At 61.5% G+C, this 100,420-nt stretch carries 85 protein-coding genes, 1 rRNA gene and 2 pseudogenes (1 of these 88 running past the window's edge); 43 read left to right on the top strand and 45 right to left on the bottom strand.

The features are described 5' to 3' along the window. Together MA09_RS23485 and MA09_RS23480 are read right to left on the bottom strand one after the other, a co-directional pair. Positions 1–1,313 (bottom strand): 16S ribosomal RNA (locus tag MA09_RS23485); the annotation flags it as partial. A gap of 440 nt (positions 1,314–1,753) precedes the next feature. After that, a complete protein-coding gene (locus MA09_RS23480) occupies positions 1,754–4,171 on the bottom strand; it encodes a penicillin acylase family protein (RefSeq protein ID WP_036253662.1) in 2,418 nt (805 codons plus the stop codon). Between the two features lie 297 nt (positions 4,172–4,468). Between MA09_RS23480 and MA09_RS25625 the strand changes: the two genes are divergently transcribed. After that, the gene (locus MA09_RS25625; RefSeq protein ID WP_036253659.1) at positions 4,469–5,644 is read left to right on the top strand and encodes an OmpA family protein; all 1,176 of its coding nucleotides are present in this window, start codon (positions 4,469–4,471) and stop codon (positions 5,642–5,644) included. A gap of 54 nt (positions 5,645–5,698) precedes the next feature. Here the strand turns inward: MA09_RS25625 and MA09_RS23470 are convergent, their stop codons facing one another. Genes MA09_RS23470 through MA09_RS23460 form a run of 3 tightly spaced genes read right to left on the bottom strand, consistent with a single transcriptional unit; the run spans position 5,699 to position 7,302 of the window. Then, positions 5,699–6,523, bottom strand: coding sequence for a M48 family metallopeptidase (locus MA09_RS23470; protein ID WP_081897774.1), 825 nt, complete (start codon positions 6,521–6,523; stop codon positions 5,699–5,701). Continuing rightward, entirely contained in the window at positions 6,520–6,984 is a 465-nt protein-coding gene (locus MA09_RS23465; RefSeq protein ID WP_036253657.1) for a YbjQ family protein, read from the bottom strand. The genes MA09_RS23470 and MA09_RS23465 overlap by 4 nt, the downstream gene beginning before the upstream one ends. 3 nt (positions 6,985–6,987) lie before the next feature. After that, positions 6,988–7,302: a YbjQ family protein gene (locus MA09_RS23460; RefSeq protein WP_036253655.1), complete on the bottom strand. Its 315-nt coding sequence runs from the start codon at positions 7,300–7,302 to the stop codon at positions 6,988–6,990. Between the two features lie 138 nt (positions 7,303–7,440). Between MA09_RS23460 and MA09_RS23455 the strand changes: the two genes are divergently transcribed. The 11 genes from MA09_RS23455 (at position 7,441) to MA09_RS23405 (ending at position 17,558) form a co-directional block, all read left to right on the top strand. Continuing rightward, positions 7,441–8,925, top strand: a complete 1,485-nt coding sequence (locus MA09_RS23455; RefSeq protein ID WP_036253653.1) for a B12-binding domain-containing radical SAM protein — start codon at positions 7,441–7,443, stop codon at positions 8,923–8,925. 214 nt (positions 8,926–9,139) lie between these two features. Continuing rightward, positions 9,140–10,285: an ABC transporter permease gene (locus MA09_RS23450; protein ID WP_036253651.1), complete on the top strand. Its 1,146-nt coding sequence runs from the start codon at positions 9,140–9,142 to the stop codon at positions 10,283–10,285. Further along, positions 10,285–11,139 carry an ABC transporter ATP-binding protein gene (locus MA09_RS23445; RefSeq protein ID WP_036253649.1) on the top strand — a complete coding sequence of 285 codons (855 nt, stop codon included), beginning with the start codon at positions 10,285–10,287 and terminating at the stop codon, positions 11,137–11,139. The genes MA09_RS23450 and MA09_RS23445 overlap by 1 nt, the downstream gene beginning before the upstream one ends. A 2-nt stretch (positions 11,140–11,141) precedes the next feature. Further along, positions 11,142–12,089, top strand: coding sequence for an MlaD family protein (locus MA09_RS23440; RefSeq protein ID WP_036253647.1), 948 nt, complete (start codon positions 11,142–11,144; stop codon positions 12,087–12,089). Positions 12,090–12,097: 8 nt separating this feature from the next. After that, positions 12,098–12,730, top strand: a complete 633-nt coding sequence (locus MA09_RS23435; RefSeq protein WP_307184589.1) for an ABC-type transport auxiliary lipoprotein family protein — start codon at positions 12,098–12,100, stop codon at positions 12,728–12,730. Continuing rightward, positions 12,727–13,908: a VanZ family protein gene (locus MA09_RS23430; protein ID WP_051933733.1), complete on the top strand. Its 1,182-nt coding sequence runs from the start codon at positions 12,727–12,729 to the stop codon at positions 13,906–13,908. The genes MA09_RS23435 and MA09_RS23430 overlap by 4 nt, the downstream gene beginning before the upstream one ends. A gap of 40 nt (positions 13,909–13,948) precedes the next feature. Continuing rightward, positions 13,949–14,281 carry a ferredoxin gene (locus MA09_RS23425; protein ID WP_036253641.1) on the top strand — a complete coding sequence of 111 codons (333 nt, stop codon included), beginning with the start codon at positions 13,949–13,951 and terminating at the stop codon, positions 14,279–14,281. A 28-nt stretch (positions 14,282–14,309) separates the two neighbouring features. After that, positions 14,310–14,939, top strand: a complete 630-nt coding sequence (locus tag MA09_RS23420; protein ID WP_036253638.1) for an alpha/beta hydrolase — start codon at positions 14,310–14,312, stop codon at positions 14,937–14,939. A gap of 113 nt (positions 14,940–15,052) precedes the next feature. Next, positions 15,053–16,198, top strand: coding sequence for a D-alanyl-D-alanine carboxypeptidase family protein (locus MA09_RS23415; RefSeq protein ID WP_036253635.1), 1,146 nt, complete (start codon positions 15,053–15,055; stop codon positions 16,196–16,198). A gap of 103 nt (positions 16,199–16,301) precedes the next feature. Further along, entirely contained in the window at positions 16,302–17,228 is a 927-nt protein-coding gene (locus MA09_RS23410; RefSeq protein ID WP_036253632.1) for an aldo/keto reductase family oxidoreductase, read from the top strand. Positions 17,229–17,246: 18 nt separating this feature from the next. Beyond that, on the top strand, positions 17,247–17,558 hold the full coding sequence (locus MA09_RS23405) for a metal-sensitive transcriptional regulator (RefSeq protein ID WP_036253630.1): 312 nt from the start codon (positions 17,247–17,249) through the stop codon (positions 17,556–17,558). Between the two features lie 118 nt (positions 17,559–17,676). On the opposite strand, the gene pssA is transcribed toward MA09_RS23405, so the two are convergent. Further along, the gene (gene pssA, locus MA09_RS23400) at positions 17,677–18,462 is read right to left on the bottom strand and encodes a CDP-diacylglycerol--serine O-phosphatidyltransferase (protein WP_036253628.1); all 786 of its coding nucleotides are present in this window, start codon (positions 18,460–18,462) and stop codon (positions 17,677–17,679) included. A gap of 141 nt (positions 18,463–18,603) precedes the next feature. On the opposite strand from pssA, the gene MA09_RS23395 reads away from it, so the two are divergent. After that, entirely contained in the window at positions 18,604–19,575 is a 972-nt protein-coding gene (locus tag MA09_RS23395; RefSeq protein WP_036253627.1) for a CAP domain-containing protein, read from the top strand. A 53-nt stretch (positions 19,576–19,628) separates the two neighbouring features. After that, entirely contained in the window at positions 19,629–20,186 is a 558-nt protein-coding gene (locus MA09_RS23390; RefSeq protein ID WP_036253625.1) for an Hpt domain-containing protein, read from the top strand. A gap of 19 nt (positions 20,187–20,205) precedes the next feature. Here MA09_RS23390 and MA09_RS23385 read toward each other — a convergent pair whose 3' ends face one another. The 8 genes from MA09_RS23385 to MA09_RS23350 all read right to left on the bottom strand — a co-directional run bounded on the left by MA09_RS23385 (position 20,206) and on the right by MA09_RS23350 (position 36,912). Next, the gene (locus MA09_RS23385) at positions 20,206–20,421 is read right to left on the bottom strand and encodes a hypothetical protein (RefSeq protein WP_036253623.1); all 216 of its coding nucleotides are present in this window, start codon (positions 20,419–20,421) and stop codon (positions 20,206–20,208) included. Positions 20,422–20,745: 324 nt separating this feature from the next. Further along, positions 20,746–21,318, bottom strand: a complete 573-nt coding sequence (locus MA09_RS23380; protein WP_051933731.1) for a DUF1439 domain-containing protein — start codon at positions 21,316–21,318, stop codon at positions 20,746–20,748. Positions 21,319–21,780: 462 nt separating this feature from the next. Continuing rightward, complete coding sequence (locus tag MA09_RS24760) at positions 21,781–23,436, bottom strand: hypothetical protein (protein ID WP_152594773.1); 1,656 nt, start codon at positions 23,434–23,436, stop codon at positions 21,781–21,783. A gap of 147 nt (positions 23,437–23,583) precedes the next feature. Continuing rightward, a complete protein-coding gene (locus MA09_RS24755; protein ID WP_152594772.1) occupies positions 23,584–25,605 on the bottom strand; it encodes an RNA-directed DNA polymerase in 2,022 nt (673 codons plus the stop codon). A 311-nt stretch (positions 25,606–25,916) separates the two neighbouring features. Continuing rightward, entirely contained in the window at positions 25,917–26,675 is a 759-nt protein-coding gene (locus MA09_RS23365) for a hypothetical protein (RefSeq protein WP_152594771.1), read from the bottom strand. Between the two features lie 849 nt (positions 26,676–27,524). Beyond that, positions 27,525–30,878 carry a DEAD/DEAH box helicase family protein gene (locus MA09_RS23360; RefSeq protein ID WP_036253616.1) on the bottom strand — a complete coding sequence of 1,118 codons (3,354 nt, stop codon included), beginning with the start codon at positions 30,876–30,878 and terminating at the stop codon, positions 27,525–27,527. Further along, complete coding sequence (locus MA09_RS23355) at positions 30,878–33,979, bottom strand: DNA methyltransferase (RefSeq protein WP_051933729.1); 3,102 nt, start codon at positions 33,977–33,979, stop codon at positions 30,878–30,880. The genes MA09_RS23360 and MA09_RS23355 overlap by 1 nt, the downstream gene beginning before the upstream one ends. A 32-nt stretch (positions 33,980–34,011) precedes the next feature. Then, positions 34,012–36,912, bottom strand: coding sequence for an SNF2-related protein (locus tag MA09_RS23350; RefSeq protein WP_036253614.1), 2,901 nt, complete (start codon positions 36,910–36,912; stop codon positions 34,012–34,014). A gap of 387 nt (positions 36,913–37,299) precedes the next feature. Here MA09_RS23350 and MA09_RS24380 point away from each other — a divergent pair, with 387 nt between their 5' ends. The 3 genes from MA09_RS24380 (at position 37,300) to MA09_RS23340 (ending at position 39,520) form a co-directional block, all read left to right on the top strand. Then, positions 37,300–37,677 (top strand): hypothetical protein, encoded by a 378-nt coding sequence (locus tag MA09_RS24380; RefSeq protein ID WP_081897773.1) that lies wholly within the window; start codon positions 37,300–37,302, stop codon positions 37,675–37,677. 79 nt (positions 37,678–37,756) lie between these two features. After that, positions 37,757–38,713 carry a DUF932 domain-containing protein gene (locus MA09_RS23345; RefSeq protein ID WP_036253611.1) on the top strand — a complete coding sequence of 319 codons (957 nt, stop codon included), beginning with the start codon at positions 37,757–37,759 and terminating at the stop codon, positions 38,711–38,713. A gap of 201 nt (positions 38,714–38,914) precedes the next feature. Next, positions 38,915–39,520, top strand: a complete 606-nt coding sequence (locus MA09_RS23340; protein ID WP_051933728.1) for a recombinase family protein — start codon at positions 38,915–38,917, stop codon at positions 39,518–39,520. A gap of 772 nt (positions 39,521–40,292) precedes the next feature. Here the strand turns inward: MA09_RS23340 and MA09_RS23335 are convergent. Genes MA09_RS23335 through MA09_RS24375 form a run of 3 tightly spaced genes read right to left on the bottom strand, consistent with a single transcriptional unit; the run spans position 40,293 to position 42,375 of the window. Next, positions 40,293–41,708, bottom strand: coding sequence for a YfjI family protein (locus MA09_RS23335; RefSeq protein WP_036253609.1), 1,416 nt, complete (start codon positions 41,706–41,708; stop codon positions 40,293–40,295). After that, positions 41,705–42,085 carry a hypothetical protein gene (locus MA09_RS23890; protein ID WP_051933727.1) on the bottom strand — a complete coding sequence of 127 codons (381 nt, stop codon included), beginning with the start codon at positions 42,083–42,085 and terminating at the stop codon, positions 41,705–41,707. The genes MA09_RS23335 and MA09_RS23890 overlap by 4 nt, the downstream gene beginning before the upstream one ends. Next, complete coding sequence (locus MA09_RS24375) at positions 42,082–42,375, bottom strand: AlpA family transcriptional regulator (protein ID WP_081897772.1); 294 nt, start codon at positions 42,373–42,375, stop codon at positions 42,082–42,084. Before MA09_RS24375 ends, MA09_RS23890 begins: the two co-directional genes overlap by 4 nt. A gap of 668 nt (positions 42,376–43,043) precedes the next feature. Between MA09_RS24375 and MA09_RS25620 the strand changes: the two genes are divergently transcribed. After that, a complete protein-coding gene (locus MA09_RS25620) occupies positions 43,044–43,385 on the top strand; it encodes a helix-turn-helix transcriptional regulator (protein ID WP_152594770.1) in 342 nt (113 codons plus the stop codon). Here the strand turns inward: MA09_RS25620 and MA09_RS25430 are convergent. From MA09_RS25430 to MA09_RS23320, 3 genes and pseudogenes are all read right to left on the bottom strand, one after another. After that, positions 43,305–43,511 (bottom strand): annotated as a pseudogene (locus MA09_RS25430) (transposase); the annotation flags it as partial. The gene MA09_RS25620 and the pseudogene MA09_RS25430 sit on opposite strands and share 81 nt — an antisense overlap. Before the next feature lie 373 nt (positions 43,512–43,884). Continuing rightward, positions 43,885–44,694: a tetratricopeptide repeat protein gene (locus MA09_RS23325; RefSeq protein ID WP_051933726.1), complete on the bottom strand. Its 810-nt coding sequence runs from the start codon at positions 44,692–44,694 to the stop codon at positions 43,885–43,887. A 682-nt stretch (positions 44,695–45,376) separates the two neighbouring features. Beyond that, positions 45,377–46,549: a toxin-antitoxin system YwqK family antitoxin gene (locus MA09_RS23320; protein ID WP_036253607.1), complete on the bottom strand. Its 1,173-nt coding sequence runs from the start codon at positions 46,547–46,549 to the stop codon at positions 45,377–45,379. A gap of 442 nt (positions 46,550–46,991) precedes the next feature. On the opposite strand from MA09_RS23320, the gene MA09_RS23315 reads away from it, so the two are divergent. Both MA09_RS23315 and MA09_RS23310 read left to right on the top strand, forming a co-directional pair. Further along, on the top strand, positions 46,992–47,600 hold the full coding sequence (locus MA09_RS23315) for an EcsC family protein (RefSeq protein ID WP_051933725.1): 609 nt from the start codon (positions 46,992–46,994) through the stop codon (positions 47,598–47,600). Positions 47,601–47,884: 284 nt separating this feature from the next. Continuing rightward, on the top strand, positions 47,885–49,030 hold the full coding sequence (locus tag MA09_RS23310) for a hypothetical protein (protein ID WP_152594769.1): 1,146 nt from the start codon (positions 47,885–47,887) through the stop codon (positions 49,028–49,030). A gap of 859 nt (positions 49,031–49,889) precedes the next feature. On the opposite strand, the gene MA09_RS24745 is transcribed toward MA09_RS23310, so the two are convergent. From MA09_RS24745 to rpmH, 7 genes are all read right to left on the bottom strand, one after another. Next, positions 49,890–50,741 (bottom strand): hypothetical protein, encoded by an 852-nt coding sequence (locus MA09_RS24745; protein WP_152594768.1) that lies wholly within the window; start codon positions 50,739–50,741, stop codon positions 49,890–49,892. Positions 50,742–50,755: 14 nt separating this feature from the next. Then, positions 50,756–51,973: a tyrosine-type recombinase/integrase gene (locus MA09_RS23305; protein WP_036253602.1), complete on the bottom strand. Its 1,218-nt coding sequence runs from the start codon at positions 51,971–51,973 to the stop codon at positions 50,756–50,758. Between the two features lie 174 nt (positions 51,974–52,147). Continuing rightward, on the bottom strand, positions 52,148–53,524 hold the full coding sequence (mnmE, locus tag MA09_RS23300) for a tRNA uridine-5-carboxymethylaminomethyl(34) synthesis GTPase MnmE (protein WP_036253600.1): 1,377 nt from the start codon (positions 53,522–53,524) through the stop codon (positions 52,148–52,150). A 75-nt stretch (positions 53,525–53,599) separates the two neighbouring features. Then, positions 53,600–55,261 carry a membrane protein insertase YidC gene (gene yidC, locus MA09_RS23295; RefSeq protein ID WP_036253598.1) on the bottom strand — a complete coding sequence of 554 codons (1,662 nt, stop codon included), beginning with the start codon at positions 55,259–55,261 and terminating at the stop codon, positions 53,600–53,602. A 10-nt stretch (positions 55,262–55,271) separates the two neighbouring features. Continuing rightward, complete coding sequence (yidD, locus tag MA09_RS23290; protein WP_036253596.1) at positions 55,272–55,541, bottom strand: membrane protein insertion efficiency factor YidD; 270 nt, start codon at positions 55,539–55,541, stop codon at positions 55,272–55,274. Beyond that, a complete protein-coding gene (rnpA, locus tag MA09_RS23285) occupies positions 55,538–55,936 on the bottom strand; it encodes a ribonuclease P protein component (RefSeq protein WP_081897769.1) in 399 nt (132 codons plus the stop codon). Before rnpA ends, yidD begins: the two co-directional genes overlap by 4 nt. Positions 55,937–55,966: 30 nt before the next feature. Next, entirely contained in the window at positions 55,967–56,101 is a 135-nt protein-coding gene (gene rpmH, locus MA09_RS24360; protein WP_040378179.1) for a 50S ribosomal protein L34, read from the bottom strand. A gap of 367 nt (positions 56,102–56,468) precedes the next feature. On the opposite strand from rpmH, the gene dnaA reads away from it, so the two are divergent. The 3 genes from dnaA (at position 56,469) to gyrB (ending at position 61,802) form a co-directional block, all read left to right on the top strand. Next, the gene (gene dnaA, locus MA09_RS23280; protein WP_036253593.1) at positions 56,469–57,863 is read left to right on the top strand and encodes a chromosomal replication initiator protein DnaA; all 1,395 of its coding nucleotides are present in this window, start codon (positions 56,469–56,471) and stop codon (positions 57,861–57,863) included. 235 nt (positions 57,864–58,098) lie between these two features. Then, complete coding sequence (gene dnaN / locus MA09_RS23275) at positions 58,099–59,205, top strand: DNA polymerase III subunit beta (RefSeq protein ID WP_036253591.1); 1,107 nt, start codon at positions 58,099–58,101, stop codon at positions 59,203–59,205. A 95-nt stretch (positions 59,206–59,300) separates the two neighbouring features. Beyond that, on the top strand, positions 59,301–61,802 hold the full coding sequence (gene gyrB, locus MA09_RS23270) for a DNA topoisomerase (ATP-hydrolyzing) subunit B (protein ID WP_036253589.1): 2,502 nt from the start codon (positions 59,301–59,303) through the stop codon (positions 61,800–61,802). Between the two features lie 108 nt (positions 61,803–61,910). On the opposite strand, the gene MA09_RS23265 is transcribed toward gyrB, so the two are convergent. The 4 genes from MA09_RS23265 to MA09_RS23250 form a co-directional block, all read right to left on the bottom strand. Beyond that, complete coding sequence (locus MA09_RS23265) at positions 61,911–62,486, bottom strand: hypothetical protein (RefSeq protein WP_036253587.1); 576 nt, start codon at positions 62,484–62,486, stop codon at positions 61,911–61,913. Between the two features lie 65 nt (positions 62,487–62,551). Then, positions 62,552–63,838: an MFS transporter gene (locus MA09_RS23260; RefSeq protein ID WP_036253585.1), complete on the bottom strand. Its 1,287-nt coding sequence runs from the start codon at positions 63,836–63,838 to the stop codon at positions 62,552–62,554. A 127-nt stretch (positions 63,839–63,965) separates the two neighbouring features. Further along, positions 63,966–65,180, bottom strand: a complete 1,215-nt coding sequence (locus tag MA09_RS23255) for a PHA-depolymerase-like protein (protein WP_036253583.1) — start codon at positions 65,178–65,180, stop codon at positions 63,966–63,968. Positions 65,181–65,331: 151 nt separating this feature from the next. Continuing rightward, positions 65,332–65,913, bottom strand: a complete 582-nt coding sequence (locus tag MA09_RS23250; protein ID WP_036253581.1) for a GDP-mannose pyrophosphatase — start codon at positions 65,911–65,913, stop codon at positions 65,332–65,334. Positions 65,914–65,986: 73 nt separating this feature from the next. On the opposite strand from MA09_RS23250, the gene MA09_RS23245 reads away from it, so the two are divergent. The 3 genes from MA09_RS23245 to MA09_RS23235 all read left to right on the top strand — a co-directional run bounded on the left by MA09_RS23245 (position 65,987) and on the right by MA09_RS23235 (position 67,766). Further along, on the top strand, positions 65,987–66,742 hold the full coding sequence (locus MA09_RS23245) for a DeoR/GlpR family DNA-binding transcription regulator (RefSeq protein WP_036253578.1): 756 nt from the start codon (positions 65,987–65,989) through the stop codon (positions 66,740–66,742). 15 nt (positions 66,743–66,757) lie between these two features. Further along, a complete protein-coding gene (locus MA09_RS23240) occupies positions 66,758–67,129 on the top strand; it encodes an NUDIX hydrolase (protein WP_036253577.1) in 372 nt (123 codons plus the stop codon). A 187-nt stretch (positions 67,130–67,316) separates the two neighbouring features. Then, positions 67,317–67,766, top strand: a complete 450-nt coding sequence (locus tag MA09_RS23235; protein ID WP_036253575.1) for a hypothetical protein — start codon at positions 67,317–67,319, stop codon at positions 67,764–67,766. Between the two features lie 25 nt (positions 67,767–67,791). Here MA09_RS23235 and MA09_RS23230 read toward each other — a convergent pair whose 3' ends face one another. From MA09_RS23230 to infA, 3 genes are all read right to left on the bottom strand, one after another. Further along, the gene (locus tag MA09_RS23230; RefSeq protein WP_036253574.1) at positions 67,792–68,889 is read right to left on the bottom strand and encodes a hypothetical protein; all 1,098 of its coding nucleotides are present in this window, start codon (positions 68,887–68,889) and stop codon (positions 67,792–67,794) included. 93 nt (positions 68,890–68,982) lie between these two features. Next, positions 68,983–70,611 (bottom strand): ATP-binding domain-containing protein, encoded by a 1,629-nt coding sequence (locus tag MA09_RS23225; protein WP_036253572.1) that lies wholly within the window; start codon positions 70,609–70,611, stop codon positions 68,983–68,985. Positions 70,612–70,796: 185 nt separating this feature from the next. Beyond that, positions 70,797–71,060: a translation initiation factor IF-1 gene (infA, locus tag MA09_RS23220; RefSeq protein WP_027867080.1), complete on the bottom strand. Its 264-nt coding sequence runs from the start codon at positions 71,058–71,060 to the stop codon at positions 70,797–70,799. 350 nt (positions 71,061–71,410) lie between these two features. On the opposite strand from infA, the gene MA09_RS23215 reads away from it, so the two are divergent. The 9 genes from MA09_RS23215 (at position 71,411) to MA09_RS23175 (ending at position 81,340) form a co-directional block, all read left to right on the top strand. After that, on the top strand, positions 71,411–72,175 hold the full coding sequence (locus MA09_RS23215) for a penicillin-binding transpeptidase domain-containing protein (RefSeq protein WP_036253570.1): 765 nt from the start codon (positions 71,411–71,413) through the stop codon (positions 72,173–72,175). Positions 72,176–72,698: 523 nt separating this feature from the next. Continuing rightward, positions 72,699–74,378: a 2-isopropylmalate synthase gene (gene leuA / locus MA09_RS23210; protein WP_036253569.1), complete on the top strand. Its 1,680-nt coding sequence runs from the start codon at positions 72,699–72,701 to the stop codon at positions 74,376–74,378. Positions 74,379–74,513: 135 nt separating this feature from the next. After that, positions 74,514–77,543, top strand: a complete 3,030-nt coding sequence (locus tag MA09_RS23205) for a DUF6701 domain-containing protein (RefSeq protein WP_036253567.1) — start codon at positions 74,514–74,516, stop codon at positions 77,541–77,543. After that, the gene (locus MA09_RS23885) at positions 77,540–78,007 is read left to right on the top strand and encodes a prepilin-type N-terminal cleavage/methylation domain-containing protein (RefSeq protein ID WP_152594767.1); all 468 of its coding nucleotides are present in this window, start codon (positions 77,540–77,542) and stop codon (positions 78,005–78,007) included. The genes MA09_RS23205 and MA09_RS23885 overlap by 4 nt, the downstream gene beginning before the upstream one ends. Continuing rightward, on the top strand, positions 77,997–78,485 hold the full coding sequence (locus tag MA09_RS23195; protein WP_036253565.1) for a prepilin-type N-terminal cleavage/methylation domain-containing protein: 489 nt from the start codon (positions 77,997–77,999) through the stop codon (positions 78,483–78,485). The genes MA09_RS23885 and MA09_RS23195 overlap by 11 nt, the downstream gene beginning before the upstream one ends. Continuing rightward, a complete protein-coding gene (locus tag MA09_RS23190) occupies positions 78,482–79,336 on the top strand; it encodes a prepilin-type N-terminal cleavage/methylation domain-containing protein (protein ID WP_229440827.1) in 855 nt (284 codons plus the stop codon). Before MA09_RS23195 ends, MA09_RS23190 begins: the two co-directional genes overlap by 4 nt. An 8-nt stretch (positions 79,337–79,344) precedes the next feature. Continuing rightward, a complete protein-coding gene (locus MA09_RS23185; RefSeq protein ID WP_051933722.1) occupies positions 79,345–79,824 on the top strand; it encodes a hypothetical protein in 480 nt (159 codons plus the stop codon). A 103-nt stretch (positions 79,825–79,927) separates the two neighbouring features. Beyond that, on the top strand, positions 79,928–80,668 hold the full coding sequence (locus tag MA09_RS23180) for an SDR family oxidoreductase (protein WP_036253562.1): 741 nt from the start codon (positions 79,928–79,930) through the stop codon (positions 80,666–80,668). A 24-nt stretch (positions 80,669–80,692) separates the two neighbouring features. Next, positions 80,693–81,340 carry an HAD hydrolase-like protein gene (locus MA09_RS23175; RefSeq protein WP_036253561.1) on the top strand — a complete coding sequence of 216 codons (648 nt, stop codon included), beginning with the start codon at positions 80,693–80,695 and terminating at the stop codon, positions 81,338–81,340. Here MA09_RS23175 and MA09_RS23170 read toward each other — a convergent pair. Continuing rightward, positions 81,337–82,521 (bottom strand): RtcB family protein, encoded by a 1,185-nt coding sequence (locus tag MA09_RS23170; RefSeq protein ID WP_152594780.1) that lies wholly within the window; start codon positions 82,519–82,521, stop codon positions 81,337–81,339. The genes MA09_RS23175 and MA09_RS23170 overlap by 4 nt on opposite strands. 213 nt (positions 82,522–82,734) lie before the next feature. Here MA09_RS23170 and MA09_RS23165 point away from each other — a divergent pair, with 213 nt between their 5' ends. Further along, a complete protein-coding gene (locus MA09_RS23165; protein ID WP_036253559.1) occupies positions 82,735–83,175 on the top strand; it encodes a hypothetical protein in 441 nt (146 codons plus the stop codon). Positions 83,176–83,335: 160 nt separating this feature from the next. On the opposite strand, the gene MA09_RS23160 is transcribed toward MA09_RS23165, so the two are convergent. The 3 genes and pseudogenes from MA09_RS23160 to folE all read right to left on the bottom strand — a co-directional run bounded on the left by MA09_RS23160 (position 83,336) and on the right by folE (position 85,046). Continuing rightward, positions 83,336–83,941 carry a phosphatase PAP2 family protein gene (locus MA09_RS23160; protein WP_036253557.1) on the bottom strand — a complete coding sequence of 202 codons (606 nt, stop codon included), beginning with the start codon at positions 83,939–83,941 and terminating at the stop codon, positions 83,336–83,338. 176 nt (positions 83,942–84,117) lie between these two features. After that, positions 84,118–84,393 (bottom strand): annotated as a pseudogene (locus MA09_RS23155) (transposase); the annotation flags it as partial. An 86-nt stretch (positions 84,394–84,479) separates the two neighbouring features. Then, on the bottom strand, positions 84,480–85,046 hold the full coding sequence (folE, locus tag MA09_RS23150) for a GTP cyclohydrolase I FolE (RefSeq protein ID WP_036253552.1): 567 nt from the start codon (positions 85,044–85,046) through the stop codon (positions 84,480–84,482). Positions 85,047–85,191: 145 nt separating this feature from the next. Here folE and MA09_RS23145 point away from each other — a divergent pair, with 145 nt between their 5' ends. Continuing rightward, positions 85,192–86,067 carry a hypothetical protein gene (locus MA09_RS23145; RefSeq protein WP_051933748.1) on the top strand — a complete coding sequence of 292 codons (876 nt, stop codon included), beginning with the start codon at positions 85,192–85,194 and terminating at the stop codon, positions 86,065–86,067. A 3-nt stretch (positions 86,068–86,070) separates the two neighbouring features. Here MA09_RS23145 and nudC read toward each other — a convergent pair whose 3' ends face one another. After that, complete coding sequence (nudC, locus tag MA09_RS23140) at positions 86,071–86,892, bottom strand: NAD(+) diphosphatase (protein WP_036253549.1); 822 nt, start codon at positions 86,890–86,892, stop codon at positions 86,071–86,073. Positions 86,893–87,146: 254 nt separating this feature from the next. Here nudC and MA09_RS23135 point away from each other — a divergent pair, with 254 nt between their 5' ends. Genes MA09_RS23135 through MA09_RS23125 form a run of 3 tightly spaced genes read left to right on the top strand, consistent with a single transcriptional unit; the run spans position 87,147 to position 91,228 of the window. Beyond that, on the top strand, positions 87,147–88,766 hold the full coding sequence (locus MA09_RS23135) for a carbamoyltransferase C-terminal domain-containing protein (protein WP_229440826.1): 1,620 nt from the start codon (positions 87,147–87,149) through the stop codon (positions 88,764–88,766). Further along, positions 88,763–90,115 carry a N,N-dimethylformamidase beta subunit family domain-containing protein gene (locus tag MA09_RS23130; protein ID WP_036253543.1) on the top strand — a complete coding sequence of 451 codons (1,353 nt, stop codon included), beginning with the start codon at positions 88,763–88,765 and terminating at the stop codon, positions 90,113–90,115. Before MA09_RS23135 ends, MA09_RS23130 begins: the two co-directional genes overlap by 4 nt. 60 nt (positions 90,116–90,175) lie before the next feature. Then, positions 90,176–91,228, top strand: coding sequence for a glycosyltransferase family 9 protein (locus MA09_RS23125; RefSeq protein ID WP_036253540.1), 1,053 nt, complete (start codon positions 90,176–90,178; stop codon positions 91,226–91,228). Positions 91,229–91,251: 23 nt separating this feature from the next. Here the strand turns inward: MA09_RS23125 and MA09_RS24945 are convergent, their stop codons facing one another. From MA09_RS24945 to MA09_RS23100, 6 genes are all read right to left on the bottom strand, one after another. Further along, complete coding sequence (locus tag MA09_RS24945) at positions 91,252–91,395, bottom strand: hypothetical protein (protein ID WP_161783252.1); 144 nt, start codon at positions 91,393–91,395, stop codon at positions 91,252–91,254. 67 nt (positions 91,396–91,462) lie between these two features. Continuing rightward, positions 91,463–92,659: a glycosyltransferase family 9 protein gene (locus MA09_RS23120; RefSeq protein ID WP_036253537.1), complete on the bottom strand. Its 1,197-nt coding sequence runs from the start codon at positions 92,657–92,659 to the stop codon at positions 91,463–91,465. After that, on the bottom strand, positions 92,656–93,528 hold the full coding sequence (locus tag MA09_RS25425; RefSeq protein WP_081897768.1) for a glycosyltransferase family 2 protein: 873 nt from the start codon (positions 93,526–93,528) through the stop codon (positions 92,656–92,658). The genes MA09_RS23120 and MA09_RS25425 overlap by 4 nt, the downstream gene beginning before the upstream one ends. Next, on the bottom strand, positions 93,529–94,164 hold the full coding sequence (locus MA09_RS25420) for a DUF4254 domain-containing protein (protein WP_036253534.1): 636 nt from the start codon (positions 94,162–94,164) through the stop codon (positions 93,529–93,531). It abuts the gene before it with no gap. Between the two features lie 220 nt (positions 94,165–94,384). Beyond that, positions 94,385–95,539, bottom strand: a complete 1,155-nt coding sequence (locus tag MA09_RS23105; RefSeq protein ID WP_036253531.1) for an MFS transporter — start codon at positions 95,537–95,539, stop codon at positions 94,385–94,387. A gap of 607 nt (positions 95,540–96,146) precedes the next feature. Then, positions 96,147–96,572 carry an organic hydroperoxide resistance protein gene (locus MA09_RS23100; RefSeq protein WP_036253528.1) on the bottom strand — a complete coding sequence of 142 codons (426 nt, stop codon included), beginning with the start codon at positions 96,570–96,572 and terminating at the stop codon, positions 96,147–96,149. A 335-nt stretch (positions 96,573–96,907) separates the two neighbouring features. Between MA09_RS23100 and MA09_RS23095 the strand changes: the two genes are divergently transcribed. From MA09_RS23095 to MA09_RS23085, 3 genes are all read left to right on the top strand, one after another. After that, the gene (locus MA09_RS23095; protein ID WP_036253525.1) at positions 96,908–97,906 is read left to right on the top strand and encodes a Gfo/Idh/MocA family protein; all 999 of its coding nucleotides are present in this window, start codon (positions 96,908–96,910) and stop codon (positions 97,904–97,906) included. A 323-nt stretch (positions 97,907–98,229) separates the two neighbouring features. Further along, a complete protein-coding gene (locus MA09_RS23090; protein ID WP_051933719.1) occupies positions 98,230–99,093 on the top strand; it encodes a universal stress protein in 864 nt (287 codons plus the stop codon). Positions 99,094–99,098: 5 nt separating this feature from the next. Beyond that, positions 99,099–100,420, top strand: the 5' end (the start) of a protein-coding gene (locus MA09_RS23085) for a monovalent cation/H+ antiporter subunit A (protein ID WP_036253523.1). 1,585 nt of this gene lie beyond the right edge of the window; 1,322 of the gene's 2,907 nt are visible here — the first part of the coding sequence; it begins with the start codon at positions 99,099–99,101; its stop codon lies beyond the right edge, outside the window.

Genomic DNA, 100,420 nt, shown 5'->3' with positions numbered 1-100,420 from the left:
AGTCGAGTTGCAGACTACAATCCGGACTACGATACACTTTCTGGGATTAGCTCCCCCTCGCGGGTTGGCGGCCCTCTGTATGTACCATTGTATGACGTGTGAAGCCCTACCCATAAGGGCCATGAGGACTTGACGTCATCCCCACCTTCCTCCGGTTTGTCACCGGCAGTCTCATTAGAGTGCTCTTGCGTAGCAACTAATGACAAGGGTTGCGCTCGTTGCGGGACTTAACCCAACATCTCACGACACGAGCTGACGACAGCCATGCAGCACCTGTGTGAAGGTTCACTTTCGGGCACTCCCAGATCTCTCCGGGATTCCTTCCATGTCAAGGGTAGGTAAGGTTTTTCGCGTTGCATCGAATTAATCCACATCATCCACCGCTTGTGCGGGTCCCCGTCAATTCCTTTGAGTTTTAATCTTGCGACCGTACTCCCCAGGCGGTCTACTTCACGCGTTAGCTGCGTTACCAAGTTAATTAAAACCCGACAACTAGTAGACATCGTTTAGGGCGTGGACTACCAGGGTATCTAATCCTGTTTGCTCCCCACGCTTTCGTGCATGAGCGTCAATCTTGACCCAGGGGGCTGCCTTCGCCATCGGTGTTCCTCCACATCTCTACGCATTTCACTGCTACACGTGGAATTCTACCCCCCTCTGCCAGATTCAAGCCTTGCAGTCTCCAACGCAATTCCCAGGTTGAGCCCGGGGCTTTCACGTCAGACTTACAAAACCGCCTGCGCACGCTTTACGCCCAGTAATTCCGATTAACGCTTGCACCCTACGTATTACCGCGGCTGCTGGCACGTAGTTAGCCGGTGCTTATTCTTCAGGTACCGTCATTAGCCAAAGGTATTAGCCTCAGCCGTTTCTTCCCTGACAAAAGAGCTTTACAACCCGAAGGCCTTCTTCACTCACGCGGCATTGCTGGATCAGGCTTGCGCCCATTGTCCAAAATTCCCCACTGCTGCCTCCCGTAGGAGTCTGGGCCGTGTCTCAGTCCCAGTGTGGCTGGTCGTCCTCTCAGACCAGCTACTGATCGTCGCCTTGGTAGGCCTTTACCCTACCAACTAGCTAATCAGATATCGGCCGCTCCACAAGCATGAGGCCCGAAGGTCCCCCACTTTCATCCGTAGATCGTATGCGGTATTAGCGTAACTTTCGCTACGTTATCCCCCACTTCTGGGTACGTTCCGATATATTACTCACCCGTTCGCCACTCGCCGCCAGGTTGCCCCGCGCTGCCGTTCGACTTGCATGTGTAAAGCATGCCGCCAGCGTTCAATCTGAGCCAGGATCAAACTCTTCAGTTCAATCTCTGTTTGTCGAAAACCTGATTTCTCAGACTTTCGAAATCGATCCACTGGATCGATTTCGCTCACTCAAGATACTGACCGTCGCTCATTGCTGAGCAACGTTAATACTTTTGTGAACATTTGATAATTTAAGTAATCACTGGCCGAAGCCAGCGGCACCTTCATCAAACGCCCACACTTATCGACTGTTGATTGTTAAAGAACCGTTGTTCTGTACTACCTTGCTGCACCGTGCGAAGCGTTGTGTTCGTCAGCAGCAGAGAAGCGAGATTATGCGGTGTTTTGCGTTCATCGTCAAGCCCCTCTTTTTCTTTCGCTGTCGTTCGTTTTGCGAATCGAAGCAGCGTCGGAAGACACGAACTATAGCAAAACCGGTGGCCATGGCGCAAGCACCCGGCGTGAGTTTTTGAGAGATTTCAGGCCGGCTTAAGCCGGCACTACTCGCGCAGGCTCATCGTCGTGTAGTTCGGATCGGCCTTGATTTTCTCCTGCGTGAACGGAAGGGCCGGCCATTCCTTGCGCGAGTACACCGTGGTCTGGTCCGCATACCAGGGCGATTTGGGATCGGTCGACTGGCCATAGGTGAGCATCCCCTGCGCCACCGGCCCCTGCTCGTCGAAGCCGACGCTTTGGATATAGCTCTGTCCCCAGTGGGCGCCGACGTAGCCATTGGCGGTCAGGCCGGTACGCATCGTCAGGGAGCTATAGGTGCCCTCCTGGTTGCCGTTCCCGCCGTGCAGCGCGATGCGCACGCCATTGCGCGGCTCGACCTGGTAGTCGCCGAAGCGCGCATCGAGGGGGATACCGAGCGATTGCAGCTTTTCGGCTGCGCCGCGCAGCGCCCCCAGCATGGCCGGCAGCGCAGCCGGCGCCACGCCACGGGGCGTGTTGACCGGGTCGGCCGGATCGAAAGGCACGGCCCACTTGTTCGGAATGGCCGAGGCCACGTTCCAGAATTCGCGGAACAGCACCATGCCGCGGCTGTCGACATTGGCGCGGCGGTCCCAGACCTGCAACACGTTACAGGCCTGGTGCGACAGCTCGTTGCTCAGGGCGGCGCACGCGGTCAGCAATTCGGGCAGCACCAGCTCGGCCGCATACACGCGGTTCGAGAAGGCCAGGGCCTGCATGTCGGCCAGGGTCAGCTTGCTGCGCTGCGCCAGCAGGTCTTCCAGCTGGCGGAAGCCGATGCGGGTGCGCAGGGTCTGCTCGACGCCGGTGCGCCCATACAGCGGCGAGAAGCCCAGCGGGGCCGGACCGCTCAGGAGCGCCTTCGGGTTGGTCAGCCAGTAGCTGTCGTTCGAATTGCCGACGTAATCAGTGCGCATCATCCACGGCGCCTTCGCCGGCGCGTAGATGCCCGGCGGCGCTCCCGCATCCTGTCCCCAGGCGCAGGCGCTGCGCGAGCCGTCGAACAGCAGCGCCGCCTGCACCAGCAGGCAACCGTTCACGAACTTGTCCGCATTCATGTGCGGCACCACGCTGGCGTCCGCATACAGCGCATTGCCTTCGCGGTCGGCCGCGACCGTGTTTACCCAGGGCAGGCCCACCACCTTGTCGAGCGAATCCTTCAGCGCGCGCACGCTGCCGGCCGTGCCGATGCCCAGCCACTGTTCGAGCATGCGGGTGTTGTAGCGGTTCGGGTCGCCCAGCACGTAGGCTGCGCCGGCGGTCCAGGTCATGCCTGCCGCCGGCCGGACGATGACGGCGCCCTGGTGGCTGAAATAGAAGGTCTTGCTGCGCCGGCCCACCAGCCCGTCCGGCAGCAGCGCGTCGACGGTCACCGTCTTCGAGGTCATCTTGCGGCGCTCGCCGTCGTAGAGATAGGTGGTGCCGGTCGGGTCGGTCTGGTCCAGCGCCAGCCGGAAGGTGGTGAAGTGGTACGCGAAGGTGACCGTGTGGCTCCACGCGACATCCTTGTTGAAGCCGATGACGACCGCCGGCACGCCGCCGATGATCACGCCCATCGCATCGTAGCGCCCGGGCACGGTCAGGTGGGCCTGGTAGAAGCGGTCGGCGGTGGTCCACGGGTAATGCGGATTCCCGAGCAGCAGGCCGCGCCCGTTCGCCGACAAGTCTTTGCCGACCGCCAGCGCATTGCTGCCGAAGCCCTGGCGGTTGAGCTTGTCGAGCTGGGCCACTAGCGTGGAGGCATCGATCCTGCGCGGAGCCCCCTTGGCCAGGCTCACCGTGGCGCCTGGGACGCGGCCGGCGGCGACGAAGTCCCTGGCGAAGGCCTGGCCGGACGCGTGCAGCGCCTTTTCCGCCACCACCAGATACATGTCGTCGAGCGTGAGCGGGCGCACCCACTTGGCGTCGGCACAGGCCGCGGGCAGCTTGCCGGCGTAGTCCTTCAGGTAGCGGTTGTAGCCCTCGACGAAGCCTTCGAGCAGCTGGCGGGGTTCGGGCGTGCCGGCGGCGTAGTTGGCGCGCAGCTGCTCGATGTCGAGGTAGCCCTTGAAGAAGAAGTCGCTCTCTTCGTTGTTCAGGTCCATGAAGCCGCTGCCGCCCCCGTACTCGTCGCCGGTGCGCTGGCGCGGCCGCGCCTCGGCGCCGAAGAACAGCGAACGCTCGCCGCGCACGGTCAGCACCGAGTCGGCGAACATGCAGACGTTGTCCTGGGCATAGGCATAGGCCAGTCCGTAGGCGAGGCTGCGGTAATCGTCGGCGCGCACGTGCGGCACGCCGTGGCTGGTGCGCGCGACCTCGACCTGGATGCGTGCGGCGGTCTGCGGTGGCGGTGGAGCCGCAGTGTCGTCCCCGTCGCGGCTGCAGGCGCCCAGCGCCAGCGCGGTGGCGAGCGCCGCCGCGAGCAGGCAGGCGCGGCGATCGACGGCGGGAATACGGCTTGGCATGAGGGCGCTTTCTGCGGCCAGCGGGGCGCGGAGGACAATGTTAAAATTGCACAATTGAACTCTAGACAATTTTGCAGTCGACATCTACTCGCAAAAGTGATGGGTTCAGTAAGAGCACAGACCACGCGCATCTTGCTTGGTTCGCAGTGTTGTTATTTAGAGAATATTTCTCTTATGCGAGATAGCGAACAGTACGGTAGATGCCAAAAGGTAATACTCAGCTCTGCAACTCCCCGAGAGCCGAGGCCTTCGAGGCCCCGGTAACAAACCAATGTATTTATTGAAGAAAACAGAACAATGAAAGCATCCAACAAACTCGCCGCACTGATCGCACTGGCCTGCGCAACCATGGTGAATGCCCACGCGGCACCCCAGGAGGCAGCGTCCCAGCAGCCTGCGCAAGCCGACTCGGCCTTCGTGAATCCGGACTGGGCCAACAGCGCCTGGTACGCAGGCGTGGGCGCTGGACGCTCGCGCGCCGACATCGACCAGAGCGCGCTGCAGCGCACCCTGAACTCGAATGGCTCGACCCTGAGCAGCTTCAACACCGACGACCGTGACGTCACCTGGAAGCTGTTCGTCGGTAAGCAACTGAACCGCTACTTCGCCATCGAAGCCGGCTACTTCGAGCTGGAAAACTTCGACTTCGAGGCCTGGACCAACCGTGGCAACCTGAACGGTGAGACCAAGTTCCGCGGCGTGAACCTCGACCTGGTCGGCCGCCTGCCGATCACCGAGCGCCTGACCTTCCTGGCGCGCGGCGGTGTCCAGTACACCAAGGCCACCACCCGCTTCAGCGGCAGCCGCCTGGACGCCGTGACCGTTGCGAACCCGCCGAACGAAGGCCGTCGCCACGGCAAATACGGCGTGGGCCTGGAGTACGCATTCAACGAAGCCATGGCACTGCGCGGCGAAGTGGAGCGCTATCGCGTGACCGACGCGGTCCAGAACCGCGGCGACATCGACACCGCCACCCTGAGCCTGGTCTGGAAGTTCGGCCGTCCGGCCAAGGCAGCCTACGTCGCCCCGGCGCCGGTCGCTGCACCGGAACCAGCCCCGGCGCCGGCACCGGTCGCCGCACCGGCTCCGGCACCGGAACCGGTCCCGACCTCGGAAAAGGTCTCGTTCGCTGCTGAAGCCCTGTTCGACTTCGACAAGGCGATCGTCAAGCCGGAAGGCAAGGCGGCACTCGACGAGTTCATGTCGAAACTGGAAGGCGTGAACACCGAGGTGATGATCGCCGTCGGCCACACCGATTCGGTCGGCAGCAACGCCTACAACGACAAGCTGTCGCTGCGCCGCTCGGAAGCTGTCAAGGCCTACCTGGTGTCGAAAGGCCTGGATCCGGCCCGCCTGTACACCGAAGGCAAGGGCGAGACCCAGCCGGTCGCCGACAACGCCACCGCCGAAGGCCGCGCCAAGAACCGCCGCGTGACCATCGAAGTGGTCGGCACCCGTACCGTCACCAAGTAATTCCGGTACCCGAACAAGAGGCCGCCCGGCGCAAGCCGTGGCGGCTTTTTTGTTTCAACGCGGCAGCGACAGGGGCCGGACCTGATCGCTGCGCAGGCCGGCCTGGCGCATCGCCAGCTGCAGCGCCTCGATGCGGGCCGCCATCGAAGGATGCGAGGCCAGGTAGTGGGTAAATGCACCGAGGGCCGGCGCATCGCCATCCTGCTTCCTGAGGGCCTCGAAGAATTCGGTGGCGCCGCCGACGTGCCCGTAGCGGCACTGGAGGATCCGCAGCGCCCTGGCATCGGCCAGGGACTCGCGCTCGCGCGAATGCCTGGTCTCGCCCAGGTGCTGGGCCGGCGCCAGCACCCCAGCCGCCCACGAACCATCCCCGGTCAGCACGGTCGCCGCCGCGATCACGACCAGGCTGCGCCCGATGGCGCGCAGGTGGTCGCGGTGGACGAGGTGGGACAGTTCATGGGCGAGCACGAAGGCCAGGCCGTTCTCCGACTTCACCTGCTCGAGCAGGCCTGCGTAAACCATCACGGTGCCGCCCGGGAGGACAACGGCGTTGGCTTGCGGGGACGCCACCAGGCGCACGTTCACCGGGCCGGCGATGCCGGCGCACTGCCGCAACGCATCCACCTGCGACTGCAGCCAGGCTTCGCGCGCTGCAGCATCCTTCCGCGCGGGCGGCAGCGGCGGCGCGAGCAGCCGGGTAAGCCGCGCTTTTGTCTCGGGACTTATATCGTCGACCACCCGGTCCACCAGCAGGCCCGCTACCCAGATACCGGCCAGCACCGCCAGCGACAGCGCCAGCAGGATCAGCAGGAAATCCTTCAGCGGATGCTCGTGCGAGATATTGTCGTTATGCTCAGGGAGCCCGCCCTGGTACTTCATGCCTGGCCGGCGTCCGCATAATAAATGGCGGTACCGTAGGCAAGCACCTCGACGCCCGTCACCTGGTTGCGCTGGCTGCCGGCCAGGGGCAGGGTTTCCAGGCGCAGGTTGACGATCTCGTCCGCGCCAGGGCAGCTTTCCTTCAGGCGTAAGACTGCCTCGCGCTTGGCGCGGTCGAGCAGGGTCTCGTAGGACTTGACCGGGCCGCCCACCAGCGAGCGTAGCGCCGACGCCGCCTTCTTGAAATAGTCGATCGAGATGACGACGCTGCCCGTGACCAGTTCGCTGCGCGCCACCGGCCCGCTGCGCACCGGGGTCTTCAGCGAGGTGGCGGGAAGCTTCAGCTGTTCCTTTTCCCTGGCAATGATCGAGCGGTAGTGGCGCGACTCGGCGGCGCGGCCGAACACGTAGCCCAGCACCACCGGCACCGACCAGAAAGCCAGCAGGATAATGGTTTCCATGGCTTAGCCGACGGTCACCGCGGTGCCGTATACATAGATCTCGGCCGCCCCTGCCGCCACCGACGAGGTCGAGAAGCGCACATTGACGATGGCGTTGGCGCCCAGCTGCGCGGCCTGGGCCTTCATGCGCTCGGTCGCCTGCGCGCGCGATTCTTCCAGCAGCTCGGTATAGCCGCGCAGCTCGCCGCCGACCATGTTCTTCAGGCCGGCCATGATGTCGCGCCCCACGTGCTTGGAGCGCACCGAGCTGCCGGAGACGACGCCGTGGCACGCGACGATCTGCTTGCCCGGGATGGTTTCAATATTGGTAAGAAGCATGGCAGTCCTATTTATAAGAAGTGTCTGATTGTAGATACCGATCTTTTCTAGAGGCAACTTACCATGCATATCCTCGCCGGTGTGCGGCCACGGCGCAGTAAAATGACGCCCTTGTCTCCAATCCGCCAGTCCGCCACCATGTCCATCCTGCTTTCCACGCTCAACGCCCGCTACACGCACGCCTCGCTCGGCCTGCGCTACCTGCTGGCGAACATGGGACAGCTAGAAGAGCAGACGCGGATCCAGGAATTCGTCATCGGCGCCAAGACCAGCGACCTGGTCGAGCGCATCCTGGCGCACCGGCCGCGCATCCTCGGCCTGGGCGTGTATATCTGGAACGTCGAGGAAACCACCCGGCTGGTGGCGATGCTCAAGCGCGTGGCGCCGCAGCTCACGATCGTGCTGGGCGGCCCGGAAGTCTCGCACGAGGTGGGGGAGCAGGAAATCGTGCGGCTGGCCGACTACGTGGTCACCGGCTGGGGCGACGTCACCTTTCCCAAGCTGTGCGGCGAGATCCTGAACGGCCCCAAGCCCCTGATGAAGGTGCACGCCGGCGTGCAGCCGCCGATGGCGGAAATCGCCCTGCCCTATTCTTTATATAGCGACGAGGACATCGCCCACCGCACCCTGTACGTGGAAGCCTCGCGCGGCTGCCCGTTCAAGTGCGAGTTCTGCCTGTCCTCGCTGGACAAGACCGCCTGGCCGTTCCCGCTCGATGCCTTCCTGGAGCAGATGGAGTCGCTGCATGCACGCGGCGCGCGCCTGTTCAAGTTCGTCGATCGCACCTTCAACCTGAACGTCAAGACCAGCCTGCGCATCATGCAGTTCTTCCTCGACAAGCTGGAAGCGAACCCGGACGACCCGGTCTACGCCCACTTCGAGCTGGTCCCCGACCACCTGCCGGAAGCGCTGAAGGAGACCATCGCCAAATTCCCGCCCGGCGCGCTGCAATTCGAGATCGGCATCCAGAGCTTCAACCCCGAGGTGCAGGCATTGGTCAGCCGGCGCCAGGACAATGCCAAGGCCGCCGACAACATCCGCTGGCTGACCGAGCACTCCCGGACCCACCTGCACGTGGACCTGATCGCCGGCCTGCCGGGCGAGGACGTGACCAGCTTTGCCAAGGGTTTTGACCAATTGGTCAAACTTGGCGCCCAGGAAATCCAGTTCGGCATCCTGAAACGCCTGCGCGGCACCCCGATCATCCGCCACACCGAGCCCTTCGGCATGGTCTACGATCCCTACCCGCCCTATACCGTGCTGGCGACGAAGCAGGTCGACTTCCCGACCATGCAGCGCCTGGTGCGCTTCGCCCGCTACTGGGACCTGGTCGCCAACTCGGGCCGTTTCGCCAATACCACGCGTGCGCTACTGGGCGAAGCGCCGTTCGACAATTTCATGGCCTTCTCGGACTGGATCTACACCAAAACCGACGCCACCCACCGCATCGCGCTCGAGAAGCTGGCCAAGCTGGTGCAGGAATGGCTGCAGTTGCGCGGCATGGCGCGGGATGAAGCAGCGGCCCTGCTGGCCTCGGATTATGCCGGCAAGGTCGATACCGCCGTCGTGCAGAAACCGGTGGCGGCGGCGCCGGAACGCCAGGTGCGCCACCTGGCGGCGTAAGTACTCGCCCATAAATAAATGTGTTTTTGGCTGCCATAAGCGGCGCGCTGCTACGTTGGCTCCTGCTTGCAGTGCCCGCACTGCGGCGCACTCGCCGCCTTGCATCGCATCCGGTTCTGTTTGCCAAAATTCACATTCATTTCTTGTCGAGTACTTGGCGCGCTACGTTAGAAACCGTGTAGCAGCGATAACGATTCTCTTTTACACTGGCGCAATGCAGATTGAAAATGCGCCAATATTAACCATCCAGCATCCAGACCGGGCCTCGGATACCGGCGCGGCCCAATCTGTCGTGGCGAGCGGCGTCTGGCAGGTACATACCTTGTCGCGCAAGGGCGTACTCAAGGGGATCACCCGCACCCTGGCCGCGCTCAAGCACAAGCAGACCCTCGACTGGGACCTCTCCAGCATCGAACGCCTCGACCATGTCGGCGCCCAGATGTTCTGGAACGCCTGGGGCAAGCAGCGTCCCGCGAATCTGAAGCTCGATCCGCAGCACGAGGAACTGTTCGGCCGCATCGAGAAGGCCGGCGCCATCAAGCTGCCGCGCCACAAGGTCAGCCCGCTGAACTGGCTGATCGTGCTGGGCGGCGGCGTCCTGTCGTTTTTCGAGCACCTGCGCGGTTTCGTCGGCCTGATCGGCCAACTGGTGCTGGACATCGGCCGCTTCCTGCGCCGCCCCCAGGCCGGGCCGTGGCGCGAGATCTCGGCCAACATCTACCATTCCGGTTTCCAGGCGCTCGGCATCACGGCAATGGTCGGCTTCCTGATCGGGATCGTGCTTTCTTTCCTGTCCTCGCAGCAGCTGCGCATGTTCGGGGGCGACATCTATATCGTCAACATCCTGGGCATGGCCGTGATCCGCGAGCTGGGCCCGCTGCTGGCGGCGATCCTTGTCGCCGGCCGCTCGGGCTCCTCCATCACAGCTCAGCTGGGCGTGATGCGCGTGACCGAAGAGCTCGACGCCATGCTGGTGATGGGGATCTCGCACGGCCAGCGCCTGATCATGCCGAAGGTGATCGCGCTCGCCATCTCGATGCCGCTGCTGGTGGTCTGGACCGATGCCATGGCCCTGATCGGGGGCATGGTCTCGGCCAAGATCGAGCTGGGGCTGTCGTTCCGCTACTTCATCCAGAAGCTGCCGGACGCGGTGCCGGTGGTAAACTACACGATCGGCCTGCTCAAGGGCTGCGTGTTCGGCATGCTGATCGCCCTGGTGTCCTGCCACTTCGGCCTGCGCATCAAGCCGAACACCGAGAGCCTGGGCCGTGGTACCACCACCGCCGTGGTCACGGCGATCACCGTGGTCATCCTGGCGGACGCGGTGTTCGCCATCATCTTCAACGACGTGGGGTTCTGATGGCGGACCTGAAAGAACGCGCGCCGCAGCGCCTGAACAAGCGCCCCGAGGAAGACGTCGGGCCGCCGGTGGTCGAGATCCGCAAGCTGTGGACGCGCTTCGGCCGCACCGTGGTGCACCAGGACCTGAACCTCGACATCTATGCGGGCGAGATCCTCACCATCGTCGGCGGCTCCGGCACCGGCAAGACCGTGCTGCTGCGCCAGATGCTGGGCCTGGAGCGCCCCTCCGAAGGCTGCGTGAAGGTGTTCGGCGAGGACATCAGCCAGGCCGACCCGGAACACCTGCAGCACATGCGCAACCACTGGGGCATGCTGTTCCAGCAGGGCGCGCTGTACTCGGCCTTGAGCGTGTTCGACAACATCGCCTTCCCGATGCGCGAGCTGCGCGCCCTGCCCGAGGACGTGATCCGCGACGCCGTGCTGCTCAAGATGGACATGGTGGGCCTCGGTCCCGAGCACGCCAACAAGATGCCGTCCGACCTGTCGGGCGGCATGGTCAAGCGCGCCGCCCTGGCGCGCGCCCTCGCGCTGGAACCGCGCTTATTGTTCCTGGACGAACCCACGGCCGGCCTCGACCCCGACCTGTCGGATGCCTTCGTGTCGCTGATCCAGACCCTGCACAGCGAACTGAAACTCACCGTGGTGATGGTCACCCACGACCTCGACACGCTGTTCGCGCTGTCGTCGCGCATCGCGGTGCTGGCCGAGAAGCACGTGCTGGCGGTCGGGCCGGCCTGCGACGTGCTGCGGGTCCAGCACCCGTTCATCAAACACTTTTTCCTGGGCCCGCGCGGCCAGCGGGCACTGGAAGTGCTCGAAGAGCGCCACGCCCAGAACGAATCGGAGGACTGAATATGGAAAACAGGTCGTATGCCCTGATGACAGGTGTCTTCACGATCGCCCTCGTGATTGCGGCCGTGCTGGCCGGGCTGTGGTTCAACCGCGACCGCACCGAGCTGCTGCCCTACGAGATCGTCACCACGCAGTCGATCCCGGGCCTGAATCCCCAGGCCACGGTGCGCTACCGCGGCCTGGAAGTGGGCCGCGTCGACGAGATCGTGTTCGACCCGCGCGTCACCGGCCAGATCCTGATCCGCCTGTCGGTCGAGAAGGATTCGCCGATCACCACCACCACCTTCGCCTCGCTCGGCTACCAGGGCGTGACCGGCATCGCCTTCATCCAGCTCGACGACGACCGCACCGGCTCGCCGCGTCTGGCCCAGCCCGACGACCGGCCGGCGCGCATCCCGCTGCGCCCGGGCCTGCTCGACATCCTGGAAAAGCGCGGCCTGGCCATCCTCGAGAAGACCGAGCAGATCACCGACAGCCTGGCCAAGATGGTCACCGACGAGAACCAGAAGACCATCGTCGGCGCTTTTGATAGCATCGGCAAGGCGGCCGACGCCTATGCCGCCATCCCGCAGAAGCTGGAGCCGACCATCGAGCGCCTCCCGGCGCTCACCGGCAAGCTGGAACGCAGCCTGACCTCCTTCGATGCGACCGCCTCCACCATCCAGGCCACCGCCAGCAGCTACGGCCAGCTGGCCAATCGCCTGCAGGCGCCGGACGGACCGCTCGAGCGCCTGAACGGCGCGGTCGGCTCGCTGCAATCCGCCACCAGCGAACTCGAACTCGAAACCCTGCCGCACGTCGTCCAGATGACGGACGAGGCGCGCGGCGCACTGCGCGCCGTGAAGCGCACCGCCACCTCGCTGTCCGACCGCCCGCAGAGCATCCTGTTCGGCGCCCCGAGCGCCCAGCCGGGTCCGGGCGAACCGGGCTTCGTGCCACCGACCAAATGAGGACCACCGTGACCGCTTATTTGCTTCGTTTCCCGATCCGCTCCCTGATTGCCCTCGCCGCCTCGAGCCTCATCCTCGCAGGCTGCGGCAGCACCAAGACCCAGGAAAGCACGAGCTTCGACTTTGGACCCGCAACACCCCTGCAGCAGGCCACGCCGGCGCCAGCGTCGATGCCGGCCCTGGTCGTGATCGACTTCACCGGCCCGTCCGCCCTCGAGAACGAACGCATGTATTACCGCCTGGCCTACGCCGACGCGCTGCAGGCACGCACCTATGCCCACAGCCGCTGGGCCAACGAACCGCTGCAAATGCTCACCCAGCGCGTCAAGACGCGCCTGGCGCAGTCCGGCATGAAGGTGCTGTCGGCCACCGACGCCTCGACCGGCGTGCCGCTGCTGCGCGTGGAAGTGGACGACTTCGTCCATGCCTTCAGCGGCGTCAACCAGAGCGAAGGCCGGATCACCCTGCGCGCCTCGCTGTTCAACGACCACCGCCTGCTCGACCAGCGCACCTTTACCCGCACGACGCCGGCCCCGAGCGCCGATGCCCCGGGCGGCGCGCGCGCCCTCGCCGCCAGCACCGACGCCGTAGCAAGCGACATCCTGGCCTGGCTGGCGACGGTCGACACCCGCAAGCGATGACCAAAGCCGACGTCGCCGTCGACCAGCGCGAGCGCCCGCGAGAAGGACGCGGCTCGCCGATCGCACGCGCGGCGCTGCTGGCCTACCTGCTGCTGATCGTCTACGCCAGCTGGTACCCGTTCGAGGGCTGGCGCAACAGCGGCGTGCCGCTGTTCACCTTCCTCAACCTGGTCAAGCCGCGCTACTGGACCGGCTTCGACGTCGGCGTCAACATCGTCGGCTACATCCCGCTCGGCATGCTGCTGGTGCTGTCGGTCTACCCGCGCGTGCGCGGCATCTGGGCGGTGCTGCTGGCAAGCCTGGGCGGCATCCTGGTGACGCTCACGATGGAAACGGTGCAGAACTTCCTGCCCAGCCGGGTGCCGTCCAACCTGGACCTGATCACCAATGCGGGCGGCTGCCTGGTCGGCGCGGTCCTCGGCGCCTGGTGGGCGCCGGGGCTGCTCGACCGCAGCCGCCTGTTCCAGCTGCGGCGCCGCTGGTTCGCGCCCTATGCCAGCCAGGGCCTGGTGCTGGTGGCCCTGTGGCCGCTGGCGCAGATCTACCCGCAAAGCTACCTGTTCGGCCACGGCCAGGTGCTGCCCATCGTATCAAGCTGGCTGTCGCGCTGGTTCGATACCGACATCGACCTGGTGAGCCTGCTACGCCCGGGCGAGGCCATGACGGTGGAGCAGTACTGGCTGTCCGAGACCATCATCACGGCCTGCGGCATGACCGGGGCCGTGCTCACCCTGATGTGCCTGGTGCGCCGCAACGCGCCACGCTTCCTCCTGATGGTGGCCTTCCTGGCCGTGGCGCTGGTGATGAAAGCGCTGGCAAGCTCGCTGCTATTCCGGCCGGATAATGCCTTCGTCTGGGTGACGCCCGGCGCGGAGGGCGGCTTCATCATCGGCATCATCATGCTCACCGGCCTGGTGTTCGCGCCGCAGGTGGCGCAGCGGCGGCTGGCGGTGGTGACGCTGGTGCTGAGCCTTATCGTGGTCAACACGGTGCCGGTCAATCCCTACTTCGTCTCCACCCTGCAGGGCTGGGTGCAGGGCAAGTTTTTGAACTTTAACGGCGCGGCCCAGTTCCTTTCCTTGACATGGCCCTTCCTGGCGCTGTGGTTCCTGCTGCTGCCCTCGCACCAGCTGAATCGCCCGGAACCGCGTCCCGGGGCGGCGGACGGGACGCCTTGAAGTATCATGGCGGCTTGCGACCATCTTTGACGAGAACGACATGAGCGACACGAACGACGCACCTTTCTACCAGCACCACGTCTTCTTCTGCATGAACGAGCGCGACGGCAAGGACGCGCGCCAGAGCTGCGGCAAGTGCGGCGCCGAGAAGGCGCAGAAGCACGCCAAGAAGCGCATCAAGGAACTTGGCCTGAACGGCCAGGGCAAGGTGCGCATCAACCAGTCCGGTTGCCTCGACCGCTGCGAGGAAGGACCGGTGCTGGTGGTCTACCCGGAAGGCACCTGGTACACCTATGTGGACAACGCCGACATCGACGACATCATCGACACCCACCTGGTGGGCGGCAAGGTCGTGGAACGCCTGAAGATCTGATCACCCCTGCAAGACTACCAAGCACGTAATGAACAAGTATTCGCACAAGTTTACCCTCGACGGCCACGCCGGCAAGATGCAGTGCATCCTCGACCTGCCGGAAGGCCAGCCGCGCGGCATCGCGCTGGTGGCACACCCGCACCCGCTGTACGGCGGCACCATGGAAAACAAGGTGGCCCAGACCCTGGCGCGCACTTTCGTCACCCTCGGCTATGCCACCGCGCGCTTCAACTTCCGCGGCGTCGGCGAGTCGGAAGGCGTGCATGACGACGGCCGCGGCGAGGTGGACGACATGGACATCATGTACCGTCACATGACCGAGCAGTACCCGGATTTGCCGGTGGCCCTGTCGGGTTTCTCCTTCGGCACCTTCGTGCAGGCCCAGTTCCAGCAGCGCCTGATCGCCGAAGGCCGCCCGGCCGAGCGCCTGGTGCTGGTCGGCACCGCCGCCGGCAAGTGGCCGATGCCGCCGGTCCCGGCGGACACCATCCTGATCCACGGCGAACTTGACGATACGATCACGCTGCAGGAGGTCTTCGACTGGGCGCGCCCGCTCGACATCCCGGTGACCGTGATCCCGGGCGCCGACCACTTCTTCCACCGCAAGCTCGGCCACATTAAAAATCTTGTCGTAGAAATGTGGCGGCGTGACATTTGAAGCTTTCGCTGTGCAATAATTAGGCTCTTCTCTTGAGGCAATACCCGAGGTGACATCACCTTGTATTGCCTTGCGCACTTCTGCATTGGCATTTTTTACAGACGAACACTCCCATGAAAAAACTGTTAGCGGCCGTGGCCGCCAGCCTGCTGATGGCTTCGGCCAGCGCACAGACCGTGCCGGCCCCGACCATCGCAGCCAAGTCGTGGCTGCTGCTCGACGCGACGAGTGGCCAGGTCATCGCTGCGCAAGACCCCGACGCCCGCATCGAACCGGCTTCGCTCACCAAGGTCATGACGGCCTACGTGACCTTCGCCGCGCTGCGCGACAAGCGCCTGACCCTGGACACCATGGTCAACGTCTCGGTCCGCGCCTGGAAAGTGGACGCGAGCAGCTCGAAGATGTTCATCGATCCCAAGGTCCCGGTGTCGGTCAACGACCTGCTGCACGGCCTGATGATCCAGTCGGGTAACGACGCGGCGGTGGCCCTGGCCGAAGCCGTGGCCGGCGACGAAGGCACCTTCGTCACCCTGATGAACCGCGAGTCCCAGCGCCTCGGCCTGAAGAACACCCGCTGGGCCAACCCGCACGGCCTGCCGGACGCGAACAACTACTCGACCGCGCGCGACCTGTCGCTCATGGCCGCGGCCGTGATCCGCGATTTCCCCGAGTTCTACAAGATCGACTCGATCAAGCAGTTCACCTACAACAAGATCACCCAGCAGAACCGCAACCGCCTGCTGTGGCTGGACCCGTCCGTGGACGGCATGAAGACCGGCCACACCGCGTCCTCGGGCTACAGCATGATTGCCTCGGCACGCCGCCCGAACGGCAATGCCGGCGAGCGCCGCCTGATTTCCGTGGTGCTGGGCACCGCCTCGGACGGCGTGCGCACCCAGGAAAGCCAGAAGCTGCTGAACTGGGGCTTCCAGAACTTCGACACCGTCAGGCTGTACTCGAAGGGCCAGGCCGTGGCGACCCCGCCGGTGTGGAAGGGTTCGGCTGCGGACGTGAAGATCGGCTTCACCCGCGACGTGCTGGTGACCGTGCCGAAGGGCGTGGCGGGCAAGATGAAGCCGGTCCTGGAGCGCAAGGATCCGCTGGTCGCGCCGCTGGCGCGCAATGCGCAGGTCGGCACGCTGAAGATGATGGTCGACGGCAAGCCGCTGCTCGCGTTGCCGGTGGTGACGCTGGACGAGGTGCAGGAAGCCAGCATCTTCGGCCGCGCCTGGGATTCGATGCGCCTGTGGATGCAGTAATTCCCTGAGCATTCAGGAAAGCCCGCCCGTGCGCAAGCCGGGCGGGCTTTTTGTTTTTCGGTGCCGCTATAATCGTGCAATCCTGTCCATCCGAAAGCGCACGATGACCACCCTGCTCCCTGCCGACCTGCACTGCCCCCGCATCACGACCCGTGAAGGGGGGCTGGAACTGTCCCGCATCGTGGCCGGCATGTGGCGCATGAACGCCTGGGGCATGTCGGTCGAGCAGCGCGTGGCCTTCATCGAGCAGTGCATCGAACTGGGCGTCACCTCCTTCGACCACGCCGACATCTACGGCAACTACGGCGTCGAAGGCGTGTTCGGCGAAGCCCTGCGCGCCCAGCCTTCGCTGCGCGGCCGCATCGAGCTGGTGAGCAAGTGCGGCATCAAGCTGGTATCAAACAAGCGCCCGCAGCACGGCATCCAGCACTACGACACCACCGCCGCCCACATCGTCGCATCGAGCGAAGAATCGCTGCGCCAGCTGCACACCGACCATCTCGACCTGCTGCTGATCCACCGCCCCGACCCGCTGATGGACTTCGACGAGATTGCCGAAGCCTTTACCCGCCTGCAGCAGGCCGGCAAGGTGCGCCACGTGGGGGTCTCGAACTTCACGCGCCACCAGTTCGAATGCCTGAACCGCCGCGTGCCGCTCGCCACCAACCAGGTCGAGTTCTCGCCGATGTTCACCGCGCCGATGTTCGACGAGACCTTCGACGGCATGCAGGACCTGCGCATCGCGCCGATGGCCTGGTCGCCGCTGGGCGGCGGGCGCCTGTTCACGTCAAGCGACGAGCGCGCCGTCGAAGTCCGTACGGTCGTCCAGGAGGTCGCCGACCGCATGGAAAAGCCCTTCGCCAGCGTGCTGTTCGCCTGGATCCTGCAGCTCCCGAGCCGCCCGATCCCGCTCACCGGCACCGGGCGCTTCGAAGCGATCCGCGAAGCGGTGGCGGGTACCTCCTTCCGTCTCGAGCGCGGCGACTGGTTCCGCATCCTGCGCGCCGCGCGCGGGCACGAGGTCGCATAAAGTCCAAGGTCGACGACGATGGCCGAGATCCCGTTGAAGATCCTTGACGGCAGCGCCCTTACCGCGCAGCAGAAGAAAGACCTGCTGAACCGGCTGGCACGCATCGAGGGCCAGCTGCGCGGCGTGCAGAAGCTGATCGCGCTGGCCGCGGCCCCCTCGGACGTCGATGCGGTGGCCCAGCAGATGGCGGCGGCGCGCAAGGCGCTCGACCGCTCCTTCGTACAGTTGCTGGCGGGGGCGATCCAGACCCAGTCCGGCAATGCGGCCGACCTCGACGAGGCGCAGGCACGCGTTGCGCACCTGGCGGCGATGCTCGACAAGTTCGCTTGATCGCTTTTCGTAGGGTGGGCGGGTCTCCCGCCCACGCGGTGATAGTTACCTAGTGAAAGCCGCGACCGGATGATCTTGCAGCCACGTGAACGCGTGGGCGGCATAGCCGCCCACGCGTTCAATCCTCGTACACCTTCGGCGGCGCGATGCCCGTCCAGCCGGTGCGCCATGCGATATTCAGCAGCAGGGTCGCGCACACGTACAGCAGGAAGAACAACACGAAGAAACGCGTCTGCAGGATGGCCAGCAGCACCAGGCAGACCGCCAGCAATCCCAGCATGACCTTGCCGCGCGGGTGCTTCGAGCTCGGGAAGCGGATGGTCGACACCATCAGCGTGCCCACCGCGAGCATCAGCGCGATGATCCCGAAGCACTGCGCCATGGTGGTGGCGGGATCGGGCCAGGCCACCACCACCGAGGCCACGCAGGCCGCGCCGGCCGTGATCGGCATGCCGACGAAGTAGCGCGGGTCGGTGCGGCCGACCATGACGTTGAAGCGCGCCAGGCGCAGCGCGCCGCAGGCGACGAACACGAAACAGGCCAGGCCGCCCATGCGCACCAGGGTCGGGTGCGCGGCGCCCATTTGGGCAAACCCATAGCAATACAACAAGAGGCCGGGGGCGCAGCCGAAGTTCATCACGTCGGCGATCGAATCGAGCTGCACGCCGAAGCTGGATTGGGTCTTGGTGACGCGCGCGACAAAGCCGTCGAGGGCATCGAACACGCCGGCCAGCACCAGCAGGATCGCCGCCAGGCGGTAGTCCGCCGGGGAGCCGATGTGCGCATTGTCCACCGAGATCACGATGCTGCCGAAGCCGCAGGCGATCGACAGCAGGGTCACGAAACTTGGCAGGGCGAACTTGGCGCGCGCGAGGCGCTGCCGGCTGGTGGGCTTGGTCGACAATTGATGACTCGGCAATAGGATCGATAGCTTATTCTACAGGGAGCGAAATATGCCGGCCGTCACGCAACACGGCGCGCGGCGCGTGCCTCTTTTTTGCTCTAGAATGTGACTTCGTTTCACAGTATTGACAGGAGTTGCAACATGAGCTATATGCCTCGCTGGCGTTCCCTCATCGCCCTGCTTGCGGCTGCATCGACCCTGGCCGCGTGCGGAGGCGGCGGCGGCGGCAGCGCAGGCGTCGCGGCCAACCCGGTTGCGGTCAACCCGCCGGCCAACATTCCCCCGTCCATCGTACCCGACGCCGCTGCGCCCACGGCGACCGGCGACATCGCCGTCGATGGCCGCAACTGGATCAATTACCGCCGCATCCAGGCCGGCGTGCCGGCCGTGGCCGAGAATGTGCTGATCAACCGCGCGGCGCTGGGCCACTCCGAGTACCTGCGCACCAACAACGTGATGAGCCACGACCAGACGGTGGGCAATCCCGGCTTCACCGGCGTCACCCTGAAGGACCGCCTGAACGCGGCCGGCTACACCATCCCTGCCTCCGGCTATGCCTATGGCGAGATCATCTCCGGCGTCACCAACGGCACCGGCTTCTACATGGCCGAAGAACTGGTCACCGCGATCTATCACCGCTTCGTGATGTTCGAGCCGAAGTTCCGCGAGATCGGCACCGGCGCCGCCACCTCCGCGCGCGGCTACAACTACTTCACCGCCGACTTCGCGACCCGCGGCGGCTTCGGCCCCGGCATCGCCGCCAACACCATCGTGACCTGGCCTTTCAACGGCCAGACCGGCGTGGTGCCGAACTTCTTTAGCGACACCGAGGAACCGGATCCGGTCCCGAACCTCAACGAGGTGGGCTACCCGATCAGCGTGCACGCGAACATCGACGCCCCGCTGACGATGCAGACCTTCACGGTGCGTCCGCGCGGCGGCGCCAACCTGCAGGTGCAGCTCGTGAATTCCTCGGCCAACGCCTCGCAGCGCACCGCGATCGCGATCGTGCCGCTGGCGCGGCTGGCGGCCGCCACCACCTACGACGTCAGCTTCTCCGGCACGGTGAACGGCACCCCCGTGACCCGGGACTGGTCGTTCACGACGCGGTGAGCCTGTCCCCCGCCCCAGCCGTACCGGACGTCTTGGCGCCCGCTACGGCTTTCATGCAGGCGCTCGATACTGCCGCGGGTCTCGACCGGATGATGGGCGACCAGGCGATGTACCTGCGCGTCCTCATCCGTTTCCGCTCCGACTACGCCGACAAGGTCGCGCACCTGCGCGCCGCGCTGGCCGCCGGCGATGACACGCTGGCGTACCGCATCGCCCATACGCTCAAAGGCGCGGCCGCCATGATCGAGGCACGCGTCCTGCGGGTGCTGGCGATGGAAGTCGAACAGCTGCTGCGTGCAGGCAGGCCGCTTGACGCGGCACTCCTCGACCGGCTGGAAGCGGAACTGGCGCGGGTGATGGCGCAGGTGGAGTCCATGGTGGCTGGGCCGGCTGGCGGCAGTCCGGAATCGGGCGATATGTTGCTGGCGGAAGCCGATCTCGCACGCCTGCACAGCCTGCTCGATCACGGCGACAGCAGCGCCCAGGATGTCATTGCGAAGAAGCGCTCCGGATTGCGCGCGCGCCTGGGTGCGGCGCGCATGGCGGAACTGGAGTCGGCGGTGGCGGCCTTCGATTACGAGCGGGCGCTGTCCGTCCTGGGCGCCGCATGAAGGCGCCAGCACGATCCGCCTAGCGGGTGAATTCCGCTTCCTCGTCGAAGGAAGAGGCACAGCTCTTGCCGCAGAAGCGGCGCACGCTGTCGAGCGGTTTCTCGCAGTACCAGCATGAGCCCTTCGCAGGCAGGCTCGCTCGCGCAGGCATCCCTGGGGTACCGATGGCCACTGCGGCCAGCACTGGCTCGGCAGCCAGCCCATTGTCCGGAAAACTTTCCTGTGTCGTTTCCAAGATCCACCCCCTACACGACAGACTGAAGTGCAACCAAGATTACTTCAGCGGAACATCGTGCCCATGAGAAACCTCAAGCGCGGACCGCGGCGGATTCGCGCCACGGCAGTTCTGTGCAATTCCACTCCGTCCCAGTGTGCGCCGAATGGTCGGGCTCTGCAATCCTCGCATGCGGATTCGGCTTGCGAACAACACCCGTCCAAGGGACTTGCATTCCATCTAGCCAATGTGAGCGCCACGCGACGACAGGATGCGCAAAATATAACGTATTGCTAATTTTTCGTACGCACGCAAACGTGTGCGTGGCGGAAATGCGACTCGGCGCTACTTTGCTGGTTCCAGCGTCACCAGCAAACCAGAACGTGTGGTTTCGATCCGGGTCGGAATGAACTGGACGCCGGCATAGCGCAGGTCCTGCGTGTCGAAGGTATAGACCGGCGTGTCGCGCACGACGGTGTCGATGAGTGCACTGGCGATGCGCGCGATCTGGCGCTCGGCCTCGGGATTGGCGCCGATCGTCACGCGGTCGACGCGCGGCTCGGCCATCATCACGGCGGGGCGGCCGGGATCGACGTAGAGCCGTCCGGAGAAGGCCAGGCTGCCGGCCCAGGTGTCGCGTGCGAAGGGCGGCGAGACCGAGGCCTCCAGCGCCAGCGCGACACGATCAAGCTCCGGCTGGATCGCCAGCTGCGGGCGCTGCAGGCGGATGTCGAACAGGCCCATCAGGGGATGGCTGAGGGGGAAGCGGCGTTCGAGGCCGGCCTGCAGCTTGTGCAGGGGGATCTCGACCTTGCGCGGCCCGCTCAAGGAGGCGCAGGAAGACAGCAGGACGCAGGCAGAAAGTAGCAGCCCTCCCTGCATGAGTCGCCGCCGCTTGCTGCAGTAGTTGTTCGCCATCGTCCCTGCCCTCCTGTCCAGTCTGTTAGCTAAAGCCTAGCATGCCGCAATCCGGGGCGCAGTGACGATACGATGCGTCCCTGTTACTTCCCGATGCAGAATGTTGAGAGGTGATGGTACTCTGAGTAGAAATCCATATATTCTCGCTAACTTTTCACTTTTGTGTACCAAAGCGTGTACCAAAAACCCCGCCCATCTATACGAACACTTTCAACGCTCCCCTTCTGGTAACCGTCTGCCCGCCTTACAGGGACAACAGCTGAATAGCCTCAAGCAATCTGGCCCAGGATTTCCAAATCGTTGCGACTCAAAGGCAGGAAGTCATCTACAGTGCGTCGAGACAGTAGCTTACGAGAGCCATTCGACGCTGCTACAGAAGTTTTTGGTAACCGCTTCAGCTGAAGCGAAATGTCCGTTAACTAGTTTTGGCTGAAGACCCGATCGATGGCCCAGGCTACCACTCTAAAAGCGGTCCAGTCCGGCAGGTGGCGCTTTACCGATGCGCTCCTTGACCTTTTTCCATTTCGTCACTCCTGGCTGCGCGGCCTCAAGTTCGGGGCCGAAATCCTCTAACCGAACATCAAATACTGATACGGCCAGCTGATTGCCCCCATGAGAGTGGGAAATGAGACGCTGGTGCTCTTTGTCGTAGGGTGCTTGAGCAGTAGATCCACCAAACTCGCCGATGTTTGCAATTAAGATGTGTTGATACATGTGGTAGCGCAACGCTGCGACCATGCCGTCAAAAGTCTTTACGTCCTTGTTCATGGCCGACACAACGTACATATGACTTTCATTGCGCAGATCAGCGGCAAGTGAGAGGTCCGTTGCGTCGAAGCAAATTGAACCCGTTAACCTATACGGCAAACTGGCCAGCGCGCTTGAACTAAAAAGCTCGATAACAACTTGATATGGTCGCCATGGCTTTATCCCTAAGTCATGCTCTTCGGGGGTAAGATTGAACTTCCCTTGATCGACCTCCACCCAAGAACGGCGGCCCGCTCGGCGCTGCGGAACTAGCCATCTAGCCGCATTGATAGGCTCGCCATTTGTTGGATCTTTCGCCCCTAAAAGTCCGTAGAACAACATCGCACCAGTTGCGTCAGAGAACGCCCGCATAAGGTCTTGGTCGTCGACGTGAATGCTGAGCTCAGGAAACACGACAAGATCAAAGTGGGGCTTAGTTGAGGTTCCCAATACATAGTCGCGTGCAGCTAAATGTTTTTGTGTAAGATGTAGCAACGCCGCTGTGTGATTTCGATGCTTCTCGCGATAGCCAAAAACATCAAGGCCTGCTAGCCCGTGGTCAAAATGTTGGTGGAGGGGCATTAGTCCCTGAACCATTGCAACACGCAATCCGCGAGCTGAGTCTAAGGGCCATTCGACTGGATAGCGATAAACGGGCAACTGGCTGCTAGCGCCATAAAGCTTCCTTTGGACTTCGATGCGCTTTTTGATAACGTTGTCGAAATCACGTCGCGTTTTAATAGTGGATGACTCTTGGCTCTGCCGCTCGGCTATGCCGGGCCATCGCAACAGGTGCAGCAGCAAGTCTGAAAACCAAGGCGTTATAGCCGCGGTGGTACCTCTCAAACCTTCTGCTGAATGGATCATTCCCATACGGCGCTTTTGCCATGTGCTCGTCAGCCCACGGTACCAGCCCACATCTTCCCTTGTAAGCCAATGACGCGCGGTGAAGTCCGGCTCTCCGGTAGCAGCAGCGCGCAGCAAGCGTCCAAACGCATACATCCACGCATCTTCGGGACGACACCACGATGGTGTCTCGTATGTACCATCTGTTGTTTTAAGCGACTCAACAGCTTGCGCGCTGAGAGTAGCAGTGCCCGGGTTGCTCAACTGTTCCCAGTTGTCAGATCGAACCTGCACATTCAATGGCGTAAGTAGCTCTGGAGCGAACGCCCGAACGGTTCGCGATTGGCCTAGTGCTTCAGCAAGCTTAAGCAGCGCGTTCTCTTGGCTGAAGAATTGCGCAGGATGTGTTATGACGGTCAGAAGTGGTAACCACTTTTTTGTCGGCAGAGGTTCGGTACCGCCGGACCAGCGTTTATCTTCAAAACGGATCAGGTACTTCGGCGCCCATTCAAACATAGGCACCATGGCATTTCGCTTTGAACTAAGTAGAAATCTCAATAATTGCGGCGATGTTTCAGCTACGATTTGCCAAGCTCTTGAAACTTGCTTCTTGTTTCTCTTATCGCCAAAGCTAATGAACCAGTCTACATAGTGCTTTTCTTCTCCTAGTAACTAGTGCCCAACTAGCGCTACCACGACTTCTTCCTCAACGGTTATATCTTTCGCGTAGGACTTAGCTTGGACAAACGAATGGAGGGCTCTATGGAATCGAAGCTCGGGTGCCGCCTGAGGCAGCGTAGCTGTTTTACCAACTGATGCTAAAAAAAGGCTAGCCTGTTGTTGGACGTACCAAGGCGCTTCTACCCTGCCTAGGGTGCGTGACGCAAGGTTCGCGAGCGCGATGCGATAGCTGTCTACATCAGCGATCCTGAAATTCAGGTCTCGCTTAGACTCTCTTCCAGTTTCGGTTGCTCCAGCTTTAAACATGTCTGCGAGAACGTAGTAAGCAACTCTGCGTCCAAACTCAGAATTCTGCTGAGAATCGTCCAGCTTGCTCATTAGTGCCTGCTCTACAGGCTCCAATAGCTCCGGACTAGGCCAAAGGTCCAACGCATATCTGAGCACCTGCACGAGCGAAGGGTTCATCGCCCATGCCGAGACTAAACGTCGGGACGCCGATTGGAATTCATGCCGTAACGCATCAGCCGTACTTTCGCCTTCAATAGATCCAGTTAGGTCAGTCATCCTACGCCTCTCCCGTAAGGAGCGCACCAGACGATAGGCCGAGAAGCGGGTCAGTGTGTCATCCCGCACCTCGTGCTTTAATGATGCCAACGTCGCAAGACGGAGACTCCCCTGTACTTGCTTTTCTTCCTCGATGAGGCCAAGCTCTGCTAATGATAAAAGGCCATTGAGACCTATTTCGGCCTGGCGTAAAGAGTCGAGGTCGAACGGACCACTTAACTGATGCTGAAGCGTTTTCATACGCGCCCCAATGCCAGATTCTGTGCCAATCTCAACGAGGGACTCCAACTGCGTTTTTTCCTCATTAAGCCGCAGATGAGCACCAGAAACACCGGAAGGTGTAGTGTGCTTTTTAAGAATACCCTGAACCCAGACGCTGATATCTCCTCTTAATTTAGCAACGTTGCTCGGAGTATCCTCATCACTATCAACTGATATGACCAGCCTTAGGTCATCGACGTAACGGCAATAGTCGTGAACGCGAAAACTCCTCCCCCGGGGCTTTCGATCTATGAAAGAACCGATTTCGCGATCAAATTCTAATAGGTAAGCGTTTGCAAAAAAACCACTAGCGACTAATCCTTGGGGAAGCCCCATAGGAAGTTTGCCACCTCGAAATAGTGGCGCAAGGGCGAGATCGTCATCGCGCCATCTAAAACTCAAAGACCTCCGAACAATTTCCCAGAATGCGCTGTCTGCACGCTGTCGGTCCCCATTCTGCTCGACGTAAAAATTCTCGTAGGCTGCCTCCAACTTATTAACGAGCAATGGGATGTCTATGTTGTCATAGAAGGCTGTGAGATCCATGCTAACGACGAAAACTTTGGAGTCTCCGCCAATATTCAGACTCTTCGCAACTGCCAATGGCCGCTCAACATATTGTTGGTAATCTTGGAAATACCTGCTGTACGTGTTTGAATTCCCCCAGGGAAAAGACGCGACGGTGTGGTTTTTGGTCCAGCTGCAAAAAAGCCTGTTTCCATAACTGAAAACGTTCTGTGCCGCGGCTTTCTCGACAGGTATAGAAGTGTCTCCTTGAGCCGATTCGATGCAGTCTGCCAAGCAGAGCATGACAGCTGTCGCTACCGTTTGCTCCCTTACGCCGATGTGAGCAAGAGGTCTTAACACTGGAGCTTGGTCATGTTCGGCGCGCCGGGGCTGCCATCCACCTTTAGACTCAGGCTTGAAACACCATAAGCCATTTTTTGGCGCTGGAACGAGCCATGCTGCAGATGTCTCATATTCGCCGGCTGCGATCGCGTTGGACCATTCAATGAGGTTTTCCGATAAGCAGACGCCAGACGCATCAAGCTCCAAAACATCTGCGTACCAATTGTGGCGCCGAACAAAAGTGTGAGTCTTCTTCCAAGCTTGAGCAAGAACCACTGTATCTTGAAGCACCTTTGCTTGTGGAGACAGCTTTTCGTATCGGGAGTCTACAACGGCCACATTCCACCTCTAAATAACAACGTATCAAAATTAAACATCTCGTCGCCAGGTTGGCAACGCTTCAAATTATCCACTGCGATCGCAGCAGTGCCCGTTTCAAATTTGCACGAATTGTCTAGCTCTACATGTATTCAGCAGTGTTGCCAGTAAATAGCAACTATCAGCGTCAAATTCATCAAATGACACATGCCAAATTGACAAAGTCTTAGTCAGGCCGCTATGGTAGAAATTTCTCAGCGCCCAGTGCTTTGCGGTCAGCAATCAAAAAATTCTCGCCCCCTCCTGCGCCTAAGCTAAGGCAAATGAACGGCTTACATTTTCGCCTTGATAACTGAAAGTATTGAGTAGAAGTCATTCATTTCGTGGAGCGGAAGGTATATTTTGTTCACTGCGCCTCTAACTCCACCTTGTTTGTTGCGGTCTCCATCGACTATCTTGCGCTGATAATCGACCTGGCTCTTCTGATGCCGGTAAACCTGTGTCGATGGCATCCAGAATATTCCCTTAATGCATGGGAGATCGTACCAGTACACATAGATGCAATTGTTTTCACCTATGTTATTCGAGGCCACCAATTCTTTTTGTTTATTTAGCTTTTTCCCATGATCCAGAGTGAGCGAGTGCGAATAGCACTCATAGCTTCGGTCCGCCTTTTTCGATATATTTATAAAAGGCCTGAATATTACCTTTAACTCCATCCACATAATTGACTTTTTATTATATTTAATTAAAAAGTCTGGATTGTGCATATTCTCTAAATCGGCCCGCTCAATCGTTGCACCCGCACATTCTTTATCCAGGACAAATTGAAAAAACTCTTCAAATGAATCCTCAAGTTTTTTTCCTACCTTCACATCCTCGTCTTTATCGATATTTTTCGATGTCGACAAATGGAAATTGGCACAAGTTCTGCAAATTTTTCCTCCTGGGCGTCTTTTTGCTGCAAACCCAAGATTAAACACCTCAATTTGATCAAGATAAAGGGTTTTATAAAAACCTTCTGTTTCCGGAGCTTTGCGAAATAAGCGACTGTGCTTTGCAGGGACTGAGTTGATGAGATCCTTGTCCAAGTAGTCAATAAGATGTTGATAATATCTAAACGACCATCGGTGATTTGGCATATTGGTTTATTTAACTTGAACGACAGTTTTCGAGTTATCTCGCTTTATGCGAAATCGGCCCCAGTATGGACGCTGATAACAATGGCTCATACTCACTAAAGACACTTACTCCTGCTTGTCATGGAATATTAGTAGTGTCAGGAGAACCCGTAGCTAAGATTCGACATATGTCTTCCGTAGACCAGGCTAACCTTCCATTCAAACGAATGGGGCATAGCGGCCCATCTTCATAGCATGCCCATTTGCGAAGCGTTTGTGGCTTTCTATTTAGCAATGCCGCAGCAGTAGAGGTGGTAACGTGACTGCTCAGTTTGTGGGAAGTTGAACATGGCAGAAACGGCGGCACGGGCTCTGTCGCCTTTTGTTTCGAAGAATTCATGTCGGCTAGTCTCAGTTCGACTTGGCTAAGTCTATCTTCCAAGCAAGCAATATAAGCTGCAGCTCTATTTAGGGCACTGGCCGCTTGTCGTAACGAGTCTGAATAGCTGCCGCTACATGAATCAGGTGACGGCATCACTTCTTGTTTAATTTGACCTTCGTTCAAGTTGGCTCCGACTTACTGTTTATCTGAATCCTGATGGGCCTGTAAGCCAAAACGATACATCGGAGGTGCTTGGTAGTTCGAAACAGGCATACTAACAAATAGCTATATTCCACGCGGGATAACAGAGATTCCGCCTACAGATTAGATTACTGGCCCTGGATTTCGCCCGATCGTTGTAGCAACAATCTCAGAAGCCTTTAAAAATTTGTCGATGATGCATGTAGCTCACGGGATCAAGATCTACTCGCAATAGGCTAGGTCAAAATTCGCATAAACATTTCCGTCAAATACTTTTCACCCCCCTCTTCCATAAAGAGCACATGCCGATCTTCTAGTTCTGCTTTCTTTCCGGGATCCCCTATGTTCAGAAGATCTGAGAATTTTGTCGGGGATAGGACAAAGGCGTTCAACACTAGGGGTGGCTCGCCTGGTTTTACTTGACTTGCAAGCGTCGTCTCTAATTTTTTTACTTCATTGTAGAGCCCCAGTTTTGGGTCTGATAGATCAAGATTACGGAGGCCTTTTGGATCAACTAACGTCAGCCACTGCTTTCCAGTTGTGTCGTCTACTAGCCACAGCAAGAAGTCCGGATAAAAGTTGCCAGCTAGGGCAAACCCTAAGCCTTTCTCTTCACGATCGGCATTACGCAGCAAATACAAACTGCGCGGACCGATGATGGACTTTCCATTCGGAGACCTGTAGAACGCCTCAAGGTCGCGGATAAACTCCCGTTCGCTCGGCGCATCAAGTGCCAACGGCCGCATCTTGAGAGGCACTGCGTCTTTGTCATCTATTGCCAAGAGTGGATAGTAAAGGTGACGATCGAAGCTGATAGCGACCATGTGAGGAGCGTTCCAGTTGCTGGCCTCGCCGATTTTGCCATCCGCCACAAGCTTTTTTAGTACTTCCAACTTTTTTTGGTATTCCAGACCATCATCATTATTTTCGATCTCGAACTGGTAGAGCTTCAGCATCGAGCCATGGTCTTCGTCGATATGGGTGATATCGTAGAACTGCCCTTCGTAACCTGTCTTTAGCGCTTTATAAAAGCGATCGGTGTAGTCGATGAGCAACCGTACCAAAATGTCTTCCTGCTTGCGGATGTCGCTGAACGCGCTTACGTCAAGCTCCGATACGGGAATGAACAACGTGTACCAGGTGGACGTGCCGGCGCAAAAGTCGATAAGTTTCTGACGGTCCAACCGCAAATTACTCCAGCTCCGGTGCAGTTTGTGTTCCTGCAGAGCCAGGTAAATGCGATCCCAATCAAAGAAGGAGAACAGGCTGGAGTTGAGCTTACCCTTGTGGCGAACCTCAGCCCCGGTTAACGCAGACTTCTCCTGCGTCGCCAAAGCCTCTACACGGGGATAAAGGTCTAGCACCACGTGCGGCAACTTAATCTTGCCTTGAAATTGCACAGGGATCTCGTACAGCCAGGGGAAGTGCGTGCGCTTGAAGCCGAGTTTCTGATTGTCCTTGTAACCGTCCCTTAGCGCCAAAGTCTTAAGCTTCTGACTTGGCAAATTGGCCCTTGTAGGAAAGTCCAGCTCTAGCACTTCGTCGCTTGGGGTGATCCCTTCCTCACGTAAATAGTCCTTGAAAGCGGCCATGTAGCTGGCGCGTACGCCAAAGATGTTGAGCGCCTCTAGCTTATCTAGATGGACTCCCTTGGGACGGTCCTGCGGTAGAGTCCGCTTAAGCGAGAAGCCTTTTCCCTTGAGTCGTACTCCGCGTCCAAACAACTGGATGATTTGCGACCCTTCCCCCTGCCCCATGTTTAAAAGACCCATCGTAGAAACACGCCAACTGCTCCAGCCTTCGGTAAACTTGCGTGAGCCGATCAATAGGTTGAGCCGACTGTCCTTGTTGTTCAGCGTACCGAACAGCGCGCCGCCGAAGTCGTCACGCTCATTGTCGAATGTTTCTGCCTCTTCGGCCATTCCAAAGAAACCGGCGTCGTCACCAATGCTGATGAGGCCAAAGGGTTTAGCGACGCCCACACGCAGCGCCAGCTCACCCTTGCTACTCTTCATGTTAACTAGCTTTAGCCGTTGCCGTGCCGACGCATTGAACACGCGCTGCAGGATATCGGCATACAGCGCATCTACCTTGTCCGTGAATCCCATCAACGGCGCAAAACGGCCTTTGAAAATGTTGTTGCCGTTGGCGTCTAAAATTTGCGCACGGTCAGAGATCAAATCGGACAGCCAAGTCTTGACCTGCCCCTCGTTATTTAAGAAGTCGGCGAGGAAATTCACAACCTCAAGAATGTCAGACTCTTCGCCCAAGACAGTGTTACCCACGAACACCCACAGCGGCTTCTCGATATTGAAGTCGGTCAACTTGTCGCGGTGGGTGCTCCATAACCAGAGCTGCTGATAGAACGCCAGTAGACATGCAGTAAAGTACTTCCGCGCGTTGTCGGCTTGTTCGTAAGCTCCTCCATTCATATTGAGAATCAGCGATTCCTTACCGTAGCCGTCCTCGTAAAAGAACTTGTACGAATAATCGAACAAGATGCATTTGGCGTAGATCTCGCGTGTAGCGGTAATGCGAGCCCGGCGCTTATCCTCAGCTGTTAGGGCAAGTTGCGCCAACTGAACGGTGTCCAGCTTCTTCAGGCTGGACGTATCGAACAACATCTTGGCGCGTTTTTTCTGGATATCTTCTTCTGCTGCCGCTACCGTCATGCCCCTAGCTACTGCCTGTCCGAAGGTGGCCGAGTACTCGAAGGCGAAACCACCTCGCACCAGCGCGTCGCGCCTTGCCATCCAGGCGCCCGCTGCAGTGCCAGTACCACGGTGGCCCTCGTCGACTAGTACCAAGTTGTTGCCTTCGAAAGCATCAACGGAAACGGTCTTATCGCCCATCTCATCACCTAGTTTGTTGATGTCGATAATTTCAATGCTGCCCCTAGCCGGACTCTGTGCCTTGTTAAAGAACTGAGCAAAGCTGAAGCCTGACAGATGCAATTCATCTAGGTGCTGACGCGACAATCCCTCGTTGGGGGTGAGCAGGATAATCTTGCTAGGATAATGATCATGGCGACCGGCCTGAAAGTAATGCAGATATTGCCGGATGTTGACGTGCAGCAGAAGTGTCTTGCCGCTGCCGGTAGCGTTCCAGAAAGCGATCTTATTTAGATCATCTGCATCAAAATCGCGGAAACGCTCAGCTCCGCTCTCCAAGCGGTAACGCACCATCTCCTCGTTAAGGCCATCAAGCAATGCCTGACGCTTGTCGAAATACCAATTAAGATAGATTTCGGTGAACAGCAGCGACAAGTACTGGAAGTACTTCATCTGCAACTCATGGCCTTCCAGTTTGTTGCGTCGCTCAGTAATTGCTTGCCAGTGACTGACAATGGAAATGTCGTAGCGCCGCAGTTCGGCTTCTGCCATAAGGTTGGGGTTGAACAGACCTCGGACCAGTTCATGGAAAAATACGGTCTGCCCATCTTCGTCAATGCCTTCGTACCGGTCATCGCCCAGTCTCAGCTTGAGCTCGCTCAGATGTTCGGCATTGAAGAAGCGCAGCATCCAACGGTTGAGCACTAGCTCCTGATGGAAGTTACGCTTTTTCTTTGTGGTTTTGGAAGAGCGCGCCATTAGTTCTGCTCCACCGAGAACATGCGCTGCAGAAACTCTGGCTCGATCTGGCGCAGCTTCAATGCTCGGGTGGCGCCCCCTTCATCTAACGTCTGCGTCAGCAAGGTAGCAATATTGTGGTCGCCGTTGAGGTAAACCACATCGAACTCATTGTCCGCCGGGTTAATAGCCAACTTGTCGCAAAGCTTGGTTACACCTTCGTAGTCTAACAACTCGCAATCGCGCCATAATACCAAGCAGCTTTCCCCGTTAGGGAGCGTGCCGCTAACGGTAACAAAGCCGCGCTCTGGCTGAGCATCAGTGTGCTTGACCCGCAAACCTATTAGGTAGTTGAAGGTTTCTACTAAATCGACGCTACGCGGCTCAAACGCGCCGGCCGAATCCACAGCTACGTTAAGGGTAAAGTCGAAGGGCTTTCTGAAGTCGTCCACTGACAGCAGGGAATCGCGGCTTTCCACATTCAACATATAGTGCAGTAAATAATCGTCTTTCGCCTGCTCGGGTAGCTTACTAAGCAGATCGCCCTGCGCCGGCGTACGGTGGAGTTGTAAGTTGTTTAGGGTGTCTTCATAGCTTTCGAGCTTGATGACTTTGAAGCAGTAGGAAATACCAGTCTCTGGGGCGGTAGGTTTTCCGCCCTTCCACTGAGTGGAGTAGACGGCCTTGATCGTCCTCGGTTTGGTCACTGTCTCGAAGTACTCTCCTTGTTCGACAAGCATGAAGCCCAGCTTGGGGTTCGCACCTACTCGTAGAGCCTCCCGTCGCAACTCTATTACCGCATGGGCAGTCGTGCCGCTACCACCAAAGTAGTCCAGAACTACGTCGTCGTCCTCGGCTTTTGCCGCTAGCGAAATGCATTTCTTTACTAAGTGAATCGACTTCGGGAAATCGAAGCGCTTCTCACCGAGCATGTCGATGAGCAAACTGTTGCCGTAGTTGCCGGCATCAAACTCGCCACCGCTCCAGACTGTTTTTGGCACGGTCTGCTCATGGGTAACGAAAAGATCCCAGTCGTTCCCAACCTTAATTGCGGCGATACGGTCGAGGTTCTGGCGAATCGAGTCGAGACCGAAATTCCAACGCCGCTCGACACCCTCTTGATCAATCGGCCACACTTCGACGCGGCCGTCGGGGAAATGGACGTTCTTGCCAGAAGGATGGAAATCGTCATCTGGCACTGAGCCAATATCAATGACTTGCCCGTTCATGACATAAATTGGATAGAACGAGGGCCGGCGGTCAATGCGGCGCGAATTCTCGCCCCATCGACGCATCTTACGTGGGGTGTCGTTCTCTTCTAACGTTCTGGCGATACCTGACAAGCCGTCGCGAGTCAGGAACAAAGCATATTCATGAGTTCGATTGAAATTCTTTGTAATTGATCCTTTTGGATTATGGACGACGGTAACTTTAGAAAGCGTATGAGAGGGTGCCACCTGCTCCATAACTTTAGAAAGGTTAACCATTTCAGAGTCGTCGATCGCCACAGTTTTCACACCGTCGTATTTGAGTAAGCTCATGCCTTTTTGCAGACGATCCTGCAGCAAGCTCATCCAAGACGAGTGCCTGTATTCATTCTTGTATAGGATTGGAGTGGAATTCGTGTTGTAGGGCGGATCGATGTAGATATACTTGACCTGCTGGCGGTATTTTTCCTGAAGGAAACTTAGAGCTTGGAAATTGTCGCTATGAATGAGCAGGCCATTGACATCATCGTCAATAGACGATAGTTGTTGAAGCAGCGTAGCCTTGAACTTCGCTACAAATAGACTGGTATCCACCATTCGATACGGCGCAGCCTTCAAATCCTCCAGTGTCCCCGTGGCATTGCCATCCCACATTCCTAGCTGCTTCCATTGTTCCCACTGTCGCTCGTTCGCTAGGATCTCGGGCCAAAGTATTTCCGGCACCCGATCCAGCGTTATGCAGTAATGGCTAGACACAACGAACTTCTTTTTCAGCCATAGCTTCTTTTGAAAATCTTCCAACTGTGCCAGGAAGGCGATTAACTCCAGCGCAATCGCACGAAGGCACTGGATCATACGCAGATTTTTTTCGATACCGGCAAAGGCCTCAATGTTCTGTATATCGTCGAGATGCATGACCTCGTTCTTGATATAGAAGTCGAGCTCGCGGCGCAGAAAACTACCCAGATCCTTGTGAACGAAATAGTCGGCAGCGTTCTTGGTCGTGTAGTCGGTAATGTGCTTTTCTAGCAGGGTGCGCTGTGGGTTCTTCTCGGTAGGCGCACGGTTGCTTAAATCCAGCCAGCGTGCCTTGACGGCAGCATCATCAAGGATGGCACTCACCGCCTTAGCGGCTAGCGAATCCTGCCTCGTGCCTTTAGGCTGCACAGCGTATTCGAAGCGAATGATTAGCTCGCTGCCCACTTCCTCCACGGGCAGTAAAACTTCCTCGTATTCATCCCCATCTTCACCGATGCGGGTAACTGTTTTCTGCTCAATGAGGGCAAAGCGGCGTTCCTTGTCGTTGTCCTTACGATTGTCCTTTGCCGTGTCGGCGGAGATCAGGCGGAAATGCACAACACGGCCTGGTTTGTCACCTTCTTCCGTTAACTTGAAGCTATAGTTTGCAAAGTTCTCGCCGCTTTTGGTGTAATACTGGTCCTTATTGGCCCAGTGCAACATGACCTCCTCGCCTGCGTACGGGATGGCGTAAGTGTCTCCTTTGTAACGACGCTGGCTAATAAAATCACCGTTGTTGTAGTAGCGCGAGAAGAAGCTCAGCAGATGCGAGAAAACCGCATTTTCGTGCTCATTGCCGCCAGTAGAAGCCTTCCTAAGTCTTGTGCGAAGCTCGACTACCTTAGGTACGCTGTCGGAGCTGACGCCTAAGGCTTGTGCATTTCTTTCAGCCTCTCGCAGTTCGGCTTCGAGTTGCTGACTGCCCGTGGTATGGCCGGCAGTCAAAACCGCCGACACCTTTTCGGCCAGTCTATTTTCTAGATAATCGTTGATCTCACCGGCACGGGCGTTGAGAATTCGGTAAATACCAAAGTCCAGCTCTGGGCGATCTATTTGAAAAATCTCGCGAAGTTTGGCGACGAGTTCCTGGAATTTCGGGTTTTGTTTTGTGCTCATGATCCGGTTTCAATTTCGTTTTTCTTGTTTCTTTACATCACCTGCCAACGCAGGGTGAACAGCGTTTGTGTGTCGGTTTTTTCTTGCAGTCGTTGCTGAAGGGACGCGATGAGTTCGTCGCGCTTGGCAATGATTTCATCCTCAACTGAAAAGATCTCCTGCCGCTGGCGCCGCTGTTTCCGCTCCAGTTCAGATAGTTCGCGTTGGATGCTGTCCTGCTCCTGGAGAGTGGCGGCCTTGCGACCATCGCGCTTTAACTGGGCGATGCGCGCTTTAGTGCTCTTCAGCGCTTCTTCGGCGGCCAAAAGTTTGTCTTCGGCCCAACGCTCGAGCTTGTCACGCTCTTCAATGAACAAGCGCTGGTTAGCTTCCAGCACTTCGGCGATAGTCGCCTGCACACGGCGCTGGCTGTTGGCTTTAAGGCTATTCGGCACTTCATCATTGACAGCGGTCGGCTTTCCCATCGCTGGGATGGTCATCAGTTTTTCGCAAGCCTCCTGGTCTAGGATCTCCCCATCGTCTGTAAATCCGGAGAACAACAGCGCTTCAGTAGTCTCGAAGGCAGTAACTTGCAGACGTGTCAACGTCAGCCAGCCAGATTTACCACGCAGTCTTTCGACGACGGAAATGCGCACGCCATGCTTGCCATAATCTAGGTTTAATTTGGCGGTAGGGGTAGGTGCGTTTAGGCTTGCGTCGATGCTCCACTCGCCCAAAGGATGGCTTAAGCGATAAGCGTGCGCTAGCATGTCTGGCTGCGCTGCACCCCGGACGAGTTGGTAACGGCCGGGCGCTATACCTTTAGGTGGCGAACTTAAAGAGAATGCATAGGACTGCTCATCGAAACGAGCTCGGTCACTTAAGGCGAAGCAAGTGGTACCCCAAAACCAGCGGCCCAGTTTGTCGAGCCGGGCTTCGGCTTCGTCCAGTTGCAGCTTGAGACGGTCGTGAACATCTTCGTCAAAGTTCTCCAACAACTGAGACTGGGTATCCTTGATACGGTTGGCTATTGCCTCTTCCAGCTCTCCTTGTAGGGCATCAAATGCAGCGTCAATCTGCTCCGGCCGGCGGCAAGTATCGTAAATTTGCAGGATGCGTTTCTCGAAGTCTAGGCCGCCCTCGATCCGGCCGAGCACTTCGTCGCTAGCTCCAAACACACCGGAGAACAAGTTGAACTTCTCTGTAAGTAGCTCTAGCACCCGCTGATCTGCCTGATTGCGAGTATTCAGAAAGTTAATAACAACTACATCGAAACGTTGGCCGTAACGGTGGCAGCGGCCGATCCGCTGTTCGACACGTTGAGGGTTCCACGGAAGGTCATAGTTGATGATTAGTGCGCAAAACTGTAGGTTCACGCCCTCGGCGGCCGCTTCAGTGGCAATCATGATTTCCGCGCCGGTCCCGTCATCCTTACGGAAGTGGTCAATGAGCGCGGTGCGGCGATCCACTTGCGGCGAGCCAGTGATGCGATCCGTGCCCTTGAATTCTGTAAGCCACGCCTGGTATATGGCAGCAGATTCCTCGTGATTGTTAGTTCCGCTAAATAGCACTAGTTTGCCCGCACAGCCATTGGCCGAGAGGAAGCGGTGTAGGTACTCCTGAGTACGCTTGGATTCGGTAAAAATGATTGCTTTGCGCGGTGCGCGCAGCTCGGCCATCTTGCCGAAGCCCAGCGTGAGCGCCTTAAGCAATGCCTGCGCCTTCGTGTCTATTTGCAATGCCTGGGCGGCGTTGATGAAAGCGGTCAGCTCGGCGATTTCGGCGCGCAATGCATTAGGGTTGAGCTTGTCATTCGCCCCCTCGGGACGCGTGTCTTCCACTGGCTCGTCTTCCCCATCGGCGGCATCTTCCTCAAGGTACTCCTGCTCCAGATCGTCATCCGCAAGGAGCTGTTCAACGAGCTGACTGCTGTTTTCCTCGACTTCTCCAGCCAGCAACCGTTCAAGCCTTTGCCGGATAATAATGAGCGTCGCTGACACGGCATGCGAACTAGAAGCCAGCAACTTACGTAGAATCAGCGCCGTAAGATGGCGTTGCCTTTTGGGCAAGGCATAGGAATTCTCACGCTGCAAAAAGGTCGCAATGCGTTCGTAGAGCAACTGCTCATCGTCAGTCGGTTCAAAAGGTTGAGTCAACGCTTTACGCTCGGTGTACTTGACGTACTCCAGCACGTCGCGTCGAAGCGTGCGTTTGACGAACCCAGCTAGGCGCTCGCGCAGCTGGCTCATGTCTACACCGCTGTTCATGAACTGCTTGCGAAAAGCAGTTTCGTCACCGAAAAGGTGCTCGTCAATTAGCGTAGACAAGCCGTACAGCTCTATCAACGAGTTCTGAAGGGGCGTTGCGGTAAGCAGCAGTTTTTTGCGTCCGTGGAGTGCACGCTTGAGCGCTTGTCCAGTGCGGTTGCTAACCCGGTGTGCGTTGCGCAGTTTATGGGCTTCATCGATCACGACCACATCCCAGGGCACGGCACGCAGTTCGGCCTCTAGCTTGGCGGCGAACTGATAAGACATGATCACAACTGCCTTGCCAACTAGCCGTTGCAAAGTGCTGAGGATATCGCCTGTGGACTGCTTACGTAGAGAGATAGCATCCACAACCCTGGTCGGGACTGCGAACTTGTCGTGCAACTCTTGCGCCCATTGCTTGCGTAAGCTAGCCGGACAGATTACCAATAAATGGCGACGACGTTCCGCCCAATGCTGGCAGACCACGAGCGAAGCTTCGATAGTCTTGCCCAGACCAACTTCATCGGCTAGCAGAACACCCTCTTGCAACGGATTGCGCAGTGCGAAAAGCGCAGCCTCGATTTGGTGTGGATTTAAGTCAACACTTGCATCAAACAATGATTGTGAGAGGCGATCAACGCCATCGGCGGTGTGACGCCTCGTTAGTTCATGGGCGTAGTACTTTGCGTGGTAAGCGGATATCAACCTGCGTGACCTTCTATCTGCTGGGGTTGGGCAGCTACGCAACTGTATACGTCAGCTCTGCGGCGCCTCCAGTTTTCACGCACCGTGAATACGGGTGTCCGCTCAGGTGTAGCCAATCTGTAGATTGTCCGCTCAGTGACCATCAAGTGCGCAAAGCTTGCAAAATTGCAACGGTTCCGTCTGTCTTGAGAAGTTTTCGACATCAATGGCAACTTCAGGGAAAGACTCGACACAGTAGTACAAAATTTTCGTACCAGCAAGCCCACTGAGCGCGTGACATCAGTTGTTCTCCACCCAACGAAAAAGTTCTCAGACATATATGACTTCCTTGAGGCGAGGAGAACCATGTCGGTTCTTTGATCGCCGTTCCTTGTCTTTTGGAGAAACATGAATCAACACAAATCCCTAGGAAACGAACGCACTCGTTACCAACTTTCGCTCCGCTGCCCCGCCTGCGAAAGCGACTGCATCCATTGGAAAAACCATGGGCGACGGATTGGAGCCGCAGTGGGGACAGTTGCTGGTGCAACTGCCGGTGTTTCTGGCGCCACCGTTGGAGCACAGACAGGTGCACTTTTTGGCTTGATCGCTGGACCAGCAGGGGCTGCATTTGGCTCCGTTGCAGGAGCCATTTTTGGTGGCTTATTCGGCGCCTCGGCAGGATGCGCTGCCGGTTCGAAGGCTGGCGAAGTGATCGATGAGACTGTCCTTGAAAACTTGCTCTGTCTTTCATGCGGTCACGAATTTAGTGAACAAACCAGCTGATCCTCATCGACGTACAAAAGGTGGTCGCAGGCCACCATTTTGAGAACAACCGCCGTGTTTGCGGAAATTGGAGAAAATAATGTCACACATGATCGAAACTATGGGGTACGTCGGCGCCAAACCCTGGCACGGACTTGGAGCAGAATTAAGCAGTTGCGAACCGATCGAGGTTTGGGCTCAACAAGCTGGCATGGATTGGAAAATTTGCGAGACTCCTGTCTGCTTTTCCTCGCTCACTCAAGCGGACTCGGGGACCATGCATCAGTTCCTCGAAAACAAGGTGCTCTATCGTTCCGATACGAAGGCAGCACTTTCGGTTGTAGGCCAAAGATACAAGGTCGTTCAACCAAGCGAAATTTTGGAGTTCTACCGTGATCTGACCGAACAATCAGGCTTCGAGCTTGAAACGGCGGGTGTTCTTCGTGGCGGCAGGAAAATCTGGGCCCTTGCGCGTACCGGACAATCTACCGCTATTAAAGGAGGCGATATTTCAAACGGCTATGTTCTACTAGCAACGGCGTGTGACGGAACTTTGGCCACTACCGCTCAGTTCACCTCTGTTCGTGTAGTTTGTAACAATACACTTGCTGTCGCGTTAGGGGGACGAGAAAAAGCAATTAAGGTCCCGCACCGCACTGATTTCGATCCAGTTGCAGTTAAACGCCAGCTCGGCATCTCAGTGTCTGCTTGGGACAAATTCATGTACACGATGAAGGGGTTATCGGAACGGAAGGTAAGCGACGCCGATGCGTCCCGCTTTCTTCGACAAGTCTACTCCGATGAGTCGAAGGAAATCCCGGTGTTTAACGAACGTGCTGCTGCTGCAACGAAGCTCCTGTTTGATGGAGCTGGGCGCGGCGCTGAGATGCAGTCTTCCAAGAGTACAGCGTTCGGTCTGCTCAACTCAGTAACCGAATTCGTAGATCACATGCGTCGCGCACGCGGCGCAGATTATCGACTAGAGTCTGCCTGGTTCGGCCAAGGGGCTTTGCTGAAGCAAAAAGCGCTAGAGCAGTCGTTGGCAATGATCGCTTAGGTAGTTCGATCAAAACCAAACGGGGGTATCAACGCCGCAAAAATTCAGGCGAACACTTGATTCGAATGCGGCAGCATTACCACATGGGCAGGGTCAAGTGATAACGGCTCACTGACCACGATAAGCCTATCAAAACACCCGAGTTCAGTACCCTAGCGAGAAATATCGTAGCGTCTACACCCTAATGAGAAAGGAGAAGTCATGGCCATCTATGGCTACGCACGGACATCGACCATTGATCAGGTCGCTGGTCTTGCAGATCAGATATTTAAGCTGAAGGAAGCCGGCTGTTCTAACCAAACAATCTATCAGGAGCAGATCAGCAGCGTGAAGATGGAGGATCGCGTTGAGTTTGCAAAGGTTCTATCCGCGTTGAGACCTGGTGACATATTAGTCTTCACCAGTTTATCGCGAGCTGCTCGCTCAATGGTCCACATGGTTGAAATTGAAGAGAAGGTATCACGGTCGGGCGGATCTATCCGCATCCTTGACTTAGCCATCGATACCGGCACTCCGGCCGGAAGACTGACCTTCAACCTATTTGCCTCGATTGCACAGTTTGAGCGAGAGAACATGCTAGAACGTCAGCGCGTCGGCATTGCGGCTGCCAAAAAGACTGGCAAGTACAAAGGGCGCGCACCGACTGCTCGCGTAAAGAGCGCTCGGGTTCAGGCATTGCATGCTAAAGGGTTGACAAAGCAGGAGATAGCAGATGCGTGCTCAATTGGCATCGCATCGGTTTACCGAATCCTAAAAGCGGATTCTCAAACAACGATGTTGGTGAATAAGCTGGATGGCGTGCACTGAACCGCGTGAGCTTTCCTTACGATAAAGCGGCATAGGTGCCAGACTTGTACTGTCTGGCGATTTCTTCGCTTCGTCTCCGTCTCAAGCCCAGTTCTTCCGGAACTTTGCTTCGTCTGTATCTACTGATCTCTGCCTCTCTCTTCTATCGCTTCTTCTCTCTCCCAGCTCTCTCCGGAGCTCTGCTTTTCCGACCTGTCTCAGAGCTCTCTGCGGAGCTCTGTTTCTTCGATCTGATCGTCCTCAGAGCTCTCTGCGGAGCTCTGTTTCTTCGATCTTCCTCAGAGCTCTCTGCGGAGCTCTGTTTCTTCGATCTTCCTCAGAGCTCTCTGCGGAGCTCTGTTTCTTCGATCTGATCGTCCTCAGAGCTCTGCGGAGCTCTGTTTCTTCAATCTTCCTTAGAGCTCTCTGCGGAGCTCATAGTCGCAGTTTGAGAGCTCTGTAGGAGCTCTCGTTAGCTGCTCTAGTCAGAGGTAGGTACTGGTGGTACCTACCTTAGTAATAGATAGACTCGTTTGGAATGGGGCTCCGCCCCCATTTCCTCTGCCGTAACCGGGTGGTCAACGCGCACCCCTGCCGTTGACACATCATGCAGCATCGCAGTATTTTTTTACTGTAATCGCAAACTTTTCGCTTAGCTCGAACTGCTGGCGAGCATTGGATCCGCCAGGCCACTGTGAAGGTAATGCGATTCATGCGATTTAATCGCATGAATCGCATCCTTTTCAAGGGCCGGCTCCTGCGACAGCGCGTTCGTTCGTCTTCAATCCCCAGACTACCAGGACATCACTCGGCCGATGTAGCGTTTTCGCTTGGCGCCAACGTCGATGCGCACACGTCCCAAACGCTGCAAGACATCCAACGCGGCTGAAAACCGGCCCTCAGGACGAACCGGGCCGTTTCGAAGTACCTCGTTCCGTGGCGCAATCGGAAAGTTCTTGTCCCAATAGTGAAATTGTAGATAGCTTTCCAGTGACTGTGCATCGACCTGATCTTGGGGGACACCTGCACTAGGCGAAAATATCCGCTTGTATTCCCACAGGTGCCATTCAACGATACGCAACGCACGCTCCAATGTATCGACCGATATCTCTCCATCTCTCTTCGAGAACCCATGAAGTATCGCTGCAATCCTTCCAACGATCTCCATGGCTTTTGAAGCGAAGTCCTTTACATGCTCCAGTTCACCCCACGGCGCCACCATCGATTCTGTTCGATTCAGCATCTCGACCCATCGAAACTTTGCACTTTCTGAAAATTCGAGCACGATACGATGCATCGCTCCTGCATCAATCTGCCTACCGTAGTCTTCAAGCAATTCGGTGACTCGCTGATGGAAACTCGGCAAATGAGTCCACACTATCTCTGGCGACCAATTAAAACGAGATCCTTGCGTCGTCGCTGGCCAGCCGACTAGATAGCGCGCCCAGTGTCCAGAGCCATGAATGACATCGCCACGCTTTTCCAGGAATGCGCGCAGCACTCCTGATTGCACCATTATCGACATGGTGACTCGTGGGTTGCGGGCGATAACTGTAGTGTTGGCCCGGTCAAACGCCAGAATTCGCGCGCCATCCCATCCCTTATTGCGCAATCCGATTTGCCCCATTGCCCCGCCCTTTAGCAAGACATCACCCTCATCGGACATGAACGCAATCGACTCGCCGTCGCCGGCCAATGCATCCATGATGGCTCGTTCTGTAGCGTTGTGCCGCATGATGCGACGGAGCTTGGGCTTTGTCGGCTTTCGCGCTTCGTGATCAGCTAACTGCTGGCACGAAAGTTCCATCGATTCGTCAAGCTGAATCGCCTTCGTAATTTGACGGCGAATTCCCACTTCGACTGCCTTCCAAATACTCATCTCCAGCTGATACCTAGCAACCGCCGTCCTGTACTCAACAATCCGCTGCTCATCGTAGGCATAGATGGCCGCCGAAGCGAGGCTGTCGACTGCCGACTTCCGCTCTCCTGAATCTGCCACCATCAAGAGATTCATTGAAGTTGGTCGCAAAAGGCCATTTGGCAACATGACATCTATGAGACCTTGGCAGGCAACCGACATCGCGGTCAAGAAGGCCATTCCTACCAAAGCGTCTGGAGCCTTCACATGCAGGTGAACTTCCTTGACTGCGTTCGCCACGTCGGGATAAAACGCGTCCATCGGGTACAGTGGGGTGTCATTCATTTTCATGCGCGCACCTTATCCGTATCAGAACGTCCAAACTGACTCCCCATCGACGTCGTGGCTTGCGGCACAATTTCGGAGCCGCAGCTCAAGCAGCAGATCGTCTTGCCGTCCTGGTCGCGAGACTTACGCTCGGCCTCCAGCATTTCCCTGTACCGCACCGGATGAAGTTTCAGGCCATTACGACTTAGCGTTGCCAAGATTTCCTTCTGTGGAACTTGGCGAGCGATCGCTCGCACGATGCTGGGATACGCCTGTGAGAACAGTGAGACCTTCTGTCGCTGCTCACTTGGTTGAAGCGCATCAAGTGCGGTAACCAACTCGTCATCAATGATCGAGCTTTTTCCAGGCCCGGAAGATTGGTGCTCATGCTTCCCATTCATTGGACACCTCCCGACTTCGCATTCGTCGAACAATTCAACTCATGAATAGTGCGCTCCGCACGACTCGACTTAACACGACCCTCCAGCCAAGCCTGGACCTCATGTTCGAGCCAACCAACGGCTGACGAGCGGTTGGATCCGCCAAGGCGAATTTGTCGGGGAAAGCTGGGGTCGTAGCTGGACGACTTGGAATCGAGCATCGCATAGACCTGCGCAGGTGAAAGGCCAATACGCTCGCAGAGCTGCCGCTTGCGGAGGATGACGAAGGTAGCTTGGATCACTGCAGACATTTTTGGAACTCCTTAGGTTTGGTTGGACAACGAGACCAATCTTAAGAAGTCCTTGTTGGACTGGACATACGCCTGCTAAAAGAGAATTTTTCGCGGGAGACACTCGCCTGCGAGGGCTGTAAAGTCGAGGTAGGGTGATCGCATTCGGACTTAGAATCAAGCGTACCTGTGGCAGGCTTTCCCAATATCGAAAGAGCATGCCGTGGCGCCGAGAGAGAGAGATACTCGACAGCCCTGAGCCGTCAAGCAGCGTCGGAGGCAAGCAGTCAGCGTTAAAGCCTGAGCATATCGTCGCTTTTGCACGATATCGTAATTGAGCAAGTCCACACCAGCCTGCAGGAATCGCCGACGAGCTGCGCGCCGCTGCGGGGTAAGCATGCGTGCCGAACGATTCTTCGTGCGCTACGTGCGCAAGGTCGTATGGCTATCCACCCCGCCGGCAGCGCCCAGATCCATTATGTCCAGTGCCATGACCTCGCAGGGCTGCCCGCTACTCGGTGGTCCAGCTTACCGTGCTCCCATCTCGAGCAGAACCGTCCGGATCGTGATCTACGCTAGAGGACAAATCAGCGACTTGCGCGACAATTGTCTACGCAAGAAGACGCCACCCCATTGGCTAATACATTGCTTATCAGTATTATCGGCACATCGATTTCCGATTGGCAACTATGGACACTTCTACTCTACCAGAAGAGAATTGCTTCAGGTCAACACTCGACAGCTTCTGTCAGAGCCTCGTGAACGCCGTACGCGTCGCGCGAATGGACGAACACGGAGAGCCGGCGAAGATGACACAACATGAGTTGGCGAATCGGTCCGGTGTAGCACGTTCAACGATCGCGAAATACGTGGCGCACAACGCCCGCAGCACTGGCGAGATCAACCCCGACCTGGAGACTATCTGTCGCTTGGCAAAGGCGTTGAACGTGCCGCCGGCAGCATGTCATGCCGCTGCCGCAGCCGAGTTCGCGCGGCAGGTATTCCCACGGTATTCCAGTCTTGAGAACTAACAGGATTCCAGTCAGGGCCGCGCGATCATCGATGCGCGGGCGGCCGCCTTTCGGCGATGGGCGATGGGTAGGAAGATGAGCTGCTATAAGGGACCACAGGTCTTCGGGAAGAAGTGCGCGGGCCATGGCATCAGTCCGTCTACAAACACGGACGCCATGTTAGTGCTCTGACTGAGCCTGCGTACGTCCGCTATCGACCTATTGTGTTGAAAAACTCGCGGGCAAGAATGATGCCGCTAGACTCGTTTCCGAAATTAAGTACAAACTATACCTGCTGAAGCCGAGCTATAGACGTTTTATCAGACGATGGTGATATCGTCCACTTCTGACCCCAAAGCCAGTTCCCGGCCGGGCTGTGCTTGGCCCCGCGGCAACGGCCGCGGCGCATTTTTCACCGCCATCAGCGGTGGGCACCGTACTCGTTGTCGCGCCCTAGCATGATGTTTAGGCCTGGATTCACACAGCACGCCGCGCCTGCGGTCGCGCTCTGTTGGTTTGTTCAGTCACAGTTCTTGAACTTGCGCGCCTGGCAGTCGCGGGACATCTTTTGAGCGCTTGCCACCTGTTGGGACGACATCGTTTTCGCCAGTTCATCGCGCAGTTCGATACCCGGCCTGCTGCCGGTGGCCGCTGCGAGATTGGCCCACATATGGGCGCGGACTAAGTCCCTCGCTGTGCCGCGTCCCAGTCCGTACATGTACCCGAGGAACACCTGAGCCGGGGCATTGCCTTGCGCTGCTGCCGCCCGATACCACTTGAGCGCCTCGGCGTAATCCTGCAACACCGACTTTCCTTGCGAATACATGTCTCCAAGCTCAACCTGTGACGCTACATCGCCCTGTGCGGCGGCGAGCCGATACCATTTGACCGCCTCCGCGGCATCGTGCGCGTCGCTACTGCTGTCGGAATAAATCGTCGCGAGTACGTACTGTGCCTTCGCATTTCCCTGAGTCGCGGCCAGGCGCGACCACTTGATGCCCTCTGCCACATCCTTCCGGACGCCGATTCCAAACGTATACATCCACCCTATGCTTTGCTGGGCACGCACATTGCCCTGCCCAGCCGCCAAGCGGTACCATTTCTCCGATTTAGAGAAATCCACCTTGACGCCTTGCCCGCGCTGGTAGATCTGGCCGAGCGCCTCTTGCGCATCCGGGTTGCCTTGCGTGGCAAGCTGGTTCAGTATCGATATCCCCTGCTTGTAGTCGCCCCGCCTGTATGCCTCCTTCGCATCGTCAAAAGTGCTTGCGCAAGCGAGACCGGCATTCATCAGCAGCGAGAACGCCGTCATCAGTATTATCTTCTTCATCTACGAACTTTCAATTGGCGATTGCCGAACCTTTCGATCCGGCGTGGACGCCATACATGCGACGTCAATCATCATGCAATGGTACTGGCAAGAAATGCAAGCGTCTAGCTGCCTTTGTTTTCTTGTCTGCCGATTTCAGGAACACCCTGGGTGTCCTTGTAACCGCGAGCGGACCGCCGTTGCCAGTTGGGACGAAATGCGGCGCAGCTGGATTCCAGCAGGCTTGCAAGACGGCCATTGCAATATTGAACTGGCGAACGTGACACCTTTGGCAAAGTAATTCTTTAAAGTTTTTCTTGGTTGAGCATTCGTTAAATGAGCGCGCCTACTGCTGGGCCGATAGCGGAAGTCATTCATCAGACAGTGCAAGAACGAATTACCAACAGCACCAGTGACATTTTTATTTTTCTAGGGAGAGTTGTTTTCATCCAGTGATGAATCTTTTGACCATTGACAAATGTCTGCTTCTGGCCGATTGCAAATCTATCTGGACGTCTGCAACCGACCCAACGCGAACGCTTCTACAAATGTCCAGTCGCATCACCCGCAGCGCCGAGTGCCGCGGGTGTGACAATAGTTCCGACCAAGCTCGGCCTGCGCCACGAACAGAGGAAAGATCTTTAGCTTCCGGACCTGCCGTAGCATACGGCTGACCCGCAGCCATTGGTAGTATTGACCGCCGTCATTGCTTCGCCTTGCAGTCGGCTTCCCATTCGCTCAGGACGTCGGCCTTGATCATGGCATCCTCGCCGAACTCGCCGCGGTAGGCTGCGATCTTCTTATCCAGGCATGCTGGAGCGTCATTGGCGCCGCTTTCCGCAGCCTGCCGTTGCTCTCCCTGATTCGACACCCAGTTTCCATGCGCATACGTCTCCGTGGACGAGACGCTGCCGTCCTCCTTGTAGTAAGTCACGGTGCCATCAACCTTTCCGTCGACAAAGGTTTCGAGCTTGTCCAGATAGATGCCGCTAGCGTCGCGCTTTTCCAGATAGGCGCGGTGCTCCCCGTGGTTGATGCCATCTTTGAGATGGTAGACGTGATACCCCGACTTCGGACCGTGGTATCCGGTCACCTGCATGCCGGTCGCTTTGCCATTCTTCCAGGTCAGGTCAGCGAGCATAAGCTTGCCGGTGTCGTCGTACTGCTTCTGGATGCCGTTCTGCTTGCCGTCGTTCCACTCTAAGTCCGTAAGCAGGGTGCCATCCTCCGACCACGACTTCTCTTTCCCGATTTGTTTGCCGCCAGACCAGTTCACCTGCCTGATGAGGCTGCCGGAGCGAGGGTGACGGATCTCCTCTGTTCCCTCGCCGAGGCCATGCTCGAAGTTCGCCGAGTTCACAACAATCTTGCCGTCAGCACTATAGATCTTCAGCGCGCCGTGAAGCTTGCCGTCTACGAACGTCGCTTCTGCCCGTTTGGCCCCTTTCCCGTCGGGATGGAACATGACTACGTCGCCGTCGATCTGGTTCTGCTTGAATGCCAGGTCGAAGACCACCGACTTGCTGCCATTGATCTTGCACTTTGCGGCACCGTCTAGCGCGCCGTCCGAAACCTTGACGTCACATACGAACGGGTTGCCGCTTCCGAGCATTGCCGCAACTGCGTTACCGAGCACTGCCTCAGACAGCGCCTGGTCGCCGCCAGCGGTGGCGGTCATTTTGATCACCCGGCCTAGCGGAGCGACTGGCAGGCGGGCATATGGAATGTTGGTCAGGTTCCCGCTGAAAGGGGTGTTCGATCCCGCTGCGTAGATTGCACCGTTCGATACTTCGGCATTGCGGAAGTCGAGGGTGTCGCCACAGCCAGCCAGGAGAAGGAGCGAGGCGAGCATAGTCGCGTTGGTAAAGCGTTGCATGATTTCAGGCCTTCTTTAGTGGGTCGTCGACGCTCGCACGATCGGCTCAGGACTACCCAGGCCTGCATCGGTTGCGCACAAAGTTATGATTGTCGCACCAGTTTCCGGCTGGAATCTAACCAATTTTCACAAAAGCTGGGCTTGTTGTACCGGACCTGGCGCTGACTACGCACGGCTCGCACATCCGGCCCGTCAGCTGACCACTGTACCTTGTCGGCTGCTGGTTGATTCAGACTAGCCAGCTCGAAGGAATCGACAATTGATCAAGATGAAGAAGTAGATGGCTTAGGGCCACAGGCACGGCCACCTTTTTCCTCGATTGCGGTAGGCAAATCAATACCCAGATCCGGCATACGTCTGCTCTTGATTGCGGACCTCGGCTCATCGTACGAGGTTGTTGCTGCCAGTTCGGATAAGAGGTTTCGTTAGGCGCTCTAAGACGATGGATATTCACAATCCGCAGCCCGATGAGGCAGCGCCCGAGTCATCGGACTGGTGGCACATCAGCAGCGTCGCCCTTACAGGCGCAGCTGGCGGTTTCTTCGGTGCCTGGGCCTTAGCAGTCGAGGTGCCAGTCACGACTACAATCATGATGCGTTCGATCGCCGACATCGCGCGCTGTGAAAACGCCGACCTTAGCGACGTAGCGGTGCAGCTTGAATGCGTCACGGTCCTTGCAATGGGTGGAAAGACGTCAAGCGACGACGAGAGTGAAGTCGGCTACTTCGTTGCGCGAGAGGCGCTTGCCCACGCCACCGCAGAGGCAGCAGCGCACATCGCTAAGAAAGGGGTCGACAAGGAAGGCGCTCCAGCGCTGGTGCGCCTGATTGTCGCGATAGCAGAGCGCTATTCGATCAACATCACCGAAAAGGCGGCGGCGCAGGCTGTTCCACTGATTGGCGCAGCGGGCAGCGCGCTCATCAACACGGTTTTCATGGACCATTTCCAAGACATGGCGCGCGGTCATTTCATAGTTCGTCGGCTTGAGCGTGAACTCGGTCCCGAGATGGTGCAAACCAAGTACGTCGAATTGAGGAATGCGGCCCGCTAGCTCATGCCAGAAGAGCGTGGGCGACGCGGCGCCGGCGCCGTTCGTACCCCAGACTGCGCGCTGGTGCGAGGCGCGCTACCGCCGCCATCGCTACCTGTGCACGACCTATCCCGTTCGAGGGCTTGGGACAGAGCGGCAGCTTTCCGCGGTTTGCTGCGCGTATCTCGCCAGGGTATGGCTACAGCCGCAGTTCCTCTTCACAGCCGTCGATATGCGCTACCAGAAACATCAAGTTTTCCGCAGTCTCCTACCTGTTTGCTTTGCAAAGCTGTCAAAATGTTGGTTTGATCAAGCAGCACAGCCAGGACAAGACAGTGGACGACGCCTTCGAAGTAGTGACAGACATCGCTGAAATCGCACATTTAAACGATCAGCTTGGAAGTCGCTTGCGCGCTAGCTTGCCTTACCAGGAAAGCCGGGAGATCACCTATCCTGCAGGCCACCATACGGGCGTGGTGTTCTTCGCTGCCTCGGGCGGCACCAATGTCCGGGCGTGGTCACCGCATGCGGCGTCGGACAAGCTGCTCAATTTCATACTCTGCGCCAAGCCGGGCACGCCCGAATGGATCGAGATCGCGGTCCAGCTGAACTTTCCGGCGGGCGCCTACAACCGCCGCATGGCCGGCGCTTTCGTCAGAGATCGCAGCGGCGATATCTTTATCGCCCACCGTGGCAAGCTGACTAAGGGCAAGGCAGGGCTTCCGAAAGATAAGGTCTTTCGCGAATTCGCCGCCTCCACCGTGCAGGCGGCCGACAATGGCCTGACCAAAACAATGATCTTGATCGCAGGCATCAACGATCCCGAGCTGGTCGACCACCTGTGGGATTTCGCGCAGGAAGCGCGCGCGGTCGCCACGCGGCTGGGGGAGGAACTGCACGGCAGCGGGCCAGCCCGCGGTAGCGGCAAGCTGCCCGCAGGCGGCGCCGGCAATGGCGTTCCCGGCAGCGCTGGCGTAAAGGCTAGCGAGGGCAGCGATGGCGGCCAACCGTCCTGCCCCGAGGAGCGCCTATTAAAGCTGCGAAGCTATTACGCCGAGCATGAAGGCGAGACCACCACGGATGGATATGCCGGCGGCAAGCGTACCGTCGAACATGGTGCGGTCGTGCGCGCCTTGGAAAACCTTCTACGAAGCGAGGGCAGCAGCCAGAAGGCGCAGGCGATCGACCTAGCGATCGTTGCCACGTCCAGAGTCGACCTATTCGAAGTCAAGACCTCGTCTCGGACAACCGATGTGTACACCGGTGTCGGCCAGCTGCTCATCCACGGCGAATGCATTGAGGAACTGCTTGGCCTCACGGTCAAACGCTATCTGGTCGTGCCGCAGGCGCCCAAGCCCAGCCACAGCAAGGCATTTTCTCGCAAGGCAGGGATCAGGGTCGTCACTTACGAGAAGCAGGAATCGGGCTACCAGTTCAAGGGCTTGCGTTGAGCCAAGGGCGGTCCTGCCCTCCCGTACCATACCCGGCCGCCTGCAACGAATGAATCCAGAGGACCGCAGGCCTTGTGCTTCCACGGCCGATCTTGCTGCAACGTGGCTCCGCCGTTCATGAAGATGATGGAAGCTGGCGATTAAGAACCAGGATGATTTGTTACTTTCAGCTATGTAGAGCCTTCCCCGTTATACGTGTCCTTGTGTAACCTTGCTTCTGGCTAACGATGTAAAACTAGTCCAAGGTGACTAAACCGATCGATGGTTGTTGACAGCCTAGAGTTCCGACCTGCAATATCCTTGACAATCTGCTCGGCGCGAGGGAATTCCTTCGTGCCGGGTTATCGAATTAACCTCTCGCCGTTGGTGCTCCATTGCAACATCTATATACTATCGAAACGAAAGAAGAGGCCGAAGAGGCTCTAGCAAAGTTATTAGGACCGAAACGATTGGTTAGTGATCGAGACGGTACCGAAGTCATATACAAGTTGTTTGGTGAGTTAACGTGGAGAAATCTCTACGCTTTGGGCCTGCATAATCTTCCTGAGTTGAAAAGCATTCTATCGCAGCGGGACTGTGGAGGTTCCTATAATGAGAACCGACACCTCGAAATTATTGCCGCACTCGAAAACATTTCGCGAGTCCTCGGACTGACGATTCCTGCGCATTGGCGATGACGGCCGACTTACGAGTGTAAGTAAATGCCCAAATTGTAAGTGGCAGATGCTGGCCACGATTCGGGCCGGGCACGCACAAGGCCTATTAAGAAGCGGCAAACAAAACCAGCAGAGCAAGGTGCATTGCCGAAGACAGTACGCTAGTACGGCGAGACGATACAACGCCGCTATGGGGGCTTTTGTTATGCGCTCTTAGGCTTGATGCGGTACGCGAATCGCACTGGGTCCGCTTGAATCCAATCTTGGATTGTTCTCGGCAAGGCCTCTGGCTTAAGAAAACACGTCTCAACGAAATTGGCATGGGTAGCAATCAATTCGTTAGCAACTTCCTCAATCGCGTTCGTAGTAGACTTCCATCCCTCGCTCGGCGCCAACTCGATCAGCAATTCAGCGACTTTATCTTTTACAGGTTCGCGACGAAGATCTTTACCTCGCCCACCAGTGCTAGCCCGCGCTTTAAAGCGATTATTCGGATTGGGTAAGAACATTTCTGGATTTGACCAATAGAGCCCTCGCTCCACGCAGTAAATTGCGTGATCTAGATTACTTCTCGCTAGGGCTCTTGCGCCCTCTTTGGCGTACACCGTTGCCATTACCGGTGAGCAAAAGTGCGCCTCATAGCTGATGGCAGCAAGAGCATGGACAGGCGTGGCACATCGATACTCCAAGTCTTCGATAGATAGCCCGGAGTTCAGCACCTGGACAATTGAGCATTCCAATTCTTTCCATTCTACGCCCAGCGCGTTTTGCCACATGTACTCATGTACACGTTCCTCAATCGTCGCCAATTTCGCTTTCAAGGCTTCACTCGATTGAGTCAGTTTGGATCTTTTATCAGTTGGAGAACATGTATTCCAGCTACCATCAGCAGATCGGTTACCTTGCAAGGAAAACGTTCTCGGTTCGTTTAAATCGTCGCTGTATAAATTCACTGACAATTTGAAACCAACCACGCTTTTATCGCGGAGAATATCCGATATTTTTTTGAGTCTTTTCTCAGCTTCACTTAAGAACTTTGGCTTCGTTACTTTCATTAAATCCCCAAGTTCTAAGCCGCTCTAAAGAGCGGTGTAACAGTACCGCCATCAAGTTGCGCCTGAACGAAATCCGCCCAAGCTTGAAGAATTACACGGCGTTGCTCCGAGTATTCCGCACGATTGTAGACGCCCTTTATGCCCACGATCTTGTGCGCCAAGGTCCGCTCAATCGCATCCGACGAGTGTCCCATCTCATGAAGATGGGTGGAAGCCGTGCGACGGAAGTCATGCAAGACGAAATGTTGAACATCAATGGACAACGCACGTACTGCTTGATTCAGCGTGCTTTTACTGATCGGACGGTCATCAACACCACGTGTACTTGGAAACACATAGGCCGACTTTCCTGCGTGCCCCTTCAGTTCCTCTAGCATGGCAAGCGCCTGACGCGACAAATACACACGATGCGGGCGGTCCTTTTTCATTCGCTCAGCAGGAATGTCCCACACCCCAGCGGCAAGGTCGAACTCATCCCAAGTTGCCTCGGTGAGTTCAGCCTTGCGCACCATCGTAATGAAGAGAAGATTCAGCGCTAGCTTGAGGGAACGCCGAATGTCGGAAGCATGAATCGCTCTGAGAACCACACCAATTTCCTGTGGCGACAATACGCGTGTCCTACTTTCCTCTGTCGCGATGAACCGGGCCACGAGCGCCGCAGCTGGGTTACTTTCTGCAAGTTGACGCGCGATTGCGAAATCGTACATTCGTCGCAGGGCGTTACGCGTTAGTAAAGCCATTTTTGGTGCGCCACGCGCTTTGATCCTGTCGCACAAGGCCATGATGTCGGCAGGCTTGACCTCTGAGAGAGGGACATCACCGAGCATCGGGAAAACATCCTTGGTCATGAGCCGACGCATCGTGGTGACGTAGCTCGGCGACTTGCCTACAAGCTGCTCGTCCAACCACGACTTACCGAAAGCCCCAACCGTATTCAACATGGCGGTTTTCTCGGCTTGCACTGCACGCTTCGGTGATTCACCACGCGCAACGAGGGCTGCCCACTCGTCACGGCGCTTACGGGCGTGAGCCAAGCCAATTTCCGGATAATTACCAATCGTAAGCGGCGGGTGGCGCACACCGTGCAGCTGGTAGCGATAGCGCCAGATCTTCGCACCACTCGGCATTACTTCGAGCATCAAGCCTGCACTATCGCTTATCCGATATCGCGCCGGTCGAGCTTTCAGTGACTTGATCTTCGTATCAGTTAAGGGGGTTGCTTGACGCGGCATAGGTACACTCCTTTGGTACACGTGTCGCTCATGTCGCGACACGTGTACCAAATTGTGTACCTAAAATCACTAGATGTCTATAGGAAATTTTGTAACGATCTAGACACTACTCAGCGCCACCTCATAGTGAGATCTCGACCATATGGACTGATATAGATCTCATTGGATTCAAATTTACTTTCCGATGCAGAACCGGCTGAAGATCACCCCCAGCAGGTCGTCCGGCGTGAACTGCCCGGTGATGCTGGACAGCTGGTCCTGCGCCAGGCGCAGCTCCTCGGCGAACAGGTCGAGCGACTGGTCGTCCTGCATCGCGTGCCGGCGCGCCAGTTCGAGATGCTCGCGGGCGGCGCGCAGCGCGATCAGGTGGCGTTCGCGCGCCAGGTACAGCGACTCGCCGGTCTGCTGCCAGCCGGCGATGCGCAGCAGTTCGGCGCGCAGCAGGTCGATGCCGAGCTTCTCGTGCGCCGACAGGTAGAGGTGGGTGGCGTCGGGCGACACGTCCATCGAAGGCGCGTGGCCGGACAGGTCGATCTTGTTCCAGATGCGCACCACCGGCACGCCCGCCGGGAAGGCGGCGACGATCTTTTCGTCTTCCGCGCTCGGGCCCAGGTTGGCGTCCAGCAGGTGCAGGATCACGTCGGCCTTGCCGACTTCGCCCCAGGTGCGCTCGATGCCGATGCGCTCCACGACATCGATGCCGTCATCGGTGCGGATGCCGGCCGTGTCGATGATGTTGAGCGGGATGCCTTCGATCTGGATGGTCTCGGTAACCTTGTCGCGTGTGGTGCCGGCGATCGGGGTGACGATCGCGACGTCGGCGCCGGCGAGGGCGTTCAGCAGCGAGGACTTGCCGACGTTCGGCTGGCCCACCAGGACCACGTTCAGGCCTTCGCGCAGCAGCGCGCCTTGCGCCGCCTGGCGGAACACGTTTTCCAGCGCCTCGATGATGCCGGCCAGCTGGCCGCGCGCGTTCGACTTTTCGAGGAAGTCGATTTCTTCTTCCGGAAAGTCCAGCGTCGCCTCGACCAGCATGCGCAAATTTGTGGTCTGGTCGACCAGCGTGTGCACCACCTGCGAAAAGGCGCCGGACAGCGACTGCGTGGCGGATTTCGCGGCGGCTTCGGTGGAGGCATCGATCAGGTCGGCCACCGCCTCGGCCTGTGCGAGGTCGAGCTTGTCGTTCAGGAAGGCGCGGCGGGTGAACTCGCCCGGTTCGGCCAGGCGCACGCCGAAGGGGGCACCGGCCTCCAGCACGCGCTGCAATAGCATCTGCAGCACGACCGGGCCGCCGTGGCCCTGGAGTTCGAGCACGTCTTCGCCGGTGTAGGAATGCGGGCCCTTGAAGTACAGGGCCAGCCCCTCGTCGATCAAGTCGCCGTTGGCGGCCTTGAAAGGGATGTAGGTGGCGTGACGGGGGTGCAGTTTCACGCCGGGGAACAGGGCGTCGATCAGCTCATGCAGCGATTTGCCGGAGGCGCGCACGACGCCGATGCCGCCGCGGCCGGGAGCGGTGGCGATGGCGGCGATGGGGGAGGTGTCGAGTTTCATGGGGGGATTGTAAGGGATACGGAAAAGAAAAAGCCCGCGCAACGCGCGGGCTTTCCACTGAAACCAGAACAGCGCTTACTTCGCCGCGCCGGTCTCGAACTTCTTGGTGATCACCCACTGCTGCGCGATCGACAGGATGTTGTTGACCACCCAGTACAGCACCAGGCCCGACGGGAAGAAGAAGAACACCACCGAGAACGCCAGCGGCATGAACAGCATCATCTTCGCCTGCACCGGGTCGGTCGGCTGCGGGTTCAGCTTGGTGGTGATGTACATCGACACCGCGTAGACGACCGGCAGGATGAAGTACGGGTCCGGCTGGGTCAGGTCCTGGATCCACAGGATCCACGGCGCACCGCGCATCTCGACCGATGCCTGCAGCACCCAGTACAGGGCGAAGAAGACCGGCATCTGCACCAGGATCGGCAGGCAGCCGCCCAGCGGGTTGATCTTCTCGGTCTTGTACAGCTCCAGGGTGGCCTGCTGCATCTTCTGCGGGTCGTTCTTGTAGCGCTCCCGGATCGCCTGCATCTTCGGCGTCACCACGCGCATCTTGGCCATGCTGCGGTAGCCGGCCGCCGACAGCGGGAAGAAGGCCAGCTTGATCAGGACGGTCAGGGCGACGATGGTCCAGCCCCAGTTACCCAGCAGCGAGTGCAGGTGGGTCATCACCCAGAAGATCGGCTTGGCGATGATGGTCAGCATGCCGTAGTCCTTGACCAGTTCCAGGCCAGGGGTGATGGTTTCCAGGGTCTGCTCGTCCTGCGGGCCCGAGTACAGGCGGGTGTCGGTCGACACGGTCGCGCCCGGGGCCACGCTGCCCAGCGGCTGGATGGTGCCGATGGCGTACAGGTTGTTCGCGATCTTCTTGGTGAAGATCTCGCGCTGCGCCTTGTCGGCCGGGATGAAGGCCGACACGAAGAAGTGCTGCGAGATCGCGATCCAGCCGTTGTTGGCCTTGGTCGAGTGCTGGGCGCTGCCGTCTTCGATCTCTTCGAAGGTCAGCTTCTGGTACTTGTCTGCGTCCGTGTACAGGGTCGGGCCGGTGTAGCTCGGCATGAAGAACGAGTCGGTCGGCGGCTTGTTGCCGTCGTGCTGGAGCTGCAGGTACAGCGAAGGCTGCACCGGCGCGGCGGTCAGGTTGGTCACGTCATGGCGGATGCCGATGGTGTAGTCGCCCTTGCGGAAGGTGAAGGTCTTGGTCAGGCGCACGCCACCCTGCTCCGCGTCCAGCACCAGCTGCACGGTGCCGTCGGCGCCGCGCGTGAGCGGACGGGCCACGAACGGGGTCGCGTGGTTCGGCATCACGCCCGCCGGGGTCGAGCCGACCAGGCCGGTCTGGCCGAGGTAGACGTTGTTGCCGGCCACGTTGAACAGCACCTTGTTCTTGGTCTTGTCGATCTCGTCGGCGAACTTCAGCAGCTCGAGGCGCTTGATGACGCCGCCGAGGGTGTCGATGTCGGCCTTGACCACGTCGGTGGTGATGGTGATGCGCTGGGTCTGCGGTGCGGCAGGGGCCGCACCCGGGACGCCCGGTGCACCCGGGACTGCAGCGGCGCCCGGCTGACCGGCGGCCGGCACGTCGTTCGGCTTGGCCTGCTGCTGCGCCACCTGGGCGGTCGGCGGGGCCGGCGAGAACAGCGACTGTTTACCGTTGGTCACCATCCAGTTGTTCCAGAGAACAATCAGGGAAATGGCGAACACGATCCACAGGACGGTACGTTTATTGAGTTCCATTGGAGTCTAGTCAGGAGTGATTACAACCGCGAGCGGCTGGTGGAGGTTGCTGGTCCTTGCCCTCATGCGCCGGCGGGACGAAATCCACGCCGCCCGGGTTCCACGGATGGCAGCGGCACACGCGGCGCACGGCCAGCAGCGAGCCGCGGGCCGCGCCGTGCACGCGCAGTGCTTCGATCGCGTAATTGGAACAGGTCGGGTAAAAACGGCATTTCTGCCCGAGCAACGGGGACAGCAGCAGCTGGTAGCCGCGAAGGAACCAGACCAGCAGCGTCTTCATGATGTCGGCGTGGGCGCCGGACGGCGCGGGCGCTGAGAGGCGAACAGGCGGGCCAGCTCGGCGCGCAGCTCGGCCTTCAGGGCGCGCGTGGTGGCCGGCCCATCCTTGCCGTTCACCGGCCGGGATAAGCGGACGATACAGTCGACCGCCTGCAGCTGGCTGGTGCGGAACAGTTCGCGCGTGACGCGCTTGATCGTATTGCGGGTGACGGCGCGCGGCGCGAAACGCTTGGCCGCAACGACGCCCAGCCGCGCATGCGGCAGGCTGTTGGGTCGGGTGTAGAGCACGAAATGCGCGGATTTTTGTGCCGGCCGCAAACGAAAAACGGATGAAAACTCATCCGTTTTAACGATACGCCGAACGCGCGCGAAGTCGTGCGAACCTTCGCCTGTCATCACCGACCGCGTCGATCTGGTCTAAGAAACTTAGACAGCCAGGCGCTTGCGGCCCTTGGCGCGGCGAGCGTTCAGGACTTGACGGCCACCACGGGTAGCCATACGTGCGCGGAAGCCGTGCGTGCGCTTGCGACGGACGACGGAAGGTTGGTAAGTACGTTTCATGGTGGTCTCGCTTAAAGCAAAAGAAAGTGCAAAATCGGGTCTGACGTCGCGTCAGGATTCGTCGCCAATGACAGTTCGCAGATGGTTAAGCCAGCGTCGCGCCACAGCAGATACTCGTTTCGCCCGGGCGACCGCCTGCTGAATTGTCAGCTTGATATGGCGCACGGACGGGGAACCCTGAATTAGACATGATTTCCAGTCCAGCTGTCAAGGAAGCTGTTGTTTCCTGATGAGCCGCCCTCGCGCCCTGCTGTCGCGCCGGCGCTGCTGCGCAAACTGCGCTTTCGGTTGAAAATAGTGGGCCCAACCTGTGGATAACTTCGGCCGAGACAGGTAAAATAGCGTGTTACGTATCAACTAGCGAAGTATGGAAAACTTTTGGCAGACCTGTTCCGCGCAGCTGGAACTCGAGCTGACGCCGCAGCAATATAGTGCGTGGATCAAATCGCTCGTCGTGCTCGACTACGAGGACGGCAAGCTGCGCATTGCGGCGCCGAATCGCTTCAAGCTCGACTGGGTCAAGACGCAGTTCGCCAAGCGCATCACCGAGCTCGCCTGCCAGTATTGGGAAGCGCCGGTGGAAGTGCAGTTCGTGCTCGACCCGAAGAACAACCCGGCCAAGAAGCCGGCCGGCCCTGCCGGCGCTGCCGAAGGCAGCGCACCGCCGAATTTCGACGCGCCGCGCCCCGACCCTGCCCCCAGCCAGGGCAACGTGAACATCGCCAACTCGCCCAAGCGCGAGCAGAGCCGCATCAACACGGACCTGACCTTCGACAGCTTCGTGACCGGTAAGGCCAACCAGCTGGCGCGCGCCGCCGCGATCCAGGTGGCCAACAACCCGGGCGTCTCGTACAACCCGCTGTTCTTCTACGGCGGCGTCGGCCTCGGTAAGACCCACCTGATCCACGCGATCGGCAACCAGGTCATGGCCGACAACCCGAACGCGCGCATCCGCTACATCCACGCCGAGCAGTACGTGCGCGACGTCGTCACCGCCTACCAGCGGAAAGGCTTCGACGACTTCAAGCACTACTACCACTCGCTCGACATGCTGCTGATCGACGATATTCAATTCTTCGGCGGCAAGAGCCGCACGCAGGAAGAGTTCTTCTATGCATTCGAAGCGCTGATCGCGGCCAAGAAGCAGATCATCATCACCTCGGATACCTATCCGAAAGAGATCACCGGCATGGACGACCGCTTGATCTCGCGCTTCGACTCCGGCCTGACGGTCGCGATCGAGCCGCCGGAGCTGGAAATGCGCGTGGCGATCCTGCTGAAGAAGGCGCAGTCCGAGAACGTGACCCTGTCGGACGACGTCGCCTTCTTCGTGGCCAAGCACCTGCGCTCCAACGTGCGCGAGCTGGAAGGCGCCCTGCGCAAGATCCTGGCCTACTCGCGCTTCCACGGCAAGGACATCACCATCGACGTGGTGAAGGAAGCCCTGAAGGACCTGCTGTCGGTGCAGAACCGCCAGATCTCGGTGGAGAACATCCAGAAGACGGTGGCGGACTTTTTCAACATCAAGGTGGCGGACATGTACTCCAAGCGCCGCCCGGCGAACATCGCCCGCCCGCGCCAGATCGCCATGTACCTGGCCAAGGAGCTGACGCAAAAGAGCCTGCCGGAGATCGGCGAGCTGTTCGGCGGCCGCGACCACACCACCGTCCTGCACGCGGTGCGCAAGATCGCCCAGGACCGCCAGAAGAATGCCGAGTGCAACCATGAGCTGCACGTGCTGGAGCAGACGCTGAAGGGCTGATTGGGAGTTTCCGTAGGGTGGGCGGGTCTCCCGCCCACGCGTTCAAGCAGCGGGTGATTAAACACGGTGCGATTGTTCAAGAGATAGTTGAACGCGTGGGGTGATCTGGTCCAGTGGACGGGATCACGAGCCGCCCACCCTACAAAAGCCATGCGACAGCGTTTGTGTTTGCTTCCGGCAATTGGCAAAATAGAGCGATAGCAATAAATAAATTCATACTTAACTGAGGATATCTATGCAACTGGTCAAAACCACCCGAGACACGCTTCTCCGGCCACTGCAGATCGTGAGCGGTATTGTCGAGCGTCGGCACACTATGCCGATTCTGGCCAATATCCTCATTCGCAAGGACGGCGAAAGCGTCTCCTTCCTCTCGACCGATACCGAAGTCCAGATCACGACGCACGCCAACATCGGTTCGGGCGACGACGTGACCGGCACCACGGTGGCGGCGCGCAAGCTGCTGGACATCCTGCGCGCCCTGCCGGAGTCGGGCGACGTGACCATGACCCTGCAGAACAAGCGCCTGGCCGTCCAGAGCGGCAAGTCGCGCTTCGCCCTGCAGACCCTGGCCGCGGAAGAATTCCCGACCGTCTCGGTGGCCGACAGCTACAACGCCACCGTCACCCTGCCGCAGAAGACGCTGAAGCACCTGTTCAACATGGTGCACTTCGCGATGGCCCAGCAGGACATCCGCTACTACCTGAACGGCCTGCTCTTGGTGCTGGACGGTAACAACATCATCGCCGTGGCCACCGACGGCCACCGCCTGGCCTTCTGCCAGGTGGCCTCCGAGCAGTCCTTCGAGCGCCAGGAAGTGATCATCCCGCGCAAGACCATCATCGAACTGCAGCGCCTGCTGGAAGAAAGCGATGAGGAAGTGCGCCTGGATATCGCCGCCTCGCAGGTCAAGCTGACCTTCGCCGACATCGAGCTGGTCTCGAAGCTGGTCGAGGGCAAGTTCCCTGACTACACCCGCGTGATCCCCAAGGGTTACAAGAACGAGTTCACCATCGGCCGCGATGAACTGCTGCGTTCGCTGCAGCGCGCCGCGATCATGACCAGCGACAAGTTCAAGGGCGTGCGCTGCATCATCGAGCCGGGCGTCATGAAGATCAGCTCGACCAACGCCGACCAGGAAGAAGCGGTGGAAGAACTCGAGATCGACTACGGCGGCGACACCATCGACATCGGCTTCAACGTGACCTACCTGCTCGACGTGCTGAACAACCTGAAGTGCGACCAGGTGAACATCGCGCTGGGCGATTCGAACTCGTCGGCGCTGATCTCGATTCCCGACAATGGCGACTTCAAGTATGTCGTCATGCCGATGCGTATCTGATCTGACGAACAGTCATCACCGCCATTCCGGCGCAGGCCGGCATGGCGGCACAGGCTGCAGGCAGCCTGAATACCACGTTTTATAGAAAGCAGTCCATGTCCGAGAATACCCAACCAGAAATGACTCCCGCCGCCAAGGCGGACGAATACGGCGCGTCTTCGATCCAGATCCTGGAAGGCCTGGAAGCGGTGCGCAAGCGCCCGGGCATGTACATTGGCGACACCTCGGACGGCACCGGCCTGCACCACCTGGTGTTCGAGGTGCTCGACAACTCGATCGACGAAGCCCTGGCCGGCTACTGCACCGAGATCCACGTCACCATCCACTCCGACAATTCGATCTCGATCACCGACAATGGCCGCGGCATCCCGACCGGCGTCAAGATGGACGACAAGCACGAGCCGAAGCGCTCGGCGACCGAGATCGCCCTGACCGAACTGCACGCCGGCGGCAAGTTCAACCAGAACTCGTACAAGGTGTCGGGCGGCCTGCACGGCGTCGGCGTCTCGTGCGTGAACGCACTGTCGAAGCTGCTGCGCGTGACCGTGCGCCAAAAAGGCAAGGTGCACCAGCTGGAATTCTGCCGCGGCGTCCCGGTGGACCGCATCATCGAGGTGGTCGACGGCGTGGAAGTCTCGCCGATGAAGGTCCTGGGCGACACCGACAAGCGCGGCACCGAAGTCCACTTCTGGGCCGATGAGGAAATCTTCACCACCGTCGAGTTCCACTACGAGATCCTGAGCAAGCGCATCCGCGAACTCTCGTTCCTGAACAACGGCGTCAACATCAAGCTGAGCGACCACCGCACCGGCAAGGAAGAAGTGTTCGCCTTCGAAGGCGGCACCCGCGGCTTCGTCGAATACATCAACAAGGCCAAGACCGTCCTGCACCCGACCGTGTTCCAGGCGACCGGCGAGCGCGTGTCCGAGCAGGGCACCACCATCTCGGTGGACGTGTCGATGCAGTGGAACGACGCCTACAACGAGCAGGTGCTGTGCTTCACCAACAACATCCCGCAGCGCGACGGCGGCACCCACCTGACCGGCCTGCGCGCGGCGATGACGCGCGTGATCAACAAGTACATCGACGAGAACGAATTCGCCAAGAAGGCGAAGGTGGAAATCTCGGGCGACGACATGCGCGAGGGTCTCACCTGCGTGCTGTCCGTCAAAGTGCCGGAGCCGAAGTTCTCGTCGCAGACCAAGGACAAGCTGGTGTCGTCGGAAGTGCGCGGCCCGGTGGAAGAGATCGTGGCCAAGACCCTGACCGACTTCCTGATGGAGAAGCCGAACGACGCCAAGATCATCTGCGGCAAGATCGTGGAAGCGGCGCGTGCGCGCGAAGCGGCCCGCAAGGCGCGCGACCTCACCCGGCGCAAGGGCGTGATGGACGGCCTGGGCCTGTCGTCGAAGCTGGCCGACTGCCAGGAGCGCGATCCGGCGCTGGCCGAGCTGTACATCGTCGAGGGTGACTCGGCAGGCGGCTCCGCCAAGCAGGGCCGCGACCGCAAGTTCCAGGCCATCCTGCCGCTGCGCGGCAAGGTGCTGAACGTGGAAAAGGCGCGTTTCGAAAAGATGCTGTCGTCGGAGCAGATCACCACCCTGATCGCGACCCTCGGCACCTCGATCGGCCCGGACGAATTCAACGTCGACAAGCTGCGCTACCACCGCATCATCATCATGACCGACGCGGACGTCGACGGCGCCCACATCCGCACCCTGCTGCTGACGCTGTTCTACCGCCAGATGCCGCAGCTGGTGGAGCGCGGCCACATCTACATCGCGCAGCCGCCGCTGTACAAGGTGAAGCACGGCCGCGACGAGCGCTACCTGAAGGACGACCTGGAGGAAGCCAGCTACATGATGATGGTGGCGCTGAACAGCGCGTCCCTGATCCCGCGCGAAGGCGCCGAGCCGATCACCGGCGAAGCGCTGGCCGAGCTGGTGCGCCAGTACAACCTGGCCAACGCCATCATGATGCGCCTGACCCGCGTGATCGACCGCGCGGCGTTGACCGCCATCATGAGCGGCGTCACCCTGCAGATGAGTACGCTGGAAGAGGCCACGGCCTCGGCCCAGGCGATGGAGGCGGCCATCAACGACCGGGCCGTGAAAGTGGTGGTGCGTTCCGACGAATTGAGCGAAAAGCACGCGCTGCGCATCGAGCGCATGCACCACGGTAACGTGAACGTCACCTCGATCGACGCCGACTTCGTGCAGAGCAACGACTATGCCGTGCTGGCCAATGCGGCCGCCACCTTCCAGGGCCTGATCGGCGAGGGCGCCATCATGCGCCGCGGCGAAGGCGAGAAGATGAAGGAGTTCGCGGTGCGCGGCTTCCACGAAGCCATGATCTGGCTGCGCGAGGAAGCGGAACGCGGCGTGAGCAAGCAGCGTTATAAGGGTCTGGGCGAGATGAATCCGGAGCAGCTGTGGGAAACCACGATGGATCCGACCGTGCGCCGCCTGCTGAAGGTGCAAATCGAGGACGCGATTGCGGCGGACCAGATCTTCACCACGCTGATGGGCGATGAGGTGGAGCCGCGCAGGAACTTCATCGAGACCAATGCGCTGCAGGCGGGGAATATCGACGTCTAAGCGTTCTGCGCTCCAAGCCAAAACGGCCTCGTACTTATACGAGGCCGTTTTTTATTCTGCCGTCTGCAGGCGGCTATTCGATCTTTCCCTCAAACGCATTCAGGCGCTTCAATTGCTCAAGTTTCCTATCGGTCGGCGGGAATCGCCAGCGACTGCAGACCACTTGGTAACGACATCGTACCCCAATACCCCACGACACACCTGAAGCGCGACCTCGTCTCCCCTCATGACACGGTCCCAAAACGGTCGGTCGACCACAATGTGTTCTTCATCACCCGAGGGAAGCCGGGCTACCAGACGCGGCGTGGCCGCCTGTCTTCTTCCGTAGAACTTATCAGTAATTGTCACAGTCAATTGGCGAGCTTCCTCAACGTGCGTTCGATTGAGATAACTTGCGCCAGCAATCGACATGGCCCCAACAGTCATCGCCGTCGTCCCTGCAAATATCATGGTTCTCAAGACCGGACCGATCATTCCACTAAGCAGGTCACGATGGTAGTACCCGAATAAAGCCCCACAAACCAGACCAAGCAGGTTTCCCCCTACAAATACGTATAAGAACAGCTGCAAGCCGCCGATCGTATTCTCGAGCCAATCGACTTCGCTGCTCATCCAAAAAAGGGCAAGGACGAACAGCAGGTAAAAAGGAGGCTCAACATATTTTTGAAAGTGGACTCTTGTCATCTTCCCCTACCTGCCTGGACAAGGCATGCGACACATTAAGCTGAGCCCTTTCTGTTCAGTCCTGTTTAATCCTGCTCGGGAATTGGCCGGACAACCAGGAACTGATAGAACATTGCACCGATGAAAGCGATGCCTGCCCCCGTCAACAATGCCGGTACAAAGGACCAGCTCTGCGCGATATAGCCGGTAAAGATCGGCGCCAGCGCGCTCCCGATAAACCCGCCAAAATTCTGGATCGCGCCCAGCGAGGCGACGCGGCTCCGTGGAGCAACCGCGGTGACGAGCGACCACGAACAGGCCGATGCCGCATTGGCGAGGAAGATGACGACCGAGATGCAGGCGATGGCCGCGGTATTGCTCTCCACCAGCGCCGCCGGAATCGTGAACGCCACCATGCCCAGCATGGCCAGCACCACCGCCGTGCGGCGGCCTGCCACAACCGATGCGGCACGGCGGGTGATCCGGTCCGAAGCCCAGCCTGCGGTCAAGGCACCCGCGAAGCCGCACAGGAAGGGAATCGTGGCCGCCACGCCGACCATGGCCACATCCATATGGCGCTCTGTGCGCAGATAACCCGGGAGCCAGGTGAGGAAAACCCAGTTCAGATAGACCGAGCCGAAGAAGCCAAGCATCATGCCCCAGGTGGCGCGCTGGCGGAACAGCGCGCGCCATGCTGCGAAATCCGTTTTCGGCGCGGCCTCGCTGCTCTGGCCTTCATCCAAATACGCTTTCTCGGCCTCGCTCAGTTGCTCGCGCACCGGGTCGCGATACAGCATGACCCAGACGACGGCCGCGACGATGCCAAGGGCTCCGGTGACGAAAAAGGCCCAGTGCCAGCTGGTCGCGGCGATCAGGGGAGTAAGGCACAGTGGCGCCAACGCGAACCCCAATGGCGACGCCGAGTTGTAGACCCCTGTCGGCGTACCGCGTGACTTGATCGGGAACCAGTTGCTCACGACCCGCGCCGCCGCCGGGAACTGCGGCGCCTCGCCGATGCCGAGCACGACGCGTGCAAGCACGAACCAGCCGAAGGTCGAGACCAGCCCGCCGGCTGCCTGCGCCAGCGACCACACCACTAAACCTGTGCCGAGCAGCCAGCGCGGCCCGATCTTGTCGACCAGGGCGCCAACCGGGAGCTGGCACAGCGCATAGCTCCAGGAAAAGGCCGACAGCAGCAGACCCATTTGACCGAGCGAGAGGCCGAGGTCGGCGCGAATGTACTCGTTGGCGACGGCCAGGGTGGCGCGATCGAGGTAGTTGATCACTCCGGTGACGACCAGCAGTACCAATGCGATGGTCTGGCGGCGGCGGATGCGTGGAGGGGTAATGTGGTGAGAAGGGAGTGCGTTCATCCCGAGATGCTATCAAACGGGCATTGATAGAGGGAAAGATATTTACCTGAAAGCCAGCAGGCGTGCCGCAATAGCGACAGAAAGGAAGAGGCCAGGCATGCCCAGCCTCTCTATGGCGACTACGTGCCTACGAACAGCTACCGTAAGCGTAATACCCCGCCGAGGTCCTCCGCACATCGGTATAGGCCGTGGTCAGGTAGTAGCCCAGGTACTGGTTGGAATTGACCGCGTACACCTGTCCGTCGGCGCCACGGTAGGCACGCCCCGCCGTCACATGCGCGTAGTTGCTGGCATACCAGGAACTGCACGTGAACGGCGCCGCCGCATTGCCGCTGACGATCTTGTCGATCATCGTCTTGATCGCCACCATCTGTCCGCCGCTCTTGGCCAGGAAGTTCACGTCGTCGTGCCCCCACCAGTCCCAGCATCCGCCCGGATTGTTCGCCTTCGCCATCGCCTGCGGATACAGCACGACGATCTTGTTGGTATCGGCCCAGCGGTTGTAGCCCGCGTTCTGGTAGAAGGCCGTTCCCACGCTGGCGACGTTCTGCAGGCAGCCGTGGAAAGCCACGTGCAGGCGGCAGGCCTGCCCCGCGGCGCAGGCGGCCGGCACGTAAGCGTAGCCGCTGCTCGCCATGCCGTGCGTGTTCGGGTTGCGGTTGCCCCAGAACGCGGCCTGGTCGAAGTTGATGAAGCTGCCGCTCAAGGTGCCGGCGTTCTTCGCGTTCAGCGGCCCGTAGAGCCACTTCAACATCTCGCCCGCCGTATCGAAGTTGCAGTTATTGACGTAGGGGGAACCGTTGATGGCGCAGCCGCTGCCGAAGAAATCCGTCGGGATCGAGTGCTCGGCCGTCAGGTTGTTCTTGTAGAAGATGTTCGTGGACGGGAGGTAGTTGCCGTACATGGTGCGCAGGTCGTTCATCACCGGCTGGCGCACGGTCGAATCGATGGTGCCCGACAGCAGGTAGACTTTTGACGCCGCCATGTTGCCGGTTGGGTCGATGTAGCCGTTGCCCGACCAGGTGTTCACCACCGAGATCAAGTAGGGCAGGTTGCGCGATGCTGTGTCCGCCATGCAGGGCCCGGTCGCGATCGCGGCATTGCCCTGCGAGCAGTAGACAGGCCCGCCGGCGATGATGCCGGCGCCCTTCTTCACCGTCTTCGAATACGCGAAATGCATCTGCGCCGCCATGTGGGCGCCGGACGAGAATCCGGATACCGACACCTCGTTGACGCTGACGTTGTATTTCGGCAGAGCGACGACCGCTCCGTTGGCGCTCGTTGCGAGCAGGCTGAGGGCGAGGGCTGACAGCCCCGCTGAGGTGCGAGTGTGAAATAGCATTCCGTCTCCGTTGTTGTAGTCCTTATGTGGAGTCGCCGTCGTGCGGCGATCCAGCCATGCTTGTGCCTGGCTGGATCAGAATAGTTGAGGTAAGGACATAGTCAAGCGAACACCCGGCGCATGCACGCACATGCAGTGTGCATGAATCCACCTAGCCGGCAAACAGCCGCAAGGCCGCATGCTGCAGCAGCATGATCGTCTTCCCATCGACGATCTCACCGCGCCCGATCATGCCCATCGCCTCGTCGAAGGGCAGCTCCAGCACCTGGATGTCCTCCCCTTCCGCCACCACCCCGCCTCCCTCGCCAACGCGCTGGCTGTCCTGGTATTCCGCCACAGAAAAGTGCAGCTTCTCGGTCACCGACCCGGGGCTCATGTAAGCCTCGAACACCTTCTCTACCTGCTCGATGCGGTAGCCCGTCTCTTCCTCGGCCTCGATGCGGATGCGGTCGGCCGGCGACATGTCGTCCAGCAGCCCGGCGGCCGCCTCGATCAGCATCCCGTCCGCCAGCCCGTTCAGGTAAGCCGGCAACCGGAACTGCCTGGTCAGCACGACGCTCCGGCGCGCGCGGTTGTAGAGAAGGATCGCGGCGCCATTACCGCGGTCGTAGACCTCGCGCGTCTGGCGCTGGCTGCTGCCATCCTTGCGCAGGTAATCGAAGCTGTATTTCTTGAGCACATACCACTGGTCAGAAAGGACGGAAACATCGACGATCTGGACAAGCTTGGACATGGGTTTTCCTTGACGTTCTCATATTCACAGCCTAACATGCAATTTCGTGCAACTTCAAGATATTTCGTGCAGAATGCTGACCAGCCAACGCAAGAACGAAATCCTGTCCATGCTCAGGCAGCGTGGCCAGGTCGAAGCAAAGGTGCTCGCCGCCCACTACGGGGTCTCGGAAGACACCATCCGCCGGGACTTGCGGGAGATGGCGGCCGAGGGCCTGCTGCAGCGCGTGCACGGCGGCGCCCTGCTGGCCTCGCCTGCGGAAGCCGACCTGACGGAGCGCCAGCAGATCGCCATGGGTTCGAAAGCGCAGGTCGCGGCCGCCGCTAGACGTCTGATCGCGCCCGGCCAGATCGTTATCCTCGACGGCGGCACCACCTGCGCGGAACTGGCCCGCTCCCTGCCGCGCGACATGCCGCTCACGGTGGTCACCCATAGCCCGACCATCGCCGTCGCCCTGGCCGAGCACGAGAAGATCGAGGTCGTGCTGATCGGCGGGCGCCTTTTCCGGCACTCGATGGTCGCCGTCGGCGCGGCCGCGCTCGAGGCGCTGAGCCACGTGCGGGCCGACCTCTACTTCATGGGCGTCACCGGCGTGCACGCCGACGCCGGCTTCAGCACCGGCGACTTCGAAGAGGCCTATATCAAGCGCGCCCTATCCTCCCATGCCGCGGAGACGGTGGTCCTTGCCTCTAGCGAAAAACTCGGCGTGGCGTCCGCCTACAAGATCGGGGGCCTCGGCATGGCCACGAGCCTGGTCGTCGATGGCGAACCGCCGCACGAACTCGGCGCGGCCCTTAAAGGCGCCGGCATCACCGTCGTCAACGACTAAGCAAAGGAACACACCATGCAGGCAAAGACCATCCTGATCGCCGGCCCCTACCGCAGCGGCACAGGCGGCGACCCGGTGCTGATCGAACGGAACCTGAAGGCGCTCGAGCAGGCCGCGCTGGCGGTGTACGACAAGGGGCACTTCCCGCTGATCGGCGAATGGGCCGCGCTGCCGCTGGCGCACGCCACCGGGGTCACGGTGCCGGAAGCGATCCCGCAATCCTTCCTCTACGAAGTCGCCCAGCGCATGCTGCGCCAGTGCCATGCCGTCTACCGCATCGCAGGCGCGTCGCACGGCGCCGACATGGACGTGCAGACGGCGCGGGAGCTGGGCCTGCCGGTCTATTTCGATCTTGCCGATATGCCGCCCGGCGCGCGGAGCAGCTGAACCTACCTCGCGTACGTTTGCCTGAGGCAATCCGAGATTTCAGGGCTGAGTTGCTATAGTGAGAAGTACAGCAATCAGCCGGAGTACGACGATCATGCGACTTCTTCGTCAAGCCGCCATCACACTCGGAGGAATTTTGGTGTCTTCAATCGCTATCGCTGCACCTGAACAGCAGGCCGCAGCCTTCATGAACATCTATTCCACGCACTGCCTGAAGTACCTGCACGACTTCGACGGCCTGCGCAAGCAGCTCTCAAGCTTTCCCCAGCTGCCTGCCGAAGCTGCAGCCATGTTCCTGCAGGGCGCCAAGGGCACTGCCTGGTCGGTGCCGAGCCAGCACGGCCAGTTCGTGCTGGTCGTCCACCAGGACAAGAACCTGTGCGCGCTGTACGCCAAGACGCTGCCCGCCGCGACGGCCCAGGCGATGTTCGAAAAGACGGTGGGCAAGGCGCCCGAACCATTCCGCAGCGAGCGCAAGCGCAATACCTCGGAAAAAGGGCCGGACGGCGTGAAGAGCACCGTCGCCTACGAGTGGTCCACGGACAAGTCGCCGCGCAAGCCGCTGTTCGCGCTCACCACCACGACCAGCAAGAACAGCGTGGCGCAGGGCGTTGCCACCGCGGCGATCGGCCACTAAGCCTTGCCGCTGCGGCGCTGCCCGCTTACGGCAGCCTGATCTTGATGACGGCGTTGCCCGAGGTTGCGTACAGGTTGCCCTTGCCGTCGTTGGTGATGCCCCGGATCGGCGCCAGGCTGCCCGGCAGGTTCCCCGTCTGCAGCGTGCTGTTGCGCGTGGTGCCGGCAATGGTGCTCACCACGCCTTCCGGCGTGATCTTGCGCACCAGGTTGTTGACCGCGTCGGCCGCGTAGACATTGCCTTGCGGGTCGACCGTCAGCGCCACCACTTCCTCGAACGTCGCCGCGGTGCCGGTGCCATTGAGCGCGCCGCGTCCGTTCGGCTGGCCGGCCAACGGGTTCAGGACGTTGGCGTTGACGGTCAAGGGATTGAAGGTGCGGCTGATCCTGCGCTGCAGGTCGAACACGTAGACGTTGTTGTTGCTGTCCGTCGCCACGCCGCGCGCTTCGGCGGTGCGGGTGCCCATCAGGTCCTGGGCCACCTCGGGGCCTTCCAGCATGCCCGTCGCCCCGGTAACGATACGGCGCGTGCTGATCCCGTTCGTCACCAGCAGGTGGTCGCGCGCGTCGGCTGCGATCCCTTTCGGGACCAGCGCCGGCATGCTGCCCGCGGTGACGTTGCTGCCGACCGGAATGGTCGCCACCGTGGCCACCTGGCCGGCGCTGGTGATGCTGCGGATGCGCATCTCGTCGGTGACGAACAGGGTGCCGCTGCTGTTGATCGCCAGCGCCAGCGGCTGGACGAAGCGCGCGCGGTCGCCGGGACCGTCGACGTACTGGCTCGCGCTGGCAGAGCCGGCCAGGGTGGTGACGGCGCCGGCCGGCGTGATCTTGCGGATCGAATCGTTCCCGGTATCCGCCACGTACAGGTTGCCGGCGGCGTCGATGGCGATGCCGGTGGGGCCGTTGAAGCGCGCCGCCGTGCCGGTGGCATTGGTACTGCCCGATTCAGTCGCGCTGCCGGCGACGATGCTGATGGCGGTCTGCGCGGGCGGCTTCTCGTCGTCCTCATCGTCGTCTTTCGGCGGATGGTCGCCGCACGCGGCCAGCAGCAGCATGGCTGCCGAGGCGCACACCAGGCGCAGGCGCCTGCGCGCCACGGTCGTCACTTCCTGTTTCTTCATGTCGGCATCTCCGTGAGTCGATCTGCAAGATGCTAGCACGCGACAGCAGGCGGGTTTTGCGCATTCCTCATGAAGGCTGCATGAAATGCGGGGTCACATGCGGTCGAGTATCTGCACCGAAGCGCGCTCGCTCATCACCAGCACCAGCTTCAGGCGCGCGCGGGTCATGCCGACGAACAGTTTTCTCAGCGTGAGCTCGTCCATCTCCTCGAAGTCGATCTCGGTGAAGATCAGCGCCGGCGCCGACTGGCCCTTGAAGCGGTAGACCGACTCGGCCAGTAGCCCGCCCTCGCGGAATACCGGGTTGCCGAACAGGTCGTAGGCGCCGGTGAAGGAGCGCAGCGTGTGGGCGTCGCTCAGTTTATCGAGCTTGAGGATGCTTGAACGTTCCCTCCCGCGGAAGGAGCAGATCGCAATGTCCTGGCGCCCGAAGCCCGCGGCCAGGCACAGGGTCACGGCGCGCCGGGTCTGGGACAGCATGGCCTCGGTGTCGCCTTCCGGGTAGGTGAGCTCCTCGATGTCGGCGCCCTTGAACGGGCTGCCCGCCTCCACCGGCTGGCTGACGGCGCCGATCGAGCCCAGCATCTGCACGACCTCGCGCGGGCTGCGGTAGTTGGTGTTCGAGTGCAGCACCACCCAGCCGGGCAGCGGCACCGACTCCTTGCCGTACAGGTTCTGGTCCGGGTCTTCCAGCCAGATGGCGCGGCCGCCCTCCTTGAGCATGCGCAGCACGATGTCGCGCCAGACGATTGAAAAATCCTGGCCCTCGTCGACGATGACGACGTCGTACTGCCAGGTCTCGGGCAGGTCGGCTTCCACCAGCGCACCTTCGATCTCGGCCCACACGGTGGGCGAGCCGTAGTCGGGCGTCTTGCCCTGGGCGCGCAGCCAGGCGTCGCACAGCTCGTGGAAGTTGGCGACCCGTCCACCCGCGGGCACCAGGCGCTCGATGTGGTCGGCCAGCGGGCGGTTGAAGCAGACGTAGAGCGGGCGCAGGCCCGCATCGATGGCGGCCGTGTATTCCGCCAGCGCCAGCTGGGTCTTGCCGCTGCCGGCGGTGCCCATCACGCGCAGGCGGTAAGGCGTGAATTCGAGCCGGCGCGCCCAGGTGGCCAGGCCGCCGGACAGTCGCGTGACCATCTGCGTGGCGCAGCCGATCATCGAGCTCGGGTCGGGGCGCAGGCTCAGGGTGTCGCCGAGGTAGCGGGTGACCCGGTCGAATTCCTCGGTGCGCACGGTGACCGGCAGGATTTCCCTGATCTTCGCGCCCAGGCGGCCCTTGGTGGTGGCGTCGATGATGTGGCTGGGGTCGATGCCGGCCTGCTGCGGGTCCTTGACGATGTAGTCGGGGCAGTACAGCAGGTAGTCGATCGACAGTTCGCCCTGGTAGCGCTTGGCGAAGCCTTCGATGGTGTGCAGGATCTGGTGGCGGATCTTGCGCGGCTTGCCCTGGTAGTTCTTGACCAGGCCATCCTTGCTCTCGTTGAGAAAGCCGGCGATCTGCTCGATCAGCAGCAGCCTGCCGTTCGGGGCGACGATGATGAAGTCGATGTCGCCGTAGGCCGAGAAGCCGTGCTCGACGTTGGTCCAGTGGACGCCGTGGTAGATCTCGTAGGGCGTATCTAGCAGGCGCTTCTCGAGGAGCGCGAGGGTTTCGATTTCACGCGCGGCGGAACCGGTGACGGACATCTCGCGCCAGCCGGCAGGATGGATATGGGCCATGGATCGACGGGTGCCTGTTTTTTAGATAGAAACATTGTAAGGCCGATCATGGTTGTTGCCAGCACCATTGGATTTCGTAGGGTGGGCGTCCATCGCGAGCGCCTTGCGAGGTGCGAGGCCAGCTTCCTGGTATGCGCGCTCCCCTTGCGGGAAGCGCACGCCTGCATTGCGCAGGCCCGGATGAATCAGCGGCGGCGCGGCGCCGGACGCGGACCCGAAGGACCACGGTTTTCAATGTGACGGAACGTGATACGGGCCTTGTTCAGGTCGTACGGCGACATTTCCAGCGTGACGCGGTCGCCCGCCAGGATGCGGATGTGGTTCTTCTTCATGCGACCCGAGGTGTAGGCGATCAGCTTGTGGCCGTTGTCGAGTTCAACACGAAAACGCATCTCAGGCAGGATTTCGGACACCAGTCCGTTCATTTCGATCAGTTCTTCTTTGGCCATGTTCATGCTCCTCATGCGTGGATATCAGCCCGCGCGGCGCACGGGTGGTAAAGCGTCGGTTGCACCGCCCGGCGAAGCATGGCGGCGTCGATTCTGATGCTGGCCCGGCCGAAGCCAGGGTTGGAGAAAGGGAAGCGCGCAGCCTGCGGGTGGCGAGCAGGGGCGGAGGCTTGGGCGGCGGCGTAGCGCGGTGCGGCGGTGATGTTGGCGCTGCGGGCCGGAGAAAGTCGGAAGCGCTGCTTCGACGACTGGCCTCCAGTATACCAGTAATAGTGCTGCGGCGCAGAAAGCTCGACCACTCAAGTATTGTCTGATTGCTATACTGCTTGCTTTGATGGAGGATCGACAACATGAAATCCCTGATGACGCTGGTCCTGCTGGCCGGTGTGGCCCTGCCGGGCGCAGCCCAGGACGCGATCCGCTGCACCCTGCTGGTCGATGCCGCCACCGGCAGGGCGCTGGTACGCGAAGGCCAGTGCGAACAGCGCGTCACGCCCGCCTCGACCTTCAAGGTGGCGATCAGCCTGATGGGCTACGACAGCGGCATCCTGGCCGATGAAAACACGCCGCAGCTGCCCTTCCGCGAAGGCTACGTCGACTGGCTGCCGGAATGGCGCAGCACGACCGGTCCGGCCGCGTGGATGAAGCACTCGGTGGTCTGGTATTCGCAGCAGCTCACGACCCGGCTCGGCGCAGAGCGCTTCCAGTCCTACCTCGACCGCTTCGACTACGGCAACCGCGACGCTGCCGGCGGACTGACCCAGGCCTGGCTGGGCAGCTCGCTGAAGATCTCGGCCGACGAGCAGGCGGTGTTCCTGCGCAAGCTGGTCAACCGCACCCTGCCGGTTTCCAGCAAGGCGGTCGACATGACGGCTTCCCTCATGCACTATCCGCGGCTGCGCAACGGCTGGGACCTGTATGCGAAGACCGGCAGCGGGTCCGAGCCGGGCGCGCTGCCGCACGGCTGGCTGGTGGGCTGGACCAGCGACGGCAAGCGCACGATCGTGTTCGCGCGGCTGGTGCAGGATGCGCAGCGCGAGCCCGGCGGCCGCGCCGGGCTGCGCGTGCGCGATGCCTTCATCAAGGAACTGCCGGGGCTGCTGGAGAAGTTGTAGGGTGGGCGGGGGAAAACATGTTTTCCCGCCCACGCGGTATTGTTTGCAGCAAGATCATCGGCACGATATCGGAGCCGGTAACGATCGCCGCGTGGGCGGACAAGCCGCCCACCCTACTGCACCGCACAAATTTCTGCTTGACAGGCGGCCAACTCCTCTTTTAGAGTGGATTGCATGTTCTTCCACCTGCATCTGTCGACTTCCCTACCTGCCGCCGGCGCGCTATCGCTGGCAGCCCTGCTATCAGTTGCGTAATTCGCGCGCGTAAATCCGCCGTACGCCCCGGCACCCCAGCCGGCCCACAAGCAGTCAAGGAAAGTTGTACCGATGTCCAAGATTCCGTTCCACACCCCGTCGTTCCCCGCCACCAGCACCCAGCTGGCGCAAGGCGCGCGCGCGCAGTTTCGTCTCCTGCTAAAGCTACCGACCGGTTGCCGGGCCTAGCGTTCGTGGCCCGTCCGGCAGCCTGCCGCCACACCTGCCCCACCCGGGCCCGTCGTGTCACGCAATCAGGAGAAACGAAATGCTGAAGAACCCCGCCGCCAAATACCGTCCCTTCCCCGCCGTCCAGCTGGCCGACCGCCAGTGGCCGAGCCGCAGCATCACCCGTCCGCCGATCTGGATGAGCACCGACCTGCGCGACGGTAACCAGGCCCTGATCGAGCCGATGAGCCCGGAGAAGAAGCTGCGCTTCTTCGAGATGCTGGTGAAAATCGGCATCAAGGAGATCGAGGTCGGCTTCCCTTCGGCATCGCAGACCGACTTCGACTTCGTGCGCATGCTGGTCGAGGAAGACCGCATCCCGGACGACGTGACCATCATCGTGCTGACCCAGGCGCGCGACGAGCTGATCCGCCGTACGGTGGAATCCGCAGTCGGCGCGAAGAAAGCCATCGTCCACGTCTACAACTCGGTGGCGCCGGTGTTCCGCCGCGTGGTCTTCGGCATGGAACGCGAGGAGATCGTGCAGATCGCGGTGAAGGGCACCCAGCTGATCAAGGAACTGGTGGCCCGGCATCCGCAGACGCAGTGGGGCCTCGAGTATTCGCCCGAATCCTTCTCCACCACCGAGCTCGATTTCTCGAAGCGGATCGTGGATGCCGTGAGCGCCGTGTGGCAGCCGACCGTCGACAACAAGATGATCGTCAACCTGCCCTCCACCGTGGAGGCCAGCACGCCCAACGTCTACGCCGACCAGATCGAATGGATGTGCCGCCACCTCGAGCGCCGCGAAACGCTCATCATCAGCGTGCACCCGCATAACGACCGCGGCACCGCCGTGGCGGCGGCCGAGCTGGCCGTGATGGCCGGCGCCGACCGCGTCGAAGGCTGCCTGTTCGGCAACGGCGAGCGCACCGGCAACGTCGACCTGGTGACGCTGGCGATGAACCTCTACACCCAGGGCGTCGACCCGGGGCTGGACTTCTCGGACATCGACGCGGTGCGCCAGCTGGTGGAGGAATGCAACCAGCTGCCCGTGCACCCGCGCCACCCGTATGCGGGCGACCTGGTCTTCACCGCCTTCTCCGGCTCGCACCAGGACGCCATCAAGAAAGGCTTCGCCGTGCAACAAGCCGATGCGATCTGGGAAGTACCCTACCTGCCGATCGACCCGGCCGACCTGGGCCGCAGCTACGACGCCGTCATCCGCGTCAACAGCCAGTCCGGCAAGGGCGGCATGGCCTACCTGCTGCAGCAGGAATACGGCCTGGAGCTGCCGCGCCGCCTGCAGATCGAGTTCTCGCGCGCGGTGCAGCGCGTGGCCGATTCAACCGGCCGCGAAATCGCCGCAGCAAGCATCCATGCGCTGTTCTCGCGCGAATACCTGGAGCAGGACACGCCGTACGAGTACATGGCGCACCGCATGCTCGAGGACAGCGCGCACGGCGTGCAGATCGAGCTGGACGTGGCGCGCAACCACGCGCCGCAGTCCCTGCAAGGCAGCGGCAACGGCCCGATCGACGCTTTCGTGAACGCGCTCGGCCTGGACATCCGCCTGATGGACTACCACGAGCACGCGATCGGCCGCGGCGCCGACGCCCGCGCCGCCTGCTACGTCGAGCTGCGGGTGGGCAGCGGCCAGACCCTGTTCGGCGTCGGCATCGACAGCAATATCGTGACGGCCTCGTTCCGCGCGGTGCTGTCGGCGGTGAACCGCCACCTGGCGATCGCGGGCACGGGCGACGCGGCGATCGCCGCCTGAGGCCCTTGCGCGGGAACCGGCGCCCCCCGGTGTTGCTTTCGTACCCCTACGATTGTTTCCAGCGTGAAATATTTATTGTTACAAACAGGCATCTGATGCACACTTGGACCTCCATGCTTCAGTGCAGGTCCAGCCGTGTACATCCCGTTCCTATTCGCCCTGCTGTTTGCCGGCCAATCGCCGCTGCGCCACCAGGCCTGGCGGCGCTGGCTGCCGGCGCTCGCGCTTGTCCTGGCGGGACTCCCGGGCAGCGGCGCCGCCCAGGCCGCCGTCTTCCACTTCGACGGCCGGCAGGTCGGCGGCTGCACCCTGAGCGACAAGGAATACAGCTGCCCTAGTGCCTCCGCCATCAACGGCAATGACGAGGTCATCATCGCCTCCGGCTACACCCTCAAGGTCAACAACAGTTTCGCCTTCGGTTGGAACCAGAGCCTGGTCATGCGCGCCGGCTCCCGGCTGGTTTTCACGGGCAGCTTCAGCCTTGCGGACATGAACCCCGACAAGCTCGACGTGACCGGCGGCAGCATTGCGGTCGGCGGCACCTTCTACATGGGCAGCTCGGCGCAGTCGATGACAGCGGACGTGAGCGCCAACGCCATCCAGCTCGGCAGCGCACGGGTGACGATCAACGGCAACCTGACGGCGCAAGGGACGCTCGCCATCAGTTCGGGATCGAAAATCACGGGCAACGTCAGCGGCGCATCAATCACCGCCTCCCCCTCCACGACCATCACCGGCAACGTCATCGCAAGCAGCAAGTTCACGCTCGGATCGGGCAGCACGGTCTCGGGCAGCGTGACGGCTCCCATGTTCGACATGCTCGCATCGAACAGCACGGTGAACGGCAACATCACCGCCGCCACGTCATTCACGATGGGCTCGGGGAATACCGTCAACGGTAACGTCTCGACCGGCGTCTTCGACATGCAAGCCTCGGGCAGCAGGATCAAGGGGAGCGTCACCGCCGCCACCAGGATCAGCATGGGGTCGGGGAACACCGTCGACGGCAGCGTCGATACCGGCGACCTGCTGCTGCAGTCCTCGAATGCCCTCATCACCGGCAACGCCAGCGTCAACTGGGCCACGCTGGAGTCGGCCGGACGGATCGCCGGCACCATCTTCTGCAAGAAGGGCACCACGGCCGGCAAGTGCGACTGCGTGACCAACAACAGCGGCTTCCCGGTCAATACCGCCAATGGACCGCGTTGCGAAGGCCCGGCGGCGTCCCAGGGGCTGCGGCGCTTCCTGATCACCCACGACGGCGAAGGCGACACCTGCCTGTCCGAGAAGATCACGGTCACCGCCTGCGCCAACGCCACCTGCACCGCACCGCACTTTGCCGGCACGGTCTCGGCCAGGCTGCTGGGGCAGGACTTCACGATCGCCGCGAACGCCGGTTCGGCCGTCATCGACTTCATACGCATCGCCGCGGGGAGCGTCGAGCTGGACGTGACCGGCGCGACGGTCACCCCCGAGAACGCCAGGGAGTGCTACCGCACCAGCAACAACACCAACAGCTGCACCATGAACTTCACGGGGGGAACCAAGCTCAAGCTGAGCGTTCCTCCCCACGCCGCCGACGCGGCCGGCGTCATGGCCACGCTGGAGGCGGTCAGGGCGAACGATGACAACAGCGCCTGCATCGCGGCCTTCCAGAACCAGTCCCCTTCGGTGAGCTATGCCTGCAGCTACGGCAAGCCGAAGACCGGCACACTGGCGCCGGTGCTGGGCGGCGCCGCGCTGGCCTGCACGCCCGGAACGACAAACAAGATCACGACCGCTTTCAACAACAACGGCAGTGCGCAGGTTTCTTACAGATACGCCGATGCCGGCGAAATCAGGCTGAGCGCCGTCATCGATGACCCCAGGGGCAAGGCCAGCGGCGAAGGCAGCGCCGTGACGGCGCCGGCTTCCTTCCTGATCGAGCCGGTTGCAGGACCGATTCGCGCGGGGGCCGCGTTCGCGCTCAAGCTCACGGCCCGCAACCTTGCGGGCGCCACCACGCGCAACTTCGACACCCAGGCCCTGAACGATGCACTGGCGACCGGCCATGCCGTGAGCCTGGGGGTCGAGTGCCACGCGCAGGGTGGAAACAGGCGCAGCCTCACCGCGGCGGCGCCGGTCTTCAGCGCGGGGGTCGCCTCGGTGGCCGCCACCTGGCCCGACGTCGGCAACATCGACCTGAACGCGAGCCTGTCGGGCTTCCTCGGCACCAGCCTGGGCGCCTCGGGCAGCACCAACACCGCAGGCGCCGGCAACTGCAGCGGCAGCGTCGGTCGTTTCATTCCGGCCTACTTCGAGGTGGCCCTGGCAGCGCCGCGCTCCATCTATTACGCAGGCGAGCCCTTCCCGCTGCGGGTCAGCGCCATGAACAAGGCGGGCGCGGTGACGGCCAACTACAGCGCGCTGCGCGGCCTGAGCGAGCCCCTGGCACTGGCGGCAAACGACAAGACCGGCACGGCTTTCGCAGCGCCACCGGGCGGCTTGTCCACCGTCACGGTCGGCGCCGACAAGTTCAGCGACGGTGTCGCCCTGCTCGAACTGAGCTACGTCTTCACCCCGGCGCCGCGCGCACCGGCCCAGATCCGCCTGCGCGCCGGCAACGGCAAGCCGGCCCCGCTCGACGTGTCCTCGGCCACGCCTGCCGCGGCCGAGGACAGCGCGATGCCCATCATCCGCAGCGGCCGGCTGCGTATCGGCAACCGCTTCGGCGGCCTCAAGTCGACGCTGTCGGTGCCGGTGACGGCCGAGTACTGGACCGGCAAGAGCTGGCTGCTCCATAGCGACGACAATGCCACCCTCATTCCGCGGGACGCATTCGGATTCAAGCCGGCTAGCGCCGGGATGACGGTGGAGCGTGCCATCCCGGGGAGCGGGCTGAAACTGGTCAATGGCGCCGCCGCCTTCGACCTGCGCGTGACGGCCGGCGGTTCGGGGCCGGTCGACATCGCGGCCAACCTGGGTAACGGCAAGCAGGACAATGCCTGCATCGGCAATCAGGCCGGTACCGGCAAGGAGTCGGCCGGCGCCGGCATGGCCTGGCTGCGCTCGATCACGACCGGCTGCGGCACGAGCGAGCCCAGGGATCCGAACGGCCGCGCCACCTTCGGCGTCTACACGCCGGAAAACCGCCGCATCATCCACGTGCGCGAGGTGTTCAATTGATTCGATTGGATGCCGCGCGCGGCTTCACGATGGTCGAACTGGTGATGGTCATGGTGCTGATCGGCGTGCTCGCCGCGATCGGGGCGCCGAAGCTCGTCGGCGAAAACAGCTTCGCCGCCGCCACCTTCGGCGACGAGGTCGCGAGCGCGCTGCGCACCGCGCAGAAGACGGCGGTGGCGCGCCGCCGCCTGGTGTGTGCGACCGTCGATGCTTCCTCGGTCACCCTGCAACTGGCAAGGAAACCGGCCGCGACCGCCTGCGACATCGCGCTCGACGGGATCGGGGCCAGCACCACGGCCAAGGGCGTGACGGCCACCAGCCATACGCTGTACTTCCAGCCGAACGGACTGATCACGGCCAGCGCGACCGGCCGCGAGACCGTGCGCGGCGCGGTTGTGATCCGCCTCGATGGCGAGGAGCGTCGCCGCATCGCCTTCGAAGGGAGCACCGGCTATGTCCAGTAGGCGCATGGCCGGGGTCACCCTGGTGGAACTGATCGTCGCCATCGTCATCATCGGCACCGCCCTGGCCGGCCTGGTGGCGGCCTTCACCCGCGCCAACCTGGCCAGCACCGATCCGGTGATCACGCAGCAGATGCTGGCCGTCGGCGAGGGCATGATGGAAGAGGTCCTGCTCAAGCCCTTCGCCATCACCGACGACGAGGCCGCGGCGCCGACCCGTGCCCAGTTCAACGACGTGCGCGACTATGACCGCCTGGACGACGCCAATCCCGGCTATGCGAGCAGCGGCATCCGCGACATCGGCGGCGAGCCCATCGCCGGGCTGGGGGACTATGGCGTCAGCGTGCGGGTCGAGTCGAATGGCGTGGCCTTGACCGGCGTCCCGGCCGGGAACGCGCTGCGCGTCACCGTCACCGTGACCCACGGAGACCGGCAGCTCTCGCTGACGGGCTGGCGGACCAGCCCATGGGAGGCGCCATGAAGCGCAGGCACGGACAGCGCGGCTTCACCCTGGTCGAGCAGCTTATCGTGGTGGTGCTGGTCGGGGTCCTGGGCGGCATCCTGGCGAGGCAGCTCGCTCCGACGATGCAGGGCTATCTGGCGGTAGGCAGGCGCGCCGCGCTGACCAACCAGGCCGATACCGCGCTGCGCCGCATCGTGCAGGAGGTGCGTGCGGCGGTGCCGAATTCACTCAGGCTGGGCCATGCGCAATGCCTCGAGCTGGTCCCGACCACCGACGGGGGGCGCTTCCGCGCGGGACCCGACGTCGAAGCGGGGCGTAGCGGCGATGCCTTCCTCGACTACGACGTCGCCGCCACGCAGTTCGACGTGATGACGCCCTTCACCACGCGGCCGGCCGCGGGCGACCTGGTCGTGATCGGCAACCAGAATCCGGGTGACGTCTATGGCGGCGGCAACGTCTCGACCATCACCTCGGTCGACGACCACAAGGAGCCGGATGACTGGAAGGGCGCGCACCGCCTCGGCGTGACGCCGACCCGCATCCCCTTCGGCTACCAGGACGGCCGCTTCGTCGTGGTGCCGGGCGGCGAGCAGGCGGTCAGTTATATCTGCGCGGGCGCCGGGCTGGAGGATGGACGCGGCCAGGGCGTGCTGTACCGGGTCGTCCGCGGGCTCTCGCCGACGCAGAGCTGCGAGGTGCCGGACGATGCGCCGGTGCTGGCCTCCAAGGTCGCCAGCTGCACCTTCGTCTACTCGCCCAACCACGGCGCCACCCAGCAGAGCGGCTTCGTCCAGCTGCAGCTGAGCCTGGCCGACGGCGGCGAATCGGTCGCGCTGACACTGGGCGCACATGTGAGTAATGTGCCATGAGCGGTGCCATGAAGCGCATCACGAACCGGCTTCGCCAGTCCGGCTTCGCCTACATCGCGGCGGTGGTGCTGCTGGTCGTCGTGGCCGGCGTGTGCGTCGCGCTGCTGCGGATGACGGGCACCCAGCAGGCCACCGTCGACACCGCCCTGCTCGGGGCGCGTGCCAGCCTGGCTGCGCGCGGCGGCATCGAATGGGGCTTCTACCAACTGCGCAACGGCAGCTGCGATGACAAGGGGCGGACGCTGGCCGACTTCGCCAGCGACAGCGGCTTCCAGGTCACGGTGCGCTGCACGTACAAGGATTTCAACGAAGGCGAGGACAGCGCCGGCAAGCCGGTGCAGAAGCGCATGGTGCAGCTGGAAGCCGTCGCCTGCAACGGCGGCGCGACCTGTCCCAGTACCGAAGCTGCGGTGGTCGCGAACCCCGGCTATGTCGAGCGCCGCCGCGTGGCCACGACCTGCATCATGGACACAGCCGCCCTGTGCTGATTGTTGATGGAAGCGGAATAATCTTGCTGCTCAGCAGCTAATTATCTTTTTCGGATAATGGTCCATCATGCATGCATCCACTCACCCACCCACAGGAGGAAGCATGAACAAGGACGCTCAACAAGTCGCGATCGTCACCGGCGCCTCGCGCGGCATCGGCGCCGCCCTGGCCCAGCGCCTGGCCGAGGACGGCTACGGGGTGGTCGTCAACTACGCCAGCAACGAAGCCGAGGCCCATCGCGTGCTCGCCACCCTGCATGCCTGCGGCCACAAGGCGATTGCCGTCAAGGCCGACGTGGCGAATCCGATTGAAGTGCGCGCGCTGTTCGACACTGCCGAGCGCGAGCTGGGCAAGGTCGACGTGCTGGTCAACAATGCCGGCGTGCTCAAGACGGTGTCGCTGGCCGACACCTCCGACGAGCTGTTCGCCCAGACCTTCGGCGTCAACGTACAGGGCACCTTCAACACCCTGCGCGAAGCGGCGCGCCGCCTGAACGACGGCGGACGCATCGTCAATTTTTCCACCAGCGTGCTGGCGATGAAGCTGCCCGGCTACGCCGTCTACAGCGCCAGCAAGGCTGCGGTGGAAGCGATGGGCGCGGTGTTCGCCAAGGAGCTGCGCGGGCGCCGCATCCGCGTCAACACCGTGGCGCCGGGGCCGGTTGCCACCGAGCTGTTCTTTTCGGGGAAGACCCAGGAGCAGATCGAGGGTTTCGCCAAGCTGCCGCCGCTCGAGCGCCTCGGCGAGCCGGGAGATATCGCGCGCATCGTGTCCTTCCTGGTGGGCGAAGAGTCCGGCTGGATCAATGGCCAGGTGCTGCGCGCCAATGGGGGCACTATCTGAGCAGCGGGGGCTATAATTGTCTTCATGTCCTATCGCCTCGCCATCTTCGACTTCGACGGCACGCTGGCCGATTCCTTCCCCTTCTTCATCAGCGTGTTCAACCAGATCGCCGACGAGCACGGCTTCCGGCGCGTCGGCGAGGCGGAGGCCCAGCAGCTGCGCCACCACGACACCCGCGCGATCATGCGTCACGTCGGCATGCCGGCCTGGAAGCTGCCGCTGGCCTCGCGCAGCTTCATCGGCCTGATGCGCGAGAACGCGGCGCGCATCCCGCTGTTCGACGGGATAGGGGATGTGCTGCACACGCTCGACCGCGAAGGTGTGAGGCTGGCGATCGTGTCCTCGAACTCGGAACAGAACGTGCGGCTGGTGCTGGGCCCGCGCCTGAGCGGCCTGTTCGGTCACTACGAATGCGGGATGTCGGTGTTCGGCAAGGCCGGGCGCATCCGCAAGGTGGTGAAGCGCGCGGCGGTGCCGCCGGCGCATGCGCTCTACGTCGGCGACCAGGCGATGGATGCCGATGCCGCGCGCCGTGCCGGTGTCGCCTTCGGCGCGGTCAGCTGGGGCTATGCGCCGATCGAGGCGCTGCGGCGGGTGACGCCGGACCGCGAGTTCGGCACGCCGCAGGAACTGCTCCACATCGTACGCCCGCCCCAGACAAGAAGTGCCTAGCCCTTCACGCACACCACTTGCTTGAGCGTGTGCACCACCTCGACCAGGTCGCGCTGCGCATGCATGACGGCGTCGATGTCCTTGTAGGCCATCGGAATCTCGTCGATCACGCCTTCGTCCTTGCGCGATTCCACCCCTTGCAGCGCGCGCTCCATGTCCGCTCGCGTGAAGCGGCGCTTGGCCTCGGTGCGGCTCATGACGCGCCCGGCGCCGTGGCTGCAGCTATTGAAACTTTCCGGATTGCCCTTGCCGCGCACAATGAAGCTTCGCGCGCCCATCGATCCCGGGATGATGCCGAGCTCGCCTTCACGCGCCGACACCGCGCCCTTGCGGGTGACGAAGACGTCCTTGCCGAAGTGGTTCTCCTTCTGCACATAGTTGTGGTGGCAATTGACTGCCTCTACATGTGTCTCGAAGCGTTTCGGGATCACCTCGCGCATCGCACGGATCACGTTGTGCATCATGACTTCGCGGTTGATGCGCGCGAACTTCTGGGCCCAGCCGACCGCTTCCACGTAATCGTCGTAGTGCTGGGTGCCTTCCTTCAGGTAGGCCAGGTCCTGGTCGGGCAGGTTGACCATGTGGCGCCGCATGTCCTGGCGCGCCAGCTCGATGAAGTGGGTGCCGATTGCATTGCCCACCCCGCGCGAGCCTGAGTGCAGCATCACCCAGACGAAGCCTTCCTCATCCAGGCAGACCTCGACGAAGTGGTTGCCGCTGCCGAGCGTACCCAGGTGCTTGTAGTGGTTGGAGCCGCGCAGCTTCGGGTACTTGCGGCAGATGGCGTCGAACTCGTCCTTGAGCTTGGCCCAGCCGGCATCGACCGGCGGCGGCGGGTTGTTCCACGCACCGACGTCGCGGCTGCCCTTGTTGTTGCGGATCTTGGGCGACATCCCGTGCGGGACCGCCTGTTCGATGGCGCTGCGCAGGCCGGACAGGTTGTCAGGCAGGTCGTCGGCGCGCAAGGTGGTCTTGGCCGCCATCATGCCGCAGCCGATGTCCACGCCCACCGCGGCGGGGATCACCGCGCCCAGGGTCGGGATCACGCTGCCGATGGTCGAACCCTTGCCAACATGGACGTCCGGCATCACGGCAACGTGGTGGAAGACGAAGGGCAGTTGCGCCAGCTTTTCCAGCTGCTCCCTGGCCTCGGCTTCGACGGGCACGCCCTGCGTCCACATCTTGACCGGCTTGCCGCCTTCCGGCGACAGCAGCTCGATGCCCGATGGGGTCCCGGTGTCTTGCTTGGTGTTTCGCTGTCCCATGCGCCCTATCTTCGCGCAAATTCGGAAAGCATGCTGTCCGTTTCCCGCCCCTGCGGTTGCACCGGCCCGATGGCCCTTCTATACTCCGTGAAACGATGCAATCATGCATCACCTGACGATGGAACCACCATGCGCAAGCCACTTTTCCTGCTCCCTCCGCTGCTCGCATCGCTGCTGCTGGCCGGCTGCGTCAACGATTCGTCCAGCTACCAAATCGAGGGCAATGATCACGCGCTCACCGTGCGCGTGATGCAGGACTATTTCTGGAGCAAGAATGCGACGCTGCGCCTGACCGCCGCGCGCATGCCGGACTGCCAGCGGCAGATGGAGCTGGGCGAGGTATCGCTGTCGGGCCTGGAAATCGAGCTGTTTGCGAGCGGTCCGAACGTGTACACGCTGCGCTCAGGGGAGGACGTCTGGCAGGTGGAAACCCAGGGCTGTACCGAACTGGAGGCGCCGGAAGCGAATGCCGTCACCGGCCAGGCGCTGGGCAGCTTCCACCTCGACGAGCACGACAAGCTGGTATTCGAGCCTGCCGCGGATGCCGGCACGGCCCCGGCTTCGGAATAACAAGGGCAACGAGACAACGCAGGGAAACGCGGCCGGCGCAGGAACCCGTCCACGCGTCCTGCGTGCGTTGGATCCCCTCGCCCGACGCAGGTGGCGACCGGTACGTTGCCGGCCGCGCTGCCCTACCCGGTCTTTATCAACCCGGTCAACATCAACATCATCAAGGGCGCAGCCAGCCGCGCCCGATCGGTACCGCCAGCACGCGGCGGTACACGTTTTCCACCACCGGCAGCAGGTACGCGCACGCCGCGCGCAGCGCCGGCGCTTGCACCAGCAAGGCCATGGATGCCGACATCAGGAGCGCTCCGGCCATGTCCTTCGGCCAGTGCACGCCGAGGTAGACACGCGACCACGCCACCACCAGCGCCAGCGGCAGCAGCATCCAGCCGACGCGGCGCGCTTCCTGCACCCGGCTGAAGGCCAGCACCAGAGCTACTGAAAAGATGCTGGTGGCATGGTCACTCGGGAAAGAACTGTCTGGGGCATGCAGCAGGAAGGTCTGGCCGACGTCGAGGACGAAGGGCCGCGGGCTGTACCAGAAATGGCCGATCAAGCCGTTCAGCGTGAGCGCGCCGGCGGCGGCAATGAAAGCCCGCAGCGCGACCTCGCGCCCCGGCCCGCCGCCGAGCCACAGCATGACGAGCGACAGCGGCATCACGAAGATCAGCCACTGCGCGGCGAAGATGGCCCCTATCAGCTGCCAGCCGTTCAAGCCGGCCTGGGCATTGAGGGTGGAAAAAAGGATGAGGTTGAGGTGCTCGAACATGGTGCGGGATCGACAATAAATTATTGACACGCTTTTGCTTAGCTTAGCCGAGCCCAGCCGATGCACTTCTCAAGAAGTGCAACAGATTGTGACAATGTGCGAGCAATGTCGCGCACGACTGCTTCAGCTCAATGGCGATTGAGCTGGCGCCTCAGTTGCGTCAGCTCCACCTCGCGCCCCGACTTCTCGAGCACGCTTTCCAGCAAGGTGCGGTCGCCATCGCGCAGCATGGTCCACTGCGTGAAATACTCGTGCACGGTGCGCCAGGGCGGAAAGCCCGGCGGCATGCTGCGCCAGGTGGCCCCGGTGTGGAGGAAATAGAGGACGGCACAGAACACATCGTACAGGTCGTGCTTGCGCGGCCTGGTCTTGCGCCGCGCCGCTTCCAGCATGCCCCGCACGGGCTCGAACTGTTCGCGAGAAATATCGCTGGGAAATGCCGGACGATCCATGGCGCGCCCTCCGAAAATAACTTGGAGGCCGGCGATCCGGAACAGGTTCCAAGGCGGGCGCAGCGGCCCGCCTCACCAGATTAGTCCTAGTCGCGGGCGAGCGACAGGAACTCAGTGCGCAGCGCCAGGTTCGGCTGCAGTTCGCCCAGCAGGGCGGAAGTGATGGTTTCTTCGCCGATGGCGCGGATGCCGCGGCTTTCCATGCACATGTGGCGGCACTTGACGACCACGCCCACCGCCTTCGGCTCCAGCACTTCCATCAGCGCGTTGGCGATCTGGATCGTCATGCGTTCCTGGACCTGCAAACGCTTGGAGAAGATGTCGACCAGGCGGGTCAGCTTCGATAGGCCGACGATCTTCCCGTTCGGCAGGTAGCCGACCGTGGCTTTGCCGAAGAAGGGCGCCAGATGGTGTTCGCAGTGGCTGTAGACCGGGATGCCGCGCACCACGATCAGTTCGTTGTATTCCTCGGCGCCATCCTCGAAGGCCTTGAGCACTTCGATCGGATCCTGGTCGTAGCCCGAGGTCCAGTGTTTCCAGGCCTTCGCCACGCGGTGCGGCGTTTCCTGCAGGCCCGGGCGGTCCGGATCCTCGCCCAGGCTGGTCAGCAGGCGGCGCCAGTCGTGTTCGGTGAAAGCTTCTTTGTCAGACATGGTGAACCTTAAAAAATCGATTGCCGCAAGTATATAGAAAATGCGGGAAGGGTACCGGCCGCTGCCGGTTTATTGAGCAAAGTTAATGTCTCCACGTTACGGAACGCGTAGCGTGGAAGGTGGTTTCTTTTCTGGGGAGATGGCCATGTTCGGCAGCACAGTCCTCGAAGTCGCCATCGGCTTGACGTTTTGCTACGGCACCCTGGCGCTGGTCGTCAGTACCTTGCAGGAAGCGCTGGCGGCGGCTTTCAGCCTGCGCGCCAACATGCTGCTCGATGCGGTCAAGCGCATGCTGGACGATCCGCGCTGCGAGGCGCTGGCCCAGAGCCTGTACGACCATCCGCTGGTCAATCCGCAGGGCGCCAAGCATGACGGCAAAAACGGCAGGCGTCCCCTGTCCGTACGGCCATCGTACATCGAACCGGCGCACTTCGCGATTGCCCTGCTCGAGTCGCTGCGCAGCAATCCGGCGATCCCGCTGCAGGCGGCGATCGAAGCCCTGCCCGACGAGCAGGTCAAGCGCGTCCTGCTGGCGCTGTACCGCCAGTCCAGCGGGGACCTGCAGCGCTTCCAGGACGGTATCGCCGGCTGGTTCAACAGCGCCATGGAGCGCCTGTCCGGGGTCTACAAGCGGCGCCAGCTCCTGATTTCCTTCCTGCTGGCCCTGCTGCTCACCATCCTGCTGAACATCGACAGCATCCACTTGTTCCAGACCCTGTGGCAGAACCCGGCCCTGGCCGCCCAGATCAAGGCCGCGCCGACTGCGCTCGATGCCGAAGCCCTGCGCCGGCTGTGGGCGATGCCGATCGGCTGGAGCACCTTCCCGCCGCAGCTCGACACCGCCTTCGCGCTGCAGCTGGCCGGCTGGCTGATCACCGCCGGCACCACCCTGTTCGGCGCGCCGTTCTGGTTCGACCTGCTGCAACGCGCGGTCCAGCTGCGCAGTACCGGAGCCAAGCCCCAGGCCCAGCCGCAAGCCCTTGCGCGCGCCGTGCCGGATACTTCGCCGACGCAGTCCTGAACCTCAGCGACCTGGTGGGCGGTGCGCGTCCACCAGCACGCTCGACACTGAGGTGTGCGGCACCCGTTCGGGCCACTCGTCATCCGGCCCGAACCAGCGCGCCTCGGAAATCTCCGAGGTGTCCACGCGGATCTCGCCATCCAGGTAGTCGGCCGTGAAGGCCAGCATCAGCGAATGCGGGAAGGGCCAGGACTGGCTCGCGAAATAGCGCAGGTTCCCCACCCGCAGTCCCACTTCCTCGTAGACCTCGCGGTGGATCGCCTCTTCCACCGACTCGCCCGCCTCCAGGAAGCCGGCCAGCGGCACGAAGCGCTTGGCCGGCGAGGCCACGTGCATCGCCAGCAGCACGCTGTCGCCCTTCCTGATCAGGACCATCATGGCCGGCGAGATGCGCGGGTAGGCCATGTGGCCGCAGTTCACGCACTTGTAGCAGCGCTCGCCCGCCGCCAGCACCGTCCCGCTGCCGCAGGCGCCGCAGAAGCGGTGGGTGCGCGCCCATTCCGCCACCTGGGCGGCGCGCGCCGCCAGCCCCAGCAAGGCTTCATCCATGTCCGCGAACAGCGAGCGCAGGCCGCGCAGGGCATAGCCCGGCGGCAGCGCCGATTCGCTATCGAACCAGCCGGCCTCGCAGTAGCGCTCGCCGTACAGGCCGAGCGGCTGCAGGCGGGCGCGGTCCACCTCGAGCCGGTCCAGCATGGCGGCGTCGGGCAGCGCGAGGTCATGCTCGCGCACCAGCAGCCGGCCGCCGTGGAACAGGAAGCTCAGGGGCGCAGGATCGGGACGCGGGGCGAACAGCGGCGTGAAGGAAGCAGGTGTCTGGAGCATGGTCGGATCGGCTGGGCAGGCGGGACAATAACCCGATCATACCGCCTTTCACGGCGCCCCTCTTCCATCCCCATTAAGACATTTCCTCATCGCCGACGCGCACGTGGATTCCCGCGAACGGAGTGAACTAATCTTGCTCATCAGGCTCAAAGTTGGGCTGTTCGCTGCATCGGACCAATACCAAGGAGAAGACGATGGACGACACCCCAGTTGTGCTTGGCATTAACCGGACCCAAGACGCCAGCATCTGCCTAATGCAAGGCTCGCACCTGGCCTGGGCCATCCAGAAAGAACGTCTCACACGCCGCAAGCACCACTGGGGCAAGCCCGGCGACCTGCGCGACCACTATGCGCCACGCCTGCCCGGTCTCGAGCGCCCGGTCGACATCGTGGTCGAATGCTTCTCGTCCGACGATGAAATCGGCAGCCTGGCCGTCTACGAAGAAGAGCTGGCCGCCACGCTGGCGCTGGCCCGCGGCAGCCGGCGCGCGCGCATCTCGCACCACCTGGCGCACTTGTACAGCGTGTTCCACCCCTCCCCTTTCGACGAGGCGGCGGTCATGGTCATCGACGGCCAGGGCAGTCCGGTCTCCGATTTCACCGAGCACTGGAGCGGGGCTGCCAGCACCCCGGGCGACTGGCGCGAGGTCTCTTCCTTCTACGCCGCCAGCCGCAAGGAGATCCGCTGCATCGGCAAGCAGGTCTGGGACCGCGACGACGGCCGCCTCGTCGGGCTCGGCATGTTCTACTTCCTGCTGACCCAGGCGATCTTCCCGGGCGAGGGCAACGAGGGCAAGGTGATGGGCCTGGCCCCCTACGGCGACCCGGCGGCCCTCGGCCTGCCCCCGCTCGACGTCGAAGGCATGGCGGTCGGCATTCCCTCCGCCTGGCGCTCGCTGCTGCGCGAGCGCAGCCGCTTCCGCTTCGGCAGCGCGGAAGCGCGCTTCACCGACTGCGCCAACCTGGCCGCGGCCGGCCAGCGCGCCTTCGAGGATGCGCTGCTGGCGCTGGCGCATTGGCTGTACCGCCAGACCGGGGCCGAACACCTGTGCTTCGCAGGGGGCACGGCACTGAACTGCTCCGCCAACGAGCGCCTGCTGCGCGAGACCCCGTTCCGCAGCGTGTTCCTGCCGCCGGCACCGAGCGACGCCGGCACGGCCCTGGGCTGCGCCATCTACGGGCTCACCGGACTGGCGGGCCGGCCCTGCGACTTCCGCTGGAGCGCCGACTACCTCGGCCCGCCGCCCCAGCTGTCCGACATCGAAGCGGCACTGGAGGGCGCCGGCGACCTGGTCATCGAGCGCCCGCGCAGCCGCGACGCCCTGTGCGCACGCATGCTCGACCTGTTGTGCACCGGCCGCGTGATCGGCCTGTACCAGGGACGCAGCGAGTTCGGACCGCGCGCACTGGGGCACCGCAGCATCCTCGCCGATCCGCGCCGCGACCGCATCCGCGACTGGATCAATGCGCGCGTCAAGCAGCGCGAATGGTTCCGCCCGCTCGCCCCGGTGGTGCCGGAAGAACGCGCCGCCGTGTACTTCGACATTGCCGGCCCCTCGCCCTTCATGCAGTTCGCCGCACCGGTGCGGCCCGAGGTCGCGCCAATGCTGCCGGCCATCACCCACGTCGACGGCACCGCGCGCCTGCAGACCGTCGGTCCCGCGGACGACCCGCTGCTGCGCGCCCTGCTGGCCGGCTTCGAGGTACGCACCGGGGTGCCGGTGCTGCTCAACACCTCGTTCAACGGCAAGGACGAGCCCATCGTCGAGACGCCTTTCGAGGCCGTCGCCGCGTTCCGGCAGATGCCCCTGCATGCACTGGCGATCCCGCCCTTCCTGGTGACCAAGCGCAGCGAGCCGGAGCTGCCGGTATGATCCGTGCCTATTCTGGCCGCCCGAGCGTGCAGGCGGGCGAGACGCTCACCCTGCACGTCGCGGGCGACGAGCCGGGCTTTCGCATCGCCATCTACCGCTGGGAGGACGGGCTGGCGCCGGTCTGGCGCAGCGGCTGGCTGCGCGCCGAGCACCTGCCCGACGGCCGCGCCGACGAAGACTGGCAATGGCCGCCCTACCAGGTCGAGACCGGGGATGACTGGCCATCGGGTGTCTATCTCGCCCATCTCGAGCTGCCGCACAGCCAGCCTTTGCGGCTGTCGGCCGATGCCGGGGCAGCCCTGTTCGTCGTGCGCGCCAGGGCGAGCAAGCCCATCCTGTACAAGCTGCCCGTCGCCACCTGGCATGCCTATAACTGCTCCGGCGGCGGCTGCTTTTATACGAACCCTCCCCGCTCGCAGCAACCGCCAGGCGCCCGGGTCTCGCTTCTCCGGCCCGGCGGCGGCATCGGCGGCCAGACCTGGGGCGCGGCAGACCATTACGACCCTCGCTCGCCGCGCCAGACCTTTGCGCACTGGGATGCGCGCTTCATCCGCTGGATGGCGCGCAGCGGCTATGCGGCCGACTTCTGCACCGACCTCGACATCCATGCGCAGCCGGGGCTGCTGCAGGACTACCGCCTGCTGGTGAGCGTGGGCCACGACGAATACTGGACCGAAGAGACACGCGACGCGGTGGAAGACTTCGTTGCGGACGGCGGCAACCTGGCCCTGTTCGGCGCCAACCTGTGCTGGTGGCGCATCCACCTGGTCGACGACGACACGGCCATGGTGTGCCACCAGGGCGGCAAGCACGGCGCCTACGACCACTGGTGGCCGGCAACCGGCGCCCGGCGCCCGGAAGACTCCCTGAGCGGCGCCAGCTACCGCCATGGCGGCGGCTGGTGGGACGGCCCGCGCGACACCCCCGGCTTCATCATCCAGCAGCCGGGGCACTGGGTCTTCGCGGACACCGGGCTGGCGCTGGGCGCGTCGCTCGGCGGCGATACCTGGCCGCCACTGCCGGGATACGAGTGCGACGGCGTGCCGGTCGACCACATGGGTCCGGACGGCCACGCCACCCTGTCGGCTTGGCGCGACGAGGCGGGAACGCCGGACGGTTACCAGCTGCTCGCCGCCTGTCCGCTCGACGGGCGCTGGCAGGAACTGCCGCCGCGCGAACGCCATGGACCCGGCGAAGGCATCCACATCGCGGCGATGGGCATGTTCCGGCACGGCGGCACCGTGTTTTCCGCAGGGACCACCGACTGGGCGCAAGTGCTGGGCGATGCGCGCGACCGCAGGGTCGAACGTATCACGCGCAACGTCCTCGACCGATTGTGCCAGACCTGAACGGCAATGGACGACTGTTGGCTGTGAAGTTTGTGCAAGGCTGGACTATTTGGAGTACACATGAATCGGCGTTCGTTCCTGCACCGTCACACTATCCGCAGCGTCATCGTGTTTCGCGCCCTGCAGCTGGGGGACATGCTCTGTTCGGTACCTGCCCTGCGCGCATTGCGCACCGCCTTGCCGGACGCCAGGATCGTGCTCTCGGGCTTGCCCTGGGCGGCACAGTTCGCCCGGCGCTTCGACGCCTACATCAACGACTTCATTCCCTTTCCGGGCCACCCGCTGCTGCCGGAGCAGGCGGTCCGCCATGACGAACTCACCTCCTACTATGCGTCCATCTGCGACCAGGGTTTCGACCTCGCGCTGCAGCTGCACGGCAGCGGCGATGTGACCAACCATATCGTCGCCGGTTTCGGCGCCCGTGCCATGGCCGGTTTCACCCGCGGCGAAGCGAGCCAGACCGAACGCACGCTGCTGGTGCCCTATCCCGACGCAGGCGCGGAACAGGAGCGGCTGCTGGTCCTGCTGGACCGGCTGGGTGCGCCCGACGCCGGCACGCAGCTCGAATTTCCGGTACGGCGCGAGGACATCGAGGAACTCGAAGCCAGCAAGGTCGCCCCTGGCCTGGAGCCCGGCAACTACATCTGCATCCATCCAGGCGCACGCAAGCGCGACAAATGCTGGCCCCCCGAGCGCTTCGCGGAAGTGGCGGACGGGCTCAGGCAGGAATTCGGACTCGACACCGTCCTCACCGGTTCGGCCGACGAAGCCCCGCTCGCCCGTGCGGTGGCAGAGCACATGCGCTCGCCCGCGATCGAGGCTGCGGCGCCGATCTCGATCGGCGCCATGGCGGCCCTGATGAGCCGGGCGCGGCTGCTGATCTGCAACGACACCGGGGTATCGCATATCGCGGCCGGCCTGGGGCTGAACAGCGTCGTGGTGTTCAGCAAGGCGGATATCGCCCGCTGGGCCCCGCTGGACCGGCTGCGCCACCGCTGCATCTGGGATCCCGCCGCCGAGCGCGCCGCAGTGGTCCTCGAACATGCGCGCGCCCTGCTCGCGGGGACAGAACCCAGCGGACAACGCGCGACCGGGATGTGGCCTTACTGGTAAAGGCGAGAACCGTGTTCACCGGTTCAAGAATATCCCTTCTCGCCGGCCTGCCACTGCGCCGCTTTGCGCGGCGTCATGCTGATGATGGTGCCGGTGATGCGGTGCCATTGATGCGATGACAGGGCGGCATCCGGCTCGTCGGTAGCGCCGCCACCTTCGATCGTCACGAAGAGGGAGGCGTCCGGCCAACTTCGCGGACACTGCAAGTTCCGCAGACGCCGCAGACTCCACAGCCTAGGCCGCACCTGCTTCACCTGCATCCCGTATTCGCAGCTGCGCCCGCGCCAGGCCAAGCACCTCGTCTACCGAAATGTCTTGCAAAAAGCTTTCCTGGTGCACGCAGCGCGATGCTCGGTTGTCCGCCCCGCACACGCTGCAGCCCACCTGCGCCGAGATCGCAGCCCGCAGCAGGCCGGGCCGCAAGGGCGCCCCATCGACCAGGTTCGTATGCCAGAATAGACCGACGGCCGGGGTGCCGATTGCCAGCGCCAGGTGCAGCGGCCCGGTATCGTTGGACACCACCAGTGCTGTGCGCTCGAGTACCCCACACAGGCCGCCCAGCCCCAGCTTGCCGGCGAGGTCAAGGGCAGGACGACGCATGCTGCCCACGATCTGCCGCACCAGGCCGGCCTCCTCCTCCGTGCCGTTGACGGCAACAAATGCTCCGACCGCCGCCAGCGCATCGCCGACGGCGGCAAAGCGGTCCGCGGGCCAGCACCGGCGCGGATCGGACGATCCCGGCTGAAGCAGTACCAGCGGACGGGCACGCTCCTGCAGAACGGCTGGGTCCGGCATCGCGGTCTCGTGCTCCGGAAGCCAGGCATGGACTGCATCCGGACGCTCGGGCGGCCGTGCATGTGCCGTAGCCGCGCAGGCGGCCGGCACGACCCGCGCCGCAGCCGCGCGGTCCGCCGGCGTGACGGCCAGCTCGCTGCGCATCCATGGCAGCGCAGCGCCGGCCAGCGCGGCGATCTCCAGCAAGGCCAGCCGCCGGTTGGCCGGCTCGACATGGGCAACCCAGCGGTCGAGCGCCGGCGCATCGTGTGCGCGCGCGCCGATGGCGAGCCTGGGTTCAAAGCGCATGACGAAGGGATTCGAGTAGCGCCCGCCCCCGTACATCTGGGCCACGATATCGAAGCGTTCCGCGCGCATGCGTTCGACGAAGCGCTCGACCGCATGCGCATCGACAGGTGCATCCGGTGGCGCCCCCACGCCGGGAACCGGCGGCATCACCACGACCCGGTCGACCGGTCCCGGCCGCCCCTCGAGGAAGGTGGCGTGCCACGCCTTGCCGAGGAAGACCAGTTCGGCGCCGGGATAGGTGTGCTTGAGCGCGTGCAGGGCCGGCAGGGCAAAGACGAAGTCGCCTACGGCATTCGGCCGCAGGACGGCGATCTTCGTCACCTCATCGAGTCGCACCGGCTCGTTCATGGCCGCTCCTGCGCCGGCGCCGAGGGTGCCGATGGTGTCGATAGTACCGCCGGATCACCCTGCGGCAGCAGCGCCCAGGGCGCATCGACCTCGCGCTTTTTCAGTGTGGTGGGCAGTTCCATGTGGTAGGCGCCGGAGGGCAGCATGCCGCAGCCGCCGAAGCGCTCCATCACGCGCAGCTGGGCGAGCACGTCCTCGCCACAATGGCCGGCAGGCAGCGCCGGCCAGAAATCGAAGCCGCCGGCGGCGCGCAGCTTGGCGGTATCGAACATCACGCAGCCGCCCACCCAGGCCACGCGGTAGGCGCGCGGCTGGTCGGGAGGAACGCCCAGGCGCCGCTGCAGATGGAACAGGTTGGCTGCGCTGTGCAGGTGGTGACGCGCCCATGCGCTACTACCCGGCAGTACGGTTTCAGGCGCCACGCGGCCTGCCCAGAACGTGACCTGCTCCTGCGCGGGGCGTTCCTGCCCCAGGTAACTCAGGCCATGCACCGCGCTGCCGGCGAACCCGCATCCCTGCCGTGCGAGCAGGCGATGCAGGCGCCGCACCAGGCCGGGTTCGAGGATGACGTCGTCGTCGACGAACAGGCAGTAAGGCGCCTGGGTTTGCGCCAGCAGGAAGGCGCGCTGTTCCGCCATGCCGCGCCGCGGCAGGTGATGCCAGGTGTCGACCTGCCGTCCGCATGCCCGCAGGTAGCGCAGCACGGCCACCACCTCGGCCTGGCCGAGGGCAGTGCTTCCCTCGGTCTGGTCGGACACGACGATGCGCAGTTCGGGATAATCCTGTGCGCCGATCGAGGTCAGCGTGACCGCAAGCGCCGCCGGCCGGCCGCAGGTGGGCACGAGGACGTCGATGCGCGGCAGCGTCATTCAGCTGCCTGCCTGCGCCGCGCCGGCTGCCGCCTGCCCATAGAGGTAGGGGTTGAGCGCAGGATCGTTGTACATCTTGAATTGGCGGTAGACCTTGAAATAGGCCTGGCCGCTGCGCGCCTCGCGCAGCAATTGGTCGAGGCAGGCCGCGAGGTCGTGGCGCTGCGTGATCAGGCGCTGCAGCCGCGCGCTGCAGGACTGCACGTGCGCCTGGCCCACGTCGCTGCGTTCGGTCTGCCGCCGCATGTGGTGGATCTTGAGCGACAGGATCGACAGGCGGTCGATCATCGCGCCCGGGGTCTCGCTCGACAGCCGCGCCCCCGGAGCAGGCCCGGTGGGGTGGGCAGTTTCGAGGTCGGCCAGCAGCGCTTCGTCGATGGCTTCGACCGCATCGTTGCGCTGCTGGTTGTAGCGGTCGATCAGGCGCTTGCTGGTGGCGATCTCGGCGGCGGGAACGTCGACCCGGCGCGCACGGTCTTCTTCCTGCCAGAGCAGGCAGTTGTAGCGGTGGTTGGCGTCGATGGCAGGCCACGCCCCGGGCAGTTCGGCCGTACGGTGCAGGCTCGGCCAGTCGGGCTGGGCAAGCTCGCCATCATGGAACTGCGTCACCGCGGCCGCATCGACTGTGCTCGTCATGGCATCTCCGTTATCAAAGCGCATGTCGGTTGGAGATGACGTGACGGGTGAAGTTCGGCGAGTGCCGGGGCTGGCTTGGGGTAGCGCAAATGTGGCCCGGCGAAAAAAAACGCAGACGGCGCCGGGCGCGGTCTGCGTTGGAAGCCGGCTTGCGCCGTGCGAGGATCGGGTGCCGGCCGGAGCCGGCGGGATCGGAAGCCGGCTGCCGCCGGCGAAAACCTTACTTCAGCAGTTTGGTACGGCTGGCAACGAAGGCGATGACCAGGGACAGGCCGCCGACGTAGGCCATGGCGGCTTTCATGCCGACGAAGTGGGCGACGGCGCCGATCACCGGCGGGCCCATCAGGGTGCCGCTGTAGGCCATGCTGGCGACTGCTGCCAGGGCCATCGGGCCTTGTGCGCCGGCAGCGCTGAACACGAAGGGGAACAGCAGCGCCAGGCCGAGGCCGGCGATCGCGAAACCGCCCAGGGCGACATAGGCGTTCGGGGCCAGCACGGCGAAGAACAGGCCGGATGCCGACACCAGCGAGCCGATGGTGACCAGGCGCTGGGCGCCGAAGCGGACCTTCAGCTTGTCGCCGACCATGCGCGACAGCAGCATCATGACGGAGAAGGCGGACAGGGCCAGCGGCGCCAGGCCGTCCGAGGCACCGAAATGCTCTTTCAGGAACACGCCGCTCCAGTCGGCGATGCTGCCTTCCGACATCGCGCCGAGGAAACCCAGCAGGCCCAGCAGTGCCAGCGGACCGCGCGGCAGCGAGAACGACTGCTTCTCGACCTTCTCGACGCTGTCGTCGGCATCCATCATGCTGAAGGCGCCCCACAGCACCACGGCCAGCGGACCGGCCAGCATCAGGAAGTGGGTGCCAGGTGCGATCTTCAGGCTGGCCATCAGGCTGCCCAGGGTCGCGCCCGCCAGGCCGCCGGCGCAGGCCAGGCCGTGCAGCTTCGACAGTTCTGCCTTGCCGGTCAGCTTTTCACGCTTGGTCGCGGCCGAGTTGATGGCGACGTCGAAGGTGCTGGCGGTGATGCCCAGCATCAGGACCGACAGCATCAGGCGCGGCACAGTCGGCGCCATGCCGATCGACACCAGCACGGCCAGCAGGGCCATGCCCGAGACCAGCAGCGACTTGCGGGCGCCGAAGCGGCCCATCAGGAAGGACGAGATCGGGTAAGAAATCACAGCGCCCAGGCCGCCGCACAGCAGGACCATCGACAGCGCCGAGTGGGAGACCTGGACACGCTCGGCCAGGGCCGGGATGCGGCCGGCCCACGAGCCCATCACCAGACCGAACAAGGCGAACAGGACAGGCAGTGCGTACTGCTGGGTTTGCGCGAGACTAAAAGAGCGCTGGGTGGAAACAGTGGTATGCATCGGCTTTGGAAATGTTAAATTTTTCGGGGTTTCTCAGAATTGCCAGCCCATCCTGATCGGCGGAAAGATTTATGTCAGGAAGCTGATGGGAGGCAATTCTAAACGCTCGAAAAAATTTGTGCTTGCCGTCCGGAAAAAATTTTCATGGCGTTGTTTTGTGTCGACGAAAAGATGACAACACCATGAGTGAACTGGCACAAAAGCCTGCAAAATTGAGCATGAAATGGCCTAACACCGTCTAAATGTAAGCAAATGCTTCAGTCCGCCAGCTTTTTGAGCAGCCTCCTTCTTTCCCCAAAACAGTAAACAATTAACAAAACCAAGCACTTTGCATCGACTACACAAGAACTATATTGGTCCAAATGGAATAAATGATGAGCAATTCCTGAATAGATGGCACAGGCAGTTTTTATGGCTTATTCGGCTTATCTATTACCGTCATTCATTGAATGAATTGTGAAATTGAAGAGTCTGCTTGGCAGGGCCTTTTTAATCAGGGCTTATAAGCAGTAATAAATAAAGAGCTTGTCAAGAAAGCAGAAAAGCCAGCCTGCCGGACCGGTTGGCCCAGCAAGGCTGGCTTCTCCTGTCCGGAAACCCGGACCACTCAGACGAGCTGCAGGTTCACGTCGATGTTGCCGCGCGTCGCGTTCGAATATGGGCACACGATGTGGGCGCGCTCGACCAGGGTGCGTGCCTCTTCCTCAGGCACACCCGGCAGGCTGATCTGCAGTATGACCTCGATGCCGAAACCGGTCGGGATCGGACCGATGCCGACACTGCCCTGCACCGACACATCCGGCGAGATCTTCAGCTTGTCGCGTGCCGCCACGAATTTCATCGCACCCAGGAAGCAGGCCGAATAGCCGGCCGCGAACAGCTGTTCCGGATTGGTGCCGTCGCCGCCGGCGCCACCCAGCTCTTTCGGGGTCGACAGCTTGACGTCGAGTGCGTTGTCGGACGAGACGGCACGGCCGTCGCGGCCGCCGGTTGCCTTGGCACTTGCACGGTACAGAACTTTTTCGATTGCCATGGTGATGCTCCTTTGTTGGCTGAGGGACAATGCCCATTTTTATGAACGATTAGATCGCGTGCTACTTAATTGTGACGCAGGCACCGCGTAGGGCAGCCTCGCATTCACCCGACAAAGCACCATGTCGGGTGAGGGTTCCGGCAGCAGGATCGCTGGCCACAGGAGCAATAATACATAGCGCACTATTTAATTGCAAGCTATTTTTTAACTGGCCGGCCGTGGCTGGAACGGCGTCGATGGACGGCATCATTCCCACTCCCGGCCCGCGGGAGTATGCTTCATGCCATGCAACGCCGACGAACTATTTAGAAAGCTAAAGGACAAGGGGACATCCGATGGACGATACGGTACGGTGGGGCATCCTGGGCACGGGCGGCATCGCGCGTGCGTTCGCGCTGGGGCTGAAGCACGCTCCCGGCGCGGTGCTCGCGGCAGTCGGCTCGCGCACGCTCGACAATGCACAGGCATTCGCGCGCGAGCTGGGCATCGAGAAAGCCTACGCTTCGTACGAAGAGCTGGCCAGGGCGGACGGCGTCGACATCATCTACATCGCCACGCCGCACCCGATGCACGCGGCGAATTCGCTGCTCGCCCTCGGCGGCGGCAAGGCCGTGCTGTGCGAGAAACCCTTCGCCATCAACCGGCGCGAGGCCGGCGAAGTGGTGGCGCTGGCGCGCGCCAAGAACCTGTTCCTGATGGAAGCCATGTGGACCCGTTTCCTGCCGGCGCTCGCCGAGGTGAAGCGCATCATGGCCTCAGGCGAGATCGGCACGGTCACGCAGGTACATGCCGATTTCGGCTTCTCGGCCACGCTTGATCCGGAACACCGGGTCAACAAGCGCGAACTGGGCGGCGGCGCCCTGCTCGACCTCGGCATCTACCCGCTGTCGATCGCCCATGCCCTGCTGGGCAAGGTGGAGAACGTGCAGGCGCAGGCCGTCATGAGCAGCACCGACAAGGACAACGCGGTCGACACGACCACCGCCTTCGTGATGAAGCACGCGGGCGGCACCCTGTCGGTGTGCAGCTGCTCGATCCGCGCGCGCTCCTCCTCGGAACTGATCGTCTCCGGCACGGGCGGCAGCATCCGCATGCACCGCATGTTCCACCTGACCGACCGCATCACCGTGGACCTGCAGGACGGTTCCTCGCGCACGGTCCCGACGCCCTACCTGGGCAATGGCTACACCCACGAAGCCATCGAAGCCGGCCGCTGCCTGCGCGAGGGCCTGATCGAACACCCCCTGATGACGCACGAGGACACGCTGGCGCTCATGGCCCTGCTCGACCGCATCCGTGGGCAGATCGGCCTGCGCTATCCCTCGGACGCCTGAGCAACCCCACAGGCATGGGCCGCTCGCCGATCTGCGTAGTCGTCGATGATCCTGCCGAAGAGGATCGGATCGACCGGGTTCAGCACCTGTGCCCGGCCTGCAGCAGCAGCGCCAGCGCGGCGAGGCGCCAGTGCGGGCGCAGTTAGCTCCGGAGGATGTGCATCCTGGCATGCTACCGACGGGGCCATGGACAGCGCATTGCCTCCATTAACAAGTCTTTCCGCCGGCACAGCCCGATTGGCTTCAGGTAATGCGTTGTCGTGACTCATGTAGAAAATGTAAAGTGGCTTTATTGACCACTTTGCTCCACCACGGAGGTATTGGTGAACGACAGCACCCGCGCAGCCCTGCCCCGGCGCCTGCTGCTCGCCACGGACCTGGGCGTGCGCGGCGACCGGCCCCTGGACCGCGCCCGGCAGCTGGCGCTCGAATGGCAGGCCGAGCTGGTCGTCCTGACGGTGCGCGACGGGCCGCGCACGCCCGAGGAAGTCGGCGCGTGGCTCGACCGTGAAGACAGCGCGCAGGCGTTCGAACTGGCCGCACGGCGCGAGCTGGACGAGGAGTTCGCGGGCAGTGGCCTGACGCCGTTCCTGCGGGTGATGGACGGCGATGTCACCGCTGCCATCCTGGCGGCGGCCGGCGCCCTGGCGGATGCGCCGGTCGTCCTTGGCGCCTCGGGAGAGGACGGCCTCGGAGCCTTGTTCCTCGGTTCGACCGTCGAACGCCTGTCGCAGGAGCTGGCGCAGCCCATGCTGGTCGTGCGCCGGCGTACCCGCGGGCCGTATGCACGCATCCTCGTGGCGAACGATTTTTCGGAAGCCTCGCGGCGGGCGCTGGAGGCAGCCGTGCGCCTGTTCCCGGAGCGCCGGATCGTCCTGTTCCACGTCCTCGAGGCGTTGACAGGGCAGGTGGATGGCGCGGTGCGCGCAGCGCTGGCGGCGAGCGAACGCTTCCTCGACGGCTGCGCCCTGCACGAAGGCGTGCGCGAGCGCATCGTTCCCCTCATCGGCCACGGCAGCGTCACCGACACCATCGTCCGCTATGCACAGGAGCAGGCGCTGCAGCTGGCGGTGCTGGGAGTGGACCGGCGTGCCGGCGCCGCGCGCCTGTTCATGGATAGCCGGGGCGATGCGCTGCTGCGCCAGCTGCCCTGCGATACCCTGGTCGTCCCCGCGGCGGAGGGCTGAGCGCGATGCTTCTGCTGTTGCTCCTGATCCCGTTTGCCGCCGGCCTGCTGGCGGCCTGGATGCCCGGCGACTCGCGCGACCGTCCGGCCGCGGTGGCGGGCATCGCCACCCTGCTCGCGCTGCTGCTCGTCATCGCCCAGTTCGGCCGCATCTCCGCGGGCGAGGTGCCGCAACTGCGCTTCGCCTGGCTGCCCGAGTTCGGGCTCGACGTCGTCCTGCGCATGGACGGCCTGGCCTGGGTGTTCAGCATCATGGTGCTGGGCATCGGGGTCCTGGTGCTGCTGTACGCACGCTACTACATGTCGCGGCGCGATCCGGTGCCGCGCTTCTATGCCTACATGATGGTCTTCATGGGTGCGATGCTCGGCGTCGTCCTGTCGGGCAACCTGATCCAGCTGGTGATGTTCTGGGAACTGACCAGCATCGCCTCTTTCCTCCTGATCGGCTACTGGCAGGAGCGCAACGACGCACGCCGCGGCGCCCGCATGGCCTTCACCGTGACGGCCGCGGGCGGCTTGTGCCTGCTGGCCGGCGTGCTGCTGCTGGGCCACATCGTCGGCAGCTACGAACTCGAGACCGTGCTCGCGGCCGGTGACCGGATCCGCGCCCACGACTGGTACCGCCCGGCGCTGGTGCTGGTGGCGCTGGGTGCGCTGACCAAGAGCGCCCAGTTCCCTTTCCACTTCTGGCTGCCGCACGCGATGGCGGCGCCGACGCCGGTGTCGGCCTACCTGCACTCGGCCACCATGGTGAAGGCCGGCGTGTTTCTCCTGATCCGCCTGTGGCCGGCCCTGGCCGGCACCTGGGACTGGTTCTGGATCCTGGCCGGCGCCGGCGTCTGCACCCTGCTGCTGGGTTCCTTCTTCGCGATCTTCCAGAGCGACATGAAGGGACTGCTGGCCTACTCCACCATCAGCCACCTCGGCCTGATCACCGTATTGCTGAGCATCGGCACGCCGCTGTCGGTGGTGGCGGCGATCTTCCACACGATCAACCACGCCGTGTTCAAGGCCTCGCTGTTCATGGCCGTGGGCATCGTCGACCACGAATCCGGCACGCGCGACATGCGCATGCTGCGCGGCCTGCGGCGCGCCATGCCGCACACGGCGGCGCTGGCGGTCGTGGCCAGCGCGGCGATGGCCGGGGTGCCCCTGATGAACGGCTTCCTGTCCAAGGAGATGTTCTTCGCCGAGACCATGCTGGTTGGCGGCACCGAGAACTGGTGGATGTCGGTCGCGGCGGTGGCGATGGGCCTGTTCAGCGTGGTGTATTCGCTGCGCTTCATCAGCGTGTTCTTCGGGCCGCTGGCGCGCGACCTGCCGGACGA

The organism is Massilia sp. BSC265, from assembly GCF_000740675.1.
In the GTDB taxonomy this organism is placed as follows: Bacteria; Pseudomonadota; Gammaproteobacteria; order Burkholderiales; family Burkholderiaceae_D; genus Telluria.
This window is presented reverse-complemented; position numbering and strand designations above follow the sequence as displayed.

What these genes read in the sequence shown, in the direction of transcription:
- MA09_RS23480 (WP_036253662.1), bottom strand. Translation starts at nt 4,171, where the DNA reads ATGCCAAGCCGTATTCCCGCCGTCGATCGCCGCGCCTGCCTGCTCGCG.
- MA09_RS25625 (WP_036253659.1), top strand. Translation starts at nt 4,469, where the DNA reads ATGAAAGCATCCAACAAACTCGCCGCACTGATCGCACTGGCCTGCGCA.
- MA09_RS23470 (WP_081897774.1), bottom strand. Translation starts at nt 6,523, where the DNA reads ATGAAGTACCAGGGCGGGCTCCCTGAGCATAACGACAATATCTCGCAC.
- MA09_RS23465 (WP_036253657.1), bottom strand. Translation starts at nt 6,984, where the DNA reads ATGGAAACCATTATCCTGCTGGCTTTCTGGTCGGTGCCGGTGGTGCTG.
- MA09_RS23460 (WP_036253655.1), bottom strand. Translation starts at nt 7,302, where the DNA reads ATGCTTCTTACCAATATTGAAACCATCCCGGGCAAGCAGATCGTCGCG.
- MA09_RS23455 (WP_036253653.1), top strand. Translation starts at nt 7,441, where the DNA reads ATGTCCATCCTGCTTTCCACGCTCAACGCCCGCTACACGCACGCCTCG.
- MA09_RS23450 (WP_036253651.1), top strand. Translation starts at nt 9,140, where the DNA reads ATGCAGATTGAAAATGCGCCAATATTAACCATCCAGCATCCAGACCGG.
- MA09_RS23445 (WP_036253649.1), top strand. Translation starts at nt 10,285, where the DNA reads ATGGCGGACCTGAAAGAACGCGCGCCGCAGCGCCTGAACAAGCGCCCC.
- MA09_RS23440 (WP_036253647.1), top strand. Translation starts at nt 11,142, where the DNA reads ATGGAAAACAGGTCGTATGCCCTGATGACAGGTGTCTTCACGATCGCC.
- MA09_RS23430 (WP_051933733.1), top strand. Translation starts at nt 12,727, where the DNA reads ATGACCAAAGCCGACGTCGCCGTCGACCAGCGCGAGCGCCCGCGAGAA.
- MA09_RS23425 (WP_036253641.1), top strand. Translation starts at nt 13,949, where the DNA reads ATGAGCGACACGAACGACGCACCTTTCTACCAGCACCACGTCTTCTTC.
- MA09_RS23420 (WP_036253638.1), top strand. Translation starts at nt 14,310, where the DNA reads ATGAACAAGTATTCGCACAAGTTTACCCTCGACGGCCACGCCGGCAAG.
- MA09_RS23415 (WP_036253635.1), top strand. Translation starts at nt 15,053, where the DNA reads ATGAAAAAACTGTTAGCGGCCGTGGCCGCCAGCCTGCTGATGGCTTCG.
- MA09_RS23410 (WP_036253632.1), top strand. Translation starts at nt 16,302, where the DNA reads ATGACCACCCTGCTCCCTGCCGACCTGCACTGCCCCCGCATCACGACC.
- MA09_RS23405 (WP_036253630.1), top strand. Translation starts at nt 17,247, where the DNA reads ATGGCCGAGATCCCGTTGAAGATCCTTGACGGCAGCGCCCTTACCGCG.
- MA09_RS23395 (WP_036253627.1), top strand. Translation starts at nt 18,604, where the DNA reads ATGAGCTATATGCCTCGCTGGCGTTCCCTCATCGCCCTGCTTGCGGCT.
- MA09_RS23390 (WP_036253625.1), top strand. Translation starts at nt 19,629, where the DNA reads ATGCAGGCGCTCGATACTGCCGCGGGTCTCGACCGGATGATGGGCGAC.
- MA09_RS23380 (WP_051933731.1), bottom strand. Translation starts at nt 21,318, where the DNA reads ATGGCGAACAACTACTGCAGCAAGCGGCGGCGACTCATGCAGGGAGGG.
- MA09_RS24760 (WP_152594773.1), bottom strand. Translation starts at nt 23,436, where the DNA reads ATGGTGCCTATGTTTGAATGGGCGCCGAAGTACCTGATCCGTTTTGAA.
- MA09_RS23360 (WP_036253616.1), bottom strand. Translation starts at nt 30,878, where the DNA reads ATGGCGCGCTCTTCCAAAACCACAAAGAAAAAGCGTAACTTCCATCAG.
- MA09_RS23355 (WP_051933729.1), bottom strand. Translation starts at nt 33,979, where the DNA reads ATGAGCACAAAACAAAACCCGAAATTCCAGGAACTCGTCGCCAAACTT.
- MA09_RS24380 (WP_081897773.1), top strand. Translation starts at nt 37,300, where the DNA reads ATGAATCAACACAAATCCCTAGGAAACGAACGCACTCGTTACCAACTT.
- MA09_RS23345 (WP_036253611.1), top strand. Translation starts at nt 37,757, where the DNA reads ATGTCACACATGATCGAAACTATGGGGTACGTCGGCGCCAAACCCTGG.
- MA09_RS23340 (WP_051933728.1), top strand. Translation starts at nt 38,915, where the DNA reads ATGGCCATCTATGGCTACGCACGGACATCGACCATTGATCAGGTCGCT.
- MA09_RS23335 (WP_036253609.1), bottom strand. Translation starts at nt 41,708, where the DNA reads ATGAAAATGAATGACACCCCACTGTACCCGATGGACGCGTTTTATCCC.
- MA09_RS23890 (WP_051933727.1), bottom strand. Translation starts at nt 42,085, where the DNA reads ATGAATGGGAAGCATGAGCACCAATCTTCCGGGCCTGGAAAAAGCTCG.
- MA09_RS24375 (WP_081897772.1), bottom strand. Translation starts at nt 42,375, where the DNA reads ATGTCTGCAGTGATCCAAGCTACCTTCGTCATCCTCCGCAAGCGGCAG.
- MA09_RS25620 (WP_152594770.1), top strand. Translation starts at nt 43,044, where the DNA reads ATGGACACTTCTACTCTACCAGAAGAGAATTGCTTCAGGTCAACACTC.
- MA09_RS23325 (WP_051933726.1), bottom strand. Translation starts at nt 44,694, where the DNA reads ATGAAGAAGATAATACTGATGACGGCGTTCTCGCTGCTGATGAATGCC.
- MA09_RS23320 (WP_036253607.1), bottom strand. Translation starts at nt 46,549, where the DNA reads ATGCAACGCTTTACCAACGCGACTATGCTCGCCTCGCTCCTTCTCCTG.
- MA09_RS23315 (WP_051933725.1), top strand. Translation starts at nt 46,992, where the DNA reads ATGGATATTCACAATCCGCAGCCCGATGAGGCAGCGCCCGAGTCATCG.
- MA09_RS24745 (WP_152594768.1), bottom strand. Translation starts at nt 50,741, where the DNA reads ATGAAAGTAACGAAGCCAAAGTTCTTAAGTGAAGCTGAGAAAAGACTC.
- MA09_RS23305 (WP_036253602.1), bottom strand. Translation starts at nt 51,973, where the DNA reads ATGCCGCGTCAAGCAACCCCCTTAACTGATACGAAGATCAAGTCACTG.
- mnmE (WP_036253600.1), bottom strand. Translation starts at nt 53,524, where the DNA reads ATGAAACTCGACACCTCCCCCATCGCCGCCATCGCCACCGCTCCCGGC.
- yidC (WP_036253598.1), bottom strand. Translation starts at nt 55,261, where the DNA reads ATGGAACTCAATAAACGTACCGTCCTGTGGATCGTGTTCGCCATTTCC.
- yidD (WP_036253596.1), bottom strand. Translation starts at nt 55,541, where the DNA reads ATGAAGACGCTGCTGGTCTGGTTCCTTCGCGGCTACCAGCTGCTGCTG.
- rnpA (WP_081897769.1), bottom strand. Translation starts at nt 55,936, where the DNA reads ATGACAGGCGAAGGTTCGCACGACTTCGCGCGCGTTCGGCGTATCGTT.
- rpmH (WP_040378179.1), bottom strand. Translation starts at nt 56,101, where the DNA reads ATGAAACGTACTTACCAACCTTCCGTCGTCCGTCGCAAGCGCACGCAC.
- dnaA (WP_036253593.1), top strand. Translation starts at nt 56,469, where the DNA reads ATGGAAAACTTTTGGCAGACCTGTTCCGCGCAGCTGGAACTCGAGCTG.
- dnaN (WP_036253591.1), top strand. Translation starts at nt 58,099, where the DNA reads ATGCAACTGGTCAAAACCACCCGAGACACGCTTCTCCGGCCACTGCAG.
- gyrB (WP_036253589.1), top strand. Translation starts at nt 59,301, where the DNA reads ATGTCCGAGAATACCCAACCAGAAATGACTCCCGCCGCCAAGGCGGAC.
- MA09_RS23265 (WP_036253587.1), bottom strand. Translation starts at nt 62,486, where the DNA reads ATGACAAGAGTCCACTTTCAAAAATATGTTGAGCCTCCTTTTTACCTG.
- MA09_RS23260 (WP_036253585.1), bottom strand. Translation starts at nt 63,838, where the DNA reads ATGAACGCACTCCCTTCTCACCACATTACCCCTCCACGCATCCGCCGC.
- MA09_RS23255 (WP_036253583.1), bottom strand. Translation starts at nt 65,180, where the DNA reads ATGCTATTTCACACTCGCACCTCAGCGGGGCTGTCAGCCCTCGCCCTC.
- MA09_RS23250 (WP_036253581.1), bottom strand. Translation starts at nt 65,913, where the DNA reads ATGTCCAAGCTTGTCCAGATCGTCGATGTTTCCGTCCTTTCTGACCAG.
- MA09_RS23245 (WP_036253578.1), top strand. Translation starts at nt 65,987, where the DNA reads ATGCTGACCAGCCAACGCAAGAACGAAATCCTGTCCATGCTCAGGCAG.
- MA09_RS23240 (WP_036253577.1), top strand. Translation starts at nt 66,758, where the DNA reads ATGCAGGCAAAGACCATCCTGATCGCCGGCCCCTACCGCAGCGGCACA.
- MA09_RS23235 (WP_036253575.1), top strand. Translation starts at nt 67,317, where the DNA reads ATGAACATCTATTCCACGCACTGCCTGAAGTACCTGCACGACTTCGAC.
- MA09_RS23230 (WP_036253574.1), bottom strand. Translation starts at nt 68,889, where the DNA reads ATGAAGAAACAGGAAGTGACGACCGTGGCGCGCAGGCGCCTGCGCCTG.
- MA09_RS23225 (WP_036253572.1), bottom strand. Translation starts at nt 70,611, where the DNA reads ATGGCCCATATCCATCCTGCCGGCTGGCGCGAGATGTCCGTCACCGGT.
- infA (WP_027867080.1), bottom strand. Translation starts at nt 71,060, where the DNA reads ATGGCCAAAGAAGAACTGATCGAAATGAACGGACTGGTGTCCGAAATC.
- MA09_RS23215 (WP_036253570.1), top strand. Translation starts at nt 71,411, where the DNA reads ATGAAATCCCTGATGACGCTGGTCCTGCTGGCCGGTGTGGCCCTGCCG.
- leuA (WP_036253569.1), top strand. Translation starts at nt 72,699, where the DNA reads ATGCTGAAGAACCCCGCCGCCAAATACCGTCCCTTCCCCGCCGTCCAG.
- MA09_RS23195 (WP_036253565.1), top strand. Translation starts at nt 77,997, where the DNA reads ATGTCCAGTAGGCGCATGGCCGGGGTCACCCTGGTGGAACTGATCGTC.
- MA09_RS23190 (WP_229440827.1), top strand. Translation starts at nt 78,482, where the DNA reads ATGAAGCGCAGGCACGGACAGCGCGGCTTCACCCTGGTCGAGCAGCTT.
- MA09_RS23185 (WP_051933722.1), top strand. Translation starts at nt 79,345, where the DNA reads ATGAAGCGCATCACGAACCGGCTTCGCCAGTCCGGCTTCGCCTACATC.
- MA09_RS23180 (WP_036253562.1), top strand. Translation starts at nt 79,928, where the DNA reads ATGAACAAGGACGCTCAACAAGTCGCGATCGTCACCGGCGCCTCGCGC.
- MA09_RS23175 (WP_036253561.1), top strand. Translation starts at nt 80,693, where the DNA reads ATGTCCTATCGCCTCGCCATCTTCGACTTCGACGGCACGCTGGCCGAT.
- MA09_RS23170 (WP_152594780.1), bottom strand. Translation starts at nt 82,521, where the DNA reads ATGTGGACGCAGGGCGTGCCCGTCGAAGCCGAGGCCAGGGAGCAGCTG.
- MA09_RS23165 (WP_036253559.1), top strand. Translation starts at nt 82,735, where the DNA reads ATGCGCAAGCCACTTTTCCTGCTCCCTCCGCTGCTCGCATCGCTGCTG.
- MA09_RS23160 (WP_036253557.1), bottom strand. Translation starts at nt 83,941, where the DNA reads ATGTTCGAGCACCTCAACCTCATCCTTTTTTCCACCCTCAATGCCCAG.
- folE (WP_036253552.1), bottom strand. Translation starts at nt 85,046, where the DNA reads ATGTCTGACAAAGAAGCTTTCACCGAACACGACTGGCGCCGCCTGCTG.
- MA09_RS23145 (WP_051933748.1), top strand. Translation starts at nt 85,192, where the DNA reads ATGTTCGGCAGCACAGTCCTCGAAGTCGCCATCGGCTTGACGTTTTGC.
- nudC (WP_036253549.1), bottom strand. Translation starts at nt 86,892, where the DNA reads ATGCTCCAGACACCTGCTTCCTTCACGCCGCTGTTCGCCCCGCGTCCC.
- MA09_RS23135 (WP_229440826.1), top strand. Translation starts at nt 87,147, where the DNA reads ATGCAAGGCTCGCACCTGGCCTGGGCCATCCAGAAAGAACGTCTCACA.
- MA09_RS23130 (WP_036253543.1), top strand. Translation starts at nt 88,763, where the DNA reads ATGATCCGTGCCTATTCTGGCCGCCCGAGCGTGCAGGCGGGCGAGACG.
- MA09_RS23125 (WP_036253540.1), top strand. Translation starts at nt 90,176, where the DNA reads ATGAATCGGCGTTCGTTCCTGCACCGTCACACTATCCGCAGCGTCATC.
- MA09_RS23120 (WP_036253537.1), bottom strand. Translation starts at nt 92,659, where the DNA reads ATGAACGAGCCGGTGCGACTCGATGAGGTGACGAAGATCGCCGTCCTG.
- MA09_RS25425 (WP_081897768.1), bottom strand. Translation starts at nt 93,528, where the DNA reads ATGACGCTGCCGCGCATCGACGTCCTCGTGCCCACCTGCGGCCGGCCG.
- MA09_RS25420 (WP_036253534.1), bottom strand. Translation starts at nt 94,164, where the DNA reads ATGACGAGCACAGTCGATGCGGCCGCGGTGACGCAGTTCCATGATGGC.
- MA09_RS23105 (WP_036253531.1), bottom strand. Translation starts at nt 95,539, where the DNA reads ATGCATACCACTGTTTCCACCCAGCGCTCTTTTAGTCTCGCGCAAACC.
- MA09_RS23100 (WP_036253528.1), bottom strand. Translation starts at nt 96,572, where the DNA reads ATGGCAATCGAAAAAGTTCTGTACCGTGCAAGTGCCAAGGCAACCGGC.
- MA09_RS23095 (WP_036253525.1), top strand. Translation starts at nt 96,908, where the DNA reads ATGGACGATACGGTACGGTGGGGCATCCTGGGCACGGGCGGCATCGCG.